Genomic DNA, 115,343 nt, shown 5'->3' on the forward strand with positions numbered 1-115,343 from the left:
CCTTTTGGCGCCCACCCGGCGATGACACATGGTTTGGTGATCGTGATCCAGCCAAGTCCAGCAAAAACGATATCAGTTTTTTCTTTGATTGAAAATTCGAAACGGACGAGTTCAGGAAAATCCGCCACTTCATCTGCTCGTGGCGGCTGCAGCAGCCCACCAACATGTTTCTCATAAAATTCATCGGCTTTACTTAATTTGGTCCGATGGATCGCTACATCATTCGCTACATAGGCAACAAACGAACTTCGTTCTCCTTGTATGAAATCAAAACGGGCAAGTCCCCCTAAGAACAAGGTTTGTTCAGGGTTCAATTGATACACTTTCGGTTTAATTTCTTTGGCTGGTGCCACGATTTTCAGATCTTTTTTACCTAAATAGTGTGCCATTTGATGACGATGAATGATTCCTGGTGTGTCGATCAAAAAGTGCCCGTCGTCCAATGGAATCTCAATTTTATCCAATGTAGTTCCAGGAAATCGCGAAGTGGTGATCAGCTCGTTGATCCCTGCTGTTTGTTTGATGATTTGATTGATCAATGTTGATTTTCCAACATTCGTCACACCAACCACATACACATCACGACCTTCACGATACGTTTCGATCGCTTGTAGCAACGCTTGGGTTTCACCCGGTTTCTTGGCACTCGTCAACAATACATCGACGGGTCTTAAACCGACTTCGTGAGCCCGTTCCTTCATCCATTGGGTCATTTTCGATTTTTTCAAAGATTTCGGTAAAATATCCACCTTGTTGCCCACTAATAAAACAGGATTATCACCAACAAAGCGGTGCAGTCCTGGGATCAATGAACCATTAAAGTCAAAAATATCTACGACATTAACGATCAAGGCGTCTTTTTCCCCGATTTCATTCAGCAAACGTAGGAAATCATCGTCTGTCAGCGCGACATCTTGGATCTCATTGTAATGGCGCAAGCGGAAGCAGCGTTGACAATAGACTTCTCCTGATTCAAGTCCTTTTTCTAATGCAGATTGCGGGGTGTACCCCAATTCGTTAGGATTTGTTGTTTGAATCAATGCCCCGCAGCCGATACAGTGAATTTCTTCGATTCCTTCTGTCATATTAAATTCCTCCACGCCATTTTAACTCTGGGTTGTGTTTCAATAAATAGTTCATGATTTTTCTTTCTGCTGCTCGATTAAACTGGGTTTTCCAAGAATCCGTTGGGATCACTGGTTTCACTAGAATGCTGCGAACACCAGCACGATTGGCACCTCGTACATCCGTCATAATCTGATCGCCGATCATGACAACCTCTTCTTTTTTCAAGCCTAATTGCTGATACCCTTGTTTGATCCCTCTTGAAAAAGGTTTTAATGCGCGGTGTACGTACTTTAAACCAAAAGGCGCAACAGCCCGTGCCACGCGTTCACTATTGTTGTTTGAAACGACAATCACCGGTATGCCAGCGTTTTTCATTTCCAATAACCAGTTTTTTAATTCTTCGGTTCCATCAGGATTATTCCAAGCAATCAAGGTATTATCAAGATCGGTCAAAATCCCTTTGATCCCCTGTGCCTTTAGTTGGCTAGGGGTGATTTTATAAATCGCATCGACCATCCAAGTCGGTTTATAATTTGAAAACATAGAATCTCCTTTACTATCTGATTTCTTCGCATGTTAAAAGTCGGCGACTAGTCATCGATCCACATAGTCGATCTTTAAAAAGAAACCGTACTAGCTGTTGACAAGCAAGCAGGCAGTTTCTAAAAGGATCAGACCTCTTCAACCTGTAATTATACAATAGAATCTTTTTGAATACTAGCAAGTGCGCTAGTTTCTGCAGGTTTCTTGTAAAAGAACTGAAAAACGAAGGTGTCGAAACAACAGTTTGTTCCATCACTTCTTTAAAGTAGTCTTTTTTTTCGTCAAAAAAGCATCCTTTTACTGAAAGGATGCTTAGAAAAAGTCCAAAATTGTCATTTGCAACTGCGAGCTTCTCGCATTTTACAATACTTTACTTAAAAAATCAATGGTTCTCGGGTTTTTCGGATGATCAAAGAGCTGTTCTGGCGTTCCTTCCTCCATAATGATTCCCTGATCCATAAATAAAATCCGATCCGCGACTTCCTTCGCAAAACCCATTTCATGAGTGACGATGACCATCGTCATTCCTTGCTGAGCCAAACGCTGCATGACAGACAATACTTCGCCAACCATTTCAGGGTCTAACGCAGAAGTCGGTTCATCAAAGAGCATCACGTCCGGTTCCATCGCCAAGGCACGTGCGATAGCGATCCGTTGCATTTGTCCACCAGATAGACTTTGTGGATAGGAGTTTGCCTTATCAGGCAGACCTACATCATTCAATAGTTGCTTTGCTAGTGTTTCAGCAGCTGGTTTTGCTACCTTTTTGACTTTCGTCGGGGACAAAGTAATGTTTTCTAAAACCGTCATATTCGGAAAAAGATTGAAATTTTGAAAAACCATGCCCATTTTTTCCCGCATCTTATACAAATCATTCTTTGGATCGGTAATATCGGTTCCTTCAAAAAAGATTTTTCCGCTTGTCGGTACTTCTAATAGGTTCAAACAGCGTAAAAACGTGCTTTTTCCTGACCCAGATGGCCCAATCACCACTACGACTTCTCCTTGCTCGATCGTCGTTGTGATCCCTTTTAGCACTTGATTGCTGCCAAAGGTTTTGTGTAACTCTTGAATATCTAACATCATAGCTTGTCTTCTCCTTTTAACGACGATAGCCTTTTCCTAGTTTCTTTTCCCATAAACTCAATAGTCGCGAAGTCGTAAACGTCAAGATGAAATAAATGACCGCCGCCACATAGAAAGGCGTTAATGGTTGGAAAGAACTGGTGACAACGATCTGCGCACTGTTCATCAGCTCGTAGATGCCGATCGTTGAAAGCAAAGAGGAATCCTTGATCAAAACGATAAATTCATTGCCTAGTGGCGGCAAGATGTTGCGTAGTGCTTGTGGCAATACGACATAACGCATCGTTTGAAAAGGCCGCAGCCCTAAAGAACCAGCCGCTTCTGTTTGACCGTAATCAACGGCATTGATTCCCCCTCGGACGATCTCAGCAACATATGCCCCAGAATTAAGCGAGAGCGCAATGATCCCAGGAAATAACCGCCCAAAATCAAGACTCAACACACCGATCGAGACTGTCGGCAAGGCAAACATGCCTTGCAAAAGACCAAAAGCGATCAATATCTGCACCAACATTGGTGTGCCGCGGATGACTTCAATATACGCATTAGCAAACCAGCGCAAAGGCGTCACTTTTGATAATTTCATTAGGGCAAAAATCACCCCTAGAATCGTTCCAAAGATCACGGTGATGATAGAGATCACGATGGTGATCACCACACCAGAAAGAAAATAAGGGTAATATATCGCTAAAAAGGATAAATCCATAATTGTGTCTACTCCGTTCTATCTATTGCGCCGCATTTTCGTTGGCTAGATCTGTGTTCTTTTGTACATACTCATCGATTGTACCATCTTCAATCAATTCTTTCAAAATACTGTTTAGCTCTTCTTGTAGTTCGGTACTCCCTTTAGGTAAAGCAATTGCATAAGAATCGCCTTCAGACGCTTCTAATGCTACATCAGTGATCACGAGGTCATCATTTTGTGCAACATACGATTCAGCCACCGCACTTTCAAGCACCAAACCATCGATCGATCCTTGTTTCAATTCATTGACTAGATTCGGAACTTTGGCGATGGAAACCAATTGCGAATCCGCTAATTGGTCTTGAACGATCATTTCTTGGATCGAGCCTTTTTGAGCGCCCACCTTTTTGCCAGACAAGCTTTCGATTGAATCAAATGCCGACTCATTGTTTTTATTAACAACTACTTTTTGTTCTGGTGTAAAATAGTTATCGGTGAAATCAAAAGTCTGTTTACGTTCGTCAGTTGCTGAGATGCCTGAAACAGCGATATCGGCTTTTCCTTGTTGCAAAGCAGTCAAGACAGCATTGAAATCAAGGTCCAAAATATTCACTTCGACACCAAGACGATCAGCGATCTCATTGACCATATCGATATCTGCGCCCACGATCGTATCTTTGCCATCAATCAAGGCATGAAATTCAAAGGGGGCAAAGTCAGCAGAAGTTGCCACATTCAACACACCGGCTGCTTTGATGGCTTCCAATTGGTTATCCGCCGAACCGCTGGCACTAGAACTGCCAGTACTCGATGAGCCGCCATTTCCACAAGCTCCTAAAACCATAATCCCCGTCAATACAACAAGTGCTCCAAATAATTTTTTCATTAAAAACGCTCCTCTTCAAAACAAATATTTATGCAATATAATCTTCTTATATTCAGAATATATACATAATAGCACAGAATAATTAAATTTTAAACTAAAAACTTCGTCATTTGCACGATTTATTCAATAACACTTTTAATAAAAAAATACTAGGATACCCTCTCTCTAATCAGAGTGGATATCCTAGTTGTTAAAATCGGCGAAAACGCTGATACCTTGCCTCAAGCAATTCTTCTGTTTGCAACGTAGAAAGTTCAGCGAGTTTCGTTGAAATTGCCGCTTTCATCTGTTCCATCAATTGCTCTTTCGGTAAAAAGGCCTCTTCATGGGTTTCAGCAATCACTTTTTCAATAACGCCTAATTCAAATAGTTCTTGGGCAGTGATCTTCATTAAACCAGCAGCTTCTTTGGCCCGGCTACCATCTTTCCATAGGATCGAAGCAAAGCCTTCGGGAGATAAAATGGCATAGATCGAGTGTTCCATCATCCACACTTCATCCCCTAAAGCCAGTGCTAAAGCACCGCCGCTGCCGCCTTCACCAATGATGATTGCCAAGATCGGCACCGTTAAATCGGACATTTCCATCAAGTTACGGGCAATCGCTTCACCTTCTCCCCGTTCTTCCGCGCCAATACCACAAAACGCCCCTGCTGTATTGATCAATGTGACCACAGGTCGCTGAAATTTTTCTGCTTGCTTCATTAAGCGTAACGCTTTTCGATAGCCTTCAGGATGTGGTGAGCCAAAGTTTCTGCGTAAATTTTCAGGTAGATTACGGCCTTTTTGAATACCGATCACGGTCACTGGCTTACCATCTAAACAAGCTATCCCGCCAACAACGGCTTCATCTTCGCCAAACAGACGGTCTCCATGAAACTCTTCAAACTCAGAAAAAATGCCTTCAAAGTAATCCAGTGCCGTCAAGCGGTCTTTGCTGCGAGCGAGTTCAACGATTTCGTGGGCTGCTCTAGTCATTGCGATTCCATCCTTTCCGCGTATGCAAAGAAATCAAATGGTAGATTTTCTCCCGCAAGTTCGTCCGTGGAACGATTTGATCGACAAAGCCATGATCTAACAGGAACTCTGCCTTTTGAAAATCTTCAGGTAGTTCCTGACGAATGGTTTGTTCAATCACACGTCGTCCAGCAAAACCGATCAATGCTTGCGGTTCTGCCAGGATGATATCCCCTTCCATCGCAAAACTAGCGGTAACGCCACCGGTGGTCGGGTCCGTTAAAACCGTTAGATAAAACAAGCCAGCTTTACTGTGGCGTTTTACCGCCGCAGAGATTTTTGCCATTTGCATCAGTGACAAAATCCCTTCTTGCATCCGAGCCCCACCCGAAGCGGTAAAAAGAACAACTGGTAGCTGTTTTTCGATCGCACGTTCAAACAAACGGGTGATTTTCTCCCCCACGACCGTTCCCATACTGCCCATGATGAAATTCGCATCCATGACACCGATTGCTAACGGCAATCCTCGAACTTTGGCTTCTCCCGTTAGAACAGCCTCATGCAAACCAGTTTTTTCTTGCATTTGTGCGACTTTATCCAGGTACCCTGGGAAATCAAGGGGATCTTTTGTGGTAACATCTGTGTCCCATTCTTCAAAACTTTTTTCATCAATCGTGATAGCGATCCGTTCCCAGGCGCTGATCCGGAAATTATACCCGCAGTGGGGACAGACTTTTTCTGCCCCCATCTCCTTCGTATAAAGCGTTCGTTTGCAACTAGGACATTTCGCCCAAAGATTATCTGGGACGACTGGTTCGTTCGTTGGCAGCTGACCTCGATTAGGATTGATGCGAATGTAGTTTTTTTTCTTAAATAAAGCCACTCAACTTCCCTCCTATTGTTCAGGTGTCCAATTTGGCAAAAATTCCTCTTGTAAAAAGGCGGTTGTATAGTCTCCCGCAATCACTTTCGGGTGACTGATCAAGTCCATTTGGAATTCTGCATTCGTAATGACACCATCGGTCACTAATTCAGCTAATGCCCGCTGCATTTTCATCAATGCTTCAAAACGGTTCTCGCCGTGAACGATCACTTTAGCGATCATGGAATCATAATAAGGCGGGATCGTATAGCCGGAATACATGGCACTGTCTACCCGTACACCCAAGCCTCCACCAGGCAGAAATAAATTGTTGATCTTTCCTGGTGACGGTGCAAAATTGAAGGCTGGATTTTCTGCATTGATCCGACATTCGATTGCCGCACCTGTCATCTTGATGTCTGTTTGTGTCAAGCCTAGCGGTTCACCACTAGCAACTTCGAGTTGTTTTTTGACTAGATCAATGTTCGTCACCATTTCAGTGATGGGGTGTTCCACTTGGATTCGAGTGTTCATTTCCATGAAATAAAACGCCCCAGTGTCTGCCATTAAAAACTCGATCGTGCCGGCATTGCGATACCCTACCGCTTGTGCGGCACGTACCGCTGCTTCTCCTAGCTCTGCTCGTTTGCTTTCAGAAATCACCACAGAAGGAGATTCTTCCAACACTTTTTGGTTGTTGCGTTGCAGCGAGCAATCGCGTTCACCAAGGTGGATAATATTACCAAAAGAATCACCTAACACTTGCACTTCTATGTGTCGAGCAGGGTAAATGATTTTTTCAATGTACATTTCATCGTTGCCAAATGCCGCTTTCGCCTCTTGCTGTGCCGAAGCAAAATGATGTGGTAACGCTTCTTTATCGGCGACTTTCCGTATCCCTTTACCGCCACCGCCGGCTGCTGCTTTGAGCATGACCGGGTAACCAATCTCTTCAGCGATCGTTAAAGCTTCTTCCACATCAGAAATCGCGCCTTTGCTTCCGGGAATGACCGGTACTTCTGCTTCGATCATCAAGCGTCTTGCATTGATTTTGTTTCCCATTGCATCGATAGTCTCACTCTTTGGCCCAATAAAGACGATATTGCATTCCTCGCACATCGCAGCAAAGCGGCTATTCTCTGAAAGAAAGCCAAAGCCGGGATGGATCGCCTCAGCCTTTGTGACGATCGCAGCGCTTAGGATCTGCTGTACATTCAAATAAGAGTCAGCTGCTTTGGCAGGTCCGATACAAATCGCTTCATCGGCAAGCTCTGTGTGCAACGCTTCTTTATCTGCTTCTGAATAAACGGCGACCGTTTGAATACCTAATTCGCGACAAGCGCGAATGATACGTACGGCGATTTCGCCACGGTTTGCGATCAATACTTTAGAAAACATGTCTCACCTATCCAATCATGAAAGTCAATTCTGCTTCCGCCACTTTTTTTCCATCAACATAGGCAATTCCTTTGCCGATGCCGGCTGCAGATTTTACTTTGATTATTTCTACTTCTAAGATCAAGGTATCGCCTGGTGTTACTTTTTTTCTGAATTTTGCTTTGTCTAAACCGCCAAAGTAGGCAGTTTTCCCACGAAAGTCTTCCAATGACAATAATGCCACAGCACCTGCTTGCGCCATTGCTTCCACGATCAATACTCCAGGCATCACTGGTTCATGGGGAAAATGGCCTTGGAAAAACGGCTCATTAATGGTAACGTTTTTCTTCGCAACGACCCGTTTGCCTTCTTCTAACTCCTCAACGCGATCCACTAAAAGCATCGGATAACGATGAGGGATGATTTCTTTGATTTCTTGAATCGTTAATGCGCTCATTGCTTTACCCTTCTTTCACACGGAATAATGGTTGATTGAATTCAACGATTTGTTCGCTTTCAACCAAGACTTCAACCAATTCGCCATCGACGTCGCTGACGATTTCATTCATGACTTTCATCGCTTCAACGATACAAAGAATATCGCCTTTTTTCACGTGATCGCCGATTTGCTTAAAGTTATCTTTGTCAGGACTTGGTTTCAAATAAACGACACCCACTAACGGCGAGACAACTTCTTTGCCCTCTAAGACAGGTTTCGCCGCTTCTACTGTGTCAGGTGTCGCTGAGACAGCAGGCGTTGGTACAACAGGAGTTGGCGCAGCATTCGCTGCAGGAGCAGGCGCAGGTGTAGATTGTGCATTTTGTAGCCCACTTGTCGTATTTTTATTAAAATAAAGTTCAAACGTCTCTTTTTTTAATTGAAGCTCAGTTAACGTCGATTGATCGAATTGGCTGAGCAGCTCTTTTATCTCATGTGTTTCCAATTACGCTTCCTCCCAACGTTTCAGCAAGATCACTGCATTATGACCGCCAAACCCAAGTGAATTACTCATGGCATAGGTCAATTCTGCTGGTTGGCTTTGATTGATAACAACGTTCAAGTCGATCTCAGGATCTTGTTCTATCACGTTGATGGTTGGTGGAATAAATTGATGTTGTAATGCTAATAGTGAAGCAATGGCTTCGATTCCACCAGCCGCCCCAAGCAAATGACCAGTCATTGACTTTGTACTGCTGACATATGGTTTTTTATAGTCTTCGCCCAATCCGTATTGGATCGATGTCGCTTCTGCACTGTCATTGGCGGGCGTGCTTGTACCGTGGGCATTGATGTAACCAACTTCAGCTGGGGTAATCGCCGCTTCTTGCATCGCTAATTTCATTGCTTTTCCAGCACCTGATCCATCAGGGTTTGGCGCAGTCATATGGTAGGCATCACAGTTCGCACCGTACCCTACGACTTCACCTAAAATCGTTGCCCCACGTTTTTGTGCATGCGCCAATGATTCTAAAATAAAGACGCCAGCGCCTTCACCCATGACAAATCCACTACGATTTTTATCAAACGGAACGGAAGCTTTGTCAGGGTCTGATTCAGTGGTTAACGCCGTCAGAGAAGCAAAACCAGCAATACCGATTTCACAGATCGTCGCTTCTGAACCACCAGCGATCATGACATCTGCATAGCCATGCTTGATGTTTCGGAAAGCTTCACCGATTGAATGGGTACCAGAAGCACAGGCGGAAACAGTCGTCGTACAAATGCCTTTCGCACCTACCCGTAACGCAATGTTGCCGGCAACCATATTTACGATCGACATCGGTACGAACATTGGTGATACCCGATTTGCTCCTTTGTCATGCATTCGAATCACTTGGTCTTGAATCGTTGGCAAGCCGCCGATCCCCGAACCAACCATCACGCCAAAACGATCCACATCAATGGTTTCTGTATCTAACTTCGCCATTTCCATCGCTTCTAAGGCCGCATAAATTCCATAAATGGAAAAAAGATCCATCCGCTTCGTATCTTTTTTAACGAAGTACTTTTCTAACGGAAAATCTTTGACTTCAGCGGCAACTGAGATCCCTGTTGCTTCTGCGTCAAATTTTGTAATCGGGCCGATGCCGTTGGTCCCGTTTTGTAAACTTGCTAAAAAAGTTTCTGGGTCATTTCCGATTGGAGAAGTGACGCCGTATCCTGTAACTACTACTCGATTCATCTTTTCTTCCTCCTACCCTTGCATTGCCATCCCGCCGTCTACACTGATCACCTGACCAGTGATGTAGGGGCTTTTTGCTAAAAAGACTGCTGTTTGCGCAACATCCTGTGTGGAACCAAAACGCTGTAATGGAATAGTTGCCAATGATTGTTCTTTGACTTTATCCGACAGCACTTCAGTCATCTCTGTTTCGATAAATCCTGGGGCGATCGCATTGCAGGTGATCCCCCGAGCGGCACCTTCACGAGCGGCAGATTTCGTAAAACCGATCACGCCAGCTTTACTTGCCGCATAGTTGGCTTGCCCGATATTTCCCGTCAAGCCGACCACACTCGTCAAATTGATGATGCGGCCTTCTCGCAACTTCATCATTTTTTTCAGCGCGTGCTGCGTCATATTGAAGGTACCAGTCAAATTGATTTTGATCACTGAATCAAAATCTTCGGGTTTCATTCTCAACAATAATTTGTCATTCGTGATTCCGGCATTATTGACTAAAATGTGGATCGGTCCGACTGCCGCTTCTGCTTCCAAAAGCATGGCTGCCGCTTGATCAAAATCAGAAATGTCCCCATTGATCGCTACACATTTCACGCCGTAGCTGGTGATGCGATCGATCAGTGACTGGGGAATTTCTTTTCGTCCATTTAAAACGATATTCGCTCCTTCTTTGGCAAAGGCTTCCGCGATGGTTAAACCGATCCCTCGCGAGCTACCAGTTACAAAGACGTTTCTATTTTGCAGATCCATAAATTCCTCCTAGTTGAATCGGGCTAGTGTATCTGCCAACGTTTGGCTATCTTCTACACGCGCAGTCTGGATTTCTTTGTCTATTTTCTTCATAAAACCGCTCAATACTTTTCCTGGTCCGATCTCGATGACTTGTTGGATGCCAAGCTGCTTCAGTGTCGCAATGCTTTCGTAAAAACGCACTGGCGATTTCACTTGCAGCGTCAACAGTTCCTTGATTTGGTCTTGCTGCATTGGCTGCGCGGTCGTATTGCTGATGACAGGTACTTGCAACTCATCAAAGGTGATTTGAGCTAATTCCTGTGCTAATTGCTGCGATGCGGGTTCCAACAAAGCGGTATGGAAAGGACCGCTGACATTTAAAGGAATCACCCGTTTGGTTCCAGCAGCTTGTAACAATTCCACCGCTTTATCCACTGCCGGCGCTTCACCGCCAATGACGATCTGCTGCGGCGTATTGTAATTCGCTGGTGTCACGATCCCCACTTGACTTGCTTCTTTACAGATTTCTTCAATCGTTTCAGCGGGTGTGTTCATCACAGCGACCATTTTCCCAACACCTGCAGGCGCCGCACTTGCCATATACCGACCGCGCTTTTGCACCAATGCGACTGCGGTCTGGAAATCAAGCGCGCCACTAGCGACTAAGGCTGTATATTCACCTAAACTTAAGCCAGCAACAGCATCTGCTTCGATTCCTTGCGCATCCAAAAGTCGCCAAAAAGCCGTGCTTACTGTTAAAATGGCAGGCTGTGTATATTCCGTCTGGTTTAAACGTTCGTTTTCAGTAAAGCATAACTCGGCCATATCATATCCTAGAATAGTGCTGGATTGTTCAAACGTCTCACGAACGATTGCTTCTTGGTGATAGAGCTCTTCCCCCATTTTGGGGTACTGTGCACCTTGACCGCTAAATAAAAAGGCTGTCTTCATCTTGCACTCCTTCATTACTTTGTTCGTTGTTGTTGGAGAACATGGATTCTTGCAGTTCGTCTATGAAACAGCAAAAACACGTTCTTAAAAAGGAAAGGCTAGGCTGTCTGCCTAGCCTTTGTTTTATGCTTGTTGTTTTTCTACATATTTAACTAGATCTTCAACGGTTGTGATACCATCTTCTGTTTCGATCTTCACATCGAATTCATCTTCGATCTCGTTAATGATTTGGAAAAGATCCAAGCTGTCTGCTTCTAAATCTTCTTGGATGTTCGTGTTCAATTTAATTTCTTCTTTTTCTTTTCCTAATTCTTCTGCTACGATTTCTTGAATTTTTTCGAATACCATGTGTATATTCCTCCAATGTGTTTTTCAATAGTAATTTTGTTTCGTGAACAAGTTATAAGGTGGCTAACATAGTTCCCCATGTCAATCCGCCGCCAAAACCTGAGAACACCACTTTTTGACCACTGCCAAGGGACAGTGTACCTCGTTTGATTTCTTCATCTAGCAATAACGGAATCGAGGCTGCCGAAGTATTGCCATAATCTTGCATATTTTGCAAAAATTTCTCACGGGGTTGCTTCAGCTTGCGAGCAACTTTGTCTAAAATGCGTGAATTTGCTTGGTGAAGCAAAAAATAATCAATTGCTTCATCTTGTATCAGATCATTGATCGAGGCGACCACATCACGCGTCGCAAAATCAAAGATTTCTCGTCCAATCATTTGCATACAAGCACTATACGCCGGAACGTTTTGTGAAAAAGGATTCTCATTCGTCCGAAAACCAGATGTTAAGGACATGCCTCGCGTCCCATCTGCTTTTAAAGACTCTTTGAGCAAATGCTGCTCTGAAGATGCTTCCAGCAATAGACCACCGGCACCATCTCCGAATAAAACAGCCGTCGAACGGTCGTTCCAATCCAAGACCTTTGAAAGTACTTCTCCACCGATGACCAATCCTTTTTTAGCGCCTGTTCGAATCAGTTTTTCAGCCATAGACAATGCATAAACGAAACCAGCACATGCTGCACTGATATCAAAAGCAAAGGCATTGACTGCCCCAATCGCCCCTTGGACTTGGCAAGCAACCGCCGGTGTATTGAAATCCGGTGTGATCGTCGCTACCAAGATAAAATCCAGACTTTCTGCTGAAAGCTGAGCATCTTGCAAGAGCGTTTGAGCGACGCGAATACAAAGGTCAGAAGTGTTTTCGCCAACAGCGACTCTTCTTTTTTTGATTCCCGTGCGAGAATGAATCCATTCATCTGAAGTATCCATCAAATTTGATAGATCATCATTTGTTACGATTTTTTCTGGAACATAACTTGCAGTAGCGGTAATTTTTCCAAACATATTCATCCATTATTCTCACTTATAATCTTGTAAAAAGTCATGCAGATTTTTCAGTGCTTTCAACAGTGCCTGTTCCTCTTCAGGAGACATCTGACTCAAGACACCTTTCACCATCTCACGATGAAAATGCTGATGAACACGATAAAGGAGTTTTCCTTTTTTCGTCAAACCTAGTTTGACGACTCGCCGATCATCTTCACTGCGAATCCGTTCTACATATTCTTTTTTCACCAAACGATTGATCGCGATGGTCAAAGTCCCAACAGTGATCGAAAGCTCTTTGGCAACTTCAGTCGTGGTCTTTTTTTTGTACATCCCGATGGCTTCGATGGTATGCATTTCGGTAATTGAAAGGTCTTTGAATTGAGATTTTTTCAATTCAGATTCTTCAATCACTAAGATGTCATTAAAGACGCTGACTAAGTAGTCATTAACTGTTTCTAAATTGGGTTCCATAACCTTCACCATCCGAATACTTTGATAATCAAATCATTTGATAGTCAAACTATATCGGAAGTTATTGAGAAATGCAAGAATTTTTTCGAACTTTTTTTATTTTTAAGCACATTTTTATTTGAGAACTGATTTTCTAAGATTCTAAAAGCTGCGAGTTGACAAAATAATCCGTTTCCGTTATAAAGAAATTTCCTTTGAATGTCAAAGTTTATCATTGCGTTGTCTCCACTCTATTCCTATTTTTTTCTTGTCAACGGCCAGCAAACGTTGCTCTCTTACGCTTCATCTGCTACTCTTTGGAGGAAGGAGAGGAACGATCGATGAATCCGAACAAAGAGTTTCTAAAAAACAAAGCAAATGCACTGCCTGAAAATCCTGGTGTTTATCTAATGAAAGATCATCACAACGAAGTCTTGTATGTGGGAAAAGCCAAATCATTGAAGCAGCGTGTCGTTTCCTACTTCCGAAAAAACCAGCAGCATGCCAATAAGGTGCTTCGACTTGTTTATAATGTCGTTGATTTTGAAACGATCGAAACAGATACAGAATTGGATGCACTATTACTTGAATGTCGTTTGATCCAAGCTTTTCATCCTATCTACAACCGACAAATGAACCATTCAGCCAACTATTGCTTTGTTGACTTGACGAATCGTACCTTCACGATCACTCAAACACCACAAATTGGCAGTTATGGCCCCTTTCGGCAAACAAAAAAATTGCCAGCATTGTTTCAATTATTGTCAGAAACCTTTCAATTGCCGACTGTCAACGAACTGACGCTATTGACTTTACGTAAGCAACTCCCTCAAATGGATGCCTATCCCTTGGAAGAGAAGTGGCGGGAGATCGGCTGTTTTTTTGCAGGAAAGAAGACCGACTGTTTTTCACACCTTAAAAAACGCTTAGCATACCTGATTGATCACTTATTATTTGAGCAAGCTAGTGTACTGCAGCGCGAGATCCATTTAGCACAAAGCTTTTACCAAGAAATCGTGAGGGTCAATCAGTTTATTCAAGAACCAGAAGTGATTTTTTCTATTCCCCTTGACTTAGAGGAGCCAGGATCACAGACGACTCAACTCAAATACTATCAAGTTAGCTTTGGCAAGTTGATCCAAACAAACATTCTTTCTCCCGAGGAAACATTCCAGCCACTCCCGCCAGCAAGCGCTGCGCTTCCTTTAGCCCCGAAAGATCTCGATCCATTAGGGATCATCCTTAATCACCTGTATCGCCAAGAAAAAGCAGCAGATAAATAAAAAACAGCAAGCCCAAGTAGGCTTGCTGTATAGAAATGAGAAAGCAACGACGAACGTCCCACTCATTCTTATTGGATCAAATCATAGATTTCCATGGCTACAATATCAACATTATCAAATTGATAAGATTGACTTGATTCTGCTTCCGTTAATTCAAACGTTTCTGTCGAATTGTCATAAGTAACGGTACATTTTTCGACGCCTTCTTTTTCAAAACGACGTACTTGAACTTCATTGTCTTGCGCTTCGACCATCGCTTCTAAACGTTTGATGATAGCGACTAATTGCGAACTTTTCATTCGTAAGCCTCCTTTTTCTGTCCGTTATATTGTATCAAAACATCCTCTATCTTGCATTGATTTTTCGTATTTTTTTTGTCATTTTAAGATTTTTTTCCATCTTGCCACCAAAGTTTAATCAGCGCCTGCGTTCCGTCATTTTCATAGCCTTTTTCAGCCAACTGATCATACAATTTTTTAGCTAAAGTGGTGCTTGGCAAATCCAATCCCATCTTCTTGGCTTCATCCAGAGCGATCCCCAGATCTTTGATGAAATGTTTGACAAAAAAACCTGGTGAATAATCCTCTTTTAGGATACGTGGACTGTAATTCGTCATGGACCAATTGGCTGCCCCACCGCCAGAAAGCGTGTCAATCACTCGTGGTAAATCTAGACCCGCTTGGTTCGCATAGACCAGCATTTCTGTCATCCCCGTCATGGTTCCGGCAATCATGATCTGATTGGCCATTTTCGTATGCTGACCCTTTCCTGCCCCTCCTTGAAGTTGAAACGTCTTTCCTAATACTTCAAAAAGTGGTTTTACTTGTTGGTAAGCTTCTTCATCGCCACCAACCATAATCGTTAGCGTGGCATTTTTGGCACCAAGGTCACCACCAGAAACTGGCGCATCGATACTCGCAGCACCTTTTTCCTTCGCTGTCTGATAGATTCGTTCTGCCAAATCAGGTGTACTGGTGGTAAAATCCACCAATGTTTTGCCCGTCACAGCCGTTTGAAAAATCCCTTGAGGCCCATAGTAAACCTCTTCAACGTCGGATGGATACCCAACCATTGTAAAGATGATTTCACTTTCTGATGCAATTTCTGTTGGGGTGTCACACCAAATTGCTCCATTCGCAACGAGTTCATCTGTTTTTGCTTTCGTCCGATTGTAAACATTCACTGTATGTCCTGCAGCTAAGAGATGACCAACCATCGCTTGACCCATGACACCAGTACCGATAAATCCTAATTTCATGCAGATCCCTCCAAAATAAAAAAGTTCATGTCTTTAGTATACGCTAAAAACATGAACTTGCGAAAATTTTCTGTTTAATCGATCGTTCGGCGAAATGCCTTTAATTTTACTTTGAATTTTTCTAACGTCTGCTCGGTTTCTTTCTCGATGCGTTCGGTTTCATAATAGGCAACCATATCATGGTAGAAAGACAGCATCGACTCACCAAAGCGTAATGCCGAGATCTCGTACATCTTCCTAGAAAGAACTTCGGGATCAGCAGGAATCTTTTGTTCATAATAATCAATAAATGCTTTTGCGAAATCCCGATCACTCTCAAAGGTGACGCCTAACGATGGATCATCGATCAAGGTGTTTAAGTAATCATTGCCTTCAACGACTAATGGGGTCCCAGCAGCCATTGCTTCCGTGTATGTCAGTCCTTGTGTTTCTGAAGTGGAGGCACTGACGAAGTAATCGGCAGCGTGGTAATAGATCGCCACTTTATCATTCGCCACTTCGCCGACAAATTGAACATGGTCAGTTAGCGCCATATCCACCACTTTTTCTTCTAATTTTTCTTTATGCGGACCTTTCCCAACGATCACTAATTGCGCATCAGGAATCTTGGTTAGAATTTCCGGCATCCCATCGATGATCGCTTGGATATTCTTTTCATAAGAAATACGACTGAGGGAAAGCAGCATGGGTTGATCCTCAGTGATGCCTAATTTCTCCCGCAATTCTTTTTTCATTTCAGATGTAATGTCCGGTCGACGAAACTTCTCGACTTCGATCCCTGTGGGGATGATCCGCATCGGTGAAACCACACCATACCCCCTCAGCGTATCGATGACTCGTTCACTTGGACAAACAACACCTGTCGAGTGGTTGGCAAATAGCCGCGAAAGATATTTCACGTGAGACGGCCGTAAGACCTTCCCATTGGCGATGTAGTGCAAGTAGTCTTCATACATCGTATGGTAGGTATGGATCACAGGAATTTGCAATTTGCGCCCCACCATTTTCCCTAACATCCCAGAGCCAAACTCGGTATGGGTATGGATCAATTCCAACTCTAACTCTTTGGCGATCAAATAGGCATACAACATGCCGCGCACTACGATTCGCCGATCTTTGAAGGACACAAACGGGACACTTGGCATGCGAATGATATCTTCTTCGTCCAGATCAGCATTGGGATCGGTCGTAGTAAAGATATACACTTTATGGCCTTTTTTCTCAAGCTCTTCTTTCAATGTCTTGATCGATGTCGCCACACCACTTACCTGGGGGAAGTAGGTGTCTGTAAAAAATCCGATTTTCAAAACGGTACCTCCAAACTTTACATTAGTTTCTTTATTCCGTATTCATCACTTTTGTATAAACTTCTTTTAGCTCATATCCGATTTCATCAATACTCTTTTGCTTGGCCGTTTCATAACCCGCTTCACTTAACTGTGGCAACGTGCCATCTACGATTCCTTTGATTTTCTCGATAAACCCTTGATTGGTTTTCTCCATGTATGCATTGTGCCCATTGCTTAGCCACCCTTTATATACTGGAATATCCCGAACAAGCACATTTTGGTGGCTGGCTAACGCCTCAAGGACCACGATCCCTTCTGTTTCTTCATAGGAAGGAAAGAAGAACAGATCAGCCGCTGAATATGCCCCTTCGATGATGTCTCCTTTGATATAGCCGGGAAACAGCACATTTTCTGGATGGTCTTCATTGACAAGGTCGCGGATCTGCTTAGGAATCGTCATCATTGGTGTATGACCAAACCAGATAAACGTATATTCAGGCAATTGTCTAGCTATCTCTACAAAATCAAGAATGCCTTTTCGTTCAAAAAACAAACCGACCGATATAATGACTTTTTGATCAGGTAAAAGCTGAAAATACTCACGAAAGGCTTTTTCTTTCTCATGATCCGGCTGATATTTGTCAAGATCGATCCCGTTTGAGATCGCTTCGATCGGCACTTGGATACCATACCCTTCCAAAAGTTCTTTCGAATAAGGGGTCGGGGTGATCAATTGATCGGCTCTGGAATAAAGATTGATCAAATATTTTTTATATAATGGCGAAAGCTGATTTGAACCGATAAATGAATTTCGAAAATCCTCTTCTGTAGAATGGGCATGGTAAATCACTTTTTTTCCTTGTCTTTTGGCTTTATTGACCATATGCATACTATTGATTCCATACGTGTTGATGTGAAGAATGTCATAATCCTCATCATTTTTATCAAGAGTAAAAGGAATCCCGACAGATGTCAGCGCTCGTTGCTGATGGGCCAATGCGCGACCGATACCTGATTTAGCTAATAATTTTTCTCCTTCAAAATAAAGAAGTACTTTCAAAGATGATTCCTCCTTGGAAATGCTTATATCTGATATTAGTATACCATAGGCGATCGCAGAGATACTCCTACCATGGTCCTAGATTTTGTTCCCCATTTAACCATGATACGGGAAAAGCTCAGGGAATCATAGCTTAAGTCCAAGATATGACAAAACTGTTCGTTTTCTGAAAAAAGTAGTAAGTTGTTGCAAGTCAAATCAAACAAAATGTCTTCTTAAAACAAAAAAAGGCAACAAGCAAAAATTGCTTGTTGCCTAGAAATGATTATTTTACATACTGTTCGATTAACTCTACAACTTCTTCCATTGTATCGCAATCTTCTAAAGCACGTTTTGCTAATTCTTGCATGTCAGTGGTTGACAAACGTTTCATTAAGCTACGTGTTTTCAGAACAGATGTTGCACTCATTGAGAACTCATCTAAGCCCATACCTACAAGAAGTGGCACAGCAGTTTGATCGCCGGCCATTTCTCCACACATACCAGCCCATTTGCCTTCAGCATGCGCTGAATCGATCACGTTTTTGATCAAGCGTAAGATGGATGGGTTGTATGGTTGGTACAAGTAAGACACGCGTTCATTCATGCGGTCTGCAGCCATTGTGTATTGGATCAAGTCATTGGTACCAATACTGAAGAAGTCAACTTCCTTCGCAAACTTGTCTGCTAAGACAGCTGCTGCTGGAATTTCGATCATGATTCCGACTTGGATCTCGTTAGAAATCTCAACGCCTTCGTCAATCAATTTTTGACGCTCTTCTTCATACATTTTCTTCGCTGTACGGAACTCTTTCAATGTTGCCACCATTGGGAACATAATACGTAAGTTACCATGAGCAGAAGCACGTAACAACGCACGAAGTTGGGTACGGAACATGTCGTCCCCAAGTTCAGACAAGCTGATACGCAATGCACGATAGCCTAAGAAAGGATTCATTTCATGAGGCAATTTTAAGTAAGGAAGTTCTTTATCGCCACCGATATCCATTGTGCGGACAACCACTGGTTTTCCAGCCATTCCTTCTAGAACTGCTTTATACGCTTTATATTGGTCTTCTTCTGTTGGGAAATCAGGAGAATCCATGTACAAGAATTCAGTCCGGTATAAACCGACTGCTTCTGCACCATTGTTGTGGACACCTTCTAAATCTTTTGGTGTACCAATGTTCGCAGCTAATTCAAAGTGCTTACCATCAGCCGTAACTGTTTCAGCATCTTTTAATTTTTCCCACTCTGCTTTTTGATCTGCGTAGGCTTTCCCAGCTTCAACAAATTCAGCCGCTTGGTCATCTGTCGGGTTGACGATAACGTCACCGATAATGCCGTTAACAGCTAAGATGTCGCCCGCTTTCACTTTTGCAGTGATCTCCATCGTTCCAACGATTGCTGGGATTTCAAGAGAACGTGCCATGATTGCGGAATGAGAAGTACGTCCACCGATATCTGTTACAAAAGCTTTAACAAAGTTGCGGTCTAATTGTGCGGTATCACTTGGTGTCAAGTCATGCGCAACAACGACTACTTCTTCGTTGATCATTGAAGGATTAGGCAAAGTCACATTCAACAAATGCGCCAAGATACGTTTAGCAACATCTTTGATGTCAGCTGCCCGTTCTTGCATGTAAGCATTGTCATCCATTGCTTCAAACATACCAATATACATGTCAGTAACTTCTTTCAATGCAGCTTCTGCATTGACTTTGTTATCTGTCACGTTTTGTTTGATTTGACCGATCATCTCAGGATCTGAAAGAACCATTAAATGAGCATCAAATACTTGTGCTTCTGCTTCACCTAAAGTTTGCGCTGCTTTGTCGCGGATTTGTTGTAATTCCGCTGTTGACTTCGCTAACGCATCATCTAAGCGTGCTTCCTCTGCTGCAGTATCTTCAACTGATACTTTTGAAAAAGATAAATCAGGTTGTACTAACAGGTAGGCTTTCGCAACGGCTACACCATCACTAGCAGCAATTCCTTTTAGCATCTCAACCATTATTCAGACAAACCTTCTTTTTTCATTGTTTCTACGATTGCAGCGATTGCATCTGCTTCGTCAGCACCTTCAGCAGTGATAGTTACATCAGAACCTTGGCCAACACCTAATGACATTACGCCCATGATTGATTTAAGGTTTACTGATTTACCTTTGTACTCTAAGTTGATATCAGAGTTGAATTTGCTTGCTGTTTGAACCAATAATGTAGCTGGACGTGCGTGAATCCCTGTCTCAGCAACTACGTGAAAATCTTTCTTTTCCATATTGATCAATCTCCTTTATGATACGTTTTTTTGTGTGAAGGCAAAATTTCCATGCATGCAATGATACCCGAAAAAAATCGCCCTTTCAACTGTTAAGATTACCATTTTTTTCCTCGATAGACAACCGTTTTCTCTTAAATAAACGATTGAAATAAATGTCCTATTTATTTTCTTGCACGTAACGGTAGATGATCTTCCCATTTAACCCCGCTTCTCCGACAAAAGAAGACCGGTCTTCCAACTGGAGCCAGACATCTCTAAACGCCAGAAATTCCGGCTGTTGGACAATCAATTCTTGGATCTCTCCATTGCGTAAACGTACTACTTCTGCAGCAAAATCTCTGTTCTCCAACGTCTATTCTCACCTCTTTCTTTCTATTATATAGGAATTACTTTTTATTTAAAAGACCGCTTCTATAAGTGAAATCGAAGGGAAAATTTTTAAAGGTAAAATTCTTGCAGTCTGACAAAAAGTTAGTATAATAGAATTATGGTCAGTAAAGGTCAATAACACATTACCTTGAAGGTGACCGTTACTTTGCCCACAGCCCCTTTTCTTTTACAAGCAATCAAATGCGCCGTAAAATAGGGTTGTTGGAACAAATATGAAAGGTCGTGAATCTATGCTTTGTCAAAATTGCGGCAAAAATGAAGCTTCAATTCATTTATATGCCAATGTCAACGGTCAAAGAAAACAACTCGATTATTGTCAAAGTTGTTACCAAAAATTAAAAGCACAATCTGGGAATGCTGCAGCTGCAATGGCGCAAGATCCTTTTGGATTTGGCAATCTTGATGATTTATTCCGTCAAATGTCTCGTCAAATGCAGCAAGGAAATACCCCTTATGAACAAACCCCACCGACACAAACTGGCGGTAACGGTTTTGTTGGCGGGCAACCACCACGCAATAACCAAGCACCTGCGGGTCTGCTGGGAGAATATGGCATCAATATCACTCAAATGGCTCGTGATGGTGAAGTCGATCCAGTGGTCGGTCGTGATTCAGAAATCAAACGCGTGATCGAGATCCTTAATCGCCGAACCAAAAATAATCCTGTATTGATTGGTGAACCTGGGGTTGGGAAAACTGCCGTCGTTGAAGGGTTAGCCCAAAAAATTGTTGATGGTGATGTGCCACAAAAATTGATGGAAAAAGAAGTTATTCGTTTGGACGTTGCGTCGCTTGTTCAAGGCACAGGTATTCGTGGCCAATTTGAAGAACGCATCCAAAAATTGATCGAAGAAATCAAGCAAGCGGAAAATGTGATCTTGTTTATCGATGAAGTCCATGAAATCGTTGGCGCTGGTGCAGCCGGCGACGGAAATATGGATGCTGGAAACATCTTAAAACCAGCTCTTGCCCGTGGAGAACTACAAATGGTCGGAGCAACGACGTTAAATGAATACCGCATTATCGAAAAAGACGCCGCTTTAGAACGGCGTTTGCAACCAGTACGTGTGGATGAACCTTCTGTGGAAGAAACCATTCGTATTTTAAAAGGCCTACAACCGCGTTATGAAGATTACCATCATGTGAAATATACGGATGAAGCGATCGCAGCTGCCGCTACCCTTTCTAACCGTTACATTCAAGATCGATTCTTGCCTGATAAAGCGATCGATCTGCTAGATGAAACAGGTTCGAAGAAAAACTTGACGATCCAAATCGTTGATCCAAAAACGATCGAAAAGAAATTACAAGAAGCGGAAGAACAAAAACAAGCTGCCTCTCGAGAAGAAGATTTTGAAAAAGCTGCTTACTATCGCGATCAAATCAACAAGCTTCAAAAAATGAAAGAACGTCAAATCAGCGAAGAAGAAACGCCTGTCATCACCGAAAAAGACATGGAACAAATCGTTGAAGAACGGACAAATATCCCTGTTGGGGAATTAAAAGAAAAAGAACAAACCCAGTTGAGGAATCTTGCGGATGACTTGAAAGCTAAAGTTATTGGTCAAGACGAAGCAATCGACAAAGTTGCAAAAGCGATCCGCAGAAATCGGGTCGGTTTAGGCAAACAAAACCGTCCGATCGGCTCTTTCCTATTCGTCGGTCCAACCGGTGTCGGGAAAACCGAATTAGCAAAACAATTAGCTTATGAAATGTTTGGTTCTGAAGAATCAATGATTCGTTTCGACATGTCAGAATACATGGAGAAACACAGTGTATCCAAATTGATTGGTTCTCCTCCAGGCTATGTTGGCTATGAAGAAGCAGGTCAATTGACTGAAAAAGTTCGTCGGAATCCTTACAGCTTGATTCTATTAGATGAAGTAGAAAAAGCCCATCCTGATGTATTGCATATGTTCTTGCAAATTCTCGATGATGGTCGTTTGACCGATGCTCAAGGACGTACCGTCAGCTTTAAGGACACCTTGATCATCATGACAAGTAATGCCGGAACCGGCAAAGTTGAAGCTAACGTTGGCTTCGGTGCGGCGCGTGAAGGTATCACTCGTTCCGTTTTGAATCAATTGAATAATTACTTTACACCAGAGTTTCTCAACCGCTTTGACGGCATCATCGAATTTAAAGCTTTAAGCAAGGAAAACTTGTTATCGATCGTGTCTCTCATGCTGCATGAAGTCAATCAAACCCTTAGCCAACAAAAACTGCATATCGACGTTCCACAAGACGTGCAAGAAAAATTGGTGGATCTTGGTTACAGTGCAACGATGGGGGCTCGCCCATTGCGTAGAACCATCCAAGATCAAATCGAAGACGGCATTGCAGAATTTTATCTTGAGCATCCACAAGTACATCAACTAAAAGCACAATTAGAAGATGCAGATAAAATCATTGTGACCTCCGCTGAGTCCCCTGCACCTCTTGAAGAAGCCAATCCGGCTTCTGAAGAAGAAGCATCGGAAACTAACGAGTAACAAGCTGCCAAAACGTGTAACGAAACGTTTCCTTTGCCAGACAACCATGTTTTGCCAAAAAATTGGGTAATTCCGAGTTGTCTGGCTTTTCTTTTGAAAAAAAACGCCCTATAATGTTATTAATAAATACATAGAATGTGAGGTGAGTCTGGTGAAATTAATCAATGTTACGAACAGCCATTCTCGACTAGTATTGAATCAACTTGAAAATACCGACGCGGAACTTGTAAAGGTTTACACAGCCGGAGATACAACCGTGATCTTTACCTCAGCGCCGAACCACAATGAAATTTTGCTGATCAATAAAAAAAGAACTATTCGCCCGACGGAAGTTGAAGAAATCAAAAATTACTTCTTGAAAAAATTACCTGATGGCTCTTATGATCCTGCAACGATCTCTGTGATCCAAATGCCCGAAGTGGTGGAAATCTCCATCAAAAAAACGTTATCCTCATCACGTTAACTTTGCCTGATCACGGGTTTAAAAAATATCTATAAAAGGTGACTGTCGCAGCCCTCTTTTATAGATATCTTTTTTTGTCTTCTCTCTTCCTTCTATTGGTTAGTACTTCGACCAACGATACCTGATGTTCAAGTAAAAAAAGAGAGCCATACGCTCTCTTTTCAAGTATATTTATTAGAAATCATCGACTGGATCATCACATTTAGATTGTGCCAATCCTTGGTACTATGAACATTGCCAAAAAATGTGAATTTCTGCGACTCATTATGGATTAGCACGCCATCAGAAACCAATATATCTGAGTCTCCTAAATTCGAACTAAAGTGAATCACATTTTCATTGTAAATTTTCAACAGTTTGTTTTTAATGACCGGAATATATTCTGGATGGTTCAAAAGAGAAATACCAATGCGAATCGGTTCCTCTTCCTGGATAGGTAAATAAGACGCTGTGATCTGAGCGATTTTCCTTAAGAAGAGGGCTTCTTTTTCTATTACAAACGAATGGCGCTGCAAGGCAGCTGCAATCAGCTCTTCCACCTCTAATACTCGTTCGTTCGTAGAGGACAAATCTTCAGTAGACACAAAACTATCCAAAAAGAGATGAAGACAGCCCCATGTATTCATCACTAATTCATAGGTAATGAATTCTTCGATCTCTTTAGAAAGATTATACTTTTGCGACAAGACAGCTACAACATCGGCAGAAATTTCGACCAGCGGATTTCCTAAAAGATTTCTCAGCTTTTGGCCCAAAAGTAGTTTTTCTTGATCCGAGATCGTTTCAGGTATGAAAAGAAAAACCCAGAAATGATAAAAAATCTGTTCTTTCTCAATATCTTGCTGACTTCTGATCGGCAGCAGCTTGATCACTTGCTTTTCCCCATCTAGTTGCTTGATTTGCTCATAAATAGTGATGGAAGCATCGTCTAACTCATTGACAATATAGCCTCTCAACACCGCATTTTCAATGATTGAAAACATAATGTCGTGCTTCACTTTTGTGGTTTTTAACGGCTCATATTCTTTAGCTGCTAATTCAACGCTGGCACGGGTTCGCTGATTGATGTATACATTACAAGCCATGATCTCAACTAAATAATGGTACATCCTCACACACGGCTCTGCCCCTGTCAAATCAATGGAATCTGTATTGTTATTGATAGTAATCGGAACATTTTGGATAACCAGCATTTTCTTAAGATAGCTGATCAATTTATAACAATAAGAAATACTAAAAATCAATTCTTCCGAGATGTCCACCATACGGGTCTTTCTTTTTCTTAACAAATAGGATAATAGACGATAATAAGGAGATTCTAAGAAATATTTTTTCTTTAGATTCACAAAAATATGCAGACTTTGTTCTTCATTTAATTCTCGTGACAAATAAACAGTTCTCTTTTTCAGCAAAAAAATTGACTCGTCAAAAGTCGTAAACTCTCTCATATCTTCGGCGATTTCATTGATCAATATTTTCACCTGATACAAAGATTTGTTTGTCGTTTCACATATTTTATCTAGAGACAGCTGCTTCTCCAAAATGATATTTCTAACAACAGTTAATTTATCTACCTGTTTTTTGGTTAAATAAAACCTATACAATTTTTCTATATACTCCAAAATTTTTTACCCGCCTTATTTAAAAAGTATCCCAGTATCCAATTATAGTAAAATAAACTTAAATTTAAGCCTCTTTTTTCATTAAACGGACAATTTTAATAAAAAATTCAGAAAAATCCCCTCTTCTTTAAAACAGTACGGGTGAGAAAAACTTGTGAAACGATTCTTATTTTTTGTAACAAAAAGTGTTGGAAACCCTGAAAAAGAACCTGTGAATTAGCTGTTTCCATAAACTTAGAAAAAATTCGTATTCTTTCATTGATTGGTAAGTGACTTGGAGAGTAAAATCATTTTCTAGCTGGACAAACTTCTTTGAGGAATCAAGTTCATTTCAAAGAGCTTGTAATAAAATATCTTCTCTTTTTAGCCAGCAATCTTTGTATTCATAAATGTTGATGATCGACAATTCATCACTCACTTGATTGATTGACCGCATGATTTCTTCATCATCCGAATCAACATTGCCAATGACATGCAAATCATAATGAACACCAGATTTATCCACGCACTCAACGATATAGCTGATCACATCTCCCCAAAAATGTTCCAATCGATGAGTGCCGCCTGCTTTTTCTAACCTTGAACGTTCAGCGATACACAAAACGTTTTTCGAAGAGTATTGCAAGATGTTGATTTCCCCTAGTGATTGTGCTAAATAGTCAAGAACCGATTGGCGATCATCTTCTTGATCCACAATTAAATTTCTCTCTAAAATCGTATTCGTCTTGTTGCTGAAAAAGCGCACAGTCAACATGGTAGCATTCTTTTGTCGACTGAAATTTATTCTGGTTTGCAGCATTTTGATTCACTCCTTAAAAGAACTTTGATCCTCTGCTATTAAGGATATAGTAAGAACCAGCCGATTTTTATCGTCTTTTTTTCAAAAAAACTACAAATAAAATAATCATTGTTCCTCATTTTTCTTTCTACTGACTTAAAGACCTGTTAATTAGAAACGAGTAGCAACTTCATAAAAATAAAAGAGACAAAAAAACTCTAAGGTTTCTTCAAAGAGTCTTATTGTATATTCTCCTAATATTATGAATCCTACTAAAATCTAGTATTAATGAGATAGTGATTCTAAACAGCTAATTTTTTTGAGATATTTTTAAAATGAAACAAGTACGGATTTATAATTTTAAGCTTGAAGCAACCTTTAATATCTCTGTCCCGTTAAGGTAGAAGATTTGTAGGTACAGATTACAAATTGAATAAAAACATTAATTGATAATTTTCAAATCTATGACTTTGATTACCTATTCAATAGAAATGCATAAATAGAACAATACGTTCAATCCCCACCTATGCAATAGTTCATACTCGTAAAACCACTTCTATAAATAGTATCTTAAAAATGATAGCAGATTGTATTCTACTGAATTGCAGATGTTCACGAAAGAAATAACAGATAAGAATCTTCAGAACTGATTCCCCTGACAGCGACTGATTCAGAGCAAATTCTCAGAGACTACGAATAACAATATAATTACTTTGCTAGGTCGAATCCTAGTTGGAACGACAATTCTTTCAACTCTGAGAAGATCTTGACTTAAAATATTAGCCAAATTGTAACATTGCAACAAAATTATTTTCATATAAATCATTACCGCACGGACAATTGCTACACAGAAAGATATGTTGACTTGATAATCAACATCACTGGACTACTAGAAAATTTGATTAAATTATTTTATAAAAAATCAGATTAATAAAATACTTTCTACTTTTTCATTAAAAATAGCGCAAAAACGGATAATAACTTAATACATCATCATTGTATACTTTATTTAAGCAGTAAATCATCTGCAAAAATTAAAGTGAGGTTTTATTATGAAAAAAGTTATTTTGGGTACTACATTGGCAACATCTTTACTACTAGTAGGAGGAATCACTGCGACAGCAGATGTTGCTATGCCAGAGGTTCCCTCTGTTCCATTTGCTGTTACTATAACAGAAGGAACATCTAGTTTTGCATTTAATGATATGAATTTAAACGAAACGTTCGAAATAAGTCCAGCATTATTTGTCAACGGAACAATGACAGGAACTATTGAAAACGTTGGCGGAACATTAACAAACTTAACTCGTTCAGTTAATAAAGTTACAATTACAGTTTCTTCTGATTCTGAAGGAATCGTTATCACCGAAAATGGTGATGTTGCCGTTGAAGCAGAAGCTATTTCCCAATCAGTAGCTACCAGCGTAGATACAACTTTCACATTCAATCGTCAAACTGCTTTACTAGATGGCACACCCACTATCACAGTTACTGCATCAGATACTACTGACTCAGACAATGGCCAAGACCTTTAATTCTTAAAAAGGATAACATATGGATAAAATATCAAAACACAGATACTCCTTTCTAAGAGTTTCTGTGTTCTTCCTCATATTGACAATAATCGCAAATATAAATATAAGTATTGCAACAGCGAATGAGACAACGAATACTTTAAAACTATCGCTTAGCGATACCGAATATGAAACATCAAGAAATACTATTACTCTTCCTTCTGATGTTGATAAAAAGTATACATTTGACATTAAATTGGAAAACATCGGAGCTGGTGATTCATCAATAGTGGTCACTCCCTTTGCTTCAACTGCTATTTCAAGAGAATCCTCTATTTTGTACACTTCGAATACAGAGAACCTTCTCGATGATAAATACGACTTTTCAAATTATGTTACTATCGCTTCAGATGCTATAGACAAAGAGAATCAAATAGAAATTGCCCCTAATGAATCTGTTGGTGTCAGCATTACCATAAATGTTCCAGACGACATAGAGCTTGAAGGTACTGTAATGGGTGGAATTAATTTCAAGCAAATATTAGGTGTTCAAACAGCTGAAGATTCTATTAGTATTGCGTCTGCCTACGAGTCTATCATTTTTATCAACTTAATTTTTAGCAAATATGAGGATATTCAAGATATTATTTATCAAGATTTCTCATTTGTTGCTCTTCAGGACACGGTAAACCTACAATTTTATGCCCTCAACTATAATCCTATTTTAGGCAACTTAAACAATGCGCTCTACGAACTAATAAACCCAAATGGAGAAACAATTGCCTCTGGAGAGTTAGCAGATTCCGTTCTTTTAACGCCGTTAACCAAATCAAGAATGCAGATTCCTTTAATAGACGATAGTGAGCTTATTGAAGGCGAATACCGTTTAACAATAGAAACAACTAGAAAAGCGATCACCACTACTTTTTCTTATGAGAAAGAGGACTTGGATAACTTCAAAAAAGAGAACCGTCCAACGAACGCCGCCAACGTTCAGACAAATAATCAAATCCTTATCTGGATCATCTTTGTTCTCATTGCAGCGCTGGCAGCTGCAGTCATCTACATTTTAAAATCAAAAAGAAAAAGAGAGGGCTAGTTCCTCTCTTTTGTTCTGCTTCTACTTATTCCATTGGTCATCAATTATTGAGAGATTCCTTTTTAAAGAAATGTTGCGTATCTTCTCTCCATGGTTTCCTCTTTAGGAAGAAATAGAAGAAGTGAGACAAGAAAAACCGCTCATATCAAATAAGCGGTTTTTCCTAATATAAATCTAAACATATTTTTTTCAATGATCACTTCTTTTGAAAAAAATGTTGCTGTCTCACATTGGCTTTTCTTCCCTAAAAAAAACTCAGTACCAGCCTCATCCTCAACATCACTGATTGAATCTTCTAGTTTGGTAGAATCCTTATCAAGCGAGTCTTCTTCCAAGTTTGCTTGCTCGTCGTAAATAGATTCTGCTTCTTCCTTTTGGCTCTCAGAATCATCTTCGATGCCATTGTCTTCTTGCTTTTCATCGTCTTGGTCTTCAGTCATTAAGTTCTCATCCGATATCTCTTCTTTTTCCTCATCCGTCTGATTCATTTTTATATCTTTCGTAAAGGTCTCTGAATCATCAATTGCTGTAAAAGTGACTGATAGGTAGTACTCAGAGTTGGAATCAAGATATTCCTTTATGTTCAATGTTGCAGCTACGTTAAGAATCATTGATGCTTCATCAGTATCCTCAATCTGAATGATTTTCTCTTCCGAACCGTTCACGCTGTTTAGTTCTGCTGAAAATGCCTTCCCGACAGCTGTGATCTCTACGCCAAAAGCACCTTCACTGCCGTTGCTATCGACGGTCAACTGAAGATCTTGTGTGGTTTTCAACAAATAATAGTGTTCGTCATTAAAGTCAATCGTGTTCAAATCAAAAATCAACGTTTCGGAAACCTCATCAGCCGCAGCCTCTACTGTTGGAAAGAAAAATATCGCCGAAAATATGAATAACAAACTTTTTAGCACTACATGGTCCCCTTTCTTCTTTCAGAAATCACTTTTATTTAACAAATAATCATTCGCTTTAGCAAAATCGATCTATAGATAACTAGTAGACTAGCAATGAGACTAATTCATTTTGGATTTATGAAGCCATGGTTCACCAACGGAAAACTTAAGCCATCTGTTAGCAGTGCTTCAAATGAAGTTTTAAGGGCTATAACCGAATCATGCTCAGATAAAGAAAGTTTAGTCTTCACTAGTAGCATCTGACAAAAAGAACTTGTCCCTCGATCAAATGATTAAATGACCTCTATCACTGGCAATCTATTCTCTGCTTTCCCTCTACTTTCAAACAAGTGAAAATTTCCTGAATCACCAAATGTGCCTATGATATTTTTCTATTCATTTCAAGTGCACTTCCTTGCGGTCATCTTTAATACTACGCTCTTTTTCCAACTCTTTTTATCTTCTTTTAAAAGAATGTTTATAAATTAGGATAATTGTCTGATCATTGGACCATTGCCCCAATCACACAGCCTTCTTTCTGTATCAAAAGCACGTTTTCAGCAAAAAAAGCCCCTTCTTATCCATTTTGATAAGAAAGGACTTTCTACGATCGTTCAATTCAAAAAGATCAGCCTTACGTACAGAGTTGCGCATACCTAGACAGGCTCGCGGGAAACGGCTCTTACATCAAGCTCTTCAATTCGACATCTGGGTACTTATCTGCGAACCAACGCATCGCAAATTGATTCTCAAACAAGAACAATGGCTGGTCGAAACGGTCTTTCGCTAAAATGTTACGACTGGAGCTCATACGCTCATCCAAGTCTTTCGGATCGATCCAACGGGCGATCTTGTGGCCCATTGGGGTCATGATGACTTCCGCATTGTACTCATTCATCATGCGATATTGGAAAACTTCAAATTGCAGTTGCCCGACAGCACCGATGATATACTCATCACTAAGATACGTCTTGTACAACTGGATAGCCCCTTCTTGGACCAACTGATAGATTCCTTTATGGAAAGATTTTTGCTTCATCACATTTTTCGCAGTAACTTTCATAAAGAGTTCCGGAGTAAACGATGGCAGCTCTTCGTAAGCAACTTTTAGTTTTCCTTCATAAATCGTGTCACCGATTTGATAATTCCCCGTGTCATAGACACCAATGATATCTCCGGCGACAGCTTCTTCAATATTTTCACGGGTATCAGCCATAAATTGAGTCACATTACTGAGTTTCATTTTTTTGCCAGTACGTTCTAAAGTAACGTCCATGCCTCGTTCAAAGGTTCCTGAACAAATGCGGACAAAGGCGATCCGGTCACGATGGGCAGGATTCATGTTTGCTTGGATCTTGAATACAAACCCAGACATTTCTGGTTCATAAGGACTGACTTCCTCACCAGCTAGTGTTTTATGTCCGTAAGGTGCTGGTGCAAAAGTCAAGAAGGTTTCTAAAAAGGTCTGTACGCCAAAATTTGTGAGAGCAGAACCAAAGAATACAGGGGTTTGATCGCCCCGAGCGATTTTTTCTGTATCAAAGGCGTCGCCAGCTTCTTGCAGCAATTCCACTTCTTCTAAAACTTGTTGGAACAGCCCATCTTCGGCAAATGGATGATCTGCTGGGAATTGACCATTTTCATCTAGGGCAACTAAACGTTCCCCACCGTGATTGTCAGGACGGTAAAATTCGACCCGTTGGTTGTGGATATCATACAGTCCTTCCAAGCCTTTCCCCATGCCGATCGGCCAATTCATTGGAAATGATTCGATCTCTAAAAGATCTTCTAGTTCTTCTAATAATTCTAATGGTTCGCGGCCATCACGGTCGAGTTTATTGATAAAAGTAAAAATCGGAATACCACGTTTTTTAACGACCTGGAAGAGTTTTTTCGTTTGTGCTTCGATCCCTTTTGCGCTATCGATCACCATGACAGCACTATCCACCGCCATCAAGGTACGGTAGGTATCTTCAGAAAAGTCCTCATGTCCAGGGGTATCTAAAATATTGACCCGTTTGCCTTGGTAATCAAACTGCATAACGGAACTGGTAACGGAGATCCCCCGTTGTTTTTCGATTTCCATCCAGTCGGACTTTGCGAAATTACCAGTCTTTTTCCCTTTGACCGTACCAGCTTGGCGAATCGCGCCACCGAATAATAATAATTGTTCTGTAATGGTTGTTTTCCCCGCATCCGGATGGGAAATAATCGCAAAGGTACGGCGACTATCGACTTGTTGTTTTAATTTTGGATTATCCATTGATTCTATTGCTCCATTTCTTGTATTTACAATGCGAACAGTGTCTATTTTAGACTGTCGCTAGTTTTCTGACCAAATCAGTATATCATGGATAAGGGTGATAAAAAAGCAAAAAAAGACAAGAAACCCCTTTGACTACTCTCTTTTAGAGAGTTAGGCAAAGGGCGCTCCTTCCATTTTGATAGAAATAAATTAAAATGCTGGCAATAAGGTATCGCTATGCTCGTTTTCTAAAAACTCACGAACTTTATCGCTAGTCATGGCACGGCGCAATACAGCGATTTTTTCAGAATCTTGATTGTCTTCTCGAGCAACCAATGAGATAGCAAAGCGATCATCGATGGTCTTTTCTAAGAAAAGGGCATCTGCTGGTTTCAAACCGATTTTCGCGATATAGGTTGGGTAATTGTATACCAAAGATACGTTTGGTTCATCATAGGCTTCCGCAAGATTCAGTAAATCGACAGATAACCACTCAAAATTTTTCGGATTTTCGGTAACGTCTTTAAGTGTTCCATTGACACCAACGCCTTCTTTAAGGGTGATCAATCCTTCTTCTGCTAAAATCGCTAACGCTCGACCTTCATTGGACACATCATTTGGCAATGCGACTTTCGTTCCTTCTGGAATATCATTGATATTCGTATACTCTTTGGAATAAAAACCGACTTTTGCGTTGTAGATTTTATCTAGTGCCACTAGGTTTGCATCTTTTTCTTCATTATACATTTGCATATATGGTTCATGTTGCGCAAAGTTAGCATCGACCTCGTCATTATTCAGCAACTCATTATACTGGATATTGTCATTGACTTGGACCAATTGGATTTCCCAGCCATCTTCCACTGCTTCAGCTGCAACCTTTACGACATCGGTCATTGGCGTCGTTTGCGAAGCGACCTTGATGATTTTCTCTTCGCTCGCTTCATCAGAACCTGTACCGCAAGCCCCCAATACACCTAATGCCAATACACTCAATCCTAAAACAAATCCTTTTTTCACTTTCATTCCTCCTATTTTCGTTTATCAAGTTTTCTTGCTGCTTGATTGCCAATCCCTTGCAGGATAAAGACCAAAAGAATCATGATGATAATTGCAAAATACATCACGCCATACTCATAACGCTGGTACCCATAACGGATCGCAAAATCGCCGATACCGCCGCCACCAACGATCCCCATCACCGTCGAATAAGAAACCATGCTGACTGCTGTCGTCGTTAAAGATAAAATCAAGCCGCTTCTAGCTTCCACTAGTAAAAACGACCAAACATACTGCCATTGACTGACACCAAGAGATTTCGCCAAATAAGAAACTTCTTCTGGAACATCCAACAGCACTTGCTCCGTCAAACGAGCAAAAATACTCATAGCAACGATGCTCAAAGGAAAACTGGCGGGAATCGGTCCAAATGAGCTGCCTAAAAGCATCCGCGTCAACGGGATCAACGCTACAACAAATAATAAAAAAGGAAACGAGCGGATGATCGTCACAATGAGATTCAAACACTCATAAAGAAATGAGATTTTTTTCCCTCGGCTGCGACTGAGAAAAAGCCAGACACCTAACGGTAGACCTAAGACAATGGCTGCGAGCATCGAAATGCCCATCATGATCGCTGTTTCTTTCAAAGATTGCAGCAATTCAGGCAGATAATACAAAATACTCTCACTGATCGTCATGCAGCAGACTCCTCTCCACTTTGTTCACATAAGAGCTTTCAATGCGGACGATTGGTTGTGGCTGATTGGCAAACTCCGCCTCAAAGACGGCGTCCTCCAATACAAACACACGTTGACAAATTTGTCGGACGGCCGATAGCTCATGACTGACAAAGACGACAGCTGGTTGAAACGTCTGTTGAACTTTTTGCAGCAAAGCAAGAACATCGGCTTTCGTATCTTCGTCCAGCGCACTAGTGGGCTCGTCACACAGCAAGATTTTTGGCTCACGGATCAAAGCCCGTGCAATAGCCACTCGTTGTTTCTCTCCGCCGCTTAACTTGGCCGGATAGATGTGGGCCTTATCTTCCATGCCAACAAACGAAAGCATCTCAAGTACCATATCTGCTGACTTTCCCATTAACTTCAAGGGCAAATAGACATTTTCGAAAACGGTTCGATTGTGTAACAGATTGTAATTTTGAAAAATCATGCCGATTTCTTGTTGTGCACGTAGCAGATGCTTTTTATTCGATGTATCGATTTTTTTGCCATCAAAAAGTAATTCCCCGCTGTCTGGGGTTTCAATCAAGTTTAAAAGCCGCAACAACGTCGATTTTCCTGAGCCGCTTTTGCCGACGACCCCAACGATTTCTCCTGCCTGAACAGAAAAAGACAAACCATCGAGAACCTTTCGATCGTAACGCTTTGTGAGATTGATCGCTTCTAACATCTTTTTCCTCCTAATCAAACAGCAATGCTAAAAATTCAGAAGCGGTCATCTGATGGATAAACTGATCGATGGCGATTCCCTCTAGCAAGCGGCTAATGGTGCTTTTTTCAAAATCAATACCTTGCAACATCGCTTCAAGTTCACTGATCTCTTTTTGTCCAAAAAAATCACCGGTAATTTGAATCGCTGCAATCTTGCCTTTGTTGACAGTAAAATCGACTTCAACAATCCCAACCTGCTCAAACCGCTTTCTTTTTTGCCATTCGAAAGCAGGCGCTTCATTAAAAATCCACTCATTATTGGCATATCGTTCTTCAAACAGTGTTTGGATCGCTTGTCGATCGGTTTCCGTTAAGACGATCTCTTGCTCACTGATTTCATCAATCGATTCTACTTCATAGATTCGGCAAAGGAGTGTATCTCGAAATTCCTTGGTATCCATTGATTGGTATTGCTCTGCCAAAAAGGGCTTGATATTCGTCACACTTTTCCGAACTGATTTCGTGGCTTTAGAAGCAATTTTTTCTTGGGCAACATGTAGAACTTTCGTCAATTCTTCTAAATCCACATCATACATCAATGTGCCGTGGGAATACGTCCGGCCTTTTTTTGTATACATCGCATTGCCAGAAAACTTTTTCCCATCAATGAACAGATCATTACGGCCATGTACTTCAACATCCTTGGCTCCCATTGCCGCTAAGCCTTTCATGATAGGTTGTGTTGCACTTTGATAGTCACCAAAGCTCGTGGCATCTTTTTTGGTGACAAAACTAAAACTCATATTGCCTAGATCGTCATAAACCGCTCCACCACCAGACGTTCTGCGAGTCAAAACGATCTTACGGCTTCTTAGATAGTCAAAATCAATCTCTTGATACGCATTTTGATTTCTGCCGATTATAACACATGGTTTTTGTATGTATAACAGAAGACAAGGCTCCGAAACATCTACGTTATTCATCAAATACTCTTCAGTCGCCAAATTGTAACGGATATCTTCACTAAGCATACGGTAAAATTTCATTTCAAGCCCCTCATTCTCATTATATTTCTATGGATATTCTCGCTTTTCTTACGGAAAATTGCAATCAAACTGCTTAACGATAAGATACACGTGTTTTTTTATCTGTTTTTAAACTGTATTATTCAATAAATTTATCGTAACCGTTTCTTCCATACAAATCAAGGGGAATACGTAAAAAAACGGACAAAAAAGACCAAAGCAACTGCCTTGGTCTTTCTCATTTCATTTATACGGAACTTTAACGGCGAGGCTCATCTTCCTCAAAATCTTTACGGAAATAGCGCCGCTCTTCCTCTGGTTCCACTTCCCCTTCTTCTGGGTCGTGGAAAATCACCCGGATCTTCAAGACGCGTGATCCTTCCATTTCTTCAGAGATCAGCTTCACATTGTCCACTTCGAAGGATAGTTTTTCTCCTTCATCAGGGATTAATCCTAAAGCAGTGATCAAATATCCTGCCATCGTATCCACATCACTCATATGCAAGCTCATGTTGAAGGCTTCATTAAAATCATCGATCAACATGCGTCCTTGGATGACATATTCTTTATCAGAGATTTTTTCATAAAGCTCTTCGACTTCATCTGATTCATCATCGATCTCGCCGACGATTTCTTCTAGCAAGTCTTCTAGTGTAACCAACCCAACGACGCCGCCATATTCATCAAGCAAAATCGCCATTTGGTTTTGGGTTTTCTTTAATTCATAAAGCAAATCATCGATAAAGACCGTTTCTGGCACAAACAATGGTTCCTGCAGGATTTGTTTGATGTCCATCGTATCAAAGCCGTATTTGTACGCACATTTCAAAAGATTTTTGGTATGTAGAATCCCTACGACTTTGTCTTTATCTTCATTATATACAGGAATACGAGAATAATTTTCTGCTAAAATTTCAGTCAAAATTTCTTCTACTGAGTCATTGATGTCCACCATAAAGGCTGAGGTTCTAGGAACCATGACTTCCCGGGCGACTTTCGTGTCTAATGAAAAGATCCCTTGCAGCATCTCTAATTCATCTTCTTCAAAGACCCCTTCTGTTTCCAACATATACCGCATTTCATCACGGGTCATCTTCGTGTCTTCATCGTCAAATTCCATTGGAGTGATGCGCGCCAATAAACTTGTCGAAGCAGATAAGAACCAGACGAAAGGTTTTGCAATAATCCCGATCGTTCGAATGACACCAGAAGTGAACTGGGCAACTTCTTCTGATTTGTTCATGGCGATCCGTTTTGGATACAACTCACCAAAAACGATCGACACATACGTCAAGATCGCTAAAACAATAATGTTCGCTAAGCTTTTAGCCGCCGTCCCTCCACCTAATAAAGGTGCCAAACGGGTCGACAAGGTATCTGCCAGAGATGCCCCAGATAAAATATTCACCAAGGTAATCCCAACTTGGATCGTTGACAAGAAATTTGTTGGATTATCAATGATTTTCAATAATTTTTGTGATTTGACATTTCCTTCTTCCGCTTTTTGCTCCACACGGTTTTTGTTAACTGAGACAACTGCGATCTCAGAGGCCGCTAGAAAAGCGTTGATCAATGTCAAAACGATCAATAATAAAATTTGCGCTAGAAGCGACTGACTCTCGGGGTCAGCATTCATAATAGCATTCTCTCCTTATTTTTTCATTTTCTAAAAAAAATCGTGGGCTTAGCCCACGATAAAATCCTATCACAAAGTTTTTTTCTTTGCAATAAAAAACACCAGTCATTGATTATTCGATCAACCGTTCCTGATTTTTCTTGATTTTGTCGTCTTTGATCAGGCGAACAATAAAGACGACGATCGTTCGGCAAATCGCATAAAATGGCACACCTAGGAAAATCCCCAGCAAGCCAGCTAGATTTCCAGCAACTAATAAGACCAAAATGATCGTTAACGGATGGATCGCCAATGATTTTCCGATTACATTCGGGTAAATAACATTTCCGTCTAATTGTTGGACGACCAGAACCACGATACAGCATAATAATGCGCGAAATGGTTCATCAAAGACCGTCACTAACACCGCCGGAATCAAACCAAGATATGGGCCTAAATAAGGGATCAAGTTTGTGACGCCTGCAATTACCCCAAAAAGAAAGGCATAGTTAACGCCGATCATCCAGTAACCAATAAACGTGAAGGTAGCGACAAAAATACATTCGATCGCTTGCCCACTAATGTAATTGGATAATGTCTTGTTTAAGTCACCTAGCAACCCAACAATCTGATCTCGTCTTCTTTCTGGAAAGACAGTTTTCAGATTAGGAACTAGCTTTTCTCCATCCTTCAACATGTAAAAAAGGATGAATGGTACTGTAACGATGATCATCGTCGCGGAAGCAATCGTACTGACGATCGATCCTAAGCTAGTGGATAACCCACTAAGAAACTGCTGCAGCAAAGAACCATAAGAAAGATTTAGGTTTTCTAACTGCTGCGCGATATCGATTTGTTTGAAAAATGGATCATCTGCGATTCTTGAGATCCAACTTTCCATATTTTTGGCAAATGTTGGAATATTTTCCGCCAATGAAGTAATCTGACTCACTAGATTAGGAATAACGCTGACGAAAATCAAGATGATTGCTGCTACTAATAACAACAGAACCAATATGACAGCAAACAGTCGTTTTATTTTTGTGGTTTTCATCAAAAATAAGACGATTGGATTTAGCAGGTAATACAGAAAGCCAGCAATCAATACTGGTGCAAATAAAGTAGAAAAAAACGTGCCAATCGGTGCAAATAGAAAATTGACTTTACTTAACACAAACACGAGTGTCACTAAAACCAATGCTTCCAATGACCAAAAGAACAGTTTTGATTGTTTGAATTTGTCGAACAAAAGATTCCCTCCCTTTTTTATAACATTATAGATGATTTTGAAAAAAAAAGCTTGCGACTTTAGCCGCAAACAAAAAAAAATTGTAAAAAAAGTGGTATACTATTAAAAATAACGGAGAAATCTTAGCTGAGGTGAATTTTTTTATGCATATTGCACAAACAAAAGATACGCTGAGTGACATTTATTTGGCGTCATTGAAAATACGAAATCAAGTATTCGTGAAAGAGCAAGGTGTTCCATTAGCATTGGAAGTAGATGAAAATGAAGCATTGGCAGTCCACTTTGTCTTATATGACGACGATAATGAAGCAGTCGCAACCTTGCGTTTCTTACCTATCTCTGATCATGAAGTGAAGTTGCAGCGAATGGCGGTCCCCGCTGCTCATCGAGGTTCAGGTTATGGCAGACAACTGATCGAAGGTGCGGAAGCCTTCATTCAAAAACAAGGAATCAAAAAAGTCACTTTAGGGGCACAAATAACCGCCAAAGAGTTTTACTTGAAGTTAGGCTATCAGCCTGAAGGCGATGTCTTTTTAGACGCAGATATGCCCCATATCAAAATGAGCAAAATCTTTAACGAGAAGTGATTCCTTAAAACAGCGACCACAAAACAGATCCTTCCTCTGATTTGTAGTCGCCGTTTTTTATTCCTCTGCTTCAACGATCTCTTCAATCGCTGTCAGCAACGCTTGCGCCACCCTTTGATCATACCCTTCCCTTGTAATCATTGCCAAATCATTGTCACTGTTCAAATAGCCTAACTCCAATAATACTGCTGGAAGATATTGTTCTCGCAACACATAATAGTTACCAAAACGAGTGCCGTTGGAACTCAATGCCACTGAAGAACTCAAATTGGCAGTGATCGTTTCTGCCATCTCTTTTGCCCCAGTATAGTAATAGTAAGTTGTCAGTCCTTGATTGCTGTTTGGTATTTCTGAATTATCGTAATGAATACTGATAAATAAATCTGGTTCTTCTGAAAGCGAAGCAGCGGTGATATCAGACAGCGAGAGATAACGATCTTCAGTGCGTGTATAACTGACTTGAATACCTGCTTCTGTCAACACTTCGCCGATCGTTTGGACCGTTGCTAGCGTCAAGTCTTTTTCCAAGATCGTTTGATCCGTTGACAGTGCCCCAGAATCTTCGCCGCCGTGACCTGCATCAAGGACGACTTTAAAGTTCGATAGATCTTTTGGGATTGCCGAAAGCGCGACTTCTTGAATCGATGCTGATTGCTTTTCAATATAACCAGTTACCCCATCGTCTGTTTGAATTTCAACCATGTCTTCTGTTTGACTGATGAAGGTTGCCCAACTTCCCCGATGGATTTTCCCAATGACTGTCTCTTGACTTGTTGACTGATAAATCGGTACATAATCGTTCTCACTTTCAATCGCTGCATCGTATTCTGAGGGATCTACATAAATTTGAACCATACTGGCAGTCTGAGCGGTCTCTTCAGTTTGAGCGTTAAGCTCAGTTTGAGAAGTACTTTCTTGACTCTCCTCACGAGCGGATTGGTCGTTTCTCAACACAGCAAACCCCGCTGCAAAAAGCAGAATCATGGTGGTCCCGATAACAAGCTTCCCTTTTTTCTTCATGTGCTTCCCCCACTAATTTTCTTGGTCTCTCTATCATGGGACTGTCAGCTTAAACAGAACTTAAAACCTGCTGATTGAAGCAATCCAATAGAAACACAAAAAAACTCCAACCAACTTGGTTGAAGTTTCTTAGGGAAAATGAGCGATTCGACCCATTTTACTTATTTTTGAGACAACTGCTTGTAGCGATCATACCAAATGTCCACATACCCTTGCGAAAAGGGTCCTTTGCCATTATTGATCCAATCTACTAAAATTTTGACATTTTCTTTCAAGATAAAATCAATGTCTTGCGGATATTGCATAATCTTACTGTGCAATTCATACTCATCCACATCTAGTAAACGTTTCTCGCCATCAGGAAATACTTTGATATCAAGGTCATAATCGATATATTTCAATGCCTCTTCATCAAGTAAATACGGTGAAGCAAGATTACAATAATAGGAAACCCCCTTTTCTCGAATCATTGCAATAACATTAAACCAGTATTTTTTATGAAAATATACAATTGCTGGTTCACGGGTAACCCAGCGTCTTCCATCTGATTCGGTCACTAATGTATGATCGTTGACCCCTATCACTGAGAATTCACTGGTCTTTAAGACCATCGTATCCCGCCACGTTCGATGCAAATTGCCGTCATGTTTGTAGCTTTGAATGCTGACAAACTCTCCTTCTTTTGGAACTCGCATAGCAACCCTTCCCTCAGCAAGAAAACTTGCGTTTTGTTTGGGTGTTCATTACACCGACATCGTTAATATTATAGCAATAAAAGAAAGCTTTGCCTAGAAATCTTTATCGAGTTTCTGATATTTCTTTAATTGATCTACCAATTTCTGCTGGGGTTTTGGGAAAACATAGTTTTGAAAGGATTCTTTTGCTGCCCATTCGCTGTCTTGTAACGTGAGCTCTCCACGTTTTCTGCCGTAAAATAAAAGGACGTGCCATTTCAAATGACTAAAGATATGAGTGATCTCGCCAAAATGTCGTTTTTGCCAAACGACAGGCAGATCAGGAAAAATTTCGAGCGCATCATCTTCGGCAATCAAATCCAACTGCAGCTGTTCCTCTTTTACCCATGTTCGCTGCAAAGCATCATATTGTTCTTTCGTTACTTCAACCAACGGAAAATGCCACATAGAGGCCAATAAGCCTGTTTCAGGTCGCTGCACGAGTAGAAACGAACCTTGATCTTCGATGGCGCCAGCGATGTAATAGACATCTTTCGGCTTTGCTTTTTTCGATTTCACTGGAAAGTCTGTTTGTCGATTCTCCGCATATGCAAGACAATACTGACTGATGGGACACTCTTCACATTTCGGTGTAGTGGGTGTACAGATTCGTGAGCCAAGATCCATCAAGGCTTGATTAAACTCACCAGGTTCATCGGGGGAAATGATTGTTCTCATCGCCTCGTCAAATGGTCTTCGGCTGCTGGCTTTCGCAATATCTGCTTCGATACAAAATAACCGACTGACGACCCGCATCACATTTCCATCGATTGCCGGTTCTGGCAAGCCAAAAGCAATACTGCCAATGGCTCCAGCTGTGTAGGGACCAATTCCTTTTAATGAGCGAATCTCTTCAATTGATTGGGGCATTTCTCCGTCGAATTCGGCAACGATTTGCTGGGCGGCAGCCTTAAGGTTACGGGCACGAGAGTAATAACCTAAACCTTCCCAAACCTTTAAAAGCTTTTGTTCTTCGGCTGCCGCCAAGTCTTGGATCGTCGGGAATTGTTCCATAAAACGATAGAAATAGCCAATCACTGTTTCCACTCGTGTTTGTTGAAGCATGATCTCTGAGATCCAGATTGCATACGGATCGTTGGTCGCCCGCCAAGGCAGATTGCGTTTTTCTTTATGATACCAAGTTAAAAATGTTTCTTGGAACGTCTTGATTTTTTCTTCATCCCAAGTTTCCCATTGCTTACTCATCCATTACTTCCTCATCTAAGAATCGTTGTATATCATCGATGGCAAACCCTTTTTGATAAAGGCCTTGCTTGATTTTCATTTTTCGTTTCATCAATGGTAACCGCTGATGCCGCCGCATAAGTCGGGCCCCTTCTCTTTGGAGCGCTTCATTTTCTTGGTCCTCATCTTTTTCCATCGGTAATTCATCCAAAATCATCTGAATGACTCCTTGATGAAAACCTTTTTGCATCAAATGCATTTTTATCTTTTGGATCATTTCTTTATGGCTTTTGTTGTGAAAACGACGCATCGCTTTTTCAGCCGTATGATACCCGACTTCAAACTGCATTTCCTCGGTATACAAAGGCAATACTTCCTGAATCACGGGATCTTTTAATCCTTTTTTTCTCAATTGCTGACTGATGACCACGGGTCCTTTATCACTCATGCGGACTTGGGTGCGAATGTAGCTTTCTCCGTAGTTTTTGTCATCGATCAAATTCAACTCTTTCAGACGTTCAACGACTAAGTCTCGGTCTTGTTTTTCGATTTCTTTGTCTTTCAAATAGGTACGGACTTCCATTTCAGAACGCAGCTGATAGCTGATATAGTTCATGGCTTGCTGCAATCCTAAATCAAACCCCGCACTTTTTTTGATTTCTTTTAATTCTTCTTCACTCAGTTCCTTGCCTTTTAATAGCCGAAAACGGACCAAAAGATCTTCTGAGACCCGCAGCGTTTCACCTTCTGATGTCGCCACTTCATAAAATGGTCCTTTTCCTTTATTGATACGAATAATTGTATTCATCTTCTTCACCTCGCGAACGTACATTCTATTTTACCACAACTACGATGAAATTCCTTCTAATCAAGCTGAAAAAATGTGGTAAAATGAACTGACTATTTTATTTAAGGAGTTCACATGGCAAATACACAAGTCCAGCTTGGACAAAAACTACAACTAACGATCAAACGCTTGGGGATCAACGGAGAAGGCATCGGGTATTACAAAAAGCTGATCATCTTTGTTCCCCGTGTTCTACCGGGGGAACAGGTCATTGCCGAAGTCACCAAAGCCTCTCCCCGCTTTGCTGAAGCTAAGATGACCAAAATCATCAAGCCAAGCAGCGATCGCATCCAACCACCCTGCAAGTTTTACGACCGGTGCGGCGGCTGCCAATTGCAGCACTTAGTCTACGACAAACAATTAGACTTCAAAAAAGACCTATTGAAACAAGCACTTGAAAAATTTAAGCCAAAAGGTTACCAACAGTTTGAACTAAGGGATACTTTAGGCATGGATGTTCCTTGGCATTACCGCAACAAAGCACAATTTCAATTGCGTTACAACAGTCAAACCAAACGAATCGAAGCGGGTTTATACGAAATGGAGTCTCATCGCTTAGTCGCCATTGATGATTGCCTCGTACAAGAACAAGATACGCAAAAAGTGATCAACGGCATCGTCCAATTGTTGAACAAATACCAGATCCCGATTTACGATGAACGAAAAAATAGCGGGATTTTACGAACATTGATGGTTCGCATCGGGATCGCCACTGGCGAAGTCCAAGTTGTTTTCATTACCAATTCTGTCAAACTGCCGCAAAAAAATGCGCTGATTCGCGAGATCAATCAGCGCTTGCCGCAAGTCGTTTCCATCATGCAAAATGTGCAAAACAAAAAAACGTCCGTCGTCATGGGAGAGGAAACGATTCATCTTTGGGGCAAAGAAGCGATCGAAGAACGGTTGAATGAACTGACCTTCGACTTGTCCGCCCGCGCATTCTTCCAGCTGAATCCGCAGCAAACCAGCGTCTTGTATCAAGAAGGGTTAAAAGCCCTTGACTTAAGCAAAAATGAAACAGTTGTTGATGCTTACTGTGGTGTGGGGACGATTGGGTTGAGTGTGGCACCTTATGCCAAAGAAGTCCGCGGCATGGACATTATTCCTCAAGCGATCGAAAATGCCCAAGAAAATGCACGCCGTATTGGTGCCCAAAATACCCGTTATGAAACGGGTACTGCTGAGGAGCTCTTACCAAAATGGTTCAATGAAGGCTTCAAACCTGATAGCATCATTGTTGATCCGCCAAGGACAGGCTTGGATGAACGATTATTGCAAGCGTTGTTGAAACAACCACCAAAGAAGATGGTCTATATATCTTGTAATGTTTCTACTTTAGCAAGAGACTTAGTCCAATTAGCCAAAGTGTTTCACGTAGAATATCTGCAATCAGTAGATATGTTCCCACAAACCGCACGCTGCGAAGTGGTGGTAAAATTGACCCGCAAATAAACATTCGCCTGACAAATCATTTTGTGATCTGTCAGGCTATTTTATTGCACCTATCGTTTCAGCGTATTTTCAATGGAAAAATGAATCGGTCTGTATGATGAGAATCTTTGTATCATTATAAGCATCATCAAATCCCCAATCATTAAAGCCGAAGAATCGTTCGATCCCTTGAAAAGTAATGGGTCAAAATGTTTTTTATTATATAATATTTAACACTGCAAGAAAGCAATTCTAAGTACAAAAAAAATCGAGAAACATAGAAAAAAAGCCAGAACTGATTCTTTCAGTTCCAGCTTTTTTATTCAGAAATGTGCAACTGCAAGCTTCTTTTATTTCGTAATCAAAGCATCTAAACTAGCCACTGCCAGACTCATCTTCGCGATTTTATCCAACAAGGCAAAACGGTTGCGGCGAATCTGTTCATCTTCCACCATGACCATTGTTTGATCAAAATAAGCTTCGATCAATGGGCGCAGTGCCACTAAGCTTTGGTAGTTTTCTTCCATCGTTTGATGTGGGAACTTGTTCTCTACTGTTAAGACCGCTTCATACAAGGCAGTTTCAGAGTCGTTTTCAAACAAGGCAGGATCAATTGCTACTTGTTCCAATTCGGCTTTTTTCGCTAAATTGATTACTCGGGTCAAGGCTTCCATCGATGGTTTGAAGTCGGTGTCTTGCAAATGTTCTCTTAACATCTGAGCCGTTTCAAATAGCGTACTGATATCTGCTTGGCGTGCGCCTAAAACAGCTTCAATGACATCATGACGCGTATTTTTGCTGAGTAAGAATTGACGCAGACGGCCTTTCACAAAATCGGTCACTTGTTCTTGACCTGCGGCAAGTTGAATACCAAAAATTTCCGGTTGGGCATTAATAGCTTCACGAATCTCTTCTTGTAACTGAGCAAATGGGAAATACCAGCGTTTTTCAGCTAGGATGCGGATAATTCCGTACGTTTGCCGGCGGAGTGCGTAAGGATCGTTTGAACCACTTGGAACCATATCGACAGCGAAGAACGCAAGCAAGCTGTCCAATTTATCCGCAATGGCTAAAACAGCCCCGATTTTCGATTGCGGCAGTTCACCTTCTGCTGAGATCGGCATGTAGTGTTCACGAATCGCTTGGGCAACTGTTGGTTTTTCTCCTTGGATCAAGGCATACTTTTCCCCCATGATTCCTTGCAATTCAGGGAATTCTCCCACCATATTTGTCACTAAATCAAATTTATAGATTTGAGCTGCCCGTTGGAGATCAGTCAGTTCTTCTTGTGTTAAACCAACAGTATTCCCGATGATTTGTGCAGCTAATCCAACACGCTGCATTTTTTCATACAAACTGCCAATTTTTTCGTGGAAGTTGACTTGCTTAAGCTTTTCCACGCAATGGTCGATGGTCAATTTTTTGTCCTCATTATAGAAAAACTCAGCATCTTCTAGACGGGCGGTCAGTACTTTTTGGTTTCCTTTGATGACATTATCAATTTTCACGGCATCCCCGTTGCGGGCAGAGATGAAATGCGGCAGCAATTCTCCATCAAGGGTGCGGACATCGAAGTAGCGTTGATGTTCTTTCATAGAAGTAACTAACACTTCTTCAGGTACAGAAAGATATTTTTCTTCAAAGTCCCCTACAAAAGCTGTTGGGTATTCAACCAGATTTGTCACTTCTTCGAGTAGGTCTTCATCTAAATCGATCCGCCAGTTGTTTTCTTGAGCGATCGCATTGATTTGTGAGGTGATCATTTGTTGACGTTCGCTTGGATCAGCAATGACAAACTGATGCTTCATTTTCTCCAAATAGTCGTCCGCATGATCAAACGTGACTGCCTCACCTAAGAAACGATGACCTTTTGACTCGCGTCCGGTAACAATATCAAGGATTTGGAAAGGAATGACTTGCTCACCAAAGAGTGCGACGATCCAATGAATTGGTCGGATATATTCAAAATCGTAGTCTGCCCAGTGCATCGTTACTGGGAAAGTCAAACTCGTGATTACTTCCTGCAATCCTTTCAATACCTCAACGGTTGGTTGACCTTGGGTATGTTTCGTTACATAGACATACTCAACACCTTTTAATTCACGGAAGGTGATGTCATCGGTTGTCAATCCTTGCCCCCGAACAAATCCTTGAGCTGCTTTCGACCAATTGCCTGCTTCGTCTAAGGCGATTTTTTTCGCTGGCCCTTTGACGTCTTCTTGTGTATCGGCTTGTTTTTCAGGAAGACCGGTGACATAGACTGCCAAACGACGAGGTGTCGAATAAGCTTCAATCGCTGTATAAGGTAATGCATGAGCATCTAAGAAAGCTGCCGTTTTTTTTTGTAATTGTTTCATACTTGGGGTTACGACATGCGCAGGTAATTCCTCTAAGCCGATTTCTAATAATAGGTTTTGTGCCATCTTATTTTCCCTCCTCAATCAGTTTTTGCGCCACTTCTGGATCAAGCAATGGATAACCGAGGTTTTCCCGTTCTGCTACAAATAGTTTTGCTACTTGACGGGCCATATTACGGATACGTGCGAGGTACCCAGCACGTTCAGTGACGGAGACTGCGCCACGAGCATCCAACAGGTTGAAGGTATGGCTGCATTTTAAGATATAGTCGTAAGCTGGATGAACTAAGCGTTCATCGATACAGCGTTTTGCTTCTTTTTCAAAACGATCGAAGTTCCCTAAAAGCAAGTCTTGGTCACTGACTTCAAAGGAGTATTTTGAATGTTCATACTCAGGTTGGCGGAAAATCTCACCATATTTGACACCTGCAGACCATTCAAGATCGTAGACACTTTCAACTTCTTGAATATAAGATGCTAGACGTTCTAAGCCGTAAGTGATCTCTGATGTCACTGGCTTACACGCTAAGCCACCAACTTGTTGGAAGTAAGTAAACTGGGTGATCTCCATCCCATCTAACCAAACTTCCCAACCAAGACCTGCACAACCCATTGAGGGGTTTTCCCAGTTATCTTCGACGAAACGAATATCATGTTCTAATGGATCGATCCCTAAAAGACGCAAGCTTTCTAAATAAAGCTCTTGGATATTTTCAGGAGAGGGCTTCATCACGACTTGGAACTGGTGGTGCTGATACAAACGATTTGGGTTTTCCCCGTAGCGGCCATCAGCTGGACGGCGAGAAGGTTCTACGTAAGCGGCGTTCCATGGTTCTGGACCGATTGCACGTAAAAATGTGTATGGGCTCATGGTTCCAGCCCCTTTTTCTGTATCATAGGCCTGCATCAGCATACAGCCGTTTTCAGACCAGAATTTTTGCAAAGTCAAAATCATCTCTTGCACAGTTAGTTTACTCATCTTTTTCTTCCTTTCTTATAACGCATTGACGACAGGATAAAACTCGACAACTGATCCGGGGATCAATTTTACTTCGACCACGGCATCTGCTTCTAAAATATCAGATAAGTCGTAAAGCATTTGGTCTGGACTCGTTGTAAATTCATGTAAAAGCTGTTCATCCTTTAAAAGGCGAACCTGAAGTGGAATACTTGCTAATACTTTGAGCTTTTTTTCGGTAAACGCACTTGCTGGAATCGTCATATCAAATAACATAAAAAAACCTCCTTTGTTTTTGGCTATTCTTGGTGTGAAACATAAAAAAGTCCCTATATCTATACAAAGTGTATAGATATAGGGACGATACATTCGCGGTTCCACCCTACTTCCGACAAGTCGGCAGCTTCATTGATCATGCTCACGGACGCCTGCGAAATAAGGTTCCAACTTGGCTTTCACTCTCCCAAGTTCGCTTCATGGAATGGTCTTCTTTCTTTCTTCCGGTCATAGCACGGATTCGATTACCCTTATGATAGTAGTTGAAGCTAGGGTTTGTCAATGATTAATTTGAACTTTTATCCTTCTGGACCTAAATCCGCCTGATCATGAAAGACGATCTCATCAGCGATTTTCCCATCACTTTCAAAAACAATGATCTCATTCATTCCAGTTTTTAAAAACGGCGCCGGGACGTACAAGCGCTGCTGCGGTCCTTTTTCCCAGAAACGGCCGATCATATGACCATTGACTTGGACAAACCCTTTGCCCCAGCCCGGCAATTCGATAAAGGTATCTGCACATTCATCAAAAACACATTCAAAGCGTGAGAAACTTGGTTGGCCTTTTTGCCATTTCCCTTGGAAATCAATGGCATGCAAATTATCCATCGGCAAGGGATAGATTTCCCAGTTGCTTTGTAATGCGCCATTAATGATCACACCGTCTTTAATGCCTTTGTGCTGATGGTTCATTTTAACGGAATAATTGACCCGCCCCATATTCTCCACCAAGATCCCCAACTCGTTTTCTGATTCTGATAGATCGAAACTGTAGGATTGACCGATTTCTCGATCGTAATCGATGCGCAAAAGTTCCTGGTTGATAAACGTATGGGCACGATCCATCGTATTGATCAGACGGTAGTCGGCAATCTTCCGTGCAGGCCCAATCAGTGAGCGATAGTAGATATAACCTGTCGCTTGATTGCAGGCTTCCATCGATAAAGGGTAATTCCTTATGATCGGTTGACTGATCGTGTCGATCGTCGAAAACAAGGAGACTCGTTCTTTCACTGAGAATGTTCCATAAGCTTTTCGCTCAAGTTTCATACTCAAGGGAAACTCAGGAATTTCCGCATAGTCAGCGATCACTTTTTTGAAGGCTTGGTATTTGGCAGTAGGTTCTCCCCATTCTGTCAACAAGGCATCATAATCATAGCTAGTGACATCCGGCGCTAAGCGCTCGTAATAGTTTGACCCGTTCATAAAGCCAAAATTGGTCCCGCCATGGAACATATAAATATTGACAGAACCTTCTGCCAAGCAATCCTGAAGTTCCTTTACTGCATCAGCCGTTGATGTTGTATGATGATGGTCATCACCCCAAGCATCAAACCAGCCGATCCAAAATTCCATGACCATCAGTGGCCGTTTTTCTCCGTGAAATCTTCGAAGTTTTTCAAAGTTTTCCTTGATGTTGGAGCCGCAGTTGATCGTAGGCAATGCCAAGTCTTTGATAGTGCCGTTTTCTAACATATCGTGCCAAGGTCCGTCAGAGGTCACTAACGGCGTTTCTACACCCTGTTGCCGCATCGCAGCCACCATTTTCCGCAAATACTCTTTATCATTGGCGTAGCTGCCGTATTCATTTTCTACTTGCATCACTAAAATCGGACCGCCTTGGGTGATCTGCAGATCCCGCACTTGTGGAAACAAATGGGCGAAATAACGAGTGATTTTTTCCATAAATGGTGGATAATCAAACCGAAGCTTCATCATGGGATCTTGCAAAAGCCAATAAGGCAGTCCCCCAAATTCCCATTCTGCACAAATATAAGGTGCTGGTCGCAAAATGACATAAAGCCCTACTTCTTGTGCCGTTTGGATAAATCGCCGCAAATCAAGGATCCCCTCAAATTGATAGACGCCTTCCTGTGCTTCATGGAGATTCCACGGAACATAGGTTTCCACAGTATTACAACCCATCAAGCGTAGTTTCTCTAATCGATCTTGCCAATATTCAGGAACGACCCGAAAATAATGGATCGCTCCAGAGATCACTTTGAACGGCTTTTTGTCTAGATAAAAGTCATCTTCGATAGCAAAAGTTCGCATCAGTTACGCTCCTCTTTGACGATATAGGTGGTGTATTGTGTCAGCATCATTTCTGAAGAAAGAACCTCACCCGTCAGAAGATCCGTCTTTCCAACAAACATTGCTGGCAACGGTTGTGCTTCTTCGTGGAAATTGATGATAACGAAGAATTTCGCCTCTGCATTTTCACGACAGGCAACTTCTAGTTTTGTTGCTTCCTCGATCACTGGGGTGATATCGTTTTCTTCGACAATCGTTTTGAAAAGCTGATCTTGCAGCTGATCTTCCAACTGTCCACCAAAGTAATAGACGGTGCCATCGCCAAACATATTTTTCGTCACTGCCGGCATTCCTGCATAGAAATTGCTTGTGTAATGCGCTAGCGCTTCGGCGGTTTCTAAATGGATCAAATCGCTGACTAAATTACTGGTTCCTGTCAGTTCTTCATTGACTAAGGAAACGCCGTTTGATTGTTCTGGGGCTAATGCATCGATTTCTTCCACCCAGATGCCAGCTAACTCCCGCAATGGCCCAGGATAGCCCCCTAAGTGAACGTTGTCAGATTGATCAACGATACCGCTCATATACGTGGTAAGTAAAGAACCACCTTGTTTGACGAAATCAGTGAGCCGCTCTTGCATTCCTTCTTTGATCATGTAGAGAACAGGTGCTGCGACTAATTTGTATTTTGATAAGTCAGCATCCACGGGAACCAAGTCGACGGCAATATTTTGTTCATGAAAATAACGATAGTAGCGATGGATCTGTTCTACATACTTCAGATCAACGGTCGGACCACTCGTATATTCTAATGCCCAATAATTGTCCCAATCGAAAATCACGGCAACCTGTGATTGAGTTTGCGTCCCAATAATGTCTGAAAGCTGCGCTAATTCAGCACCAAGAGCTGCCGTTTCTCGGAAAACTCGCGTGTCTTCATGACCGACATGTTCGATAACAGCTCCATGGAATTTCTCACAAGCACCGATGGAACGTCGCAATTGGAAATATTGGATCGTGTCCGCCCCATGAGCGATCGTTTGGTAGCTTTGCGCCCGCATTTGTCCCGGTTTTTTTAATGAGTTATAGGGTTGCCAGTTTTGTTGAGAGGGTGTTTGTTCCATCAGCATAAAGGGCTGTTGTTTCAAGCCGCGCATTAGATCATGTGTCATGGCTACTAAACTCCATGGCGTATTATACGCTGGATAATTATCCCACGAAATAAGGTCCATTTCCTTCGCCCACTTGAAATAATCCAGTCCTTTAAAGGTTCCCATCAAATTCGTTGTAATCGGTGTCGTGGGATCGATTTTCCGAATAGCGTCCCGCTCCATCATATAGTTTTTTAAAAGGCTATCCGAGTTGAAGCGTCGGTAGTCAATAGAAATTCCTGCAAATGCCGTCTTGTCATAGCCGATTCCTTCTGACAGCGCATTTGGCAGAACGATTTCATCCCATTCATATACAGTATGACCCCAAAATTCCATATTCCAGGCTTTATTCAGTGCTTCGATCGTTTGATATTTATCCTTTAGCCAAACACGAAACGCTTTTTCACAGTTGTCGCAATAACATTCGCCGCCGTATTCATTATTGATGTGCCAACAAGTCACTTGTGGATTTTCGCCGTAACGTTCGGCTAATTTCGTTGCCAGACGTTCTGCGTATTTTTGATAAACCAAACTATTGGGACAGGCATTATGCCGTTGCCCAAACTTATGATGGCGTCCATCATAATCGGTGCGAGCGACTTCCGGATACTTCTTAAACATCCAAGCTGGCAAAGCGGCTGTGGAAGTGGCTAAGACGATGTCGAAGCCCTCCGTACTTAATTTTTCGATGATTTGATCCAATTCCTCAAAATCATAACAATTTTCAGAGGGTTGGATCTTTGCCCATGAAAAAACATTGACGGTCGCGCTATTGATACTTGCTTTTTTAAAGATCCGAATGTCTTCTTCCCAAATCTCTTTCGGCCACTGATTTGGATTATAATCGCCGCCGAATAGAATTCGATCAAAAAATTTTGTCATATAAGTGAACGCTCCTTTAAAATAAAATGATTTCTACTCTCTTATTGTAAGGCTTTTCATTTTGTTGTAGTATAATACATGAAACACTATTTTATAACTTTTCGAAACATGGAGGTTGAACATGCCTATTTATTTTTATCAAACAAACCAGCAGTTGCCTTTGTCGCTTGAAAGTATCGGAAACGATTGGCCACAAGATGACGTTGTTCGTCTCGATGGCTACCCTTACTTTCATTGGCTGCAGACAGAACAAGGAGAAGGTCGCGTCACCTTTGGTCAAGAATCCTTTATTTTACGTCCCAGTGAAGGCATCTTGATTTTCCCTTTCACTCCTCATCGCTACTATCCCTTATCAGATTGGAAAACCTCCTTCGCTACCTTTCAAGGACCTTTGGCAGCTGAGATATTAAAACAATTTACAAGTCAACCTTATCTTTTAGTTGAAGAGTCTAAAACTTTTTCCTATATGACTTGGATCAAACAACGCATTAAAGAAGACCCAAAAATCAGCTGGGATCCGTTACGGGCTTCTAGTGAGTGTTATCGTTTTTTGCTGGCGATCATGCAAGAGCGCTCTGGGAATCCAACCGAAAAACACCCCTTGTTTCAACAATATCTGGTCCCTGTTATACAAGAAATCGAAACCAATTATGATCAGGCGATCACGATCAAAAACTTGGCTGGTTTAGTCTATGTTTCGCCTCAATATCTCTCTCGGTTGTTCCAGCGTTTTTTAGGACAATCCACCGCCCAATACTTATTAAACTATCGCATGACCCGTGCCAAAGAGCTTTTGGTGGCACAGCCGGATCTGCCCATTCAGCAAGCCGCTTTTGCTGTAGGGTTTCAGGATGCGAGTCACTTTACCGCATTATTCAAAAAAAGAGTCGGCTTAACTCCATTGAAGTTTCGCCAACTCTATCATTGATTTTTCGGTTTTAAGACGTCTTGCCATTGCCCCATCTGATCGATAAACTTCTTACTTTTTAAATGAATGCCCACATATTCATCATACAATAGATCGATCACTTGTCGAATCGCTGCTTTCGTTTCTGGCTTTAATTTGATCGAAGCAATCTGCTCGTAGGATATTTGCGAAAATAAGCGAATAAAATGGATCGCACGAGAATCCGCATGATAGCGACGTTCGTCCATCCCCCAGTGTTGTTCGCATAAAATACCGCTATACTTTGAGGAATAGTCAAACCGACCGTCGGTTTTTCCGCAGATGGCACAATGGGTCCAATTCGGAGTGATCCCGAAACGGTGCAAAATCTGGATCTCAAAGATATTGGTGATGATCTCTGCGTCGTTCCCTTGATCCATTAAGTGCAATGCCTCATGTAAAAATTGGTATAGATGTGGGTCATAGACCCGATCATCGATAGCAGAATCAGCCAAATTCAACAAGTAGGTCGCATAACCAGCAATAAAAATATCACTTTGGATCGTACGAAAAGGATGGATGTCTTTGGCATTGTTTAAAAAGGACAAGCCTTCCGTTTTGATGGTTCCCATGTAGGTGGCTTCAGTATAGGAGAGCAACGCTGGTGCCAAGGGGTTATTTTTCCGATGAGCACCCTTGACATAAAACATTTGCTTCCCGGCAGATTCCGTAAAGATTTTGACTAGCTTGTCTTTTTCTTTATGGTCCTTTGAAAAAAGCAAAATTCCTTTTGTTTCAACAAGATTCATCGTCGCACCTCATTTCTTGAAAAAAACTGATCCAGTTCGCTAACTGCATCAGTTTTTCCTCTTTAAAGCAGACCGTGATGGATCTGCCTTTCCTTAATACTCATCTTTACGATAGCCGTAATCCGTTAAGAAGGTTTGCTTGTCGCGCCAATCTTTTTGAACTTTCACCCATAATTCCAAGAAGACTTTGTCATCTAGTAAGTGTTCAATATCTAGACGGGCTTTCGTCCCGATCTGCTTCAGCATTTTACCGCCTTTACCGATGATAATGCCTTTTTGGCTGTCACGTTCGACAATGATCGTCGCTTGAATATGCACCTTATCATTATGATCTCGTTTCATGGAGTCAACGACGACCGCTACCGAGTGAGGCACTTCATCTCTGGTCAGCAGCAAGACTTTTTCCCGTACCAGCTCGGAAACGATAAAGTATTCCGGATGGTCAGTGATTTGATCTTCTGGGAAATACTGAGGACCTTCAGGCATTTCATCGACCAATAGTTTCATTAGCGTTTCGAAATTATTGCCTTCCGTTGCAGAAATCGGTACGATCTCGGCAAAGTCCATTTGTGAGGAGTAATCTTCAATGATTGCCAATAAAGCATCCGGATGGACTTTATCAATTTTATTGATCACTAGGAAAACCGGCGTCTGGCTTTGACGCAACCGTTCGATGATAAAATCATCACCCTTGCCGCGCTTTTGATCGGCACTGATCATAAATAGTGTCACGTCAACTTCACGAAGTGCGCTATAGGCGGTTTCCACCATAAAATCGCCCAGACGGTGTTTGGGTTTATGGATCCCTGGTGTATCGATAAAGATGAGCTGTGCGTCATCTGTCGTATAGACCCCTTGGATTTTATTACGAGTCGTTTGCGCCTTGTCACTCATGATCGCGATTTTTTGTCCTACAACTCGATTTAGTAGTGTAGATTTCCCAACATTTGGCCGTCCGACGATCGCAACGAAGCCTGATTTGTGTGTTGTCATTGTTGTTCCCCTTTATCTTGTGGTTTTAGTGCGTATCAGAAGAGCTGCAGTAATTTTGGCAAGAAGATGATCGCTGCGACCACTAATGCAAAAACTGCGGTCATCAGCACAGCACCAGCTGCCATATCTTTGATTTTTTTCCCGATTGGATGGAAATGAAAGTCCGTAAACATGTCAACGACATTCTCAAAGACTGTATTGATGATCTCCACGATCCAGACCAAGAAAACGGCTAACAGCAGCCAAAGCCATTCCATTTGATTCAAACGGAAAATAAAACCTGCAATGATCGCAACGATGCCTAACCCAACATGTTTACGCATATTACGTTCCTCTTTAAAGACAGTTTTTATACCGGTGAAAGCAAATTCGATTGACGAGATAAACTGTTTATTTTTCCCAATATTCTTATCTTTTGAGTCCATAGGCATCCAGTATTTCCTTTTGCAATCCAAACATTTCCTTTTCATCTTCTGGTGTCATATGATCATAGCCGTTGATATGCAAGAAACCATGCAGCGCCAAGAAACCAAGTTCCCGATTATAGGTATGCCCATATTCAGCAGCTTGTTCCTTTGCCCGTTCAATGGAGATCATAATGTCTCCTAGATCACGAGGCATCTCTTCAAGGGCTTCGTCAAAAATAATCGGCATCTCCTCCGCCGTTTCTTCTTCGAAGGCAAAACTGATGACATCTGTCGGCATATCTTTGCCGCGATACTCCCGATTGATTTCTTGGATGGCTGCATTGTCCATAAACGTGACGGACATTTCCGTATCCTCTGGAAGGTCTAAATGTCCTGCAGCAAATTGCAGAAGTCCTTCGATCTCTTTGATCTTCGTTTCCCCCACTGAATTTGTCTCATCTAAAAAGGTAATCTCCATTAGCGCTCTCTTCTTTCTTGTTCTTCTTTCATTTTCTCTGCTTCCGATTTCATTTTTGGGTATTTGATCCGTGAATGGAAGGTACTGCATAGTCCGTTGACCAGTGATTTTTCAATCATCCGGATTTCTTTCAACGTTAGTCCCGTTTCATCTAATTGACCGTCTAAGATCCGATCATTGATGAGATTCGCAACAAATTCTTGAATTTTTTGATTGGTCGGATTTTCCATCGCTCGAACAGCTGCTTCACAACTGTCAGCGATACTCACGACACCCGCTTCTCGTGTCTGCGGTTTTGGCCCAGGATAACGGAAATCTTCTTCTGTCACCTCGGGATTACGCTCTTGAGCTTTTACATAGAAATAACGCATCAGAGTTGTGCCATGGTGTTGACGGCAAATATCGATCACCATCCGCGGCATTTTGGCTTCTTCGAGAATTTCCGCTCCGTCGATCACGTGACCGAAGATGATTTGTTTGCTGTCTTCCGGCAGCAAAAAATTATGCGGGTTTTCGGCACCAGCAGGTAAATTTTCTACGAAGAAATTGGCATGTTTGACTTTGCCAATATCATGGTAATAACAAGCCACGCGGGTCAGTAAGCTTTGCCCACCGATCTCGGCGACGGCATTGGCGCTAAGATTAGCAACCATCATACTGTGATGATAGGTCCCTGGTGCTTCTTCCAGCAACTGCTTCAATAACGGGTGGTTCGGGTTACTCAATTCATTCAACACGATCATACTTTCATCCGTTACCAATAATTCGATATATGGATGCAACCCCATCGTCAGCAAATAGCTAAGAAGCGAGCCGGCCAATCCACAGACGAGTGTTGTCCACGTATTGCCGCGGGCCAAATCCATTCCTTGGAAAATGACCAACATGATGCTTAAGAGTAATGGGAAAACGATCACCCACATGACTGCGATTTTCCCTTGACTGGCGATACGTGCTCGTTTGATCATCGTCCCCATCAACCCAGAGAAGAGATAGGTCACTAAAACAGTCGTCAACAAGTTGGTCCCGCTGGAATCAAAGTAAATGAAGAGTGCACTGACCACTTGGAAAATCGCGGCTAATATCCCTAAACGTCTGCTGGAGAAAATGCTTAGAATCAGCGGTGTAAAGGCTGCTGGGAAAAAGAGCGGGATAAAGGTCACTAATTCTGATTGGAACAGTTGGAAAAATTTCATGATCAAGATACTGAATGCCATCGCCAAAATATAAAAAGTGACGGCGTTCATTCGCTTTTCAACATCTTTTGTCTGTCTTGTATAATAAAACAGCATGAGCATTTGTAAGCAGGTCGCTAAAACTAAGGCGATTAATGGAAAAACTGAGAAGGTCTGATTGGTCATTCCTAAAAGCTGCAGCTTTTCCAATGCGTTGGCATCGATCTGTGATCCTTCACGAACAATGATCTCCCCTTGATAGATCATTACCGGTGGAACAGCATCCATGGCGGTTTGTCTCGCTTCTTCCGTCCGCTTTTCATTGGGAATATCATTGACGACGATTCCTTGATTGACAATGAAGCGTAAAACGGACGCCATATCCGAAGTAACATCTAGAAATTGGATCTTGTCTTCCGCCTCTGAGCGGAAAGTACTGAGTTCTGTTTGACGGATCTGTTTGGCCATTTGCTCGTCTACTAGCTGCAACGCATAGGTTCGTACCGTATTCAATTCATCGGTACTTAATGAAAACAATGTCGACAAAAAATTATTCGTCAATGACTGATAGAAATCGAGTTCATCATCACTCATTTTTTCAAACTCTTTTTTTAAGGCTGCAATGTATTCATCCGTACTCGGTTTAGGGATATTTTCATCCTCATCCGCCTCAGCAACTTCTTTTGCATGTGTCTCATCCGTTGATTTTTTGACTGAATCAACTAAGTCAAAAAGGTGGTCGATGCGATCGTGCTGTGTCTGCGCTAGAGTATCCTGATAGGTGTACTCTGGCGGAACCGCTTCTGCTGCCAATTTGCGTTTTTGTTCCGTTGCAGTAGTGTTTTCGATCGTTTTATTGGCACGAATGTTTTCTTCCGCCACCTGGCCTTCGCTATAATCGACATTATTCTGTTTGACACTGGTGTACATGATACCAATCGAAAAAAGAAAGAAGAGAAACATCAAAACTGGTAAATAAAACTTCCCGAGTCTTTCTCTAAGTTTCCGTAGTGGTTGAATGATCATAGTTCTCCTCCTGAAAGACGATCAGCGCTTGTCTTTAAGATCTGCTTCTTCATAAGCTCGAATGATATCGGCCACAACTGGGTGCCGCACCACATCTCCTGCTTCAAAATTAGCAAAAGCAATTTTAGGGATTTCCTGCAACGTTCGCTCCGCATGGATCAAACCGCTTAAAGTCCCTTTTGGCAAGTCGATCTGACTCGTATCGCCATTGACGATCATTTTGGAGTTGAATCCTAAACGCGTCAGAAACATTTTCATTTGAGCGATCGTCGTATTTTGCGCTTCATCTAAAATGACAAAGGCATCTTCTAATGTACGCCCTCGCATATATGCTAATGGTGCGATCTCAATGACGCCTCGTTCCATCAGACGGTTCGTATGATCCATCCCGAAAATTTGATACAACGCATCATAAACCGGTCGCAAGTAAGGATCGACTTTTTCTTTCAAATCGCCTGGAAGAAAGCCAAGGTTCTCTCCTGCTTCAACCGCGGGCCGTGTCAAAATAATCTTTTGCACTTGACCTTTCTTTAAAGCAGCGATCGCCATTACGACGGCCAGAAAGGTTTTTCCGGTTCCGGCTGGTCCGACCCCAAAGACCACATCATGTTTACGGACAGCTTCGATATATTTCTTTTGACCGGCATTTTTTGCCCGAATCGGTTTCCCATTACGGTCCTTGATGATTTCTTCTTCATACATATCTTTGAAATAATCAAGACTGCCTTTGTTTACCATGTTCAAAGCTGTGATCACATCAGGAGTACTGATATTGATGCCTCGTTTGATCAACTCTTGCAACGCTCGGATCACGGATTGTGCTTTTTCTGTAGCTTCCGCTTCGCCGACGATTTGGATCAGCTCCCCACGAGTGTGAATGACCGTCCCCGTCGAGTCTTCAATGATTTTAATGTTCTTATCGTGAGCACCTAAGAGTAAACGAACGTCATCGTTCTCACTAAGTGTTATCTCGATCGTCATAGTTTTGTCTGTCAAATATGTTACAGCTCCTTTTTTGGCGTTCTTATTAATAATAACATAAGATAGAAAAAAGAAAAATTACTTATAAAGTCCAAGGGTAGTTTCCTTTTTGTCCTTATGCTTTTTTTAAGTTTTTGAAATCAGAAAAAAAGCCGCGAGCATGTCATCCATACTCGCGGCGTGAGCTTACATTTGATCCAATAATTCTTTAACGATCGCATTGACTTGATTGCCGTCTGCTTTGCCTTTGACTTGCGGCATTACAGCACCCATCACTTTTCCAAATTCTTTGGAAGAAGAAGCACCAGTCTTTTCAATCGCTCCAGCAACGATTTGGCGGATTTCCGCTTCATCAAGTTGTGCTGGCAAATATTTTTCAACAACTGCAATTTCAACTTTGACTTTCTCAGCTAGATCATTTCGGTCAGCTTTCTCAAACTCATGTAAAGAGTCCCGACGTTGCTTCATCTCACGAGATAAAACGGTCAACTCTTCTTCTTCATTCAAGTCAGAACCTTTTTTGATCTGCTCATTTTGAATTGATGCTTTCAACATGCGGATCACCTGCAAGGTTTCCTTGTCTTTGGCTTTCATCGCTGTCTTCATGTCATCATTCAGTGTACTTAGTAGTGTCACACTACCAGCTCCAATTCTCAAAACAGTAGAAAATTAGAATTTTTTGCGTTTTCTAGCTGCTTCAGATTTTTTCTTACGCTTTACGCTAGGTTTTTCGTAAAATTCACGTTTACGAGATTCCTGTAAAGTACCCGCTTTTGACACGGAACGTTTGAAGCGACGAAGAGCATCGTCAAGTGATTCGTTTTTGCGAACGACTGTTTTTGACATGTAAATTCCCTCCCTCCGAGCTTAAAAAGTAACCGTAGTTGTTATTGAAATAAAATCCCAAAAAACACGACTGTCCTTTAAAAATTATAGCTAACCCCTGAAAAAGTGTCAAGGCATTCTGTTAAAAAAGTCTTCGATACTGTCAAGTTTGTTTGGGTTTTCATTGACATTCTTCACAACGACCCAAAATCTCGAAGCGATGACCCTCGATCAAACAACCGGGAAGCTGTTCTTGAAAGAAGTCCATTGGGCAAATATGCAGTTCTTTTGTTTTGCCACAAACCGTGCAAATAAAGTGATGGTGATGATGGTCTTCTAATTCTGCACAACAGTTATAGCGAAACTTCATCTCACCGTTCAGTTCTGTTTCTTCTAAAATACCGATCTCAGAAAAATCGTGCAAATTCCGGTAGATCGTATCATAACTCAAGCCAGGGTACTTTTCCGACATGTATTCATGAATTTCTTTTGCCGGTAAATAGCGATTGCGTTTCACTAAATAGGTAATGATCGCTTCTCTTTTTTTCGTATTTTTAAAGCCATTTTCTTTCAACGTTGTCATGGCATGCTCTATGAGCGTTTGATTTTTCATCGTAGACCCTCCTGATAAATCAAAATCATTCCGATTCTATCAATCTTAAGTATGGTATAATGAAATCAATAAAAAAGCAAGAGAGGATTTTTCTTATGAAGCCAAATGAACCAGAACAACTAGACTTGCAAGAAAAATTGCAAACCAGTGCTGCAGTGACGATGTTCGTTTTGTCGGACTCTGCCGGTGAAACAGCATCGAAGCTTGCCCAAGCGACAATGGCACAGTACCCCAGCGTCGAATTTAACCTTTTTAGACGCACGTTTATCCACACGAAAGAGCACTTGATCAAAGCATTATCAGATGCTAAGAAACACAATGCCATTATCCTTCACACTTTGATCAAAGAAGAACTCGTGGATTTGACGAATCATTTTTGTGAAGAAGCGGATCTCTATCATTTCGACGTATTAACACCGCCTGTCAGTGAAGTGGCACGCCGCACTGGAGTAGCACCTTCACGAGAGCCAGGGGCTTTGCACCACCTGAACGAAAATTATTTCAAACGCATCAAAGCCATGGAATTTGCGGTCATGTACGATGACGGAAAAGACCCTCGTGGCTTCTTGGAAGCAGATGTCGTGTTACTAGGGGTTTCTCGAACCTCAAAAACACCGTTGAGTCTATTTTTAGCGAACAAAAACTTAAAAGTCGCTAATTTGCCTTTGGTTCCACAAGCCCACATCCCGAAACAGCTCTGGGAAATCGATCCGAAAAAAATCGTCGGGTTAACAAATGATCCGAATGTGTTAAACAGTATCCGCAAAGAACGGATGCGTTCTTATGGCCTGAACCCTGACTCTGCATATTCCGATATTGAAAAAATCAAAGCAGAGCTGACGTTTGCTAATGATCTTTACGAGAAATTAGGTTGTGTCGTGATCAATGTCGCTTCCCTTTCCATCGAAGAAACCGCCTCAATGATTTTAAATGCATTAAACTTAGAAGACCATAGCTATTACACTTCAGAGACAAAAGACTGAAAACGATAAAGCAATAAAAAAAGATGAACAGACTGCCGTCTGCTCATCTTTTTTAGGATATCTATCATTTCAAAGTTTTTTTAAAAAACTTGCAGCCCTTCACGATCGATTTGTAATTGTTCGATATACGCATTGCTCTCCAAGGCATGTAAAAGTTTTGAGATTCGTTCTGCCCGTTCCTCTGGGACGATCGCTAAGACCGTTGGTCCAGCGCCGCTTAAGAAACAGCCATAGCCGCCTTCTTCTTCGCAAATCTGGCGAATGGTCGACAAGTGTGGCACAAGCTTTTCCCGATAGGCTTCATGAAAACGATCCTGCTGCATCAATTTCCCTGCAAGAGGCAGATTGCCATTGATGACCGCTGCGATCATCACGTTGGCGATCGCACTGGCCTCAACTGCTTGCTCGTGAGAAAGTGTTTGCGGCAAGACTTGACGACTTGCTTCAGTCAAAAGTTCTTCATGAGGAATATAGGCAATGATCTCGCACTCTGGAAAATGATGCTTTACTAAATACGTATGCTTGTGCTGATGATCATAAGCAGCAACTGCAAAATCTCCATAGATCGCTGGTCCAACATTGTCAGGATGCCCTTCAATGGCAGTTGCGATCTCAAGCTTTTGTGCTGCACTCAGATTCATGTGTGCCATTCGGTTGGCTAGTTCAATACCAGCGACGATCACCGAGGAACTACTGCCTAAGCCTCGTGCCAAAGGAATATCCGAACTCATACGGATCTTCAGGGGTTTCATGTCTGGTGCTAATTTTAGTGCCACACGCAAAAGTAAGTTAGTTTCATCGTTTGGGATCTCTGAGCCTAGCTCATGGATGATCTCCCATGTATCGTTTTCTTTTAAAACTTCGATGAACAAATACTTTGACAGGGCAATCCCGCAGGAATCAAAGCCAGGCCCTAAATTCGCACTGGTTGCAGGAACGCGGATCTTCATAACTTGGCAACTCCTTCACGAAGATGCTGGCGCATTTCTTCTAAATCACTCATTTTATTGATCGTAACTTCCGTTGCTTTAATTGCTGTATCAGGATCTTTCAGCCCGTTTCCAGTAAAGACGGCAACGACAGTTTCACTTGGTTTGATTTTCCCTGCTTTCACGTGCTGGATGACACCAGCAAGCGATGCAGCAGAGCCTGGTTCAATAAACACACCATCTTGCGCAGCAATTTTACGATACGCATTCAAAATTTCCTCATCGGTTACTGCATCGATGTATCCTTTTGATTCATCACGAGCGGCTTCTGCCAACTGCCAGCTGGCTGGATTGCCGATACGAATCGCTGTAGCGATGGTTTCCGGCTGTTCAATGACTTCCCCACGAACGATGGCAGCCGCACCTTCTGCCTCAAACCCATGCATTCTTGGCAACGTGGTGCCTTTTTTCTCATGCCATTCTTTGAATCCTTTCCAATAAGCCGAGATATTCCCAGCATTACCAACTGGAATTGCAAGAACATCAGGCGCCTGTCCTAGCTGTTCGCATACTTCAAAGGCAGCTGTTTTTTGTCCTTCTAAACGATAAGGATTGACAGAGTTCACTAATGCCACAGCTTCTGTTTTCGCAATATCCCGGACTGCTTTTAACGCTTCATCAAAGTTTCCTGGAATCGAAATGATGTCCGCTCCATAAACGATTGCTTGCGCCAATTTTCCCATAGCGATCTTGCCATCTGGAATAACAACGTAAGCTTTGATCCCCGCTCTGGTCGCATAAGCGGCTGCGGCTGCACTAGTATTTCCTGTCGAGGCACAAACGATCGCTTTCGCGCCTTCTTCCACCGCTTTTGCCACCGCCATCACCATGCCGCGGTCTTTAAATGAGCCTGTCGGATTCAGGCCTTCGTATTTTCCATACAATTGGATCCCTAATTCATTTGAAAGACTTGGTAATGGAATCAGAGGTGTATTTCCTTCAGCCAGCGACAATGCTGGGGTATTTTCATTAACTGGGAGATATTCCTTGTATTGATGCAATAATCCTTGATACATGTTTATTCCTCCATCACTTTCATTATTTGCACGTTTTGCGTATTCGCGTATGCCTTGAGTGCTACTGTTAGTTCCTTTTCACTGATTGGCTTCGTGATTCCAGCTATTCGTTGGCTTGCTTCATCAAATGCTGTGTGCTTTGATTCAAACCATTCTGGGAAAGAAGCTGCATTAAGGTCTTTACTTGAAAAGGAAACATAGTGTTGCACAGGAACTTCTTGTACCGAAGCCAATGCTGTTTCTTTTTCAAAGGTTAAAAAAGGTTCAACGATCCCGAATGTTTTGTTTTTAGCCAATACCGTCAAATCGGCAACCACACTAGTGGCTGTCGGACGCGATCCAGCCCCTGGTCCATAAACCATCGACTGATCAATTCCGTCGCTTTTGATAAAAATACCATTGAACTCATTTTGGATCGTCGCCAAGGCGTGGTTTTTTGGCACTAACACCGGCCCAACCGATACAGTAAGGGAACCGTCATCAGTCTTTTGAGCTGCGCCAATCAATTTCACTTCATAGCCAAAAGCTTGTGCCTGCTTAATATCTTCTACAGCTAATCCGCGAATACCTTTTGTTGCAACATCAGCAACGTCGATTGTTTTCCCAAAAGCAAATTTGGTCAGGATCACCATTTTATAAGCCGCATCGATACCGTCAACATCATTGGAAGGATCTGATTCGGCAAAACCTTTTACTTGAGCTTGTGACAACGCATCTTCATAGGTCATGCCATCTTCCGTCATTTTCGTCAGCATATAATTGGTCGTCCCATTGACGATGCCAAAAATTCCTGTGATCGTATCAGGTAGATAGTGGGTGCTCAATGTGCGCAAAATCGGAATTCCTCCCCCCACACTGGCTTCATAATAAAGAGAAACACCGGCTTTTTCAGCAATTGCCAGCAGTTCAGGTCCATGGGTGGCAATCAGATCTTTATTTGCCGTCACAACATGCTTTTTATTTTCTAAAGCAGCTGAAATAAACGCTTTTGCCGGATCGATCTTCCCGATCAATTCCACAATTACGTCGATGGTCTCATCTTCAAACAACTCATTTGCCTCATTCGTCAAAGCAAACCCATACTTAGCTGCTAACGCAGACTTATCCTCATAAGGCGAAGCTAATGCTTTCGTGATTTGCACACTGACTCCTGTGCGTGCCAGAATGGCTTCTTTTTGCTCTGCCAACACTTGGCATACCCCGGTGCCGACAACACCCATTCCTAATAATCCAATGTTCAATTGCTTACCCATAATGCCCCCTAACTGAAAACGTTATTAAAAACCGTTCATCCAATTTTAATATTTCCACTAGCATACCAAAAACAATAAGAAAAAACTAGGACTTTTGAGAAATTCTCGCCCTAGTTTTAACGGTGATGGATATGTTCGAATGTTTTTTGCAAAATATCCACAACATGTTTGTCATCAAGACTATAAAGGATGGTTTTTCCTTGTCTTTCCGACTTTACGATCCGATTATCTTTCAATAGTTTCAACTGATGAGAGACTGCTGATTGTTCCATATGTACTTGTTCCGCGATTGAAGTGACATTGCGTTCACCCTCTTGAAGGGACAACAAAATTTTTAATCTGGTCGGATCACTAAGCATCTTAAAAATCTGCGTTACTTGCTGAATTTCCTCTAATTTAGGCGGAGTCATCGCGCCACATCCTCTCTTATTTCCTTTTGCATTTTAGCCCTTGATAGACGGCTTGTCAATCAGCGGCCGCCAAACAAGGAGAAGTAATTAGATAAAAGACAAGAATAGATCCAAGTGTCAGAAAATTCCCTTTAGAAGCTTAGGTCCCTCAACAACTGTTCGTTGGCGAAACAAATGCTTCTTTTTCTACCACTCGGATCATTCAGTCAAATTGCAATTTTTTGATTATGAAGGCAGCAGATGACTTTATTCACCTGTGATTTCTTCAATCGCTGCTTGCAGATCAGCAATTTTTTGTTCTGCTGCTTCTGCCGTTTCGCCTTTTACACCAATATAAAACTTGATTTTCGGTTCGGTCCCAGAAGGACGAACCGCAATCCAGCTTTCATCTTCCAAGGTGTATTTCAAAACATCAGAAGGCGGTGTGGTCATTTTTTGTTGGTGACCATCTAAGCCCACACGAGTCAACAGTTTAAAGTCTTCTGTTTGTACGACAGGGGTTCCTGCGAAGACAGAAGGTGCTTTTTCACGGAAAGTCTTCATCAAGGCAGCAATCTTAGTTGCCCCTTCCATGCCGCTCATCGTTACAGAAATCGTTTTTTCTGCATAATAACCGTACTCTTCAAAAATATCTTGCAGACCGTCATACAATGTTTTGTCTGATTGTTTGTAAAAAGCAGCCACTTCTGCTAATAAAACGAGCGCTTGGATCGCGTCCTTGTCCCGTACGAATGGTTTTACTAAGTAGCCATAGCTTTCTTCAAAGCCAAACATAAAGGTTTGAGAATGGTCTTTTTCAAATTGTTGGATTTTTTCGGCAATAAATTTAAAGCCGGTCAATACGTTGATCATATCCACATCGTAGGATTTAGCGATCGCTGTTGGCAATTCACTAGAAACGATCGATTTTAAGACTGCTGCATTTTCTGGCAATGTCCCAGCTGTTTTATGGGCTTCTAAAATGTAACGGATCATCAATGCGCCTAACTGGTTACCTGTCAACACTTGGTAGTTGCCATCTGGCATTCTTACTGCAGCTCCTAAGCGATCGGCATCTGGATCTGTTGCGATCAACAGGTCAGCACCTTCTTTTTCTCCTAAAGCAATCGCATATTCAAAGGCAGAGTGCTCTTCTGGATTCGGTGATTTCACTGTACTGAAATTTGGATCGGCAACCGCTTGAGAAGGTTCAATAATGAATTGTTGGAAACCAGCTTGTTTCAACGCTTTCTCCCCAAGCATCCGCCCTGTTCCGTGAAGTGGTGTATAGACAAGTTTCAAATCTTTGCCCACCGTATCGATCAATTCTTGATCGATCGTGACTTCTTTGATCTCTTTCAGATAGGCAGTATCGATTTCTTCGCCAATAATAGAGATCAAGCCGCTGTTTTTGGCTTCTTCTTCACTTAATACAGGGATCTCTAACGGATTTTCAATTTCCCGAACGAATTTTGTCAATGCATCCGCATCTGCTGGTGGCATTTGTCCACCATCTTCCCCATATACTTTGTAGCCATTGTATTCGGCTGGATTGTGAGAAGCTGTGATCATGATTCCAGTAAAGGTTTTTAAGTATCGCACAGCAAAAGATAATTCTGGCGTCGGACGTAAGCTTTCAAAGACGAAGGCTGGAATATCGTGTTTTGCCAATGTTTTTGCCGCTTCCATCGCGAACTCAGGTGAAAAATGACGGGAATCATAGGCGATCGCTACGCCACGACGTCTTGTTTCAGGATCTTGTGTATCCATAAAGCGAGCCAATCCTTCGGTTGCTTGACGAATCGTATAAATATTCATCCGATTGATACCAGGTCCTAAAATTCCTCGCATACCGGCAGTTCCAAATTCCAAAGGCATATAAAAAGCGTCTTCTAACATCGCAGGATCTGCTTCTAATGCGGTCAATTGTTCTTTTAATTGTGGATCTAAGTGTTCACTGTTTTTCCATTGATTAAATGTTTGTTCCCATGCCATAAAATAACCTCTCCTTTTTCCGTTAAAATGCTCTAAAATTAGTATAACACTACTTACAGATTTCTCAAAGAATAACCAAACGAAAAATAAAAACAGCTGCTATCAAAAGTGATTGACACTTTAAAAATAACAGCTGATTCCATTAAACTATTTCGTTAATTGAGCATCCTTTTGTGTTTCAATAAAATCAAACACTTGTTGACCAGCAATACTGCCATCGCCGACTGCCGTCGTGATTTGACGCAAGCCTTTTTCACGAACATCGCCAACCGCGTAAACACCAGGAATTGAAGTTTCCATCTGCTCATTGGTTAAAATCCAGCCAGCATCATTCGTGATACCGCTGGCTTTGAATGGTTCTGTCAACGGATCTAAACCAACATAGATAAAGACACCGCCAGCAGCTTCTTCTGTCACTTCATCCGTTTTTACGTTTCTGATTTGCACGCCAGTCACGACCATCTCATTGCCTTTGATTTCTTCAACAACAGAATCCCAAATAAAAGAGATTTTCTCGTTGGCAAATGCGCGATCTTGAATGATTTTTTGTGCTCGTAATTCGTCACGACGGTGAACGATCGTTACTTCGGAAGCAAATTGTGTTAAGTAGATAGCTTCTTCGACTGCCGAGTCGCCTCCGCCAACAACAATCAAGCGTTTGTTACGGAAAAAGGCACCGTCACAAACCGCACAGTATGAAACACCGCGTCCCGCGAATTCTTCTTCGCCTTTGACGCCTAACTTTCTATGTACGCATCCTGTGGCAATGATGATTGTTTTCCCTTGATAGGTTTTGTCTTCGGTGGCAACTTCTTTGAATTCACCTTGATCCGTGATGCTCTGAACGATCCCATAGGCATTTTCAACACCAAATTTAATGGCACCTTCATACATTTTAAATGCTAATTCAGGGCCTAAGATTGATTCGTATCCTGGGTAGTTTTCAACTTCAGCCGTATTGTTCATTTGACCGCCAGGTGCGCCTCGTTCAATCATTAGTACTGATAAATTCGATCTTGACGCATAAAGCGCTGCTGTCATCCCCGCAGGGCCTGCGCCGATGATAATTACATCATACATATATTTCCCTCCAATTTGGACTACCCATACTTTACTTTCAAAAGCAAATTCTTTCAACTCATCTGCTTACAAAAAATAATAAGATATTCCTGCTTTTACTTTTGAAAATTACATTGACTTTCTTTTCAATTTTTGTAAAATTTTCACGATACGTCTATTATATAGAAAATAAGGAGTCCTTACAATTGAATAAGAAAAAACTTTTAGGAAAATCAGACCGTGAACTGCTTTTCCTCAGCTGGCCGATTTTTGTTGAGCTATTTTTGCGGGTCGTTATTGGGAATGTCAACGTTTGGATGATTTCTCATTACTCCGAGCCAGCAGTAGCGGCCGTCAGTGCTGCCAATCAACTATTGAATTTAACGGTCTTTATTTACGGTTTCATCACCGTGGGTACTCAGATCATTATCGCACAATTGATTGGTGCGAAAAAACGCGACCAGATACCGAAAGTCATCAATACCGCTCTTTTTGGCTCATTGTTCATCGGGATTTTGATCAGCTTAATGTTCCTTTTCGGCTCAACCTATCTCCTTCGTTTCATGGGATTGGATGCTGAATTAGTTGCTTTAGGTCATGGATACTTACAAGTGTATGGGGGAAGTCTGTTCCTTTCATCGATCACGGCGGTCATAATTGCTGTCATGCGTAGCCACAGTTTCACAAAACCTGCGTTATTGGTGCCGATGTTTGCTAGTATCCTAGCCGTCATTGGGAATTACTTTGTCTTATATAGCCCCTTTGGTTTACCGAATTTTGGTGTGACCGGATTGGCATTTTCTAGCGTCTTTGGTAATTCGATTGGTTTAATAATTGCCGCAATGTTGCTGAAGAAGCATGTGAATTTTTCTGTTTTATCTGCCCGTTTCTCGAATGTCTCTTGGGGTGTGATGAAAAACATTTTGACTTACGGATTGCCTTCTTCTGGCGAGTCTCTTTCCTATCAAGGAGCGCAAGTCGTAGTGACGATGATCGTGGCTCAACTTGGTGCCAGCGTCTTGATTGCAAAATCTTACGTAACAGCTATCACCCAATTTGTTTATTTGATTGCCTCCGCATTGAGTCAAGGGAATCAAATCATGATTGGCCGCAATGTCGGTGCTGGAGAATACGATCGCGCGCATCAGCGAGGCATGCGCACGATGGTGATCGGGATCATTGCCTCGGTAACGATCTGTTTATTGACTTACTTGTTTATTGAGCCAATCATGGGAATCTTTACCACCAACGCGGAAGTGATCGAGATTGCCAAAGGTGTCTTTTTGGTAGAGATCGTTTTAGAAACGGCGCGTGCAGTCAATATGATCCTTGTGGGTTCCTTAAATGCAAGTGGCGATGTGAAGTTCCCATTGATCTGTAGTCTAGTTGTTCTATGGGTCATCAGCTTACCGTTTTCCTATTCACTGGCGATCGTCTTTAAATTCGGCTTGATCGGCGTTTGGATCGCTTATGCCATTGACGAAGCATTGCGCAGCGTCTTAATGATTTATCGTTGGCACTCCGGTGTATGGAAAACTAAATCTGTCGTTCATCCACAAGAAACAGAACCCGAAGTATTGCCAGAAGCATAATTAAAGTCCAGCGGTCTCGGTGACTGCTGGACTTTTTTGTTTTCCATAAAAAATAAAATGCGCCAAGAAGTTTGCTTGGTTTTTTTGAAGACTTTGCTCTATACTTGTCTCAGAAGCTATCGACTACGATTTACATTAAAAGGAGCGTTTGCTATGTCAATCTATGACTACCAAGCAACATTGGAAAATGGCGAAACTTATTCGCTAGCAAAATACGAAGGTCAACCGCTAGTGATCGTCAATACAGCTACGAAGTGTGGTTTGAGCCCGCAGTTCAAAGAACTACAAGGTCTTTATGAAACTTATAAAGACCAAGGATTGGTCGTTTTAGGGTTTCCTTCTGATCAGTTCAAACAAGAAGTCGGGTCAGCCGAAGAAGCCGCAGCCGCTTGCCGAACCACCTATGGTGTCGACTTTCCGATGCACAAGTTAACAGTGATCAATGGAAAAGACGCGGATCCCTTGTTTCGCTATTTGGAAGAAGAAGCACCTGGCACGCTAGGAAAAGCCATTAAATGGAATTTCACGAAATTCTTGGTGGATCGCCAAGGTAAAGTCGTTGAGCGTTTTGCTCCCCAGACAAATCCTCAAAAAATGATTCCAGAAATTGAAAAAGTTCTTTAAAAAACAGAGAAAGGCGATTTTGAGGACAAAACATGTCATCCTTAAGGTCACCTTTTTGTGATTGCTGCAACATAAACATTATACAACAATCAAATTGGCGCTTGTCAAAATATCTGAATGTCTATTTCTTCTTAAAGAAACCATTCGTTACAAAGATTTCAAAAAGACTTTAAAAAAACTGCAGTGGATCCCCTTTGATTTCTCAACGGGATCAACTGCAGCTTCTTTTGATTAGTTATTCGATAAATCTTCACCATTTGAAGCAATCACTTGTTTGTACCAATCAAATGATTTTTTCTTGGTTCGTTTCAAGGTGCCGTTTCCTTCATTGTCACGGTCCACATAAATGAAACCATAGCGTTTTTTCATTTCACCTGTTCCAGCTGAAACTAAATCGATACAACCCCAAGTCGTGTAACCCAATAAGTCGACACCATCTTGTTCAACCGCATCTTTCATTGCTTGGATATGCTCTGCCAAATATTGGATGCGGTAATTATCTTCCACATAGCCATCTGCATCTGGTGTATCCACAGCGCCTAGACCATTTTCAACGATAAACAATGGTTTTTGGTAACGGTCATAAATGTCATTCATTGTAATCCGCAAACCAAGTGGATCAATTTGCCAACCCCACTCACTTGCTTCCAAGTATGGGTTTTTCACAGAGGCAAAAATATTGCCAGCCGTTTGTTCTAACAATTCAGCGTCCGTTGTTGATACGCGTGAAGAATAGTAAGAGAAAGAAATAAAGTCTACGGTGTGAGCTTTCAACAGCTCAAGGTCGCCTTCTTCCATTTTGATTTCGATCCCATTGCGTTCCATTTCTTTCAGCGCATATTGTGGATATTCCCCACGTGATTGAACATCAATAAAGAAATAGTTTTCGCGATCTGCTTTGCGTGATTCCCAGACATCTTCTGGTTTGCTTGTATATGGATAGTACGCGCCAGCAGCCAGCATACAACCTACTTTGTTTTCAGGATCAACTTCGTGAGCGATTTTCGTTGCGATTGCGGATGCCAACAACTCGTGATGAGCCGCTTGATATTTCACTTGCTCAACGTTATCGCCTTCTTCAAAATAAAGTCCCGCTCCCATAAATGGCGCATGTAGAATCATGTTGATTTCGTTGAAGGTCAACCAGTATTTTACTAATCCTTTGTAGCGGTTGAAAATCACGTTACACAAGTTTTCATAGAATCCGACTAATTCACGAGAACGCCATGCTCCGTATTTTTCAACTAAATGCATTGGGCAATCAAAGTGAGTGATCGTTACTAATGGTTCGATCCCATATTTGTGGCATTCTTTGAAAAGATCTTCATAGAACTTCAAGCCGTCTTCATTTGGTTCTGTTTCATCCCCTTTAGGGAAAATCCGACTCCAAGCGATCGACAAACGGTAGGTTTTAAAGCCCATTTCGCCAAATAGCGCGATGTCTTCTTTGTAGCGATGATACATATCGATCGCTTCTTTTGCTGGGTAGAAATGTTCGTCATCAAAATCGAACATTTTCATTTGACCAGTAATGACTGGAAAACGATCTTTGCCGATCGGTACCACGTCAACGTTTGCCAAGCCGCGTCCTCCTTCTTGGTAGCCTCCTTCACATTGATTGGCAGCTGTTGCGCCGCCCCATAAAAAGTCTTTTCTAAATGCCATGTTTCTTTCCTACTTTCTCTTTATTTAACTAGTTCGCGATCAAGTTCGCGGGCTACTTCATCTTGTACTTCTACGCCTTCTTTTTCAAGACGTGCGATCGTTTCCTTAAATTTAGGCAAGTGATCTTTGTGGGCAATAAACAGTTCGTCCATGACACGTTTTGCCGTATCACCTGATGGAACCAATGGGTTGATGGTGAAGGCTTGTAATGCGATATTGTAATCCCCAGTCACAGCTGCTTCGATCGTTAATAATTCCATTGCTTTCATTACCTGTAACCAACCTTTTTCAGCTGTCGGTAACTCACCAAAGGCAACATTTCTAGCCCCTTGTCCGCCAACGTAAGCTGTTACTTCGACTACGCAATCGGCAGGAAGATCTGGAACGGCGCCTTCATTTTTTGTTGAAACAACGATTTGGGTATTTTTATTGGCATAAATGGAAGCAATCGTTTCACACGCTGCATCTGAGTAATACGCACCACCACGTTTTTGCAGCTGTTCAGGTTTATGATCCAATTCAGGGTCTTTGTACAACTCAAACAATTCGGCTTCGGTTTGTTTCACTTGCTGTGCACGGGTCCCAACAGTCTTGTATTCTTCGATCGCATGATTCAGCATTTCTTCTTGACGATAGTAGTAACGATGATAACCGCAAGGGATCATCTTCATTTGTTCTAGCTGTTCTTTGTAAAATGGAATATCAAAGATATTCTTCGGTAAGCCATTGTCTTCTTCATACATTTTATCAATAATATCCATCGTTACATCGTTGCCGTGTGAATCAGCAACTTTGTGCCAATGGAAGTGATTCAATCCTGCAAATTTGTAGATCAATTCGTCCGGTTCTTTACCGATCAAGGCTGGCTCAATCATGGTTGCCATGACTGGCACATTACACAACCCGATCACTTTGTCCCATTTTCCGTAACGCACGATTGCTTCAGTCACCATGCCGCTTGGATTCGCAAAATTGATCAACCAAGCATCCGGACATAAACGTTTCATGTCTTCAACAATTTCAAGAATGATTGGAACCGTACGGAACGCTTTGAACATTCCGCCAGGGCCGTTGGTTTCTTGACCAATCATGCCATAATAAGCAGGAATTCGTTCATCTTTAATGCGGGCATTCAGCAACCCTACTCGAAATTGGGTCGTAACGAAATCAGCATCTTTTAGCGCTTCTTCTCGATCCAATGTCATGTGGATTTTTACATCGTAGGGTGACGCATCCCACATCCGTTGTGCCATCGCACCAACGATTGCTAATTTTTCTTTTCCTGCTTCGATATCTACTAGCCAAATTTCACGAATCGGCAATTCTTCATAGCGTTTGATAAAGCCTTCCATTAACTCCGGGGTATAGCTGCTGCCGCCACCAATGGTTGCAATTTTAATTCCTTTTGTCATTGTATTGCTCCTTTGCTATTTTATTTACATTCTTATTATCATTCATAAAAACATTTGATTCAATGTAAATAGCATATTTAGAAAAAGCGTTTGCAAATCTCGCTTCTTCTTGCAGATGTTTTGTAAAAAAGATTTACAAAGAGCATCAAATAAGGAATAATTAGGATGTAAACGATTCGCTAGGTACTGAATAAAAACGAATTTTTGTAAAAACCATTTACAAATAATCATAAAAAAATGTAAAAAGGAGCATATATACCATGTTGTTACAAGAAAAAATGCGCCAAATCAAACTAGCACCAGCGGAACGATCGTTGATCGATTATTTATTAGCCAACCCGACTGCGATGGCGGATCAAACCATTAAGGAATTGTCAGAAAAGACCTACGTTCATCCTTCTACTTTTATTCGGATTGCCAAAAAATTAGGCTTCAATGGTTGGCTCGACTTAAAAACGGCCTTTGTGGAAGAGCAAACTTATATGAGCAGCCATTTTACAGATGTAGATGCGAACTTCCCTTTTTCCTCCCATGACGGCATTATGACCATCGCCAAAAAGTTGGCAAAGCTTGAACAAACAACGATTGAAGATACGCTTTCCTTGATCCATCATGATGAATTACAAAAAGCGAAACAATCGTTGCTCAACGCCAACCATATCAAGATCTTCGCCAGTAATGCCAATACCTTGATTTCTCAAGACTTTGTTTTGAAGATGCGGCGTTTAGGAAAAAACATTCACGTCTGCGACACCTTCGGCGAGAGTGCTTACGAGGCATCTAACTGTACCTCCGATACGACCGCGATCTTGATTTCTTACACCGGTGAAAACAAAATGGTCAAAGAAATCGGTAAGATCCTTGCCGAGCGGCAGGTTTCCATCATTGGCATGACGAGTATCGGGGAGAACTCCTTGGCGAAATTAAGTAATTGTGTTTTGAATATCACGACAAGAGAACGGCTCTACTCAAAGATCGCCAACTTTACGATCAATACGTCCGTTTGCTACTTGCTGGATTTGTTGTACGCAGTCGTCTTTTCGGAGCATTATGAAAAAAACTTGCAGCATTTGATCGATATTGGCATGGCTTATGACAAGCGCCCTACATCATCGACGATAATCGCTGAGCCAACCTACGATAAAAATCTTCATTATAAAGACTCACTGTTTCCCAATTAAATGACTGACAAAAAGCGATCGCTTCACATGGGCGATCGCTTTTATCCTTACGTAGAACTTGTTAGAAAGTTTTTGGCTAAACTAAAGCCGTGATCAAATCATCGGAACAGCCTACCTCACGTTTGTCTGACTCGATGATATCCAAATAATCGGCGGAGTTGGTGACTAACACTGGGGTCTCAATATTAAATCCAGCTTTGATCAATGCATCCTTATCAAAGGTGATCAATTTTTGTCCGCGAGTCACCGTGTCTCCTTGCTTCACATGGGCTTCAAAGTATTCACCGTTTAATTGAACAGTATCTAAACCAATATGGATCAAAAGCTCTAAGCCGTTCTCAGAGATCAACCCAATGGCATGTTTGGTTGGGAACAAGGTCATTACTGTTCCGTCAAAAGGAGCCACAACTTCGCCTTTTGAGGGATGGATCAAGATGCCTTTTCCTAGAATCCCTTGTGCGAAGGCTTCATCTTTTGCACTGCTTAGTGGTGCGATCGTTCCTTCAACAGGGGAAGTGATTACTTCTTTCCGAACAGTCATCGCTGGTTGTCCTTCTGCGATTTCTTCTTCCACCGCATCATCTTTCCAGAAAGCCATCGTCAAACCAAAACCAATCGCTGCAGCGATCAAGATCCCGATGACCGAGAACCACATGCCACTGGCATCGCCTTCTGGAGTGATATAGTTAAAGATTCCAAAGACGCCTAAACCACCAGAGGTATAGCTCGTTGTGCCATTGATCATTAAGAAGGCACCTGCGACCGCCCCACCAATCATTGAGAAGAAAAACGGCATTTTTTTCGGTAACGTGATCCCATAAATTGCTGGTTCTGTTACACCAAAAAGTCCTGAGATAATGGCTGGTGGACATAGAGCTTTTAGTTTTTTGTCTTTAAGTTTAAAGTACATAGCCATCACTACCGCTGTTTGGGCAAAGCTGGCACCAAATGATGCTACCAAAATTTGACTGTAGCCGAGCTGTGTCACTTGCATAATGTGTAGTGGCACAACTGACCAATGCAAGCCGAAAATAACCAAGACTTGCCAGAAGAAGCCTAATAACAAACCATAAATCGCTGGAGAGAAGTCCATCAATGCTTCAAATCCTGAGCTTAAAAGATCCGTCAACATACTGATCACAGGTCCAATCACCAAAAAGCCAATTGGCAATGCAATCAATAAAACCAAGAAAGGCACTAAAAATGTTTGGACAACAGACGGAATGATTTTCTTCGCCAATTTTTGAACTTGTGCAGCGAATGCGATGATAAAGATTACTGGAACCACACTACTAGTATATGTCGCACCAACCCACGGAATCCCTAAGAAGGTTTCATACGCTGGCAAGCCTAATAAGCTATAAGGTGCAGCAGCTCCCTCGCCAGCTCCGGCAACAAATGCCGCTTGCAAGGCTGATCCTTGAATCGTCGGATAGCAAAGCGCCGACCCGATCACGATTCCCACCATTGGATTTAAGCGGAATTTTTTTGCTGACGTATACCCTAAAATCACCGGCATAAACATGAAGATCGAATCACCGATCGCATTGAACATCACATAGGTACCAGTCGTTGTTGTATAATCGATCAAACCTGTTGTACCAATAAAAAGCAACAGTGCGTTTAGTCCTTTGATCATCCCAGCCGCACACAAAGCACCTAAGAAGGGTTGGAAGCAGCCGCTCAAAATATCGATCAAACGATCAAACAAGTTGCCACCTGAGGCTGTTTCTTCAGCATCACCACTGATTCCTGCAACATCGATAACTTCTGCATAGACATCTGGCACATGGTTTCCGATAACCACCTGGTATTGACCGCCACTCTTCATGACCGTCACGACACCTTCCATGTTCTTTAAGACTTCATCATTTGCGACGCCTTCATCCTTTAATTTAAAACGCAGGCGTGTGATACAATGCGTCAAGCTATTGATGTTCTCTTTCCCACCGACATTTGCGACGATTTTTTCTGCTAATTCACGGTATTTTCCCATTTTTGATTCCTCCAATTTTTTTGTATTGAAGGTTTAGCCAACTGAATGTCACTATCCAAAATGTTTCGTCTTTGATATGCTGCTTCTTAACTAGCGGTCCTAAAAATACGTTTTAATAAAAATCATTGCCAAAAAATTATTCTTTCTTCTATATCTTGCACTGAGTAAAACTCTTTCTCCTTTCTTCTTTATTTCAATCAACGATTTTTTTGCACAAGTCTGGCAATATGAATCGTTAAATACAAACTTTCGTCACTGGACATTTGATACTGATACTGATTTTCTAATAGTTCAGCGATTTTTTGTACGCATTGATACGCATTTCGGTACTTCACTTTGACCATAGCCAAAAGATCTTCATCGGTTTCATCCGTATGAGGGGTATGGTTTTGCATTCTTGAGACAAAAAATTTCAAATGCGTAGTGAAGCGATAAAAATAAACGGACTCTTCATCAAAGGTGGTTTTGAAAAAATATTTAACAATGTTAATAATGTCTTGCATCGTTTGGGTTAGCTCAGCAATATTGCCTTGGTCACCATTTTCGGTTTGCGCATTGACCAGATGCAGAGCAATAAAGCCAGCTTCATCATCTGGCAGCTGAATCCCGTAATGTTCTTTGATTTTTTCTACTGTTTTGCAGCCTATTTGGTACTCATCGGGGAAAAAACGCTTGATATCCCACAATAAGACATTTTTGACCGTCATTCCTTTTTTCGATCGTTCAATGGCACAGTGCATATGATCTGTCAGCGAGATGTAGATGGAATCATTGATGGGGGATGACAATTCTCGCCGAGCATACTCAATGATCTCATTGGATAATTCAAGATATTCCAGTGGTAAGTCAGCAAGCAGCTCTTGAAATTGAGATAAGATCGTCTGATTTTCTAAGCGATATACTTTATCGACCGTTTCTGAAGAAATGTCATCTCCCACTTTTTTCTTAAAGGCAATCCCCCGCCCCATAACAATAATCTCGTTTTGACTTTGATCGGTAGTGATCACAACATTATTGTTTAACACTTTACTGATTTTCATGTCCTACCCCCACTTACTTTATCATTGCGGATATGGTTCATTGCTTGTCTTTATTGTTTAGCCAACAGTCAACACAGAAAAAACCTCATGAAAGCAGCGCAAATACCGCAGCTTCATCAGGTTTAGCTTGTTAAAAATCAACAATCACTATCCATTAGAACCAGTTCTATTATCTTTATCATAGCAAAGGTAGAAAGCGCTGTCAATCGTTGTTCGTTATTTTTATTTTTCATCCCTTCCTTCTTTTTTTCGTACAAAAAAACCTTAAAAACGAGAGTCTTTAAGGTTAGCATTACTATCAAAGCTATTAAACTTCACTTGCCTGCAAACGGTACATATCGGCATACAACCCTTTTTGAGCCAAAAGTTCATCATGGGTGCCTCGTTCGACGATCGAGCCTTTATCAAGCACCAAAATCAACTCAGCATCGCGAATGGTAGACAATCGATGGGCGATCGCGATCGTGGTTCGCCCTTGACGCATATTTGCCAAGCCTTCTTGGATCAGTCCTTCTGTTTCAGTATCGATATTGGCAGTCGCCTCATCCAAGACCAGCACTTTCGGATCGGTCACCATCGTTCGGGCAAAGGAAATCAATTGCCGTTGCCCGCTTGAATAACTGGCACCCCGTTCAATCACTTTGGCGTGGTATTTACCAGGTAGTTTTTGAATAAAGGCATCTGCTTGAACAAATTTTGCTGCTGCTTCGATCTGTTCTTCACGAATGTCCTGATTCAATAAGCGGATATTGTCAGCGATGTCCCCATAAAACATGAAAGCATCTTGCAATACGAGTCCAACTTTTTTCCGAAGCTCTTCCATCGTGAAGTCGCGGATATCTTGATCATCGATCAAAATTTGCCCTTCCCCAAATTCGTAAAAACGCATCAACACATTGATGATCGAGCTCTTGCCACTTCCTGTGTGACCGACTAGAGCCACGGTCTCACCTGGATAGGCGATGAAAGAAATATGATTCAATACGTTGTTTTTTCCATCATAGGAAAAACTGACATCGCGAAATTCAATTTTTCCTTTGGTGATGGTTTGACTGGCATCGGAATTTTGCTGCGGCGTATATTCTTCGTTATCCATAATCTTCAAAATCCGGCTGCCGGCTACCATCCCATCAGTAAAGACGCTGAGAAAATCCATCATCTGTGTCATTGGATTAAAGAATCCTTGAATATAGGTCGTAAAGGCGAAAATTAACCCAACTTCAATCGGCGATTCTAAAGCATCAAACCCAAAGAGCGTCAATGACAAGGCGATCGCTAAGGCATACAACAAACTAATGATTGGTGATAGTAGCAGCGCATTCGTGCGGATCATAGCGTATCTGGTTTTCAAATAATCATCGTTGGTCGCTTCGAATTCTTCATTCAGCCGCGCCTCTTGACGGAATTGCTGAATGATCTGCATACCAGAAATCGATTCATTCAATTTCGTATTCAGCTGACTCAGTTTTTCCCGCATTTGACGATAGATACGAGAGCTGAATTTTTGATAATACCAGATGACTACCATTAGGATTGGCAGAAAAATCAAGTTTAGTAAGGCAATTTTGACGTTGATGCGGAACATGGCGGCAAAAGAAGAAACCACCGCAAAAATTCCTGTCAATACCATCAAGAAGACATACCAAAATTCATACAATGTTTCTGTGTCGTTGCTGACCCGTGAAACGATCGAACCCGCTGGCGTCTGATCGAAATAGCGCATCCCAAGACTATGCAATTTTTCAAATAATTTTGCTCGAATATATTGATAGGTTTTTAAAGAACCCATTGAATAAAGGAACCATTGGAAAAACCAAATCACGGCTTTTACCAACACCCCAAAGAAATACAACGCAGCAAAGAAATAAATGACTTGCTGGGTCGCCGTCTGATTGGTCAAATAATTATCCATAAAGGTTTGAATGATCAAAGGCAACAAGATATTGACGATCGATAGCACAAAAGCAAAAAAGATCGCTGCATAGAAGGTTTTCCGAAATGGTTTGGCAAAAAGAAACATTCGTTTGATGATGTTTTTTTGCTCTTTAAAGGGAATCGATTTGCTCCATTCTGATTCTTGCATTAGGCTTCACTCCCTTCGATTTTGGCTTCTAGTTGCTGCTTGTCCCACATTTTTTTATACCAGCCATTTGCAGCCAATAATTGTTCATGGGTCCCACGTTCACTGATTTTCCCATTGTCGATCACGAGAATTTCTTCTGCATGCTTGACACTGCTTAGGCGGTGGGCAGCAATGATCGTTGTTTTATTCTGACGGAATGTCCGTAATTGTTGTAAAATAGCTTCTTCCGTTTTGGCATCTACTGCTGAAAGGGCGTCATCTAAAATCAATAATTCTGGGTCAGTGATCAAGGCACGGGCAATGGATAAACGCTGTTTTTGTCCGCCGGAAAGAGAAACACCACGTTCCCCCACCATCGTTTCGTACCCTTCAGGAAACTGACTGATATCCTCGTGGATCACTGCTAATCTAGCAGCCGCTTCAACTTCTGCTTGAGAAGACCGTGGTTGCGCGAAGCGGATATTGTCTCGAATCGTCATGGAAAATAAGAAATGATCTTGCGGAACATAACCGATCGAACCCAAAAGAGCATTCAAAGAGTATTGCTTGCTGTCGATGCCCCCGAAGGTGATCGCCCCATCAAATGAATCATACTCTCGCAACAAGAGCTTCATCAAAGAGGTTTTTCCTGCACCAGTTTTCCCGACCACACCAAGTGTTTGCCCGGCAGGCAAAGTAAAGTGGATGTCTTGCAGGGCAAAATCATCTCCTTGATAGTGAAAATCATTGATTTGAACGTTCACCGTTCCTTGGGCTGGGGTATCGACCGCATCTTTGGCTTCAATGATATGGGTCTTTGCCGCCAATAATTCGGCAACCCGATCATAACTTGCATTGCCTCGTTCCAGCACATTGAACAGGCGTCCGATGGCAAACATTGGCCAAACTAACATACCGATATAACTGATGAAAGATACCAATTGACCGATCGAGATGGTACCGTCCATGACATAATTGCCGCCAACGATGATCGTCAGCACATAGGAGATTCCAATGATGATCGTAATAAACGGATCAAATAAGGCATCCAGAAAATTGACTTTGCGGTTTTTGATGATGGCATGGTCGATTTTGGTTTGAAAATCAGCGATGTCCTCTTTTTCCTGTCCAAAGGTTTTGATGACTTTCATCCCAGTAATACTTTCTTGGGCTTTGTCGTTGATGGAAGAAAATGCTTCTTGCGAGTCACGAAACGCATCATGCAATTTGCTACCAAGAACCCGTGCCATGACTGCTAAGAAAGGCAGCGGCAATAGAGCAATGATCGTTAACCGCCAATCGATAAAGAGAACCATCGCAATGATGGTAGCTCCACCAGAGATGAAGGAATCAGCAAAGGTCAAGATCCCCGCCCCTGCCACATTCTGGATGGCATTCAAGTCATTGGTGGCATGGGCCATCAAATCACCTGTCCGATGCTTTTGATAAAACAACTGATCCATCCTTGTAAAATGTGCAAATAACTGTCTGCGTAACGTTTTTTCTAGCCGAGCGGCACTGCCCCAGATATGCGTTCGCCAGACAAAACGAAACACATATTGAGCGATAGCTGAAGCAATCAAGATCATGACCCAAAAAAAGATCGTCTGCATCGAGATCTCTTTTTCAGCAATTTCATCGATGATGATCCCGATAACTTTGGGAGGGGCCAACTGTACCAAGGCGACTAGGACTAAAGAGCCTACGCCTAACAAATAATGTTTCTTTTCTTGTTTAAAAAACCAACCTAACTTCCTAAATATTGACATAACACTCTCCATTTCTTTGTGACCTGTTGCCTAAATTTTGCGATTTTTCCGAATATTTATTAGATTCAGATTCGATTGCTACCCCGCTATTCACAGAACGTAAATAGAAAAAGCAGCCTGGGGACATTCTTTTAGTTTCTTCATTTTGCCGCAATAAAAAGCGAGCTGATAAAATCAGCCCGCTTCTTAGAAAAAAACCTACTTTTGGTTTTTCATTTGCTGCATCATCTGACGAATCTTTTTCTCAGAAGGTTTTTGACCCATTGACATCATCATCGAGCGAAGCATATCCTCATTAACGGGAGGATTTTTCTTTAGATAATCTTGCATATATTTACGCGCCAAAAAGAAGCCGCCGACAGCGCCTAGTAATGCTGCAACAACAGCGATCACGATTACGATTCCTACACTAACCATTTGAAAACTCTCCTTTCTCTTGTACTCTCAATGAATCATTTTACTAGAAAAAAACACAAAAAGAAAGAGTGAAAGTTGGATTTATCCAAAAACTTTCACTCGTTTCCTCAACTTAATGCGACATCTCTTTTATTGAATAACCAATTTGTTAAAAGGTAGATTAAAACACTATAAACAAGGATCCCGATCGCCATTTCCCAATAGCCCAATCCCGGATCAAAGGCAGTCATCTGCATGTCAGGACTATTTAATAAACTCGGTATCTGCTCTTTGATATTCATAAAATTAAACGGGTTCCACTTCAGCCATGGGTATTTTTCTTGAGCAAAAAGCATGATCGAGTTGATGATGCTGCTTCCAAACAACATACCCAAGCCTAAGCCAACCGCCAGGCTTTGAGAGCGAATGACGGCTGAGATAAAGATGGTCAATGCAATATAAAAGACAATCAATAGCAAGTTGGTTCCCGCAAAAACAAAGGCAACGAGAATCGCCGCTAGCCCGTTGTAGCCAGTAGCAGCAAAAGGTGATTCAGCTGCTAAAAATAAATTGGCGGCTGCTAAACTACTGATTAGTAAAACAGCAGTCCCTAAAAGCGCAAATAAAAACGTGTTGATGGCTTTTGCTGCTAAGATTTGGCTTCTGGAAAAAGGCCGAATCAATAAGAACTTGATTGTTCCACGACTGAACTCTTCCGCCACTGAAGAAGCTGCCACAATCACCACAAATAAGTTTAAAAAGGAAGTCATGTCGCTCAAAGAAGCGAATAAATCATTGGCACCAATCTCGGGACTACCTAAGCGAACCACATAGGTCAACCCAAAAGTCATTAGAACCAATAAAAGCAGCATGATCCAAGTAGAACGTTTTTTGGTTAATTTGATCCATTCATTTTTAATCAATGTCAGCATGCTTACAAACCTCCTTCTTCGGTCCAAGCCAAGAATGTATCTTCTAGAGAAGATTGCTTTGTCCGTAGTTCTTTCAAGCCGATCCCAGCCGTCACGATCGCTGCAGCGATTGCCGAACGCTGATCTGTTGCTAGAGTGACTTGCAATTCATCTGCAACCTGCAAGACCTCGACCTCAAAGGAAGCTTTTAACATTGCTTCTGTTTCCGCATTATCATCAGTTTTAATAATCAGTACATTTTTCTCTGCTTTCAACTCTGCCATTGCTACTTGATGAGTGACTTTTCCTTTTTGCACCACGATCAAATGATCGGCAATTTGTTCGATATCGCTTAATTGATGACTGGAAACTAAGACAGAAACGCCTTTTTCTCTCAAAGAAAGAATCATTTCTCGAAACTCCCGCATGCCTTTAGGATCCAGGCCATTCATCGGTTCATCTAAAACTAATAAGTCTGGTTGATGGACCAATGCCTGGGCAACACCTAAACGCTGACGCATCCCTAATGAATAGGTTTTGACTTTTTGATGGATGTGTCCTTCTAAATGTACCTGACGAATAAGAGCTTCTAATTCTGCTGTCGTACTTTTTTTCTTCGCCATGCGCTGATACTGCATCAAATTTTCATAGCCTGTCATATAATTATAAAACTCAGGATTTTCAACGATCGCACCGACTGAGGCAATCGCGGTTTTAAAAGAAGAATCCAGTAAATTCCCCATAATGGCAATCGATCCTGTGTTGTGCTTCATCAACCCAACAATCATCCGAATGATCGTCGTCTTCCCAGCCCCATTAGGCCCTAATAAACCAACGACTTGTCCTTGGTCCACCACAAAGGAAACATCCTCAATGATTCGTTTGGTTCCAATCAATTTGGAAACATTTTGCAGTGCTAATACTTCTGTCAAAGTTACCCCTTCTTCCTAACACCTTTTCTGCAACGATTTTAAATAAAAAACGTTATGATAATATGTATACCATGCCATCTCTGTAAAAAAAAGTCAAGAAGCGAAAAAGGAACGACGATGTTCCTGTTTTTGCTTCTTGACACCTGTGTTTATCAAAGTCGCTTTTCACTTTCGCCTTACTGCCGAAACTTACGAAATTATAAGTTCTGTCTGCTCAGCCAACCCACGCGGCTGATTATTTACATGGTACGATCAAATCGATTGGGCAAAAACGAGCTTTTCAAAAGCTGCCTTGTTCTTGGCACTTCTGATCTGTTTGATCGTTTGTTTAAGTTGTTTCCACTCCTTTGCGCTTGGTTGACCGTTCCAATAAAAGATATAGGGCTGTTCTTCCTCAGAAAATTCTTGATGAATCGGATAATCACTGATGACCAAATCTGGTTTTTGAGTAAGTGAAAGATGCGCCATCGCTCGATGCGTTGCATTCAATAGTCGGTTCTTCATCCAAAGTTCTTGCGTTTTTCCGTATTTCGAATGGATCGAGAAAGTGACTGGCTGTTCATATTTGATAAAAATAACTCTCAATAACATACAGTATTGGAAAATCAATCGGTCATTCTTTTGCAGCAATGCACGCAAATCAGGTAAAGAAACAGTCGCTTCCTCAAAAAATCGTTTCACGGTCGGATAAAGCACTGGGAAAGCCGCTTGTAGCTCTTGCTTGTCGGTCGGTTTACCAAAACTATCACTTTTTTGTCGGGTACCAAAAAGGTTGGAAGCAGAATGGATCATTACGAAATTAACTAGTAAATAGTTTTTTTCAGCATCGGTAAACCTCAGACGAAAACACTGGGCTAGTTGTTCAACAAGTAATACTTCTGGCTGATACTTGGGTTGGGTCAACCACGAGAGTTCCGCCTCGCAAAGATCCTCTTCAAGATAGGTGTTCATTACGCCAAACATAAAATACAAGAAGCTGCATTCAGGCTCCGAGATTTCAGTTAGAGAAAGGTGATTGCCGTTGAATAATGGCTTTAAAAAGACCTCAAAAAACTGATTCCTTTCAATCAGTGGATGTTCAAAGGTACTTACTTCCTCTGGTAAAAAAGTGATTGGATGCTTTTGATGAATTCTTTGCAGGGAGATAGCGAATAGATTAAGAAACTTATCGATATCGATTTTTCTCATATAAGAAGCATGAGTTTCAAACAAAGCCATAACGCTTTCTTTATCCTTGATCGATGCCACGACCTGTGAGTGCTTCTCATCGAAAATCTGCCAATAGGTTAAATGATAAAAATAGCGGATTGCGTATTCCTCACCTGTCAAGGGATCTCCTTTCTTCAGACTATAGGACAAATGATAGTTCGCCAAAATGTGATTTAGTTCTTTCAATTTTCGTTGGACCGTTCGGAGACTGCTGAAGGTTTTGAGGCTGAGTTGTTCAAGGGAGTGATAGTCCCCATGAAAGAGTGCATCGAGTAAGATAAACCCAACGGTTCCCTGTAACAATACATTATATGCTTGACTCAATAAAAATCGTGGAGAAAAAGCAATCACCACTTCTTTTTCTTGTTCATCATAAATCAACGTAAACTGAGGATAGCGGGCACAAAACCATTCGACTTGTTGCACGATCGACTGCATTTTATTCGTTCTCCTATTGAAAACATCAGAAAGCTCTTTAATTGTATATTTTGGTTTGTTCGTTTCGTAACAATAACTTAGAAACTGAAAAATTTGTTTTTCTGTGGTATCCAAAAGTGCGTGTAACATGAAAATTCCCTCGCTTGTATGGTCAGCCAAAGCTGTTTTTTGCTTTGAATCTATCACCTTACAAAATTGTAAGCTGTGAATGTTTGGTGATCGTACCACTGTGCCCTCTTTTCTGTCAAATTACTTTTAACAAATTTTCCTTTTGTTATCTGTATATTTTCATAAAAAAAGTCTGACGCCTCAAAACGATCGTCAGACTAATTATGAATTACGGCAAAACAACACGTGATTGTGCATTCTGGGGAAGAAATTTCCAATCGTGGGTTATCAATTTTCTCATGATTTTTGGGTATGTTCGTTACAGCTTCTCATCATAAAATAACTTTCGCTTCAGCCAGTAAAGAAACACAGTCAGAACCACTACTAGACCAAAGAGTAGATAGCGAAGATTGGTAGTTTTGCTGCCGGTTTTCGGTAGTACGGCTGCATTGACCTCCTTGCCACTGCTTATCTCCGTGGGTTGAAGTTGTTCCTTTTTGTCTTGAGAAGATGTTGTCGCTTGGTGCTCTTCTGTACGGACACTAGATGAAACGCTCGCCTGACTTTTCTGGGATTGATTGGCTGGCAATCCTTTGGTTTTCTTTTGTGAATCTGAATGCTTTGACGAAGCAGATTCCTTCTCGGTAGACGTTATGGCTGTCGCTGCGTTTTCTTGACAGCTCTCTGTCTGACTTGGCTCGCTTTTAGTGACTGGTTGGGTGCTGACGGTTTCCGAATCACTGATATCGATAGTGCTTTGTGTGCTTTGGATGTCTTCACTGGTAATTTCAGCCTCAGAAGTCGTTGGACTCGTCGATTGAGACTCGCTAAATTTCGGCTCGATACTACTAGAGGAAGCGCTTGTTGCTACCGTTTCGTTTGAGCTTTTACTTGTCTCAGCTGTCGTACTCTCATTACTGCTTGGCGGCGCGGTTACTTGCCAATGACCGGGCTTCAGGTTTTCAGTTATTGTTGTTTCACCATCATATATAACAACTAAATCAACTTTATCCATACTTTTTATCTCATCAATAGCCATCTCCGCATGGATCCTTAAGTAGTTTTCAACACCTGAAAACCAATCGACTTTCGTTAAAACTGTTTCGCCGATCACTTTTTCACTGTGTCCGTTCCCATCCCAACCATAAGTTAGTAAGACACGAACCTTTTGTGAAGTCAGTGTTTTGTTCGGACGTACCGGAACCGTGATCATTTTCAAGGCTTCGTCATAAATCACTCGGTTCGTTTGTACAGAAAACGACAGATTTCCTCTGGAACGTTCTTTTGCTGAAGTATGATCGAAACCAAACACAAGAATCAATAACCCTATTAGCAGTATTGTGATTAATACACCAACCAGTTTTCTCATTTCCTCACTTCCTAAATGAATATTTCAAGATAACTTGATAAAGAAATTATAATAAAATCTCAGAGAAAACATGCGCCGAAAAAAAAAGGAAAGTGGCCATAAAATGGCATCTTTCCTTTAAATAAGTCTTTATTAATTTTTCTTCCAAGTAATAAAACTGCCTCCAAAATTTCAGTTTCTATCTACCTGATAAATTTACTCCAACCTAACTTCAATGCGCATCCTGCTAAAACCATTCCTATTGCAATCCATAAATGATTAGACACTTCATTCGTTTGAGGAAAGTGCTGTTTTTCTGATTGATTATGCAAATTATTTGTTTTGGATAACTTATTGATCCCAGAGGATGAATTTTCAGGTGACACCGCCCCAGTATTACTAGAACTACTCCTGTTAGTTGCTTCGGTGGATTCACTGGTGCTACTGTCGCTACTTGGTTCCGTACTACTACTAGTGCGGCTTTCACTACTTGGTTCCGTGTTACTACTTGTACTGCTTTCACTACTTGGTTCCGTGTTACTACTTGTACTGCTTTCACTACTTGGTTCGGTGGTACTACTTGTACTACTTTCACTACTTGGTTCGGTAGTACTACTAGTGCTGCTTTCACTACTTGGTTCTGTGCTACTGCTGGTGCTGCTTTCACTACTTGGTTCCGTGCTACTACTTGTACTACTTTCACTACTTGGTTCGGTAGTACTACTAGTGCTGCTTTCACTACTTGGTTCTGTGCTACTGCTGGTGCTGCTTTCACTACTTGGTTCCGTGCTATTACTGGTGCTGCTTTCACTACTTGGTTCTGTGCTACTGCTGGTACTGCTTCCACTACTTGGTTCGGTAGTACTACTGGTGCTGCTTTCACTACTTGGTTCCGTGCTGCTGGACTCCCCTGGTTCACCGGTTCCGCCACCACCGCCACCATAGCGTGGCGTATAGCCAGTAATACTGCTTGTTCTTGGCACATCATTGACCACGGCATCAAGGATGCCCCGATTGGTATATTGTTCCAATGAACCATCCGTTTCTGTTTTGTAGGTAATGTAGATCCGTTCCTCCGTATCCCGCAAAGGAATTTCAAAGGAGCCATCACTATTTAAAACGATCGGTACTTGCTCAACATACGTTGGGTTGGAAACGCTGGGGCCGTAAACCACTCGGGCAGTCGTACTGATGAGTGTCTGATGGGGACCTAAAATATCAATAAACGTTCCATCTTTGATCGTCACTTGATTTGTATCAAACGAGTTGATGTACACACGCCAATCAATAATCCGTTTGGGTTCTTGCGTACCTAAATACAGTCCTTGTTTGGTGAGTAAGGCTCCCTCCCCTGTATCATCCACTGCTTGAATAAAAATAGGCACCGATTGCGTTCCATTTACTGTTTCGAAGTTGATGTTGTTGATTTGGTTCTCTGTCACTTCATCGCTGAACTTTGTTCAAAAATAAAAGTCCCCGTGTACATTGGTATTTTGTTCGACAAATTCCGTGAAAACAAAGGTCAGCTGATTGCCAACTTGGGTAACATTGACCACTAAGTTGTTATTTTCATCGTATAAAGCATACGTATTATTGACGCCTTCAATCTCAACTGGCAAGGTGACAGTCGCTTTGTCACCGGCTTTTAAATCTCCTAAATCCTCCAAACTCCAGGTCATATCTATTTTGAAGGAATCATCCTTTTCAATACTTGTGATGACCTCGTTGCGGCAATTAACGATCGATACATTTGTGATCAGGTTGGCACCCACATCGGTTTCCCCATAAACAATCCGGATACCAGCAAATAAAGGAATCAGCAACAGTAAGACTGCAAATGCTTTTCCAAGTCGTGTGATCATTGGTCTCCTCCCTCAAATAAGTGCTTCCCTAAATCCATCGACCGCAGCCTTCACTGTACTCGAAATGAATTTTGCATCTGACAGTTGTCGTGTTCTAACAGTGTCTCTTCGTTTGTTTGACAAAATGAGCGTTACTTAATTTTATCTGCTTTTCAATGATTTGCACAATTAAAAGGCTTCATGGATAGAAATTTAGACAAACTAGCTAATAAAAAGCCAAATCCCAATCAGTACAAACTGAAAGAGATTTGGCTTGAAGAATAAATTACTCTGTAGGATCGGCGATCCTATCAATTTGCTGGAAGTATCGATATTGACAAATCAAGTAAAAAACGATTTGAAAAATCAAAAAGAGACTAGCGATCACACCGTAGTATTGCCAAACAGGCAATTCTACTAAGATACGCAAAGCGGTCATCGCTACCGCGAAATGGATCATTGCAACGACTGTTGGCAAGAAGTACATTACTTGCAGCTGGCGTCGCAGAACTTTGTGCCGCTCCTTCGGCGACACACCTAAAATATGCAAGGAACGATGGTACGCCCCATCTTTATCTAAATCTGCAAATAAACGGAAATAGATAATCGAAGCGGAGAAAATAAAGAAAACCGAACCCAGTAATACCGTGATCATTAAAATGATGCCATTTCCCTGACGATTTTCTTGGAAAACTTGGTATTTCGAGGTATAAGACGTACGCATCGGAATGTCTTTTGCCGCTTCTGACCACTCTTCATCCGTATAGTCACCTTTGGCTTCAAACTCCTGACTGAGCTCTTCGTATTGCTGATCGATCAAGGCATTTTCTTTATCTAAATCCCCATTGAAATCAGATACCAATTCAGGTGTTTCAGCCCATTCTGGATAGTCTAACCAAATAAAACCAGATTCCATATCGTCGGTGGATTTTTGCAAGAGGGCTTGCCACTCCTCAAAGGTTTTATCTGTCACAACTGACAGTCCAAAGTAATCCAGAGAAAGCATTGAGGGACTGTGGACAATCGTAACATCTTTTTTTATACCGGTCTCTGATCCCAATTCGATTGGATAGATACTTGTACGTTCGTTCTCAGGGACTTCTAGAAGCTGTTTTCGACGTGAATAATTAGCACTAAGTGTCATTATTTGATTATCTGCAACAGAATCAGCTTCCTCACCAATTTGTTTCATCATTTTCTGATAGTCGCTTTCTCGCATAATTGAAAAGCCATTCGTCGTATAGAATGAATCATTCGTAACTGCAGATTCATCAAGATTCGCATATGCCCATAGTAAGGAAACACTATCCGTTACAGGCGCATACCCTTTTTCTTCTATAGCAGTTTTAATTTCGTTTACTTTTCCCTCGGTATGATCGAGGTCTTCTGGCCCAGACCACGGAAATACATAGGCTACACTAATTCCTTGGATCGAAGAAAAAGAAGAACTGCCAATCGCCAGCATCACGGAAATCCCAACGAATGCCACGGAGGTACTAATAGCAATCAGACTATACATCGCCGCATTGTCTCGCATGCGAAAAATCCATTCGCTGATAGTCAGCATCCGAGTCCCTCGTAAGAAGGTCGGGCGTTTCTTTAATCGTTTCAATAGAAATACGCTGAACTGATGGAATGACAAAATCGTGCCCGCAACAGTCAACAAGACTCCTAGCATAAGCGGCAGCATCGAGTACGTTTGGTAGCTAAAATAAAAGACCGATCCATAGCCAATTAGTAACAGCACAATTCCTGAAAAAGCCAATGCCCAATGGCTTTTTGGTTCAGGACGTGGCTTTTCATTTTCCTTGATCAATGAGATGATCTGTTCTCCTTGCAAGGCGCGGGTACTGAAAAAGGAGATCAAGAGAAAAATAAAGACATAGATCCCAAAGGTCAATCCTAAACCTTCCATAGGAACCATAAATTTCAGTCCTTCTGTTAGATACATGACATTTTGCGCAATCAGCAGCAATAATTTCGTCAATAAAATCCCTAACCCAATACCGGTCACTGTGGCACAGGTTCCTAAAAGGGCATTTTCGACAAACAAAATCTTTCGCAGATCTTTTTCTTCGATCCCCAAAATCAAGTAGATTGCCAGATCACGTTTGCGTCGTTTTAAAAAGACCACAAATGTATACCATAAAAACAACAGCGACAGTAAAGCGATCACCACAAGTGCGACGGATAGACCGACCTTCGCCAATTCTGAAAGTGTACCGCTATTGGACAAATTTTCTTCCAATTGCGGATGAAAGAGCAAAAGACTAAAGATATAAAACACCATCGCCGCAAAGGCGCTACTGACGAAGTAGGCCGCATAGGTTCGAAAATTCCCCCGCAGATTACGAATGATCAACTGTCTGAAATTCATGACGGCGACCTCCTAAATGTGCTAGGACTTCAAGAATTTTTTGATAAAATTGCTGTTGATCAGCCCCGCGATAGACTTCGTTATACAGCTTTCCATCTTTGATGAAAACGACCCGATCAGAAAAGCTGGCAGAATAAGGATCATGGGTGACCATCATGGTGGTGACCTTAAGTTGCTTGTTCATCTGACTTAGTATTTCCATGACATCTCGTGCTGCCTTTGAATCAAGATTGCCCGTCGGTTCATCTGCTAAAAGCAATTCCGGTTGATGGATCAAAGCTCTAGCAATCGCAACTCTCTGCTGCTCTCCACCGGAAAGCTGATAGATGCGTTTGTCTTTTTTCTCATAGATCCCAAGCTCACGTAATAGCTGTTCCGAACGTTCTTTCATCTCAAGAACCGGCACCCGATCCAATGTCAGTGGTAAAATCACATTCTCAAGCACGCTCAATGGCGAAAGTAAATTGTAGTTTTGAAAAACAAAACCTAGTTGCCGACGACGAAACTCCGCGAGTTTTTGCTTAGATAATTCTAGGGGCTGCTCGCCCTTGATGATCACCGAACCTGAAGTCGGTTTATCCAATGTTGCCACCAAATTCAGCATGGTGGTCTTGCCACTGCCAGATGGACCCATAATGCTGATAAATTCTCCTTCTGGCACTTTGAGATCGATTTGCTGTAAAACCTCAACAGACACTTCCCCTGTATAGGTTTTCGATACATTTTTCAATTCTAGTAAAGCCATCATCTTCACTCCTTTGCTACCAGTTTAGCAGGCGGCACCGCAATCAGTTATCGATTTCATGATAGAAAGCTTACAAAATTGTAAGAAAGTCTTTACGTCCGAAACGTTAATGTAACCGTCGTGCCTAGATTCTCCTTAGAGACCAAAGCGATATCGATATCCAATTGCTTGCTGATCGTTTCGACTAAGTAAAGTCCGATTCCAGTTGCCTCGCCTGTTTGCCGACCATTCTGACCTGTATAAAAGGGGCGAAAAACCCTTGGCAGATCCGCTTCTGCAATTCCGCACCCTTCATCTGAGATCGTCAATTTTCTAGAAAAAGGATCGATCTCAAAATAGACCTTACTGTCTGGCTTTGAGTACTTGACGGCGTTGCTGATGAGCTGAAAGAGCAAAATACCTAGCCATTTTTTATCTGTTGTCACCGTGATATCTGCTTCACTCATCAGCTTCGGATAGACTTCACTGCGAATGAAATTCCGCTTCTGGTCACCGATACTGTGTTTTAACAATTCCAACAGTGAGGCTGACTCGATAACGAAGTCCTCCGTGAAATCTTCCAAGCGCACAAAATTCAGCGCAGTCGCCAAGCCACTTTTTAAGCGATCTGTTTCAGCCAAAAGATCATAGCTATCGACTTCTTCACTTTCAGCCATTAGCGCCAAAACTGAGACAGGTGTTTTCATTTGATGAACCCAGATATTCATGAAACGAATATGATTTTGATGGTGCTGATCTAATTCTGTCAGCCGCTCTTGCTCATGCTGCTCTTGTCCATCGAACTGCTTGCGCCATTGCCTGGAAAGGTAGCCATTGCTTCGGTGTGTCGCTCTTCCATGCTTGATATAATGATAAAACGTAGTATTGGAAAGGTAATCTGCCAAATAAACAAGAACAATGAACAGCCCGAATAGAAGCAGACCATAACCAATCACGAGGTAATTTCGATAGCCATCCAACCAAATCACTAAAACGAACAATGAAATGGCTAGGAAGGTAACGAGTAGTTTAGGTAAATGAACACTTACATATGCTCTCATTCTTCTGTACCTACTACCGATAAGGCGTAACCCTTTCCGCGAATCGTTTGGATCGGATCATTGATGCCCATTGCCGCCAATTTTTTTCGCAAACGGCCAACATTGACAGAAAGCGTATTGTCATCAACAAAACGCTCATCATCCCATAATAGATTTAAAATCCGTTCCCGTTTGACCATTTCTGGGTGCGCTGACATTAAAAGGGTCAATAATTCTCCTTCTCGAACAGTCAGCCATTCACTGGCTTCACGATAGACCATCTTCAACGCTTCCGGATAATAGGTCAATTCGCCAGCTTTCAAGCTTCTCGCCCGATCAGACTGTGCATAATCCCCATAGACTCTGCGAATATGGCTCTTCACTTTAGCCAGCAGCAAGTCATAAGAAAAAGGTTTGACCAGATAATCATCAGCACCGTATTCTAATGCCATCACTTGGTCCATATTGCCGTCACGTGCGGAGATGAAGAGAATTGGAACCAATGAATGTTCCCTGATTTTTTGGCACCAATAAAACCCATCATAATAAGGCAGATTGACATCTAACAAAACCAAATCAGGTTGGATCAGCAAAAATTCAGCTAAAACCGCAGCGAAATTTTCTGGAACAAAGGTTTGATACGCATAGCGGGATAATTGATTTTCCATCATTTTGACTAACGATTTGTCATCTTCGACCACGAATATTTTCATAGAACCCCTCCTGTTTTCTCTAAAGTTTACCAAAACTACGTGAAAAATACTGCAAAATTCCAGCTTTTTTAAAAAAAGTACACTTATTTATTGTAAGCAAAATTATTTTATAGTATACTACGTTTTGTGATTAAAACTTACTTAAAGTAAAGGTGGAAAAAAATGAAAAATATTTTAGTTGTTAAAGCCAATAACCGTCCTGATGGAGTATCTGCAAAAATGTTTGATACGTTCGTTGAAAATCTTGATACGAACAATGTGGACGTTGTAACCTTTGATGTGTACGCACAACCAATGCCTTATATCGGTCAAACGTTATTTGAAGCATTTGGCAAACTTTCACAAGAACAAGAATTAAACCAAGAAGAACAAGAATTGATGACTGTCCGTCAAGACGTGATGAACAAATTCGCAGCAGCAGATACCATCGTTTTCGCTTTCCCAATGTGGAACCTAACGATCCCAGCAGCTTTGCACACATTCATCGACTATATCTTCCAAGCTGGCTTTACTTTCTCTTATAACGAAGATGGTTCAATGAACCAATTGTTGAAAGACAAAGAAATCGTTCTATTGAATGCCCGTGGTGGTGTTTACTCAGGCGAAATGAGCGCAATGGAAAACGCTGTAACCTTTATGGAAAAAGTTTTCGGTGGTATGTTCGGCATGAACATCACAGAAGAAGTAATCATCGAAGGTCACAATGCAGATCCTTCTAAAACAGCAGAAATCATTGCTGAAGGTTTAGAACGCGTAGCAGCAGCTGCGAAAAAATTCTAATCATTGCTATCGATCAACTCCTCAACAAAGCACTATTGCTGGTTGAGGAGTTTTTTTATCTAAACATGTTGATCGTCCATTGGATCGATAAAACAAAGATGCCCCTTAGAACAGAGCGGTCTAAGGGGCTAAATCTCTTTTTATTTTGATGCTTTCCAATCAAAAGGCAACAGCTCTTCTATCGTCATGATTTTTCCTGCTGCGATCATGACCTGCGTGTTGTGGTTGGCAGGATCCAGCTGGCTGATGAATTCACGGCAACGACCACAAGGTGGGATCGGCTCACCTGCCGAATTGATTGCAACCATCTGTAACACCCGCTGCTGCCCATCGGTGATCATTTGCGCAGCCGCAGCCTGTTCGGCGCAAAAACCCATGGAACAGCTGGTATCGATACAGATCCCTGTATAAATCTGTCCATCTGCAGTAGTCAGAGCTGCCGCAACACTCCCTGCTTCTGCAAATTGAGAGAGCTGTCTGAATCCCAGTTTTTGTTTCGCGGCATCGATCAGCAACTGAAAGTCCATTTTTCTTCCTCCAATAATAAGCTGGCTCATGGTTAAATGAACCGTTTAAGCACCCGCCATGATTTTCGTCAATAGCTCAGGATCAAAGGTCTTTTCCCGCAGCATCGCGATTTCATAGCCATAAGGGGCTTTTTTATTCTTTTTGTCTTCGCCAACATAGGGTGTTTCCAAAATTTTCGGTAACGCTGATAATTGCTCATGATGAACGATCTTATTCAAGGCTTCAAAGCCGATCGTGCCAAAACCAATATTCGCATGTCGGTCTTTGTGGCTGCCCTGTGGATTTTTTGAATCATTGACATGGATGACCTTCAAGCGATCCAACCCGATGATTTTGTCAAACTCGTTTAACACGCCGTCAAAGTCTTCTTTGACATTGTAGCCAGCATCATTCGTGTGACAAGTATCTAGTGTAACGGATAATTTTTCATTTAAGGTAACGCCATCGATAATTGCTGCCAATTCTTCAAAGCTGCGACCAATCTCGGTGCCTTTACCTGCCATTGTTTCTAATGCGATCTGGGCGGTTTGATTTTTTTCAAGGACCTCGTTCAAGCCTTTAATGATCTGCTTGATCCCAGCTTCGGGTCCTGCACCGACATGGGCACCGGGGTGCAACGTGATTTGAGTTGCACCTAAAGCTTGGGCTCGTTGGATTTCTTCTTGTAAGAACGAAACGGCAAAGCCAAAGTTTTCTGGTTTGATGGTATTACCTAAATTAATGATGTAAGGGGCATGGACAACGATATTCGAAATTCCCTTTTCCGTCATAAAATCTTGTCCAGCTGCGATCTGCATCTCTTCGATCGGTTTGCGCCGCGTGTTTTGCGGAGCTCCGGTATAGATCATAAACGTAGTAGCTTGATAGCTAGCCGCCTCTTCTGCTGCTCCTAAAAGCATTTTTTTGCCGCTCATTGAAACGTGTGAACCAATCAACATTTTTCTTTTCCTCCTAAATCTAGTCTTCTCTATTATCGATAAAAGCACCTTGTAAAGCGATTATTTTGCTCATTGCCGTATTTTTTTATCAAGCGAGTCCAAATAACATCAGGACACCCGTCATTAGCGGCATACTTATCAAAAAGCTAATGGAAGAAACAAATCCCACCGCCTCTTCCTCCATCCCAGCAATCACGGAATTAATGACCCCAAATAAAGGGATCGGAGCAAACACTAACAAACAAAGTACTGGTTTTAATAAAACTGGGATCGGTAAAACATAGAAAGCCGCGAACAGCACGAAAGCCAGTCCGTAGCGTAAGCTTAAAATTTTGATTACCGTTGGCGTAGTGTGCTTCGGTAAGCGGAAATCCAAAAATAAGCCAATCATAAACATGGACAGAAACGTATTTGCGATCCCGATTGGCTGAACGAGCGCCAAGGCTGACTCGGGAATCCTCCAATCCGCACTGCGGATAATCAGCATCACTAGATAAATGGTAAATGTTGGCGAGCGCAGGAGATTCAAAAAGATTTTTCCTGGTTCAAACGTCGTCCGCTTTCCAATCAAGAACTCGATGAAAATCGTCGTTCCCCCTGCCAACATGATACTGTTCCCCATATCAAACAGCGAAATCAGTGGAATCCCTAAAGGATAAAAACTTTGGGCAAAAGGAATTGCAAAATTGCCGATATTAAATCCTGACCCGCAGTACATAGCAAACTGTTGCAGCGTGTTCGATTCTTTTTTGGTCAAGAAAAATGCGAAGAGGATCTGGACGATCGTAATGATCAAAGCGATCACAATCAAACTAAGCGCACTGACTTGTACTTGCATTGAAGCTAAATTCAAAATGATTGCTGCCGGTAACGTCACATTCAAAATAATTTTGGATAAGATCGAGCCATCCGCTTTTGAAAGGACATTTAGCCGTTTAAGAAAATACCCTAAGAAGATCATGGCAAATAAACCGGCGGCATTCAACACTATATTTCCCATTCCAACAAAGACCCTTCCTCTACAAAAATTTGAAAAAAAGCGAACCAACAGGTCGGTTCGCTTTTTGCGATTAAAATGTTAATAAGAAATATTTTTTCTTGCCACGACGAATCACGACGTATTTTCCACCGATCCGATCACTTGCTTGGATCTCGTACGTTAGGTCTTGGACGCGTTCCCCATTGATGTAGATGGCCCCATTTTGTACGTCTTCTCTTGCTTGACGTTTTGATGGTTCGATTTTAGCAGTCGTCAACACTTCAACGATGTTCAAAGAATCATCCGCTGTTACCTGATGACTAGGAACCCCTTTAAAGCCTTGTTCGATCTCTTCAGCGTTCAATTCTTTGATATTGCCGCTGAATAAACTTGCTGAGATGCGTACGGCTTGTTCATAAGCCTCTGCCCCATGAACCAAAGTAGTGACTTCTTTTGCCAAAGCTTTTTGTGCTGCTCGAGATTCTGGTGCAGCGTTAAATTCAGCTTCGATCGCAGCGATTTCTTCTAATGATAAGAAGGTGAAATATTTCAAGAATTTGACTGCATCACGATCATCCGTATTGATCCAGAATTGGTAGAACTCGTAAGGCGTTGTTTTCTTGGCATCTAGCCAAACCGCATTGCCTTCTGTTTTCCCAAATTTCGTTCCATCTGCTTTTGTGATCAATGGCATAGTCAAACCGAACCCTTGGACTTCACGCTCACGACGCAATAATTCGATTCCAGAAGTGATATTCCCCCATTGATCGCTACCACCTAATTGCAACAAGCAACCGTGGTTGTCGTAAAGGTTCAAAAAGTCATAGGCTTGTAAAAGCTGGTATGCAAATTCCGTGTAGGAAATTCCTGTTTCGATCCGACGTTTGACACTTTCTTTGCTCATCATGTAGTTGATGGTAAAGTTTTTCCCCGTGTCCCGTAAGAAATCAATCAGTTTCAATTCCCCTAACCATTCATAGTTATTGGCAATGATGGCAGGATTTTCTTGGTCATCAAAATCAATAAAGCGAGATAATTGGCTTTTGATACTTTGTGACCATTCCAAAACGGTATCTAATGTGTTTAATTGACGTTCTTGATCTTTAAAGGATGGGTCACCGATCATTCCTGTACCGCCACCAACTAATGCGATCGGCACATGTCCGTTTTGTTGGAAACGGCGCAACATCAAAATAGGCAATAAATGACCAATATGCAGGCTATCTGCGGTAGGATCAAAGCCGATATATAGTTTCACAGACTCTTCATTTAATTGTTTGGTCAAGGCTGCTTCGTCTGTGGTCTGATGAACTAATCCGCGTTGCTTTAGTTCTTCAAAAAAGTCTGTACTCATTCTTTCTCCTCCTAATAATTGCTTCATTGTTCATCTTAACTGAAAAAGAGGGCAATGAAAAGTCTTTCTCTCAAAGTCCTTTACCAAAAAAGAAACTTTTAGGCAAATCTGTTCGTTTTCCCTTATTATCGCTGGTTCAATACAAATACCAACTGGCATTTTCTCGCACACTTCTTTCGATAACAGATAGGGTGCTACCCAAGCGCCTTGTTTTTTGCTATAATTACACGGAATCTATTCTAATTTATTGAGGTGACTCTTTTTGTCCCAGAAAACGAAAAATCAAAAGAATACAGAAAACAAAAATAGAGGCTGGTTCTATTTCAATATCAGTCTTAGGGTTTTACATGCCTTGTTCTTAGTGGCTATTTCTTTACTGGTGCTAGGCGGTTCTTTAGCTTTAGGGATCGGTGCCGGCTACTTTGCTTTTCTTGTGGAAGATACCGCAGCTCCTTCTAAAGATGAGTTGCAGAAAGAACTGACCGACATCACAGAGACTTCTCAACTCGCATACGCTGATGGCAGTAAAATCGCAACGATTCGCTCAGATCTGATGCGAACGTCGGTTAATTCCGATCAAATTTCAGACTACTTGAAAAAAGCGATCATCGCAACAGAGGACGAATATTTTAATATTCATAATGGCGTCGTACCAAAAGCAGTCGTGCGGGCGTTATTATCCGAAGCGACAGGCTTTGGCGGCAGCGGGGGTTCCACTTTGACCCAGCAGCTGGTGAAACAACAAATCCTTTCCAGTGAAACGACCTTCAAACGCAAAGCCAATGAGATTTTATTAGCCATGGAAGTGGAGAAATTTTTCGATAAAGATGAGATCGTCACCATGTATCTAAACATCTCCCCTTTTGGCCGGAACAATAAAGGGCAAAATATCGCAGGTGTGCAAGAAGCGGCGCAAGGAATTTTTGGCGTTAACGCAGCTGACCTGTCTTTACCGCAAGCAGCCTTTATTGCGGGTCTGCCACAAAGCCCGATCGTCTACAGCCCTTATACAAATACGGGCGAGATCAAGGAAAACTTGACCGCTGGCTTAGAGCGGAAAGACTTCGTGCTCTTCAGTATGTATCGTAACCACGATATTACGAAAGAAGAATACGAAGAGGCGCTTAATTATGACTTGAAGCAAGACTTCAAAAAACAAGAAGCCATTGAACAAACGGATCAAAGCTTCCTTTATTACACTGTGTTAAATGAAGCAAAAGACATTATTGCCAAACAGCTGGCAGATGAAGATGATGTCAGTGACGAAGAATATGCCAAAGACGAAACCTACCAAAAATACTTCGAATTGGCGCAGCAAAAACTGGTTAATGGTGGCTATACCGTCACATCAACGATCGATAAAGATATTTATAATGCAATGCAAGATGCCGTCGATAAATACGGCTATATGTTAGACAACTGGGGCGACTCCACCATCGAAGTCGGCAACGTCATGATGGACAATGCCACCGGGAAAGTATTAGGCTTTATTGGTGGTCGTAACTATGCTGACAATCAATTCAACCATGCCTTTGATGCTAAACGCCAAGCAGGTTCAAGTATCAAACCAATGCTGGTTTACGGACCGGCGATCGAAAGTGGCTTGATGGGCTCTGAATCAATGGTTTCTGATTATGCCGCAAAATGGCGGACAGGAGAAAACGCCGGTGAGCCGATCGTCAATGCCACAAACCGTGGAACCAATACTTTTATGTCGATTCGCGAATCATTGGAAGTATCCAGTAATATCGCAGCGACAAATATTTTCCAAGATCTGTGGGAAAAAGAAGGCGATCATTTTTATGCCTATTCAAATTATTTGAGCAAAATGGGCTATCCTGAAGATAACAGCTGGGCATATGAATCAGCGCCATTAGGGGTTACCGATGTCACAGTGTTGAATCAAACAAATGGCTTCCAAACATTTGCCAATAACGGTGTCTATCAGCAAGGCTACATCATCGAATCAATCAAGGATAATGAAGGCGAAGTGCTTTATCAGCATGAAGCCAAACCGGTCCAAGTCTTTTCTGAAGCGACAGCTTCCATCATGACCGACATGATGCGTAGTGTTATCGATGAGCAAAAAACCAGTTCCTTTAAATCGGTTATCAGCGGATTAGATTGGAACCTCGGGAATGCCGATTGGGTCGGTAAAACTGGGTCTACCAATAATTGGTCTGACTCTTGGCTAGTCGTTTCCACCCCATCGATCACAATCAGCAGCTGGTCAGGGCGGGATGACAATAAAGCTACCGATAGTGCAGCAGGAACTCGGACAGCCAATTACATGGCTTACTTGATCAATCGTATCTATCAAACAAACCAAGAAGTCTTTGGTGTAAATCAGAAGTTTGAACTTTCTAGTGATGTCAAAAAAGCTCAAGTTTCCAAGTTTACTGGTACCCAACCAGGAGGAACAGTGCGAGTCGATAATCGAACCTATACGAATCCAAGTAGTACCGTTACTTCTTATTGGGCAACTGGCGGACCAGATACGGTCGATTTCAAATTTGGACTCGGTGGTTCAGATGCAAACTATGCTGACTATTGGAAAAAAGCATCTTCTAGCCGTTCAACAAATCGTTCGTCGAATACATCATCGAATAACGCATCCAACAATGTTACACCTACTGCAAATGATGACGACGAGGACGAGCAATAAAATAACCAACCTAATACAAATGATGATGATGACTGATCAGCCTTGTGCTGATCAGTTTTTTTATACAAAAAAAGTGTGGGTAGAAAATCCATAGATTTTCTACCCACACGAACGATCGTTGAAGCAAAAAGTGGAACAACAAAGCGTTGCTCCACTAGTCTTTTTATTAAATCGCTGCTTATTTCGTAGAGCTTTTTTCTGAAATACCGTAAGGCAAGACGATCGTTTTTTGTTCTACATCTTCTTTGTTCATCATTTTAGTTAATAGACGCATCGCAACGGCACCCATATCATACAATGGTTGCGTCACACTTGATAAGCGTGGACGAGCTGCTTCAGCCAATAATGAGTTGTTGCTGGTGATGATCTCGAAATCCTCAGGAACTTTAACGCCTTTGTCTAACAAACCATCTAAGACGCCGATGGCTAACTCATCGTCTGTAACATAAGCTGCTGTTGCACCACTGTTGATGATGCGATCAACTAATGCTAAGCCTTCTTTAAAGCTGTATGGTGATTCAAAGATCAACCCTTCAGAATAGTCAAGGTTGTTTTCTTTCAAGGCTTCTTTATAGCCTTTCAAGCGGTTTTGGCCATTGATTGGATCGATCAAAGCACCGCTGACAAAAGCGATTTTTTGATTGTTTTTCGCCAATAATGAAACAGCATCTTTGGCAGCTGCTGTGTAATCGATATTGACACTTCCTACTTGTTCATCAGGATCGATCGAACCAGCTAAAACGACTGGTGTTTTTGAGCGAGAGAATTCCCCGCGAATTTCATCCGTGATGCGATGACCCATGAAGATAACGCCGTCCACTTGTTTTGCTAACAAGTTGTTCAATACGTTGACTTCTTTCATCGTATCGCCATCAGAGTTGGCTAAGATGATATTGTATTTATACATGGTCGCTACATCATCGATCCCACGAGCAAGTGATGAGAAGAACATATTGCTGACATCAGGAATGATAACACCAACAGTTGTGGTCTTTTTACTTGCCAACCCTCGAGCAACTGCGTTTGGACGATAATCCAAGCGGTCGATCACTTCCAGCACTTTCTTACGAGTTGCTGGTTTTACATTTGGATTTCCGTTGACTACCCGCGAAACAGTTGCCATCGATACATTCGCTTCCCGTGCAACATCATAAATCGTAATTGTTTGTTTTTCCATGATATATCTCCCTTATTCTATTTTCAGAAAATCTTATTTACATTTCTTTGTTAGGATAGCAAATTTTTTCTGGATTTGCAACCGTTTTAATTTTGTTTTCATGAAAACTTAGCAATTTCCTACTTTCCCCTCCCCTATTCTCTTCGAAAGCATGATAAAATAGAAAAAGAATACTTGAAAGAAGGTTTTATCAAATGAATGATAAAAAAATCAATGAGTTAAATGCCTGGTTGAAAACCAATGGCGCCGATGTTACCTATATTTCTAATCCAGCAACGATCGCTTATTTTTCTGGTTTTAAAAGTGAACCTCATGAACGGGTCCTTGCTTTGTTCGTCGCACCTGGAAAAGATCCCTTTCTTTTCACACCAGCTCTGGAAGTAGAAGAAGCAAAAAATAGCGGCTGGCCCTTTGACATTATCGGTTATCTCGATAGTGAAGACCCTTGGGCGAAAATCTGCCAAGAATTGACCTCTCGTTACGAGGTTTCTTCCTTGGCATTAGAAAAAAATGACCTTTCCGTCGAGCGCTATGAAGCATTGAAACGGTTCTTGCCAAAAACCGATTTTTCTTTAGATGTGACCCCGGTGATTCAAAAAATGCAATTAACAAAAACCGCGTCTGAGATTGACACCTTACTAGAAGCTGGCAACTGGGCAGATGTTGCTTTTGAGGTTGGGTTTGCTGCCATCAAAGAAGGCGTTAGCGAAATGGAAATCGTGGCAGAAATTGAGTACGAGTTGAAAAAACGTGGGGTTTCCCATATGTCCTTCGATACGACCGTATTAGCTGGTGCCAATGCAGCAAGTCCTCATGGCGTACCTGGGGATCGCAAAGTGACTGCTAATGAACTCGTCTTATTTGATTTAGGAGTCATCTGGAAAGGGTATTGCAGCGATGCAACCAGAACGGTTGCCTATAAAGAACCGACTGCATTACAAAGAAAAATTTATGACATCGTTCTTGAAGCAGAACTAGCGGCTCAAGCAGCGGTCAAACCTGGGATCACCGCTGGAGAATTAGACAAGATCGCTCGTGATGTGATTACGGGTTATGGCTATGGCGACTACTTCAACCATCGTTTAGGTCATGGCATCGGGACCACGGTTCATGAGTTCCCCTCTTTGATCACTGGCAATGATTTAGTGATTGAAGAAGGCATGTGCTTCTCTATCGAACCAGGGATTTATTTGCCAGATCAAGTCGGTGTTCGTATTGAAGATTGCATCTATGTCACTGCAGATGGCTGTGTACCATTTACCAAAACAAAAAAAGAATTGTTGATTTTATCTTGATTCTTTTAATGAAACGGCGCAATATGTTGTAATTACATGAAAAGGAGTGTTCTTATGAGTAAAAAAGTGTTAGTTTTAGGCGGCACGCGTTTTTTCGGTAAATATTTGGTCCAATCTTTAGTGGATCAAGGCTGTGATGTCACGATCGCTACCAGAGGGAAGACGACTGATTCTTTTGGCGATCAAGTCAACCGACTTGTCTTTGATCGCACGGATGAAGAAAGTATCAAAACGACGTTGACACAAGAAACCTATGATGTTATTTACGACAATATTGCTTATACTTCAAATGATATTGAGATTCTGTTGCGTCATGTCACACCCAAACGCTACATTGTCACTAGTTCGATGTCTGCCTATCATGAACTGCACTTCGATTTGAAAGAAGCGGATTTTGATCCTGCCAAAGAAGCGGTCAAAATTGTTTGCTCTGAGGAAGTCAATTATGCTGAAGGCAAGCGAACCGTGGAAGAAATCCTGACCCAAAAATACAGTCAGATCCCCTCCGTTTTTGTCCGCTTTCCTTATGTGATTGGTGCAGATGATTACACAAAACGTTTTACCTTTTACATTGACCATCTGATAAAGCAAAAGCCAATGGCTGTCGATAATCTAACGCATCAAATGGGCTTTGTCGATGCTGAAGAAGCTGGCCAATTTTTAGCGTTTTTAGGTACCAGCTCTTTCACAGGACCCATCAACGGTGCGTCAAAAGGCACGATCTCTTTAGAAGAAGTGCTGCAATACGTAACGAAAAAAACCGGTCTTTCCCCTCTCTTTTCAGAAACAGGTGATCAAGGCCCTTACAATGGTACACCTGCTTATTCGATCAATGTTGCTCTCGCTGAGGGAATTGGGTTTCCATTCAGTCAACTGCGGGATTGGATCTATCAACTTTGCGATTGGGAAATCACCCAAGCATCAAACGAATAGCTACTGAAGTCACAAAAAACGTTCGCCGATTTAACTGGCGAACGTTTTTATCTTTTAAAGTAATCAAATTTTGTATCCTTGCTTATGCTTCAGGATTGTTTTTTTCTAATGTATCTTTTAATTCTTCTTTTGCATCTTCCAAGTCAGCTTTAGCTTCTTTTGTTTCTGCTTTCGCTGTTTTTTTGGCATCATCCGCTGCTTTTCCAGCTTCTTTTTTCAAATCAGCTGCGGCTGCTTGACCGTCTTTTTTGGCTTCTTCAACTACAGGTTTTGCTTCTTGTGCCCCTTCTTTGACGGTTTGTTTCATATCCGCTGCAGAAGATTTTGCATCAATGATGATATCTTGGACTGTATCATCTGCATCTTCTTTGGCATCTTTCGCTGTTTCTTTCACATCGCTTGCTGATTTTTTGAAGCGTTCTGATAGGTCACCTGCTTGTTTCTTTAACTCTTCAACGGTTTCTTCTGATGAACCAGCTGCTGTTTCTTTTAAGTCATCGACTTTCGCTGTTAAAGAACCGGTAAAGTCAGATGCTTGCTCGCTTAATTTTGCTGCTTTATCTTTAGCGATATCGACAAGATCCGTACTTCTTTCTTTGGCTAAATCACCATAATCAGATGCTTTATCTAATAAATCGTCTGCTTGTTTTGCTAATTTATTTCTTAATGTTTTACCAGATTCTGGCGCCAACAAAAGTGCTGCTGCTGCTGCCGCTGTTCCTCCGATGATTGCTCCTAATAAAAATCCGCCTTTTTTACTCATTGAAAGTCCTCCTTTTATTTTTGGTTATTTTTGTCTTTGAAAAATTTCATGGCTGTTTGACCGACTTTTCCAGCTACCGTTGCTTTGGCAGTGGTCCGGCCAAGACTACCCACGCGCGTAATTAAATTTTTTCCAGAAACATTTAGTTCTGAAACACTGGTACTTAGATCTGCAACTGCTGTGAACAAAGGATCGATGGTTGCGACTTTTCCGTTCACATCTTGTAAAAGCTCATTCGTTTTTACCAATAGACCTTCAACCTCTTTTGAAAGAATATCAACATCTTTGGTAATGACACGGATGGTTGTGTTTGCTTCTTCGACCGTTTTGTCTACTTTGGTCATTGTCTTGCTGACTTGCATCAACAAACGAACGACGAAAATGACCAATACGACAAATGCGATCGCAGCAATCAATGCAGCTAGTTCTCCTCCTGACATAGAATGGCTCCTTTCCCCATTTACTTATATTAAGAATAGCATTTCACTGCACTTTCTACAAATAAAAGACTGCATTTTCAAGAAAATTATCCGCTTTCAACAGGAAATAATAAAAAAACAAGGCAATTTCATCAGAAATTGCCTTGTTTAGGAGTTTTTGTTATTTTTTTGACTCTTTCGGTGCTTCTTTGACTTCTTTTTGAGCCGGAGCTAGTTCTTTTCCTAACTCGATCAAATACTCTTTCAGGTTGTCTTTGACTTCAGGGTGCACTAGACCATACTCAATACTTGTTTTTAAGAAACCGAATTTGTCTCCTACATCGTAACGTTTGCCGGTAAATTGATGAGCAAACACGCGTTGGGTTTTGTTTAATGTGTCGATGGCATCCGTCAATTGGATCTCGCCGCCAGCACCAGGTTCCTGATTGGCTAAAATATCAAAAATTTCAGGGGTCAGCAAGTAGCGACCAATAATTGCTAAATCACTTGGCGCATTTTCTGGCGCTGGTTTTTCAACAAAGTTTTTGACATTGAACAAGCCTTTTTCAACTTCCATACCAGGATCAATGATTCCGTATTTTGATGTATCTTCATGAGGAACATCCATGACAGCGATCGTTGATGCATGCGTTTTTTCATAATTATCGATCAGCTGTTTCGTCAATGGCACTTGATCTTCCATCAAGTCATCACCTAGCATGACTACAAACGGTTCATTTCCGACAAATGCCCGAGCCTGTAATACGGCATGGCCTAATCCTTTCGGATGAGATTGGCGAATGAAATGCAGATTTACGTCAGTTGTTTCTTCCACTAATTTCAAAAGCTCTGTCTTGCCTTTTTCTTTTAGATTCATCTCTAATTCTAAATTGGCATCGAAATGGTCTTCGATCGGACGCTTTGCTTTTCCTGTTACGATCAAAATATCTTCGATCCCTGATTGTAAAGCTTCTTCCACAATAAATTGGATCGTTGGTTTGTCAACGATCGGCAACATTTCCTTTGCCATTGCCTTTGTAGCTGGTAAAAATCGGGTACCTAGACCGGCTGCTGGGATAACTGCTTTTTTGACATTCATGTGACTCGCTCCTTTAATCATAATGATTGATCTACCGTAAATTCGTTTTCTTCTTTGCCGTCTCGCAGCATAATATCTTTAGCTGCTTGCTTGATGTCTTTGCCTTCATACAAGACCGAATAAATCGTTTCTGTGATTGGCATTTCCACTGACAAAGCTTCTGCTAATTCGCGGGCAGCTTTGGTGGTTGAAACTCCTTCAACGATCATGCCCATATTGTCTAACACTTCGTCTAAGCTATGGCCTTTTCCTAATAGGTTTCCGGCACGCCAATTCCGCGAATGGACACTGGTACACGTGACGATCAAATCGCCAACACCACTCAATCCGATAAAGGTTAATGGATTTGCACCCATTGCCACACCGAGACGACTGATTTCTGCTAACCCACGGGTCATGATCGCAGCCTTCGCATCATCCCCAAAGCCCAGTCCAGCAATCGCTCCGGCACCAATAGCGATGATGTTTTTCAGCGCGGCGCCAGTTTCGACACCGATCACATCGTTATTGGTGTAGATTCTAAAGTAATCATTCATAAATAGCTCTTGTACATATTTAGCAGCCGATTCATTTTCTGAAGCTGCCGTGATCGTGGTAATATCATGGACAGCGACTTCTTCGGCATGTGATGGTCCTGACAGGACAACGATTTCTTGCCGTTTATCGGCTGGGATCTCTTCGGCAAGTACTTCTGAGATTCGTTTATGACTGCCTTGTTCTAATCCTTTTGAGGCATGGATGATGACTGGTTTACCGGTTGTCTTCTTAGTGAATTCTTGTGCCACGGCACGAATCGCTTTGGTTGGTACTACAAACAAGACAGCATCTGCCCCTTGGATCGCCTCTTCTAGATTTTTGCAGCCTAAAATATTTTCAGGTAATTTCAAATCAGGCAAATAATGCCGATTGGTATGATACGTATTGATTTCATCGATTTGGGCGGGATTGTTGCCCCAAATAGTCACTTCATGTCCGTTTTCAGACAAGACTTGTGCCAAAGCAGTCCCCCATGATCCGGGACCTAAAACGGCGATTTTCTGTTTCACTATGGAAACCTCCTCTATCCTTTTCGCAAATTCATGCACTTTATCATTTTACCATAATTTCGATAAAATAACTGTTTAGATAATCGTTTGGTTTTTGCCAAAGCTGCGATTGTAGTCTTTTAAAGTTTGGTTTTTCCGACGCCAGATCAATAGCCCAATCGCTCCAAAGAATAATAAAGCGGAAAGTGCTTGTGACACACGGATATCCCCAAATAAGTATAAACTATCGGTGCGCATTCCTTCAATAAAGAAGCGTCCGAACCCATACCAAATTAAGTAGCTCAAGAAAACTTCGCCTTCTTTTAATAACCCAGTTTTCTTGCGCAAGAAAATCAAAACGATAAATCCGATCACATTCCAAACCGATTCATAAAGAAACGTCGGCTGCCGATACGCTTCGTCGATATACATATTATCGATAATAAATTTCGGTATATACAAACTTTCTAAGAAGGAGCGGCTGACTTCTGCTCCAAATGCTTCATGGTTCATAAAGTTGCCCCAACGCCCGATGCCTTGTGCCAATAGGACACTTGGTGCGGCGATATCTAAAAAGGTCCAGGGAGAAATAAAATTTCGTTGGCAGAAAAAGTACAGCCAAATCCCCCCGGCGATCAATGCACCATAGATAGCGATCCCACCAGACCGAATATTGAAAATTTGACTTGGGTCATCAATATAGTATTGCAAGTCAAATAGAATATAATAAAGCCGTGCACCAATGATCGATACTGGCAATCCAATCAACATAAAATCAGTCACATCATCTGGCTTGAGCCCGACACGAACCGCCTCTCTCGTGCTTAACCACATAGCAATGATCACGCCTGATACGATAATGATCGCATACCAATAAATCGGCAAACCAAATAGTTCAAATGCGACTCGATTTACTAAACCTAACATCTATCTTATCCTCTCTAGTTTCCAGAATTTTCTTCGATCAATTGCGTCAATCGATTTTCAAAGGTCTTCGTTGCATCATAACCCATCGTTTTCGCCCGGAAATTCATGGCAGCAACTTCGATAATGATCGCAACATTTCGACCAGTTTTTACGGGGATTTTGATTTGTGGTACATCAACGCCACCAATTTCAACCGTCGTATCATCGGTTCCTAGTCGATCATACTTTTTGTCTTTCGCCCAAGCTTCTAAATACACCGCTACTTGAACCTGCATATACCCTCGTACGGCACTGGCACCAAAAAGATTCATGACATCGATGATCCCGATTCCCCGGATCTCGATCAAGTGTTGCAAGATTTTCGGCGGTTCCCCCACCAAAGTCAATTCATCTTGCTTATACACATCCACACGGTCGTCAGCGATCAACCGATGCCCACGTTTGATCAACTCTAATGCTGTTTCGCTTTTACCAATTCCGCTATCGCCTTGGATCAAAACGCCCAAGCCATAGACATCCACTAATACCCCATGGACACTGGTTCTTGTTGCTAAACGCCCATCGAGAAAACTAGAAAGCTCTCCTTGCAGACGTGACGTTGAGATGGGCGAACGTAGAATCGTAATCTCATGTTCTTTGCAGGCTTGAAGCATTTCTGCTGGTACTTCCAAGCCGCGAGAAACAATAAATCCCGGTGTATCATCGGCACACATTTTGCGCATCACCATCAAGCGTTCTTCTGGCATCATTCGTTCCGCAAAGGTGATCTCTTTGCTGCCGAATAATTGCAGACGATCATGGGAATAGTAATTAAAATAACCCGTCAATTCCAAACCAGGTCGGGAAATATCGCCGGTAATGATTTCTCTTTCTAAACTGTTTTCAGTTCCTTCAACTATCTCTAAATTTAAAGCCTCCGCCAGCTCGCTGACTTTGACGGTTTCTGCCATAGGTTTTCCCTCTTTTCTCAATGATTCTTGCCGCTGCTTCTTGTAAACGACACTCTGGTTCTATTTTATCATTCTATCAGTAAAGTTACTACCTTCGCCAATAGAAGTCCTCATTCTTTTTCGTTTGTGTTATTATTTTACTAAGGAGGGATTTTTAATGAAATTTTCAGCATACACGTATCAACGCCCTGATTTTCCAGTCTATCAAGAAACATTCAAAAAAGCATTAGCAAACCTTCAGTCAGCCGATACCTTCTCGGAGGCGAAGCAAGCTCTTGATGCTTTGAACGAACTAAGAGGAACGATCGATACCGCAATGAACTTGGCTTCGATCCGTTATTCGATCGATACCAACGATGCCTTTTATGAAACAGAAGACACTTTCTGGAATGAATACCAGCCTCATTTTGAAGCTCTGGATTTTCAATTCTATCAAGCACTCTTGGCTTCACCGGTCTTAGATGAATTAAAAGCCGAATATCCAGAAACACTTTTCTTGTTTGCCGAAAGCCGCGTGAAGCTTTTTGATGATGCCTTGATCGAATTGTTTCAAAAAGAAAACCAATTGGCTTCCGATTACAGCAAATTGGTCGCTTCTGCCCAAATCGACTTCCAAGGAGAAACCTATACCCTCGCACAACTGCGACCATTTACCGAAAATAAAGATCGCAGCGTTCGTAAAGAAGCGTTTGAAAAGCAAACGGCTTTCTTCACGGAAAATGAAGACCGTTTTGATCAAATTTATGACGAGATGGTCAAGGTTCGTACCGAGATCGCCCACAAGCTCGGCTTTGAAAATTACGTCGCCTTTGCGGATACCCAAATGAATCGTTGGGACTATGATCGTTCAATGATCGAGACCTATCGTCGGGAAATTTTAGAAAAAGTCGTCCTAATTACCCAAAAGCTGTACCAAAGACAGGCGCAGCGTAATCAATTGACTCAGGCAACCTTTACCGACTTGCCACTTGTTTATCCTAGTGGTAACGCAGAGCCTAAAGGAACTCCTGAAGAACTAGTAGAAAAAGCCCGTGTGATGTATCAGGAACTATCCCCTGAAACTGGCGAATTTTTTGATTTTATGGTCGAGCATGACCTACTTGATCTACTAAGCAAAAAAGGCAAACAATCTGGCGGCTACTGTACCTTTATCCAAGACTATCAAGCGCCATTTATCTTTGCCAACTTTAACGGTACTTCGGGCGATGTCGATGTTTTGACCCACGAAGCTGGCCACGCCTTTCAAGCCTTTCGCTCTCGTTGGATCAAAGAACCGGAAATTCTCTTTCCCAATTATGAATCTTGCGAGATCCATTCAATGTCGATGGAGTTTATCGCCTGGCCATGGATGGATGCCTTTTTCGAAGAAGAAACAGAAAAATACAAATTTGCGCATCTTGCTAGCAGCCTGCAATTTCTGCCTTATGGCGTTTTAGTGGATCACTTCCAACAAGAGGTTTATGAGCATCCTGAATGGACCCCATCACAGCGCAAAGCCCGTTGGCGGGAATTAGAGCGCCAATACTGTCCAGAACGGGATTATTCAGAGTATCCAGACCTTGATCGTGGCTTGTATTGGTTCAGACAGGGGCATATTTTTGAATCACCTTTCTACTATATCGATTACACATTGGCACAAGTGTGTGCGTTCCAATTTTGGTATCGATTCATCGTGGCAAAAGACGAAACCGCTTGGCAAGATTATTTGGCCATTTGCGAAGTCGGCGGCACGAAAACATTTCTTGAGATCCTGGCTCTGGCTCATCTACGTTCACCTTTTGAAAAAGGAGCGCTTGATGAAACGTTACAGGCAGTAGATACGTATCTGTCAGCCATCAAAGAAGAACAGTTAAACTAAAAAAAGACGTTTCCGTTTCTCCACTAGCTTCGTAGCTAGTAGGAGAAAACGTGAAACGTCTTTTTAACGTGAATATTTTTCGATATGGTGTTCGGTCACGATCATATTGATCACTGACATGATCAGTGCCACTAATAAAGCAGCCCCAAACGAGGAAAAGCCGAAGTTGGCTGACCCAACAAAATACGAAGTCAAATTCAGCATGAGCGCATTGATCACAAAGGTGAAAAACCCAAGCGTCAGTAAAGTCAATGGAAATGAAATGACGATCAGAATTGGTTTAATCAAAGCATTCAGGATCGACAGTACAAAACTGGCGATCACTGCAGTCATAATACTTTGAACGTGGATCATATTTGGTAATAGAACCGCCAATGTGACAAACGTCAGTGTATTCATGATAAGCCGTTGAAAATAAGACACTAGAAGTCACTCCAGTCCTCATCCTCTACCTTTTCCGCTTCTTTACGGGGACGATTTGCTTCATTGTATTTGTTTTGTTTGTAATATCGATTGTCATGACCATATCCTGAGGTGCTCTTGCGTCCTGAAGGAATCAAGACCGCCATGATGATATATAAAGTGATTCCAGGAAACGCAGCAGTCACTAAAGATAGAAAGACATAGATCACGCGAACGATAGTTGGATCAATTCGTAAGTATTCTGCCAGACCCCCTAGAGTCCCTGTAATGACAACGTTATTGGCTGATTTTGTTAATTTTTTGTTCATTTATCTACACCTTCCTTCTTTTCTTTAATGAGTGTATACTCAACTATTCTTATTTATCTGTATCTTTGATAAAGACATTTCCTGTTGTTGTGGATAGATCGATTTGTGCGACTTTATCGGCAACCCGACGGAATTGCAATAGTTGGTTTAGGCGTTCTTTTTTCTCCCGTACAACTTCCATCTCACTTAAGCGATTGTTAATGCTACCTAAACTTGTTTTGGCGATCCCTTCAAAACCGATCCCTGCAGGTAATGCTACTTTAACATTGCCATTTACAGAGCTGGCGTTTAATTTTTGGACCGTTTCTTCTTTGTAGGTCACACGGATATTGCCGTTTACTAAAGAAATACCGGTGTTTTGTGGTGTGGCTGTCAACGTCACGTCGCCATTCACTGTTTCGATGATGGCATCTAAAATCTCACCCTCTTGAACAGTGATCGTTCCATTCACGCCTTCAATCTCTAACATCGATGCGTTTACTTTGCGGAAATCGATATTGCCATTTGTTGATTTTGTATAAACATCTTTTGCATCCAATTCATTGAATGTAACATTTCCGTTCAATAGTTTTACTGCCACATGATCATAGGTACGTTTTGGTAAATAGAAAACCAGATCGGCACGAATGCGTTTGTTTGGAATTTGGAAGGAGATGCGTTCATCATCGACATTGATTTGGCTTCTTGCTTCAAAAGCATCGAAAGGCTCCGCCGCATCCATTTTACCATATAGTTTGATTTTGGCATCTACTTTGACACCTGGTTCATCCCATAATTGGAAGGAAACATTGCCGTTGGCTAACTTCACATCGATCAATGTCGCTGCCGTTTCGTCATAGCTGAATGTGTGTTCAAATTTCGTCGCTGCAACACCGGGAACTTTCAAGTTGATATCTTTCCATTCCATGTTGTCGTTAACAGAATCCGTTACTGCTCGAACCGTTTTCTTCAAGAAGTGTCCGAAGTGGGTGCTGGCATCGACCATTTTTTCACTTACTTGATTGATAGTATCGGTCGCTTGCTCTTTCCAATCTTCTGGAATATCTAATTTTTGAGAGATTTTCTCTTTCGTTTGAGACCATTGGTCTTTGCGAATATTTTTTAGTTTTGCTTCCAATTCTGCTTTTTCTTCGGTTAAGCCATCTAACGTTTCTTCTAAGCCAGTAATGGTCGCTTCTGTTTCATGACGTGTTGCCAATTCCTCTTCTGACAATTGATCCAATTCTTCTTTGGTATTCAATTGCATCAGAGTTTCTTGCGCTTCTTTTAATTCTTCTTTGACGCCAAGAATTTCAGCATTGATTTCGTCCAACTCAGCAGATGCTTGGTTGGCTTCCGTTGCTAAGCCATCAAGAATCTTTTCAAGATTTTCTTTGTCTTGCGCTTCGTTTTGACGAAGTTTTTCTTCGCCGTCAAACGTGAACATCTCATCGTCATTTTCAGTATCATCAAATGGGCTTGTCGCATTCTTATCCGCGGTTACCTCAGCAGCAGCTTTGTTAATTTGTTTTTCGTCTTTGGCTTTTGCCATACCTTCTAGTAAATCTAAGGCTTCTTCTGTAGAAAGCACACCTTTTTTTACTAGATCCAATATACGTTCTCTTTCGTTCATGGAAATTGCCTCCTTCAGCAAATGTGTGATTGCAAGTTTAGCTTACGAACCTATTATGCCTTGTTTTTGCAAAAGTGTCATAGGTCTTAAGTACCAAGTTTTTCTCAATCTGCAGATTGGCAAGCAGAACCGGCACTTTTCTTCATTACTTTAGGCACAAAACGATCTTCCTTATCTTAACAGTACCACGAAAAACCATTGGAAACAAAAGTTTCAGCTAATAGCAGCCTTGAGGAATAGGCCTGCTAGAGTAAATGATCTATTGTTCATTTCACTGCGGGTCGGGGATGAAAAGAGCAGAAGGTTCAACTTGAAAAATTCGGGTACGATAGAATCGATTTCCATTGTCCATCTTTAGGGAAGCCATTTTATAATTTGTCTATCTTGTTCACGTCATCTATTTCAGTGATTCTTCCAAATCAAAAAGACCGCCGAGAGAAGTTACTCCTTAAAGGTCAACTTCTTTCGGCGGTCTGTCCCATCTCTTTTAAAAGAGATAAGTGATCAAGAACCTAAGCTGGTTTCTTAAATCATTTCCGTACGGTTTGTATTCAATTCACTGATTTTCCCAGTAGCAAGATACACGATCCATTCACAAATATTCGTTACGTAGTCACCGATACGTTCTAAGTACTGTGCAACAGATAAATAATCGGTTCCACTAACAACGGTTTCCGGATTTTCTTTCATACTCTCGATCGTTTTGTAATAGATGTCTTTGTAATACTCATTGACCCGATCATCCATTTGGGCAATCATACGGGCATCTTCTTGGTCAGTTTTTACATAGGCAACTAAAACATTATCGACCATTTTCTTCACATAATCCGACATATCAGAAATTTCTTTTTCGATTTCGGCGATCCGTGTTTCACCTTTGACCCGAATCGTTGACTTCGCGATCGATACTGCATGGTCTCCCATTCGTTCCAAGTCAGAGCTGGCTTTCATTACAGTAATGATCATTCGTAGATCGGTGGTTACTGGTTGTTGCAAAGCAATCATTTCAAAGCTCTTTTTCTCCAAACGAACTTCCATATTGTTGATCGCCAAATCATTTTCAATCACTTCTTGAGCAATTGCTTTATCATGTCTGACATATGCTCGTACGGATTTGTGGATCGCGCTGCTGACTAGCATCCCCATCTCATAAAATTGATTGTGTAGATTTAATAATTCTTCTTCAAACTGTGTACGCAACATCCCTTTTCCTCCTAACCAAATCTTCCTGAGATATAATCTTCTGTTTCTTTTTTGCTTGGACTTAGGAACACTTTTTTCGTGTCATTAAACTCGATCAAGTTGCCGTCCAAAAAGAACGCGGTTTTATCTGAGATTCTTGAAGCTTGTGACATGTTGTGAGTCACGATGATCATGGTATAGCGTTCTTTCAGTGCCAAAAGGGTATTCTCGATTTTCCCAGATGAAATTGGGTCTAACGCACTGGTTGGTTCATCCAGCAAAATGATTTCTGGATCGACAGCCAATACCCGAGCGATGCATACCCGCTGCTGTTGTCCACCGGATAAAGATAGCGCACTTTGGTGAAGCTTATCTTTGACATCTTCCCAGACAGACGCTGCTTTCAAGCTTTCCTCTACCGTCTTATCAAGAATCGCCTTGTCCGTGACTCCTTTTAATTTTAACCCATAAATCACATTTTCGTAAATTGAAAAGGGAAATGGATTCGGTTGCTGAAAAACCATCCCGATTTCTTTACGCAAATCAACGATGTCTTGCTTCGGACTATAAATGTCTTTCCCTTTATAGACAACACTTCCTGTAATTGTCACACCAGGGATCAAATCATTCATTCGATTAAGAGAACGCAAGTAGGTCGATTTCCCACAACCTGAAGGACCGATCATCGCAGTGATCTCGCCTTTTTTGATGGAAAGGTCGATTCCTTTTAATGCTTCTTTTTTTCCGTAGTATAAATGCAGATCTTTCGATGTAATAATTTCTTCTGCCATTGTTTTGCCTCCGTTTACTGATCGAATCGGCTCAGCCAAAATGACCGGATACGTAATCTTCTGTTGCTTTAATTTTTGGACGAGTAAATATCTTACGGGTCTCATCGTACTCGATCGCATTTCCTAAGTAGAAAAAGGCGGTATAATCGCTGATCCGAGCAGCTTGCTGCATGTTGTGGGTCACGATGATGATTGAATAGTCGTTTTTCAAGTTGATAAGAGTTTCTTCCACTGTCCCGGTTGAGATGGGGTCAAGGGCACTAGCTGGTTCATCTAGAAGCAAAATATCTGGTTTCATCGCAATTGCTCGAGCGATACACAGACGTTGCTGCTGTCCACCGGACAATGCCAAAGCACTTTTGTCTAAGCTGTCCTTTACTTGATCCCAAAGTGCGGCTTGTTTCAAGCTGGTTTCGACTGCTTCATCCAATTTCTTTTTGTTTCTTTCTCCATGACGTCGCAAAGCAAAGGCGATGTTGTCATAGATCGATTTACTGAAAGGGTTTGGTCGTTGGAAAACCATGCCGATCCGCTTACGCATTTCGAAGACATCGACTTCTTTCGT

At 41.7% G+C, this 115,343-nt stretch carries 106 protein-coding genes and 1 pseudogene (2 of these 107 cut by a window edge); 17 read left to right on the plus strand and 90 right to left on the minus strand.

The genetic code is table 11. From position 1 onward, the window contains the following. The 16 genes from yqeH to fabT form a co-directional block, all read right to left on the minus strand. On the minus strand, nt 1–1,085 hold the 5' portion of the coding sequence (gene yqeH, locus IGI94_RS09020; protein ID WP_042890926.1) for a ribosome biogenesis GTPase YqeH. The gene continues 34 nt to the left of window position 1, outside the view; 1,085 of the gene's 1,119 nt are visible here — the first part of the coding sequence; it begins with the start codon at nt 1,083–1,085; its stop codon lies beyond the left edge, outside the window. Between the two features lies 1 nt (nt 1,086). Then, the gene (locus IGI94_RS09025; RefSeq protein ID WP_008378174.1) at nt 1,087–1,611 is read right to left on the minus strand and encodes a YqeG family HAD IIIA-type phosphatase; all 525 of its coding nucleotides are present in this window, start codon (nt 1,609–1,611) and stop codon (nt 1,087–1,089) included. A 360-nt stretch (nt 1,612–1,971) separates the two neighbouring features. Next, on the minus strand, nt 1,972–2,697 hold the full coding sequence (locus tag IGI94_RS09030) for an amino acid ABC transporter ATP-binding protein (RefSeq protein WP_016612186.1): 726 nt from the start codon (nt 2,695–2,697) through the stop codon (nt 1,972–1,974). Nucleotides 2,698–2,713: 16 nt separating this feature from the next. Further along, a complete protein-coding gene (locus IGI94_RS09035) occupies nt 2,714–3,403 on the minus strand; it encodes an amino acid ABC transporter permease (RefSeq protein ID WP_005225900.1) in 690 nt (229 codons plus the stop codon). A 22-nt stretch (nt 3,404–3,425) separates the two neighbouring features. Next, complete coding sequence (locus IGI94_RS09040; protein ID WP_438899648.1) at nt 3,426–4,271, minus strand: transporter substrate-binding domain-containing protein; 846 nt, start codon at nt 4,269–4,271, stop codon at nt 3,426–3,428. Between the two features lie 190 nt (nt 4,272–4,461). Then, nucleotides 4,462–5,247, minus strand: a complete 786-nt coding sequence (locus IGI94_RS09045) for an acetyl-CoA carboxylase carboxyl transferase subunit alpha (protein ID WP_005235587.1) — start codon at nt 5,245–5,247, stop codon at nt 4,462–4,464. Next, nucleotides 5,240–6,109, minus strand: coding sequence for an acetyl-CoA carboxylase, carboxyltransferase subunit beta (accD, locus tag IGI94_RS09050; protein WP_005235586.1), 870 nt, complete (start codon nt 6,107–6,109; stop codon nt 5,240–5,242). The genes IGI94_RS09045 and accD overlap by 8 nt, the downstream gene beginning before the upstream one ends. 12 nt (nt 6,110–6,121) lie before the next feature. After that, complete coding sequence (locus IGI94_RS09055; protein WP_016620360.1) at nt 6,122–7,486, minus strand: acetyl-CoA carboxylase biotin carboxylase subunit; 1,365 nt, start codon at nt 7,484–7,486, stop codon at nt 6,122–6,124. 7 nt (nt 7,487–7,493) lie between these two features. After that, on the minus strand, nt 7,494–7,922 hold the full coding sequence (gene fabZ, locus IGI94_RS09060; protein ID WP_005225895.1) for a 3-hydroxyacyl-ACP dehydratase FabZ: 429 nt from the start codon (nt 7,920–7,922) through the stop codon (nt 7,494–7,496). Between the two features lie 4 nt (nt 7,923–7,926). Continuing rightward, nucleotides 7,927–8,409 (minus strand): acetyl-CoA carboxylase biotin carboxyl carrier protein, encoded by a 483-nt coding sequence (accB, locus tag IGI94_RS09065; protein ID WP_016612188.1) that lies wholly within the window; start codon nt 8,407–8,409, stop codon nt 7,927–7,929. Then, on the minus strand, nt 8,410–9,648 hold the full coding sequence (fabF, locus tag IGI94_RS09070; protein ID WP_438899649.1) for a beta-ketoacyl-ACP synthase II: 1,239 nt from the start codon (nt 9,646–9,648) through the stop codon (nt 8,410–8,412). A gap of 12 nt (nt 9,649–9,660) precedes the next feature. Beyond that, nucleotides 9,661–10,398 (minus strand): 3-oxoacyl-[acyl-carrier-protein] reductase, encoded by a 738-nt coding sequence (fabG, locus tag IGI94_RS09075; protein WP_438899650.1) that lies wholly within the window; start codon nt 10,396–10,398, stop codon nt 9,661–9,663. A gap of 9 nt (nt 10,399–10,407) precedes the next feature. Further along, entirely contained in the window at nt 10,408–11,331 is a 924-nt protein-coding gene (fabD, locus tag IGI94_RS09080) for an ACP S-malonyltransferase (RefSeq protein ID WP_142437121.1), read from the minus strand. Between the two features lie 123 nt (nt 11,332–11,454). Next, nucleotides 11,455–11,679 carry an acyl carrier protein gene (locus IGI94_RS09085; protein ID WP_005225890.1) on the minus strand — a complete coding sequence of 75 codons (225 nt, stop codon included), beginning with the start codon at nt 11,677–11,679 and terminating at the stop codon, nt 11,455–11,457. Between the two features lie 52 nt (nt 11,680–11,731). Beyond that, the gene (locus IGI94_RS09090) at nt 11,732–12,694 is read right to left on the minus strand and encodes a beta-ketoacyl-ACP synthase III (RefSeq protein WP_101699137.1); all 963 of its coding nucleotides are present in this window, start codon (nt 12,692–12,694) and stop codon (nt 11,732–11,734) included. 9 nt (nt 12,695–12,703) lie between these two features. Then, nucleotides 12,704–13,144: a fatty acid biosynthesis transcriptional regulator FabT gene (gene fabT / locus IGI94_RS09095; RefSeq protein WP_008378199.1), complete on the minus strand. Its 441-nt coding sequence runs from the start codon at nt 13,142–13,144 to the stop codon at nt 12,704–12,706. 320 nt (nt 13,145–13,464) lie between these two features. On the opposite strand from fabT, the gene IGI94_RS09100 reads away from it, so the two are divergent. Continuing rightward, complete coding sequence (locus IGI94_RS09100) at nt 13,465–14,406, plus strand: GIY-YIG nuclease family protein (protein ID WP_438899651.1); 942 nt, start codon at nt 13,465–13,467, stop codon at nt 14,404–14,406. Nucleotides 14,407–14,474: 68 nt separating this feature from the next. Here the strand turns inward: IGI94_RS09100 and IGI94_RS09105 are convergent, their stop codons facing one another. The 7 genes from IGI94_RS09105 to IGI94_RS09135 form a co-directional block, all read right to left on the minus strand. After that, a complete protein-coding gene (locus IGI94_RS09105) occupies nt 14,475–14,705 on the minus strand; it encodes a YkuJ family protein (RefSeq protein WP_005225886.1) in 231 nt (76 codons plus the stop codon). 83 nt (nt 14,706–14,788) lie between these two features. Then, the gene (locus IGI94_RS09110) at nt 14,789–15,664 is read right to left on the minus strand and encodes an NAD(P)-dependent oxidoreductase (protein WP_438899652.1); all 876 of its coding nucleotides are present in this window, start codon (nt 15,662–15,664) and stop codon (nt 14,789–14,791) included. A gap of 74 nt (nt 15,665–15,738) precedes the next feature. Continuing rightward, nucleotides 15,739–16,971, minus strand: a complete 1,233-nt coding sequence (locus tag IGI94_RS09115) for a glycosyltransferase family 4 protein (RefSeq protein WP_005235570.1) — start codon at nt 16,969–16,971, stop codon at nt 15,739–15,741. A 31-nt stretch (nt 16,972–17,002) separates the two neighbouring features. Beyond that, entirely contained in the window at nt 17,003–18,013 is a 1,011-nt protein-coding gene (locus IGI94_RS09120) for a glycosyltransferase (RefSeq protein WP_005235568.1), read from the minus strand. A 265-nt stretch (nt 18,014–18,278) separates the two neighbouring features. Continuing rightward, a complete protein-coding gene (gene ptsP / locus IGI94_RS09125; protein ID WP_008378209.1) occupies nt 18,279–20,006 on the minus strand; it encodes a phosphoenolpyruvate--protein phosphotransferase in 1,728 nt (575 codons plus the stop codon). Then, entirely contained in the window at nt 20,006–20,272 is a 267-nt protein-coding gene (locus IGI94_RS09130) for a phosphocarrier protein HPr (protein ID WP_003126335.1), read from the minus strand. Before IGI94_RS09130 ends, ptsP begins: the two co-directional genes overlap by 1 nt. A 160-nt stretch (nt 20,273–20,432) precedes the next feature. Beyond that, nucleotides 20,433–20,624 (minus strand): hypothetical protein, encoded by a 192-nt coding sequence (locus tag IGI94_RS09135; RefSeq protein WP_005235564.1) that lies wholly within the window; start codon nt 20,622–20,624, stop codon nt 20,433–20,435. A 271-nt stretch (nt 20,625–20,895) separates the two neighbouring features. Between IGI94_RS09135 and IGI94_RS09140 the strand changes: the two genes are divergently transcribed. Both IGI94_RS09140 and IGI94_RS09145 read left to right on the plus strand, forming a co-directional pair. Further along, complete coding sequence (locus IGI94_RS09140; protein ID WP_034872578.1) at nt 20,896–23,157, plus strand: ATP-dependent Clp protease ATP-binding subunit; 2,262 nt, start codon at nt 20,896–20,898, stop codon at nt 23,155–23,157. A 151-nt stretch (nt 23,158–23,308) separates the two neighbouring features. Beyond that, nucleotides 23,309–23,620: a DUF1827 family protein gene (locus IGI94_RS09145; protein ID WP_008378223.1), complete on the plus strand. Its 312-nt coding sequence runs from the start codon at nt 23,309–23,311 to the stop codon at nt 23,618–23,620. Between the two features lie 161 nt (nt 23,621–23,781). Here the strand turns inward: IGI94_RS09145 and IGI94_RS09150 are convergent, their stop codons facing one another. Continuing rightward, on the minus strand, nt 23,782–25,008 hold the full coding sequence (locus IGI94_RS09150; RefSeq protein ID WP_438899653.1) for a helix-turn-helix domain-containing protein: 1,227 nt from the start codon (nt 25,006–25,008) through the stop codon (nt 23,782–23,784). A 565-nt stretch (nt 25,009–25,573) separates the two neighbouring features. Next, a complete protein-coding gene (locus IGI94_RS09155) occupies nt 25,574–26,041 on the minus strand; it encodes a hypothetical protein (RefSeq protein WP_086332436.1) in 468 nt (155 codons plus the stop codon). A 1,031-nt stretch (nt 26,042–27,072) separates the two neighbouring features. On the opposite strand from IGI94_RS09155, the gene IGI94_RS09160 reads away from it, so the two are divergent. Together IGI94_RS09160 and IGI94_RS09165 are read left to right on the plus strand one after the other, a co-directional pair. After that, a complete protein-coding gene (locus tag IGI94_RS09160) occupies nt 27,073–27,555 on the plus strand; it encodes a hypothetical protein (protein ID WP_118214898.1) in 483 nt (160 codons plus the stop codon). A 19-nt stretch (nt 27,556–27,574) separates the two neighbouring features. Then, entirely contained in the window at nt 27,575–28,633 is a 1,059-nt protein-coding gene (locus IGI94_RS09165; RefSeq protein ID WP_438899654.1) for a WxL protein peptidoglycan domain-containing protein, read from the plus strand. 140 nt (nt 28,634–28,773) lie between these two features. On the opposite strand, the gene IGI94_RS09170 is transcribed toward IGI94_RS09165, so the two are convergent. The 8 genes from IGI94_RS09170 to IGI94_RS09205 form a co-directional block, all read right to left on the minus strand. After that, nucleotides 28,774–29,544: a hypothetical protein gene (locus IGI94_RS09170; protein ID WP_144330604.1), complete on the minus strand. Its 771-nt coding sequence runs from the start codon at nt 29,542–29,544 to the stop codon at nt 28,774–28,776. A 664-nt stretch (nt 29,545–30,208) separates the two neighbouring features. After that, nucleotides 30,209–31,789 carry a peptide chain release factor 3 gene (locus IGI94_RS09175; RefSeq protein ID WP_008378231.1) on the minus strand — a complete coding sequence of 527 codons (1,581 nt, stop codon included), beginning with the start codon at nt 31,787–31,789 and terminating at the stop codon, nt 30,209–30,211. 192 nt (nt 31,790–31,981) lie between these two features. After that, nucleotides 31,982–32,797 carry a MetQ/NlpA family ABC transporter substrate-binding protein gene (locus tag IGI94_RS09180; RefSeq protein ID WP_016620418.1) on the minus strand — a complete coding sequence of 272 codons (816 nt, stop codon included), beginning with the start codon at nt 32,795–32,797 and terminating at the stop codon, nt 31,982–31,984. A 5-nt stretch (nt 32,798–32,802) separates the two neighbouring features. Further along, nucleotides 32,803–33,471, minus strand: a complete 669-nt coding sequence (locus IGI94_RS09185; RefSeq protein WP_005235530.1) for a methionine ABC transporter permease — start codon at nt 33,469–33,471, stop codon at nt 32,803–32,805. Continuing rightward, nucleotides 33,458–34,183, minus strand: a complete 726-nt coding sequence (locus tag IGI94_RS09190) for a methionine ABC transporter ATP-binding protein (RefSeq protein WP_101699142.1) — start codon at nt 34,181–34,183, stop codon at nt 33,458–33,460. The genes IGI94_RS09185 and IGI94_RS09190 overlap by 14 nt, the downstream gene beginning before the upstream one ends. Before the next feature lie 10 nt (nt 34,184–34,193). Then, nucleotides 34,194–35,210 (minus strand): lipoate--protein ligase, encoded by a 1,017-nt coding sequence (locus tag IGI94_RS09195; protein WP_005235525.1) that lies wholly within the window; start codon nt 35,208–35,210, stop codon nt 34,194–34,196. A 238-nt stretch (nt 35,211–35,448) separates the two neighbouring features. Continuing rightward, on the minus strand, nt 35,449–36,825 hold the full coding sequence (locus tag IGI94_RS09200) for a hemolysin family protein (RefSeq protein WP_005235523.1): 1,377 nt from the start codon (nt 36,823–36,825) through the stop codon (nt 35,449–35,451). 112 nt (nt 36,826–36,937) lie between these two features. After that, a complete protein-coding gene (locus IGI94_RS09205; RefSeq protein WP_008378242.1) occupies nt 36,938–38,053 on the minus strand; it encodes an AI-2E family transporter in 1,116 nt (371 codons plus the stop codon). A gap of 143 nt (nt 38,054–38,196) precedes the next feature. On the opposite strand from IGI94_RS09205, the gene IGI94_RS09210 reads away from it, so the two are divergent. Next, the gene (locus IGI94_RS09210) at nt 38,197–38,640 is read left to right on the plus strand and encodes a GNAT family N-acetyltransferase (protein WP_016612205.1); all 444 of its coding nucleotides are present in this window, start codon (nt 38,197–38,199) and stop codon (nt 38,638–38,640) included. A 57-nt stretch (nt 38,641–38,697) separates the two neighbouring features. Here the strand turns inward: IGI94_RS09210 and IGI94_RS09215 are convergent, their stop codons facing one another. The 4 genes from IGI94_RS09215 to recX all read right to left on the minus strand — a co-directional run bounded on the left by IGI94_RS09215 (nt 38,698) and on the right by recX (nt 42,387). Beyond that, entirely contained in the window at nt 38,698–39,660 is a 963-nt protein-coding gene (locus IGI94_RS09215) for an N-acetylmuramoyl-L-alanine amidase (protein ID WP_061054252.1), read from the minus strand. Between the two features lie 161 nt (nt 39,661–39,821). Beyond that, nucleotides 39,822–40,355: a nucleoside tri-diphosphate phosphatase gene (gene ntdP, locus IGI94_RS09220; RefSeq protein WP_005225863.1), complete on the minus strand. Its 534-nt coding sequence runs from the start codon at nt 40,353–40,355 to the stop codon at nt 39,822–39,824. A gap of 93 nt (nt 40,356–40,448) precedes the next feature. After that, entirely contained in the window at nt 40,449–41,600 is a 1,152-nt protein-coding gene (gene mutY / locus IGI94_RS09225; RefSeq protein WP_438899655.1) for an A/G-specific adenine glycosylase, read from the minus strand. Then, the gene (gene recX, locus IGI94_RS09230; protein ID WP_008378247.1) at nt 41,593–42,387 is read right to left on the minus strand and encodes a recombination regulator RecX; all 795 of its coding nucleotides are present in this window, start codon (nt 42,385–42,387) and stop codon (nt 41,593–41,595) included. The genes mutY and recX overlap by 8 nt, the downstream gene beginning before the upstream one ends. A 114-nt stretch (nt 42,388–42,501) precedes the next feature. On the opposite strand from recX, the gene rlmD reads away from it, so the two are divergent. Beyond that, entirely contained in the window at nt 42,502–43,878 is a 1,377-nt protein-coding gene (rlmD, locus tag IGI94_RS09235) for a 23S rRNA (uracil(1939)-C(5))-methyltransferase RlmD (RefSeq protein WP_142437112.1), read from the plus strand. Between the two features lie 329 nt (nt 43,879–44,207). On the opposite strand, the gene glyS is transcribed toward rlmD, so the two are convergent. From glyS to IGI94_RS09260, 5 genes are all read right to left on the minus strand, one after another. Continuing rightward, nucleotides 44,208–46,280 (minus strand): glycine--tRNA ligase subunit beta, encoded by a 2,073-nt coding sequence (gene glyS / locus IGI94_RS09240; RefSeq protein ID WP_438899656.1) that lies wholly within the window; start codon nt 46,278–46,280, stop codon nt 44,208–44,210. 1 nt (nt 46,281) lies between these two features. Further along, entirely contained in the window at nt 46,282–47,193 is a 912-nt protein-coding gene (gene glyQ, locus IGI94_RS09245; protein ID WP_005225852.1) for a glycine--tRNA ligase subunit alpha, read from the minus strand. Nucleotides 47,194–47,208: 15 nt separating this feature from the next. Then, nucleotides 47,209–47,448: a hypothetical protein gene (locus tag IGI94_RS09250; protein ID WP_008378255.1), complete on the minus strand. Its 240-nt coding sequence runs from the start codon at nt 47,446–47,448 to the stop codon at nt 47,209–47,211. A 299-nt stretch (nt 47,449–47,747) separates the two neighbouring features. After that, nucleotides 47,748–49,505 (minus strand): glycoside hydrolase family 35 protein, encoded by a 1,758-nt coding sequence (locus IGI94_RS09255; protein ID WP_438899657.1) that lies wholly within the window; start codon nt 49,503–49,505, stop codon nt 47,748–47,750. Further along, nucleotides 49,505–51,517, minus strand: coding sequence for a beta-galactosidase (locus IGI94_RS09260; protein WP_086316205.1), 2,013 nt, complete (start codon nt 51,515–51,517; stop codon nt 49,505–49,507). The genes IGI94_RS09255 and IGI94_RS09260 overlap by 1 nt, the downstream gene beginning before the upstream one ends. A gap of 121 nt (nt 51,518–51,638) precedes the next feature. Here IGI94_RS09260 and IGI94_RS09265 point away from each other — a divergent pair, with 121 nt between their 5' ends. Continuing rightward, nucleotides 51,639–52,445 (plus strand): AraC family transcriptional regulator, encoded by an 807-nt coding sequence (locus IGI94_RS09265; RefSeq protein WP_005235493.1) that lies wholly within the window; start codon nt 51,639–51,641, stop codon nt 52,443–52,445. On the opposite strand, the gene recO is transcribed toward IGI94_RS09265, so the two are convergent. From recO to IGI94_RS09310, 9 genes are all read right to left on the minus strand, one after another. Continuing rightward, entirely contained in the window at nt 52,439–53,212 is a 774-nt protein-coding gene (recO, locus tag IGI94_RS09270; protein WP_005235491.1) for a DNA repair protein RecO, read from the minus strand. The genes IGI94_RS09265 and recO overlap by 7 nt on opposite strands. A 93-nt stretch (nt 53,213–53,305) precedes the next feature. Continuing rightward, nucleotides 53,306–54,205 (minus strand): GTPase Era, encoded by a 900-nt coding sequence (era, locus tag IGI94_RS09275; protein ID WP_008378264.1) that lies wholly within the window; start codon nt 54,203–54,205, stop codon nt 53,306–53,308. A 35-nt stretch (nt 54,206–54,240) separates the two neighbouring features. Beyond that, nucleotides 54,241–54,630, minus strand: a complete 390-nt coding sequence (locus IGI94_RS09280) for a diacylglycerol kinase family protein (RefSeq protein ID WP_016612211.1) — start codon at nt 54,628–54,630, stop codon at nt 54,241–54,243. Next, a complete protein-coding gene (gene ybeY, locus IGI94_RS09285; protein WP_086373043.1) occupies nt 54,614–55,090 on the minus strand; it encodes an rRNA maturation RNase YbeY in 477 nt (158 codons plus the stop codon). The genes IGI94_RS09280 and ybeY overlap by 17 nt, the downstream gene beginning before the upstream one ends. Then, the gene (locus IGI94_RS09290) at nt 55,090–57,291 is read right to left on the minus strand and encodes an HD family phosphohydrolase (protein ID WP_016612212.1); all 2,202 of its coding nucleotides are present in this window, start codon (nt 57,289–57,291) and stop codon (nt 55,090–55,092) included. Before IGI94_RS09290 ends, ybeY begins: the two co-directional genes overlap by 1 nt. A 21-nt stretch (nt 57,292–57,312) precedes the next feature. After that, entirely contained in the window at nt 57,313–58,272 is a 960-nt protein-coding gene (locus IGI94_RS09295; RefSeq protein ID WP_016612213.1) for a PhoH family protein, read from the minus strand. 186 nt (nt 58,273–58,458) lie between these two features. Beyond that, complete coding sequence (locus IGI94_RS09300) at nt 58,459–58,908, minus strand: GatB/YqeY domain-containing protein (RefSeq protein WP_005235483.1); 450 nt, start codon at nt 58,906–58,908, stop codon at nt 58,459–58,461. Between the two features lie 33 nt (nt 58,909–58,941). Beyond that, nucleotides 58,942–59,118: a 30S ribosomal protein S21 gene (gene rpsU, locus IGI94_RS09305; protein ID WP_002356740.1), complete on the minus strand. Its 177-nt coding sequence runs from the start codon at nt 59,116–59,118 to the stop codon at nt 58,942–58,944. 160 nt (nt 59,119–59,278) lie between these two features. Continuing rightward, nucleotides 59,279–59,710 carry a Fur family transcriptional regulator gene (locus IGI94_RS09310; protein WP_008378408.1) on the minus strand — a complete coding sequence of 144 codons (432 nt, stop codon included), beginning with the start codon at nt 59,708–59,710 and terminating at the stop codon, nt 59,279–59,281. A gap of 95 nt (nt 59,711–59,805) precedes the next feature. Between IGI94_RS09310 and IGI94_RS09315 the strand changes: the two genes are divergently transcribed. Continuing rightward, complete coding sequence (locus tag IGI94_RS09315) at nt 59,806–60,693, plus strand: pyruvate, water dikinase regulatory protein (protein WP_008378409.1); 888 nt, start codon at nt 59,806–59,808, stop codon at nt 60,691–60,693. 80 nt (nt 60,694–60,773) lie between these two features. On the opposite strand, the gene thrB is transcribed toward IGI94_RS09315, so the two are convergent. The 6 genes from thrB to trxB form a co-directional block, all read right to left on the minus strand. Continuing rightward, nucleotides 60,774–61,643, minus strand: a complete 870-nt coding sequence (gene thrB, locus IGI94_RS09320; protein WP_008378411.1) for a homoserine kinase — start codon at nt 61,641–61,643, stop codon at nt 60,774–60,776. Continuing rightward, a complete protein-coding gene (thrC, locus tag IGI94_RS09325) occupies nt 61,640–62,698 on the minus strand; it encodes a threonine synthase (protein WP_086332445.1) in 1,059 nt (352 codons plus the stop codon). Before thrC ends, thrB begins: the two co-directional genes overlap by 4 nt. Before the next feature lie 2 nt (nt 62,699–62,700). Then, nucleotides 62,701–63,951 carry a homoserine dehydrogenase gene (locus IGI94_RS09330; protein ID WP_086332446.1) on the minus strand — a complete coding sequence of 417 codons (1,251 nt, stop codon included), beginning with the start codon at nt 63,949–63,951 and terminating at the stop codon, nt 62,701–62,703. Between the two features lie 116 nt (nt 63,952–64,067). Further along, on the minus strand, nt 64,068–64,361 hold the full coding sequence (locus tag IGI94_RS09335; protein ID WP_005235473.1) for an ArsR/SmtB family transcription factor: 294 nt from the start codon (nt 64,359–64,361) through the stop codon (nt 64,068–64,070). 246 nt (nt 64,362–64,607) lie between these two features. Next, a complete protein-coding gene (locus IGI94_RS09340) occupies nt 64,608–66,335 on the minus strand; it encodes a phospho-sugar mutase (RefSeq protein WP_086332447.1) in 1,728 nt (575 codons plus the stop codon). Between the two features lie 147 nt (nt 66,336–66,482). Further along, complete coding sequence (gene trxB / locus IGI94_RS09345; RefSeq protein WP_008378419.1) at nt 66,483–67,415, minus strand: thioredoxin-disulfide reductase; 933 nt, start codon at nt 67,413–67,415, stop codon at nt 66,483–66,485. Between the two features lie 185 nt (nt 67,416–67,600). On the opposite strand from trxB, the gene IGI94_RS09350 reads away from it, so the two are divergent. Both IGI94_RS09350 and IGI94_RS09355 read left to right on the plus strand, forming a co-directional pair. Next, nucleotides 67,601–68,986 (plus strand): MATE family efflux transporter, encoded by a 1,386-nt coding sequence (locus IGI94_RS09350; RefSeq protein ID WP_008378420.1) that lies wholly within the window; start codon nt 67,601–67,603, stop codon nt 68,984–68,986. Nucleotides 68,987–69,139: 153 nt separating this feature from the next. Further along, complete coding sequence (locus IGI94_RS09355; RefSeq protein WP_005235460.1) at nt 69,140–69,610, plus strand: glutathione peroxidase; 471 nt, start codon at nt 69,140–69,142, stop codon at nt 69,608–69,610. Nucleotides 69,611–69,841: 231 nt separating this feature from the next. Here the strand turns inward: IGI94_RS09355 and IGI94_RS09360 are convergent, their stop codons facing one another. Next, nucleotides 69,842–71,275 (minus strand): 6-phospho-beta-glucosidase, encoded by a 1,434-nt coding sequence (locus IGI94_RS09360; protein ID WP_400450637.1) that lies wholly within the window; start codon nt 71,273–71,275, stop codon nt 69,842–69,844. Nucleotides 71,276–71,295: 20 nt separating this feature from the next. After that, nucleotides 71,296–72,687, minus strand: a complete 1,392-nt coding sequence (locus IGI94_RS09365) for a 6-phospho-beta-glucosidase (RefSeq protein ID WP_008378426.1) — start codon at nt 72,685–72,687, stop codon at nt 71,296–71,298. Nucleotides 72,688–72,947: 260 nt separating this feature from the next. Here IGI94_RS09365 and IGI94_RS09370 point away from each other — a divergent pair, with 260 nt between their 5' ends. Next, nucleotides 72,948–73,868, plus strand: coding sequence for a MurR/RpiR family transcriptional regulator (locus tag IGI94_RS09370; protein WP_005235454.1), 921 nt, complete (start codon nt 72,948–72,950; stop codon nt 73,866–73,868). 76 nt (nt 73,869–73,944) lie between these two features. Here the strand turns inward: IGI94_RS09370 and IGI94_RS09375 are convergent, their stop codons facing one another. From IGI94_RS09375 to IGI94_RS09440, 14 genes and pseudogenes are all read right to left on the minus strand, one after another. Next, nucleotides 73,945–75,864: a beta-glucoside-specific PTS transporter subunit IIABC gene (locus tag IGI94_RS09375; protein ID WP_005235453.1), complete on the minus strand. Its 1,920-nt coding sequence runs from the start codon at nt 75,862–75,864 to the stop codon at nt 73,945–73,947. A 197-nt stretch (nt 75,865–76,061) separates the two neighbouring features. Next, nucleotides 76,062–76,904 carry a BglG family transcription antiterminator LicT gene (gene licT, locus IGI94_RS09380; protein WP_005235451.1) on the minus strand — a complete coding sequence of 281 codons (843 nt, stop codon included), beginning with the start codon at nt 76,902–76,904 and terminating at the stop codon, nt 76,062–76,064. Nucleotides 76,905–77,211: 307 nt separating this feature from the next. Beyond that, entirely contained in the window at nt 77,212–78,987 is a 1,776-nt protein-coding gene (locus tag IGI94_RS09385) for an ABC transporter ATP-binding protein (protein ID WP_008378435.1), read from the minus strand. Next, nucleotides 78,987–80,735, minus strand: a complete 1,749-nt coding sequence (locus IGI94_RS09390; protein WP_086332450.1) for an ABC transporter ATP-binding protein — start codon at nt 80,733–80,735, stop codon at nt 78,987–78,989. The genes IGI94_RS09385 and IGI94_RS09390 overlap by 1 nt, the downstream gene beginning before the upstream one ends. Before the next feature lie 198 nt (nt 80,736–80,933). Next, nucleotides 80,934–81,152 (minus strand): YneF family protein, encoded by a 219-nt coding sequence (locus tag IGI94_RS09395; RefSeq protein ID WP_005235432.1) that lies wholly within the window; start codon nt 81,150–81,152, stop codon nt 80,934–80,936. Nucleotides 81,153–81,259: 107 nt separating this feature from the next. Further along, the gene (locus tag IGI94_RS09400) at nt 81,260–82,063 is read right to left on the minus strand and encodes an ABC transporter permease (RefSeq protein ID WP_008378441.1); all 804 of its coding nucleotides are present in this window, start codon (nt 82,061–82,063) and stop codon (nt 81,260–81,262) included. A gap of 2 nt (nt 82,064–82,065) precedes the next feature. Continuing rightward, nucleotides 82,066–82,974 carry an ABC transporter ATP-binding protein gene (locus tag IGI94_RS09405; RefSeq protein WP_086332451.1) on the minus strand — a complete coding sequence of 303 codons (909 nt, stop codon included), beginning with the start codon at nt 82,972–82,974 and terminating at the stop codon, nt 82,066–82,068. Nucleotides 82,975–83,226: 252 nt separating this feature from the next. Further along, nucleotides 83,227–84,750, minus strand: a complete 1,524-nt coding sequence (locus IGI94_RS09410) for a helix-turn-helix domain-containing protein (protein ID WP_086333088.1) — start codon at nt 84,748–84,750, stop codon at nt 83,227–83,229. Between the two features lie 298 nt (nt 84,751–85,048). Further along, the gene (locus IGI94_RS09415) at nt 85,049–86,098 is read right to left on the minus strand and encodes an LPXTG cell wall anchor domain-containing protein (protein WP_005235425.1); all 1,050 of its coding nucleotides are present in this window, start codon (nt 86,096–86,098) and stop codon (nt 85,049–85,051) included. Nucleotides 86,099–86,280: 182 nt separating this feature from the next. Further along, nucleotides 86,281–87,939: pseudogene (locus IGI94_RS09420) on the minus strand (Ig-like domain-containing protein). A 265-nt stretch (nt 87,940–88,204) separates the two neighbouring features. Continuing rightward, on the minus strand, nt 88,205–90,295 hold the full coding sequence (locus tag IGI94_RS09425; protein ID WP_429946699.1) for an ABC transporter permease: 2,091 nt from the start codon (nt 90,293–90,295) through the stop codon (nt 88,205–88,207). Next, the gene (locus IGI94_RS09430; RefSeq protein WP_008378452.1) at nt 90,267–91,043 is read right to left on the minus strand and encodes an ABC transporter ATP-binding protein; all 777 of its coding nucleotides are present in this window, start codon (nt 91,041–91,043) and stop codon (nt 90,267–90,269) included. Before IGI94_RS09430 ends, IGI94_RS09425 begins: the two co-directional genes overlap by 29 nt. An 89-nt stretch (nt 91,044–91,132) precedes the next feature. Next, entirely contained in the window at nt 91,133–92,080 is a 948-nt protein-coding gene (locus IGI94_RS09435) for a sensor histidine kinase (RefSeq protein WP_086332453.1), read from the minus strand. Then, nucleotides 92,077–92,772 carry a response regulator transcription factor gene (locus IGI94_RS09440; RefSeq protein ID WP_008378457.1) on the minus strand — a complete coding sequence of 232 codons (696 nt, stop codon included), beginning with the start codon at nt 92,770–92,772 and terminating at the stop codon, nt 92,077–92,079. The genes IGI94_RS09435 and IGI94_RS09440 overlap by 4 nt, the downstream gene beginning before the upstream one ends. 162 nt (nt 92,773–92,934) lie before the next feature. Here IGI94_RS09440 and IGI94_RS09445 point away from each other — a divergent pair, with 162 nt between their 5' ends. After that, nucleotides 92,935–93,552, plus strand: a complete 618-nt coding sequence (locus IGI94_RS09445; protein WP_005225804.1) for an FMN-dependent NADH-azoreductase — start codon at nt 92,935–92,937, stop codon at nt 93,550–93,552. Between the two features lie 140 nt (nt 93,553–93,692). On the opposite strand, the gene IGI94_RS09450 is transcribed toward IGI94_RS09445, so the two are convergent. From IGI94_RS09450 to tyrS, 4 genes are all read right to left on the minus strand, one after another. Then, entirely contained in the window at nt 93,693–94,079 is a 387-nt protein-coding gene (locus IGI94_RS09450; protein ID WP_086332454.1) for a cytidine deaminase family protein, read from the minus strand. Nucleotides 94,080–94,124: 45 nt separating this feature from the next. Then, the gene (locus IGI94_RS09455; protein WP_005225802.1) at nt 94,125–95,018 is read right to left on the minus strand and encodes a deoxyribonuclease IV; all 894 of its coding nucleotides are present in this window, start codon (nt 95,016–95,018) and stop codon (nt 94,125–94,127) included. A gap of 88 nt (nt 95,019–95,106) precedes the next feature. Then, the gene (locus tag IGI94_RS09460; RefSeq protein ID WP_016612232.1) at nt 95,107–96,018 is read right to left on the minus strand and encodes an AEC family transporter; all 912 of its coding nucleotides are present in this window, start codon (nt 96,016–96,018) and stop codon (nt 95,107–95,109) included. Nucleotides 96,019–96,088: 70 nt separating this feature from the next. After that, nucleotides 96,089–97,351, minus strand: a complete 1,263-nt coding sequence (gene tyrS / locus IGI94_RS09465) for a tyrosine--tRNA ligase (protein ID WP_008378466.1) — start codon at nt 97,349–97,351, stop codon at nt 96,089–96,091. Between the two features lie 262 nt (nt 97,352–97,613). On the opposite strand from tyrS, the gene IGI94_RS09470 reads away from it, so the two are divergent. Beyond that, the gene (locus IGI94_RS09470) at nt 97,614–100,016 is read left to right on the plus strand and encodes a transglycosylase domain-containing protein (RefSeq protein WP_086299374.1); all 2,403 of its coding nucleotides are present in this window, start codon (nt 97,614–97,616) and stop codon (nt 100,014–100,016) included. A gap of 178 nt (nt 100,017–100,194) precedes the next feature. Here the strand turns inward: IGI94_RS09470 and ccpA are convergent, their stop codons facing one another. Then, the gene (gene ccpA, locus IGI94_RS09475; RefSeq protein ID WP_008378470.1) at nt 100,195–101,193 is read right to left on the minus strand and encodes a catabolite control protein A; all 999 of its coding nucleotides are present in this window, start codon (nt 101,191–101,193) and stop codon (nt 100,195–100,197) included. 194 nt (nt 101,194–101,387) lie between these two features. On the opposite strand from ccpA, the gene IGI94_RS09480 reads away from it, so the two are divergent. Together IGI94_RS09480 and IGI94_RS09485 are read left to right on the plus strand one after the other, a co-directional pair. After that, complete coding sequence (locus tag IGI94_RS09480) at nt 101,388–102,488, plus strand: M24 family metallopeptidase (protein WP_008378471.1); 1,101 nt, start codon at nt 101,388–101,390, stop codon at nt 102,486–102,488. 54 nt (nt 102,489–102,542) lie between these two features. Then, entirely contained in the window at nt 102,543–103,421 is an 879-nt protein-coding gene (locus tag IGI94_RS09485; RefSeq protein WP_438899659.1) for an NAD-dependent epimerase/dehydratase family protein, read from the plus strand. A gap of 82 nt (nt 103,422–103,503) precedes the next feature. Here the strand turns inward: IGI94_RS09485 and IGI94_RS09490 are convergent, their stop codons facing one another. The 6 genes from IGI94_RS09490 to hprK form a co-directional block, all read right to left on the minus strand. Next, nucleotides 103,504–104,184, minus strand: coding sequence for a YtxH domain-containing protein (locus IGI94_RS09490; protein WP_005235400.1), 681 nt, complete (start codon nt 104,182–104,184; stop codon nt 103,504–103,506). A 14-nt stretch (nt 104,185–104,198) separates the two neighbouring features. Continuing rightward, nucleotides 104,199–104,624 (minus strand): DUF948 domain-containing protein, encoded by a 426-nt coding sequence (locus IGI94_RS09495; RefSeq protein ID WP_005235398.1) that lies wholly within the window; start codon nt 104,622–104,624, stop codon nt 104,199–104,201. A gap of 160 nt (nt 104,625–104,784) precedes the next feature. Beyond that, nucleotides 104,785–105,702 carry a UTP--glucose-1-phosphate uridylyltransferase GalU gene (galU, locus tag IGI94_RS09500; RefSeq protein WP_008378473.1) on the minus strand — a complete coding sequence of 306 codons (918 nt, stop codon included), beginning with the start codon at nt 105,700–105,702 and terminating at the stop codon, nt 104,785–104,787. Between the two features lie 17 nt (nt 105,703–105,719). Beyond that, nucleotides 105,720–106,748 (minus strand): NAD(P)H-dependent glycerol-3-phosphate dehydrogenase, encoded by a 1,029-nt coding sequence (locus IGI94_RS09505; RefSeq protein ID WP_008378474.1) that lies wholly within the window; start codon nt 106,746–106,748, stop codon nt 105,720–105,722. A 75-nt stretch (nt 106,749–106,823) separates the two neighbouring features. Beyond that, a complete protein-coding gene (gene lgt, locus IGI94_RS09510) occupies nt 106,824–107,654 on the minus strand; it encodes a prolipoprotein diacylglyceryl transferase (protein ID WP_005235390.1) in 831 nt (276 codons plus the stop codon). A gap of 14 nt (nt 107,655–107,668) precedes the next feature. Further along, entirely contained in the window at nt 107,669–108,604 is a 936-nt protein-coding gene (gene hprK, locus IGI94_RS09515; protein ID WP_194199652.1) for an HPr(Ser) kinase/phosphatase, read from the minus strand. 157 nt (nt 108,605–108,761) lie between these two features. Between hprK and IGI94_RS09520 the strand changes: the two genes are divergently transcribed. Then, a complete protein-coding gene (locus IGI94_RS09520; RefSeq protein ID WP_438899660.1) occupies nt 108,762–110,462 on the plus strand; it encodes a M3 family oligoendopeptidase in 1,701 nt (566 codons plus the stop codon). 63 nt (nt 110,463–110,525) lie between these two features. Here the strand turns inward: IGI94_RS09520 and IGI94_RS09525 are convergent, their stop codons facing one another. From IGI94_RS09525 to pstB (IGI94_RS09550), 6 genes are all read right to left on the minus strand, one after another. Then, a complete protein-coding gene (locus IGI94_RS09525) occupies nt 110,526–110,885 on the minus strand; it encodes a phage holin family protein (protein WP_005225788.1) in 360 nt (119 codons plus the stop codon). Then, complete coding sequence (locus IGI94_RS09530; RefSeq protein ID WP_086332457.1) at nt 110,885–111,193, minus strand: PspC domain-containing protein; 309 nt, start codon at nt 111,191–111,193, stop codon at nt 110,885–110,887. The genes IGI94_RS09525 and IGI94_RS09530 overlap by 1 nt, the downstream gene beginning before the upstream one ends. A gap of 49 nt (nt 111,194–111,242) precedes the next feature. Then, complete coding sequence (liaX, locus tag IGI94_RS09535; protein ID WP_016612240.1) at nt 111,243–112,805, minus strand: daptomycin-sensing surface protein LiaX; 1,563 nt, start codon at nt 112,803–112,805, stop codon at nt 111,243–111,245. 525 nt (nt 112,806–113,330) lie between these two features. After that, nucleotides 113,331–114,008, minus strand: a complete 678-nt coding sequence (phoU, locus tag IGI94_RS09540; protein ID WP_008378477.1) for a phosphate signaling complex protein PhoU — start codon at nt 114,006–114,008, stop codon at nt 113,331–113,333. An 11-nt stretch (nt 114,009–114,019) separates the two neighbouring features. Beyond that, complete coding sequence (gene pstB / locus IGI94_RS09545) at nt 114,020–114,778, minus strand: phosphate ABC transporter ATP-binding protein PstB (RefSeq protein ID WP_005235379.1); 759 nt, start codon at nt 114,776–114,778, stop codon at nt 114,020–114,022. A 31-nt stretch (nt 114,779–114,809) separates the two neighbouring features. Next, nucleotides 114,810–115,343, minus strand: the 3' portion of a protein-coding gene (pstB, locus tag IGI94_RS09550) for a phosphate ABC transporter ATP-binding protein PstB (RefSeq protein WP_005225783.1). 273 nt of this gene lie beyond the right edge of the window; only the last 534 of its 807 coding nucleotides appear in the window; its start codon lies beyond the right edge, outside the window; the stop codon is at nt 114,810–114,812.

The organism is Enterococcus sp. AZ149, assembly GCF_051714285.1.
GTDB lineage: Bacteria > Bacillota > Bacilli > Lactobacillales > Enterococcaceae > Enterococcus_D > Enterococcus_D entomosocium.

Excerpts from the sequence above, each read along its gene's own strand:
- IGI94_RS09025 (WP_008378174.1), bottom strand. The coding sequence starts at position 1,611 with ATGTTTTCAAATTATAAACCGACTTGGATGGTCGATGCGATTTATAAA.
- IGI94_RS09030 (WP_016612186.1), bottom strand. The coding sequence starts at position 2,697 with ATGATGTTAGATATTCAAGAGTTACACAAAACCTTTGGCAGCAATCAA.
- IGI94_RS09035 (WP_005225900.1), bottom strand. The coding sequence starts at position 3,403 with ATGGATTTATCCTTTTTAGCGATATATTACCCTTATTTTCTTTCTGGT.
- IGI94_RS09040 (WP_438899648.1), bottom strand. The coding sequence starts at position 4,271 with ATGAAAAAATTATTTGGAGCACTTGTTGTATTGACGGGGATTATGGTT.
- IGI94_RS09045 (WP_005235587.1), bottom strand. The coding sequence starts at position 5,247 with ATGACTAGAGCAGCCCACGAAATCGTTGAACTCGCTCGCAGCAAAGAC.
- IGI94_RS09055 (WP_016620360.1), bottom strand. The coding sequence starts at position 7,486 with ATGTTTTCTAAAGTATTGATCGCAAACCGTGGCGAAATCGCCGTACGT.
- fabZ (WP_005225895.1), bottom strand. The coding sequence starts at position 7,922 with ATGAGCGCATTAACGATTCAAGAAATCAAAGAAATCATCCCTCATCGT.
- fabF (WP_438899649.1), bottom strand. The coding sequence starts at position 9,648 with ATGAATCGAGTAGTAGTTACAGGATACGGCGTCACTTCTCCAATCGGA.
- fabG (WP_438899650.1), bottom strand. The coding sequence starts at position 10,398 with ATGGATCTGCAAAATAGAAACGTCTTTGTAACTGGTAGCTCGCGAGGG.
- fabD (WP_142437121.1), bottom strand. The coding sequence starts at position 11,331 with ATGAAGACAGCCTTTTTATTTAGCGGTCAAGGTGCACAGTACCCCAAA.
- IGI94_RS09085 (WP_005225890.1), bottom strand. The coding sequence starts at position 11,679 with ATGGTATTCGAAAAAATTCAAGAAATCGTAGCAGAAGAATTAGGAAAA.
- IGI94_RS09090 (WP_101699137.1), bottom strand. The coding sequence starts at position 12,694 with ATGAATATGTTTGGAAAAATTACCGCTACTGCAAGTTATGTTCCAGAA.
- fabT (WP_008378199.1), bottom strand. The coding sequence starts at position 13,144 with ATGGAACCCAATTTAGAAACAGTTAATGACTACTTAGTCAGCGTCTTT.
- IGI94_RS09100 (WP_438899651.1), top strand. The coding sequence starts at position 13,465 with ATGAATCCGAACAAAGAGTTTCTAAAAAACAAAGCAAATGCACTGCCT.
- IGI94_RS09105 (WP_005225886.1), bottom strand. The coding sequence starts at position 14,705 with ATGAAAAGTTCGCAATTAGTCGCTATCATCAAACGTTTAGAAGCGATG.
- IGI94_RS09110 (WP_438899652.1), bottom strand. The coding sequence starts at position 15,664 with ATGAAATTAGGATTTATCGGTACTGGTGTCATGGGTCAAGCGATGGTT.
- ptsP (WP_008378209.1), bottom strand. The coding sequence starts at position 20,006 with ATGGTTGAGATGCTAAAAGGAATTGCTGCTAGTGATGGTGTAGCCGTT.
- IGI94_RS09130 (WP_003126335.1), bottom strand. The coding sequence starts at position 20,272 with ATGGAAAAGAAAGATTTTCACGTAGTTGCTGAGACAGGGATTCACGCA.
- IGI94_RS09140 (WP_034872578.1), top strand. The coding sequence starts at position 20,896 with ATGCTTTGTCAAAATTGCGGCAAAAATGAAGCTTCAATTCATTTATAT.
- IGI94_RS09155 (WP_086332436.1), bottom strand. The coding sequence starts at position 26,041 with ATGCTGCAAACCAGAATAAATTTCAGTCGACAAAAGAATGCTACCATG.
- IGI94_RS09160 (WP_118214898.1), top strand. The coding sequence starts at position 27,073 with ATGAAAAAAGTTATTTTGGGTACTACATTGGCAACATCTTTACTACTA.
- IGI94_RS09165 (WP_438899654.1), top strand. The coding sequence starts at position 27,575 with ATGGATAAAATATCAAAACACAGATACTCCTTTCTAAGAGTTTCTGTG.
- IGI94_RS09175 (WP_008378231.1), bottom strand. The coding sequence starts at position 31,789 with ATGGATAATCCAAAATTAAAACAACAAGTCGATAGTCGCCGTACCTTT.
- IGI94_RS09180 (WP_016620418.1), bottom strand. The coding sequence starts at position 32,797 with ATGAAAGTGAAAAAAGGATTTGTTTTAGGATTGAGTGTATTGGCATTA.
- IGI94_RS09185 (WP_005235530.1), bottom strand. The coding sequence starts at position 33,471 with ATGACGATCAGTGAGAGTATTTTGTATTATCTGCCTGAATTGCTGCAA.
- IGI94_RS09190 (WP_101699142.1), bottom strand. The coding sequence starts at position 34,183 with ATGTTAGAAGCGATCAATCTCACAAAGCGTTACGATCGAAAGGTTCTC.
- IGI94_RS09195 (WP_005235525.1), bottom strand. The coding sequence starts at position 35,210 with ATGAAATTTTACCGTATGCTTAGTGAAGATATCCGTTACAATTTGGCG.
- IGI94_RS09200 (WP_005235523.1), bottom strand. The coding sequence starts at position 36,825 with ATGAATGCTGACCCCGAGAGTCAGTCGCTTCTAGCGCAAATTTTATTA.
- IGI94_RS09210 (WP_016612205.1), top strand. The coding sequence starts at position 38,197 with ATGCATATTGCACAAACAAAAGATACGCTGAGTGACATTTATTTGGCG.
- IGI94_RS09215 (WP_061054252.1), bottom strand. The coding sequence starts at position 39,660 with ATGAAGAAAAAAGGGAAGCTTGTTATCGGGACCACCATGATTCTGCTT.
- ntdP (WP_005225863.1), bottom strand. The coding sequence starts at position 40,355 with ATGCGAGTTCCAAAAGAAGGAGAGTTTGTCAGCATTCAAAGCTACAAA.
- mutY (WP_438899655.1), bottom strand. The coding sequence starts at position 41,600 with ATGAGTAAGCAATGGGAAACTTGGGATGAAGAAAAAATCAAGACGTTC.
- recX (WP_008378247.1), bottom strand. The coding sequence starts at position 42,387 with ATGAATACAATTATTCGTATCAATAAAGGAAAAGGACCATTTTATGAA.
- rlmD (WP_142437112.1), top strand. The coding sequence starts at position 42,502 with ATGGCAAATACACAAGTCCAGCTTGGACAAAAACTACAACTAACGATC.
- glyS (WP_438899656.1), bottom strand. The coding sequence starts at position 46,280 with ATGGCACAAAACCTATTATTAGAAATCGGCTTAGAGGAATTACCTGCG.
- glyQ (WP_005225852.1), bottom strand. The coding sequence starts at position 47,193 with ATGAGTAAACTAACTGTGCAAGAGATGATTTTGACTTTGCAAAAATTC.
- IGI94_RS09250 (WP_008378255.1), bottom strand. The coding sequence starts at position 47,448 with ATGTTATTTGATATGACGATTCCAGCAAGTGCGTTTACCGAAAAAAAG.
- IGI94_RS09255 (WP_438899657.1), bottom strand. The coding sequence starts at position 49,505 with ATGCGAACTTTTGCTATCGAAGATGACTTTTATCTAGACAAAAAGCCG.
- IGI94_RS09260 (WP_086316205.1), bottom strand. The coding sequence starts at position 51,517 with ATGACAAAATTTTTTGATCGAATTCTATTCGGCGGCGATTATAATCCA.
- IGI94_RS09265 (WP_005235493.1), top strand. The coding sequence starts at position 51,639 with ATGCCTATTTATTTTTATCAAACAAACCAGCAGTTGCCTTTGTCGCTT.
- recO (WP_005235491.1), bottom strand. The coding sequence starts at position 53,212 with ATGAATCTTGTTGAAACAAAAGGAATTTTGCTTTTTTCAAAGGACCAT.
- era (WP_008378264.1), bottom strand. The coding sequence starts at position 54,205 with ATGACAACACACAAATCAGGCTTCGTTGCGATCGTCGGACGGCCAAAT.
- IGI94_RS09280 (WP_016612211.1), bottom strand. The coding sequence starts at position 54,630 with ATGGACTCAAAAGATAAGAATATTGGGAAAAATAAACAGTTTATCTCG.
- ybeY (WP_086373043.1), bottom strand. The coding sequence starts at position 55,090 with ATGGAGATTACCTTTTTAGATGAGACAAATTCAGTGGGGGAAACGAAG.
- IGI94_RS09290 (WP_016612212.1), bottom strand. The coding sequence starts at position 57,291 with ATGATCATTCAACCACTACGGAAACTTAGAGAAAGACTCGGGAAGTTT.
- IGI94_RS09295 (WP_016612213.1), bottom strand. The coding sequence starts at position 58,272 with ATGACGATCGAGATAACACTTAGTGAGAACGATGACGTTCGTTTACTC.
- rpsU (WP_002356740.1), bottom strand. The coding sequence starts at position 59,118 with ATGTCAAAAACAGTCGTTCGCAAAAACGAATCACTTGACGATGCTCTT.
- IGI94_RS09310 (WP_008378408.1), bottom strand. The coding sequence starts at position 59,710 with ATGAAAAATCAAACGCTCATAGAGCATGCCATGACAACGTTGAAAGAA.
- IGI94_RS09315 (WP_008378409.1), top strand. The coding sequence starts at position 59,806 with ATGAAGCCAAATGAACCAGAACAACTAGACTTGCAAGAAAAATTGCAA.
- thrB (WP_008378411.1), bottom strand. The coding sequence starts at position 61,643 with ATGAAGATCCGCGTTCCTGCAACCAGTGCGAATTTAGGGCCTGGCTTT.
- thrC (WP_086332445.1), bottom strand. The coding sequence starts at position 62,698 with ATGTATCAAGGATTATTGCATCAATACAAGGAATATCTCCCAGTTAAT.
- IGI94_RS09330 (WP_086332446.1), bottom strand. The coding sequence starts at position 63,951 with ATGGGTAAGCAATTGAACATTGGATTATTAGGAATGGGTGTTGTCGGC.
- IGI94_RS09335 (WP_005235473.1), bottom strand. The coding sequence starts at position 64,361 with ATGACTCCGCCTAAATTAGAGGAAATTCAGCAAGTAACGCAGATTTTT.
- IGI94_RS09340 (WP_086332447.1), bottom strand. The coding sequence starts at position 66,335 with ATGGCATGGGAACAAACATTTAATCAATGGAAAAACAGTGAACACTTA.
- trxB (WP_008378419.1), bottom strand. The coding sequence starts at position 67,415 with ATGTATGATGTAATTATCATCGGCGCAGGCCCTGCGGGGATGACAGCA.
- IGI94_RS09355 (WP_005235460.1), top strand. The coding sequence starts at position 69,140 with ATGTCAATCTATGACTACCAAGCAACATTGGAAAATGGCGAAACTTAT.
- IGI94_RS09360 (WP_400450637.1), bottom strand. The coding sequence starts at position 71,275 with ATGGCATTTAGAAAAGACTTTTTATGGGGCGGCGCAACAGCTGCCAAT.
- IGI94_RS09365 (WP_008378426.1), bottom strand. The coding sequence starts at position 72,687 with ATGACAAAAGGAATTAAAATTGCAACCATTGGTGGCGGCAGCAGCTAT.
- IGI94_RS09370 (WP_005235454.1), top strand. The coding sequence starts at position 72,948 with ATGTTGTTACAAGAAAAAATGCGCCAAATCAAACTAGCACCAGCGGAA.
- IGI94_RS09375 (WP_005235453.1), bottom strand. The coding sequence starts at position 75,864 with ATGGGAAAATACCGTGAATTAGCAGAAAAAATCGTCGCAAATGTCGGT.
- licT (WP_005235451.1), bottom strand. The coding sequence starts at position 76,904 with ATGAAAATCAGTAAAGTGTTAAACAATAATGTTGTGATCACTACCGAT.
- IGI94_RS09385 (WP_008378435.1), bottom strand. The coding sequence starts at position 78,987 with ATGCAAGAATCAGAATGGAGCAAATCGATTCCCTTTAAAGAGCAAAAA.
- IGI94_RS09390 (WP_086332450.1), bottom strand. The coding sequence starts at position 80,735 with ATGTCAATATTTAGGAAGTTAGGTTGGTTTTTTAAACAAGAAAAGAAA.
- IGI94_RS09395 (WP_005235432.1), bottom strand. The coding sequence starts at position 81,152 with ATGGTTAGTGTAGGAATCGTAATCGTGATCGCTGTTGTTGCAGCATTA.
- IGI94_RS09400 (WP_008378441.1), bottom strand. The coding sequence starts at position 82,063 with ATGCTGACATTGATTAAAAATGAATGGATCAAATTAACCAAAAAACGT.
- IGI94_RS09410 (WP_086333088.1), bottom strand. The coding sequence starts at position 84,750 with ATGTTACACGCACTTTTGGATACCACAGAAAAACAAATTTTTCAGTTT.
- IGI94_RS09415 (WP_005235425.1), bottom strand. The coding sequence starts at position 86,098 with ATGAGAAAACTGGTTGGTGTATTAATCACAATACTGCTAATAGGGTTA.
- IGI94_RS09425 (WP_429946699.1), bottom strand. The coding sequence starts at position 90,295 with ATGAATTTCAGACAGTTGATCATTCGTAATCTGCGGGGGAATTTTCGA.
- IGI94_RS09430 (WP_008378452.1), bottom strand. The coding sequence starts at position 91,043 with ATGATGGCTTTACTAGAATTGAAAAATGTATCGAAAACCTATACAGGG.
- IGI94_RS09435 (WP_086332453.1), bottom strand. The coding sequence starts at position 92,080 with ATGAGAGCATATGTAAGTGTTCATTTACCTAAACTACTCGTTACCTTC.
- IGI94_RS09440 (WP_008378457.1), bottom strand. The coding sequence starts at position 92,772 with ATGAAAATATTCGTGGTCGAAGATGACAAATCGTTAGTCAAAATGATG.
- IGI94_RS09445 (WP_005225804.1), top strand. The coding sequence starts at position 92,935 with ATGAAAAATATTTTAGTTGTTAAAGCCAATAACCGTCCTGATGGAGTA.
- IGI94_RS09450 (WP_086332454.1), bottom strand. The coding sequence starts at position 94,079 with ATGGACTTTCAGTTGCTGATCGATGCCGCGAAACAAAAACTGGGATTC.
- IGI94_RS09455 (WP_005225802.1), bottom strand. The coding sequence starts at position 95,018 with ATGTTGATTGGTTCACACGTTTCAATGAGCGGCAAAAAAATGCTTTTA.
- IGI94_RS09460 (WP_016612232.1), bottom strand. The coding sequence starts at position 96,018 with ATGGGAAATATAGTGTTGAATGCCGCCGGTTTATTTGCCATGATCTTC.
- tyrS (WP_008378466.1), bottom strand. The coding sequence starts at position 97,351 with ATGAGTACAGACTTTTTTGAAGAACTAAAGCAACGCGGATTAGTTCAT.
- ccpA (WP_008378470.1), bottom strand. The coding sequence starts at position 101,193 with ATGGAAAAACAAACAATTACGATTTATGATGTTGCACGGGAAGCGAAT.
- IGI94_RS09480 (WP_008378471.1), top strand. The coding sequence starts at position 101,388 with ATGAATGATAAAAAAATCAATGAGTTAAATGCCTGGTTGAAAACCAAT.
- IGI94_RS09485 (WP_438899659.1), top strand. The coding sequence starts at position 102,543 with ATGAGTAAAAAAGTGTTAGTTTTAGGCGGCACGCGTTTTTTCGGTAAA.
- IGI94_RS09490 (WP_005235400.1), bottom strand. The coding sequence starts at position 104,184 with ATGAGTAAAAAAGGCGGATTTTTATTAGGAGCAATCATCGGAGGAACA.
- IGI94_RS09495 (WP_005235398.1), bottom strand. The coding sequence starts at position 104,624 with ATGTCAGGAGGAGAACTAGCTGCATTGATTGCTGCGATCGCATTTGTC.
- galU (WP_008378473.1), bottom strand. The coding sequence starts at position 105,702 with ATGAATGTCAAAAAAGCAGTTATCCCAGCAGCCGGTCTAGGTACCCGA.
- lgt (WP_005235390.1), bottom strand. The coding sequence starts at position 107,654 with ATGTTAGGTTTAGTAAATCGAGTCGCATTTGAACTATTTGGTTTGCCG.
- hprK (WP_194199652.1), bottom strand. The coding sequence starts at position 108,604 with ATGGCAGAAACCGTCAAAGTCAGCGAGCTGGCGGAGGCTTTAAATTTA.
- IGI94_RS09520 (WP_438899660.1), top strand. The coding sequence starts at position 108,762 with ATGAAATTTTCAGCATACACGTATCAACGCCCTGATTTTCCAGTCTAT.
- IGI94_RS09530 (WP_086332457.1), bottom strand. The coding sequence starts at position 111,193 with ATGAACAAAAAATTAACAAAATCAGCCAATAACGTTGTCATTACAGGG.
- liaX (WP_016612240.1), bottom strand. The coding sequence starts at position 112,805 with ATGAACGAAAGAGAACGTATATTGGATCTAGTAAAAAAAGGTGTGCTT.
- phoU (WP_008378477.1), bottom strand. The coding sequence starts at position 114,008 with ATGTTGCGTACACAGTTTGAAGAAGAATTATTAAATCTACACAATCAA.
- pstB (WP_005235379.1), bottom strand. The coding sequence starts at position 114,778 with ATGGCAGAAGAAATTATTACATCGAAAGATCTGCATTTATACTACGGA.